Origin of the sequence: Nitrospira defluvii (assembly GCF_905220995.1) — a bacterium.
GTDB lineage: Bacteria > Nitrospirota > Nitrospiria > Nitrospirales > Nitrospiraceae > Nitrospira_A > Nitrospira_A defluvii_C.
The window spans coordinates 344,689-460,031 of the sequence record NZ_CAJNBJ010000002.1; the positions used below are offsets into that span (position 1 = coordinate 344,689).

Below are 115,343 nucleotides of genomic sequence, written 5' to 3' on the forward strand. Positions count from 1 at the left end.
GGTGTCCATGGTGGGCCGTTCCATTCGGAATGCCCCGAAGGCTGGTTCTTCCATTCACCGGGGCTCAAGATCGTGGCACCGTCCACGCCGTATGATGCAAAGGGCCTCTTGAAGGCCGCGATTCGCGATCCCAACCCGGTTCTCTATTTCGAACACAAGTTTCTCTATCGCCGCATCAAGGTTGTCTTGCCGCAGGAGGATTTTGTCGTGCCACTCGGCAAGGCCGAGGTGAAACGAATCGGTCGCGACCTGTCGGTCATCACATATGGGGCGATGGTGCACCTGGCGTTGGAAGCCGCGGAGTTATTGAGCAAGGAAGGCATTGACCTCGAGGTCGTGGATCTCCGCACGTTGATCCCGATCGACAAGGAGACCCTCTACGAATCGGTCCGCAAGACCAGCAAAGCCATCCTCCTGCATGAAGACAACAAGACCGGCGGCATCGGGGCCGAAATCGCCGCACTGCTGGCGGAAGAATGCTTCGACTGTCTGGACGGGCCGATCCTGCGCATCGCCCCGCCCGACACGCCGGTGCCGTTCAGTACGCCGTTGGAAGAATTCTTTCTACCTAAAGTGAGCGACATCGTCTCCGGAGCCAGGAGACTCGCGGCCTATTGAACTGGGGGTGAAGAAGCCATCGGCGTTCAGCCCTCAGCCGGAGAGTATTTCGAGGTTCTGATGTTCACCGCTGAGCGCCGAAAGCTGAGAGCTGGAGGTCGAAGTGGCAACTGATATTGTCATGCCTCAGCTAGGGGAAAGCATCGCAGAAGGGACCGTCGTCAAATGGCTGATCCCGCCAGGCGGCATGGTGGAGAAAGATCAGCCCCTGCTGGAAGTCGAAACCGAAAAAGTGGCGCTCGATATTCCATCACCCGCCACCGGTGTTCTCCGCGAGGTTCTCGTACAAGAAGGCGCGACCGTCCCGGTCGGAACCCTGCTAGCCAGGCTGGAGCATGAGCCGGTGGAAGCCGTGATGAATCGAGTGGGGGGCGTGGGGGTGCGGACGCGCCGCGCTGCGTCAGCCGGAGAGCCGCACTATTCGCCGGCGGTGAAGCAAGTCGCCCGTGACCATGCTGTCGACCTGTCGGACGTCACGGGGACCGGCGAGGGAGGGCGGATCACCAAGAAAGATGTCATGGACGCCGCCGCCAAGCGAAGGACCTCCGGGCAGAGCCACTCCGTTTCGCCGACACCACTCGCTGCTGAAGAACAACTGGTACCCCTCACCCAGATGCGTGCCACCATCGCGGAGCGGATGGTCCTCAGCCGCCGCATGTCCGCCCACGTGGCGACGTTCTTCGAGGCCGATTGCTCCGGCATCGAACAATTCCGCACCGGTCGTTCCTTCACCTACCTGCCCTTTGTCATCAGTGCCGTGACCCAGGCCTTGAAAGACGTGCCGATCGTAAACGCCTGCTGGCGCGACCAAGGCATCGTCATCAGGAAGGCCTTGCACATCGGCATTGCGGTAGCCATTGAGGACGGCCTGCTCGTTCCGGTCATTCGTCATGCCGATCGCAAGGGACTGACACAGATCGCAACAGAAGTGGCCGACCTGGCGCAACGCGCCAGAAGCAAACGCCTGGCTCCGGAGGAAGTACTAGACGGGACCTTCACCATTACCAACCACGGCGGATTCGGCAGCCTGTTCAGCACGCCGATCATCAACCAGCCCCAAGCCGCCATTCTCGGCGTGGGCGCCGTGCAGAAGCGCGCCGTCGTCATCCACGATGCCATCGCGATCCGCCCCATGTGCTACTTAAGCCTTTCCTTCGACCACCGCATCATCGATGGCGCAACGGCCGATCGCTTCATGAGCATCGTGAAACACCATTTGGAAACCAGCAACTGGGACACACGACTATGAGCACCGGACAACGGGCCGTGATCATGAGCGCGGCTCGAACCCCCATGGGCAGCTTCAACGGGGCCTTCAGTTCGATGCCCTCCCCCACCTTGGGAAGTCTCGCCATTGCCGAGGCGATCAGCCGCATCCATCTGCCCGGGGAGCAGGTCGATGAAGTGGTGATGGGCTGCGTGCTCAGCGCGGGGCTGGGCCAGGCTCCGGCCAGGCAGGCGGCAATCGGCGCCGGACTTCCCCACAAGGTCGGAGCCGTCACCGTGAACAAGGTCTGCGGCAGCAGTCTCCAGAGCGTCATCATGGCAACCAGAGCCATCGCCTTAGGAGACGCGCGCGCCATCGTGGCAGGCGGAATGGAAAACATGACCCGTGCCCCGTTTCTGTTGGAAAAGGCTCGACAGGGCTATCGGCTGGGCCATGGAGAATTGACCGACAGTCTCATCAAGGACGGGCTGTGGGATGTGTATAACCAGTTTCACATGGGCCACGCCGGGGAACGGTGTGCAGCCGCCTACCGCTTTTCCCGGCAAGAGGTGGACGACTTCGCCCTCGAAAGTTATCGCCGCGCGCGTGCAGCCATCACGTCCGGTGCGTTCACCAGAGAGATCATCCCGGTCGAAGTCCCGCAGAAAAAAGGGGCTGCGATCGTCGTCACGGACGATGAGGAGCCCAACCGGGTTGATCTCTCAAGGCTGCGGCAGCTGAAACCCGTCTTCCAGGACGACGGAGTCCTGACGGTAGGCAACTCCCCGTCCTGCAACGACGGTGCAGCGGCGCTGGTGCTCATGGCAGAGGACGAGGCTCGGCGATTGGGCCTGAGGCCGATGGCCAAGATTGCAGGATATGCGGGGGCCGCGCTCGCCCCCGAATGGTTCACCATCGCACCGATCGAGGCGATTCGCTGCCTCCTATCACAGACCGGATTGGCCCTTGGAGACATCGACCTGTTTGAGATCAACGAGGCTTTTTCCGCCGTCTCGCTCGCCATCAACCGAGAACTGGGGTTGGACACAAAGAAGGTCAACGTGAACGGCGGCGCCGTCGCGTTAGGCCATCCCATTGGCGCGACGGGGGCCAGAATTCTGACCACGCTACTGTACGCAATGGAAGCGCGGGACGCCCGCCGAGGGCTCGCGGCTCTCTGTATCGGAGGCGGCGAGGCCCTCGCGCTCATCATCGAACGATGAGGCAGAATGCACGGGAGCAGGGAGTTGAGATGACGATCGACGACGTCAAGACCATCGGTGTGGTGGGAGCGGGACAGATGGGACGCGGCATCACGCAGGTACTGGCCACCTGCGGGTGGAATGTCCTGCTGGTGGACGTGGCGGAAGAGGTGCTGGAAGAGGCCACGAAGAAACTCTGGCAGGGCGTGACGAAAGCAGTCGAAAAGGGAGCCCTGCGCGGCGATCAAGCCGGCGCGGCCATGGCCATCATCCATCCCATGCGTCACCTGCAGCGATTGCGAGAGGCGCAGGTGGTGATCGAAGCCATACCGGAGGATGCGGTCATGAAGCGGGCGCTGTTTGCCCAACTGGGCCAAGTCTGCGAGCCGTCCACGCTGCTGGCCAGCAACACCTCTTCGATTTCCATTGCGAGTCTGGGCATGGCCTCAGGTCGACCGGATCGCGTCGTCGGCCTTCATTTTATGAATCCTGTACCCGTGATGCGCCTGGTTGAAGTCGTGCGCGCCATCGGCACCTCGGAGCAGACCTTGCACCTCGCTCTGGACCTGGTCCGACGGGCAGGGAAAATTCCGGTTGTCTGCAAAGACTTCCCCGGATTCATCGTCAATCGTGTTCTGATTCCCATGATCAACGAAGCCATCTTCGCGCTGGAGGACGGCGTGGCGACAGCGGAGGAAATCGACCTGGCCATGGTGGAAGGGACGCACCATCCCGTAGGTCCCCTTGCATTGGCGGACCGGATCGGTCTGGATACGGTGCTCGCCATCTGCGAGGTCTTGCACCAGGACCTTGGCGATCCGAAGTTTCGCCCCTGTCCCCTGTTGCGGAAATACGTGGAAGCCGGCTGGCTCGGCAGGAAAAGCGGGCATGGATTCTATCTTCATGGAGAGCAGCCCGCGATGCAGATGCCCTGACGTTCCAGGCAGTACGCTGGAGGGCCGCGTCATGAGTGAGCGGACATCTCGATTCACCTCCCTCTCCGGTCTCTCGATCGAACCGGTCTACACACCGGACCACCTCAAAGACTGGCATGCCGATCAGGATCTCGGCCTCCCGGGCACCTTTCCTTACACCCGCGGCATCCATCCGACCATGTATCGTGGCCGCCTTTGGACGATGCGGCAATTCGCCGGCTTCGGCTCGGCAGAGGATACCAACCGGCGCTTCCACTACTTACTTCATCAAGGCCAAACCGGACTGAGTGTGGCCTTCGACTTGCCGACGTTGATGGGACTCGACTCGGATGATCCACGAGCACAGGGCGAAGTGGGCCATTGCGGCGTGGCAATTTCTTCACTTGCCGACATGGAACGACTCTTCGACGGGATCCCGCTCGATCAGGTCACGACCTCGATGACGATCAACGGGCCGGCTGCCGTGCTCTTCGCCATGTACCTCGCCGTTGCCCAGAAACGCGGCATTCCGTTTTCGCAACTCGGCGGAACCATCCAAAACGACATCCTGAAGGAATATATCGCGCAAAAGGAGTGGCTCTTCCCTCCGGAACCCCATATGGCATTGATCGTCGACACGATCGCCTACTGCGCCGCCCATGTGCCGAAATGGCATCCGATCAGTATCAGCGGCTATCACATCCGTGAAGCCGGTTCGACGGCTGTCCAGGAACTCGCTTTTACTCTGTACGACGGGCTGACATACGTGGACGCCGCCGTGAAGGCCGGGCTCGATGTCGACGCATTCGCCCCGCAATTGTCGTTCTTCTTCAACGTCCACAACGACTTCTTTGAGGAGATCGCCAAGTTCCGTGCGGCTCGACGACTGTGGGCGCGTGAAATGGAACGGCGTTATCATCCGAAGAACCCGCGCTCGCTCCAGCTCCGTTGCCATGCACAGACCGCCGGATGCTCCCTCACCGCTCAGCAACCGATGAATAACGTCGTGCGGACCAGCCTCCAGGCATTGGCAGCGGTGCTGGGTGGCACCCAGTCGCTCCATACGAACTCGATGGACGAATCCCTGGCACTGCCCACGGAAGAGGCGGTGACACTCGCCCTGAGAACCCAACAAATCATTGCCGCCGAGAGCGAAACCGTGAACACCGTCGATCCCCTGGGCGGATCGTATTTTGTCGAATCGTTGACGAATCGTCTGGAAGCAGGGGCACAAGACTATTTTCGCCGGTTGGACGCTATGGGGGGCATGATTCGAGCCATCGAACGTGGCTATCCGCAGCGCGAGATACTTGACGCGTCGCAACGGTATCAGCGGGAGCTCGAACGAGGCGAGCGGAGTCTGGTCGGCGTCACCAAATATGTGGAGAACACTCAACGGCCGATTCCCATTTTACGGATCGGTCCCGAGGTGGAACAGGAGCAGGTGGCGCGGCTGTCCGATCTGCGCAAATCACGCGATCCTTTCCGAATGGCCGGCGCGTTAGAGGAAGTGCAGGAGACGGCAGCCTGCCATCAGAATCTCATGCCCGCGCTCATTGAGGCGGTCCTGGCGAAAGCGACGGTGGGCGAGATCTGCAGCGCATTACGCGAGGTGTATGGAACCTACCGCGAACCGGTGGTGTTGTGAGGCGGCGGTCACCAGACGCTGCCGAACAGGCTCAACGCGGCGCTCACAAGCCCTCGTTGGACCGGCGTAGCCAGAGGCATCCTGGTCGTCACCGCTGAAACACAGGTAAACATGAGACCCGGGAGCATAGGAGGATCTGTGGGACATGAAACTCGGAGCGTTTGAGATCTATCCCGTGACGGACGGCCGGTTTCGATTGGACGGCGGGGCTATGTTCGGCGTCGTCCCGAAAACGCTCTGGGAACGATGCTGCCCCGCGGATGACCTCAACCGCATTCCGCTGAGCCTGACCTGTCTGTTGATCAACGCGCACGGCAAACATGTCCTGGTGGATACAGGGCTCGGCGACAAGGAAGATGCCAAATTCCAGTCGATTTTTGCGGTCGAGCGCAGGCCGACGTTACGCGAATCCCTCGCACAACGGGGCCTCAGCCCTGACGACATCCATTTGGTGGTAAACACGCATCTGCACTTCGACCATGCGGGAGGCAACACCGTTACAGCAGAAGCCCAGATTGTGAAACCGGCTTTTCCAAAAGCAGCCTATTGCGTTCAACTGGGAGAATACGAAGACGCGGTCCAGGCTAATGAACGGACGAGGGCCAGTTATCGCCACGACAATTTAACCCCCGTCTCCCATGCCGGACAGTGGGAATTTATCCGGGGAGACACGGAACTCCTTCCCGGCATCACCGCCGTGGTCACCGCCGGGCATACCCGATACCATCAAAGTGTGAAAGTGGAGTCCGATGGAGAGACCGCATTTTTTCTGGGTGATCTCATCCCCACCGTCTCGCATCTGCCTCTTCCCTACATCATGGGATACGACCTCAACCCGGTCCGGACCCTGGACACGAAACGGTTGGTCCTGGAGCAAGCCGTGGCAGAGCATTGGTTGTTGATCTTTGAACATGATCCCTTGGTCCAAGCCGGTCATATCCGAAAGACAGCCGAAGGACGATATGTGCTGGAGGAGGTGCGGCTATGGCAATAGCAGCGGCCCCCCTGCGGGTTTTGATCGGGAAAGTCGGACTGGACGGACATGACCGAGGCGTCAAACTCGTGGCACGCGCCCTCCGGGATGCCGGTGTCGAGATCATTTATACCGGGCTTCACCAGACTCCGGAGCAGGTTGTGGCCACCGCCATCCAGGAGGATGTCCATGCCATCGGCCTCAGCATCCATTCCGGCGCGCATAACTCGCTGTTTCCCCGGGTGCTGCACCTGCTGCGGGAACGGGGTGCCGGGGACATCGCCCTATTCGGCGGAGGGATCATCCCCGATGAGGATGTGCCGCGGCTGAAGGCGGCCGGTGTACAGATGTTATTTCGACCCGCGACACCGATGCAGGACATCCTGGACTTTGTGAAGGGGCTCCACGTCAAACACTGAGGAGCACACCTATGCGTGCGCTGAACACCGCCGTGAATCGTGACTCCGAAGAATTCCTCCATAACCGGTCGTATTACGAACAGCTGTCGGCCGACTTGCAGAAGCATCTCGCGCTCTCGCAGGCGGGCGGCCCGGCCGATGCGGTGGCGCTGCAGAAGCAACGCGGTAAGCTGACCGCACGCGAACGGATCACCGCCCTGCTCGATCCGGGCTCGCCCTGGCTCGAACTGAGCCCCCTCGCCGCCTTCGGCCTTTACGATAATCACGTGCCCTCTGCCGGGATCATCACCGGCATCGGTTCCGTGTCCGGACGGTTCTGCGTCATTACGGCCAACGACGCCACCGTCAAAGGCGGCACCTATTTTCCCTTGACTATCAAAAAGCACTTGCGGGCACAAGAGATCGCGCTGGAGAACCGTCTCCCGTCGATTTACCTCGTCGACTCAGGCGGCGTGTTCCTACCCTTGCAGGCGGAGGTCTTCGCCGACAAGGAGCATTTCGGGCGGATCTTCTTTAACCAGGCCCGCATGTCCGCGGCCGGCATCCCGCAGATTGCCGTCGTCATGGGCATGTGCACGGCCGGCGGCGCCTATGTCCCGGCGATGTGCGACGAAAACATCATCGTCAAGGGCACCGGGACTATTTATCTGGCCGGACCACCGCTCGTGAAGGCCGCGACCGGTGAGGAGGTCACCAGCGAGGAACTCGGCGGAGCCGACCTCCACACGCGCCTGTCGGGTGTCAGCGACCACTTGGCGGAACACGATCTCGACGCGCTTGAACTCTGTCGTGCCTCAGTCGCCACATTGGGGCGCCGGCCGCCGAACATCAGGCGCGAGCGCATCGATGAGCCGCTGTATCCGGCCGGCGACCTCTATGGAATTATTCCCCGCAATCCCCGCCAGGCCTGGGACATTCGCGAGGTCATGGCACGCCTCGTGGACGGGAGCCGCTGGCATGAGTTCAAGGCGCGATATGGACCGACGCTGGTCTGCGGCTTCGCCCATTGGATGGGCCATTTGATCGGCATCGTCGCCAATAACGGCGTGCTGCTCCCAGAGTCTTCGCTGAAAGGCGCGCATTTCGTCCAACTCTGTTCGCAGCGCCGGATTCCCTTGTTGTTTCTCCAGAACATCACCGGGTTCATGGTCGGCAAGGAGTACGAAGGCAAAGGCATCATCAAGGACGGGGCCAAGATGGTGCAGGCGGTGGCCACCGCGGACGTGCCCAAATTGACCCTCGTCGTCGGGGCCTCCCACGGGGCCGGCAATTACGCCATGTGCGGCCGAGCGTACGGGCCGCGATTCCTCTTTACCTGGCCCAACGCCAGGATCTCGGTCATGGGCGCACAACAGGCTGCCCAGGTTCTGGTCACGGTGAAGCAGCAGCAACGGGCACGGGACCGCTCCCCCTTATCCGACGACGAACGGCGGCGGATCACTGATTCCACCGTGCAGCAATTTGAACAGGAAGGGAGCCCCTATTTCAGCAGCGCCCATCTGTGGGATGACGGCATCCTTGATCCCATGGAGACGCGCAGGGTGATAGGGATCTGTCTCGACATTGCAACAGCGGCACCAAGCAAAGACAGTCGGGCGCCGGTGTTCCGCATGTAGACCGGCGCACCCCGGGGAGGACGCCATGCGGCGATTCGCAACCCTCATGGTTGAATCACAGGGCACGATGGCCAGAATTACGCTCAACCGTCCGCAGCGGCGCAATGCCTTCGACAGTGTGATGGTGGCCGAACTCGGGCAGGCCTTTGAGACCCTGGAACAGGAACCCACGTTGAGAGGCATCGTGTTGGCTGCGGCTGGTTCCGTGTTCTGCGCCGGAGCCGACATTCGCTGGATGCAGGCAGAATCGCCCGTCTCCGAGGCCCACGCCAGGAATGATGCGCAACAGCTGACGTGCATGCTCCGTGCGGTCGATCACTGTATTTGCCCGGTCATCGCAAGGGTGCAGGGGCCGGCCTTCGGAGGCGGACTCGGTCTGCTGGCAGCCTGCGATATCGTCGTGGCGTCGGAGGATGCGACGTTTGCGCTGAGCGAAACCACACTCGGATTGATCCCGGCGGTCATCGCTCCATTGCTGCTGCGGAAAGCCGGGGTGTCCTTTCTCCGACGGTATGGTCTGACCGGCGAGAGGTTCGACGCCGCCACGGCCCGGCGGTTCCTGTTGGTGCATGACATTGTTCCACCGCATGCGCTTGACGATCGCATCGCCGAACTGTCGGACGCCATCATGAGGCTGGCTCCTCGCGCAGTCAGGGACAGCAAAGTCCTTTTTCGTCGCATGCCGGCCTTGACCGATCACGACTGCTGGTCTCTCGGCGTGGATGTGAACGCGAGCGCTCGCAGTGGACCGGAAGCCGCGGAAGGCCTCTCGGCATTTATCAACAAGCGGTTGCCGTCCTGGGCTCAGACATCCGGGCGGCAAACGGAGGAGGCGAGTACGTCGGAACATGGCTCTCTCCGGAACACATGACCTGCGTCGGTCGTCCGTCCGCATTATCGAGGTCTCCCCGCGCGACGGATTGCAGCACGAGTCCACCTTTCTGCCCACGGCGCGGAAGATTGCCCTGATCAACGCCCTATCGCGAACCGGCGTAGCGGAGATCGAGGCCGGCTCGTTCGTCTCCCCCACGGCCATTCCGCAGTTAGCGGATGCAGACGAAGTCTTCCGGAGCATCGAACGCCTCCCCGGTGTCACCTATTCGGCCCTGGTGCCGAACGCGCGCGGCTTCGAGCGGGCCCGAGCCGCAGCCGTCACCAAGATTGCCTTGTTCACCGCCGCTTCGGACAGTTTCACCCGGCACAACATCAAAGCCACGGTCGATGAATCACTGATGCGGTTTGGGCCGATCGTCAGAGCAGCCAAACGTGACGATATGTTGGTGCGCGCCTACATCTCCACCGTCGTGTTCTGTCCCTATGAAGGACGTATCGCGCCGCCGCGCGTCCTGGATGTCATGAAACAACTGCTCGATCTCGGCGTGGATGAGCTGTCCTTGGGCGAAACCGTCGGCAAGGCCGCACCATCTGACCTCCGAATGTTACTGGATACCGTGATCCCCCACATCGACCCGGCCCGGTTGTCGCTGCATTGTCACGACACCTATGGCATGGGGATCGCGAATATCCTCACGGCCTGGGACGAATATGGACTCACGGCCTTTGACTGTTCGGCTGGAGGTCTGGGTGGTTGCCCCTATGCGCCGGGCGCCTCCGGCAATGTGGCGACGGAAGATGTGGTCTTTGCTCTGAAAGCCTCCGGCGCGGTGGTGCCGGTCGATGAACGGCTGGTGGCAGCTTGCGCGCAACAGTTGGCCGAATCGCTACGGCGTCCGCTCAGCTCCCGACTTTCTTACGTGCCGCGCCATTGCGAGCCAGCGGCAACGGTAAAGGTGTGATGTGGACCAGGCCTGTCTCGATCGATCGTTCATGCGGCTCGAAGCCGAGACCCTGGCAGATCAGATCGCAAGGGGTGAGATTCGGGCCATCGCGCGCGTCATGTCACTCATTGAAAACCGGGACCCGGTCGGAACGGCAGTCCTGGCGCAACTCACGCCTTCGCGTACGCAGGCTTCGGTGATCGGCATAACCGGATATCCTGGAACCGGGAAGAGCACGTTGATTGATCAACTCATCACCGCCTACCGGCGACTCGGACAGAAGGTCGGTGTGTTGGCGGTCGATATCAGCAGTCCCATCACGGGTGGTGCGATATTGGGCGACCGCATCCGGATGCAGCAGCATGCAAATGATCCCATGGTCTTCATCCGGAGCATGGCGACACGCGGGCACCAGGGTGGGCTCGCAGGCACCACCGGTGAGGCGCTCCGGGTGCTGAAGGCGGCAGCCTATGATGTGATGCTGATCGAAACGGTCGGCGTCGGGCAGAACGAACTGGAAATCGTGCAGATCGCTCCTATCGTGGTCGCGGTGGTGGCACCGGGGCTCGGTGACGAGATCCAGGCCATGAAGGCGGGGTTACTGGAGGTCGCAGACATTGTCGTCATGAACAAGGCCGATCATGACGGCGCCGACCGCACCATGCGAGATCTACGCGAACAGTGCCGGACGGTGCTTCGGACCGTCGCCCATACAGGCGAAGGCATCTCGGAATTGATCGCCGTCATCGCGGAATACCGACGAGTCCAGGACCTTAACGGGCCGAGATGGGGCAAGCCTGCGGAACGCCCCATGCACCCTGGAGCAACAAGCGGAAGCTAGGAGATCGCGAGCATGTTGGCCGATCACCTTGCACAGTACACGCGTTCACTCTGTGACGACGACCTTCCGGACCTCGTGGTGCATGAGGTCAAACGACGATTGTTGGACAGCCTGGGCTGCGCATTCGGCGCCTGGAACGGCCCCCCCTGCTCCATTGCGCGCAAGCTGGCCCAGTCGGTAAAAGTGTTGAACGGTGCAACGGTGTGGGGCACAGGGCACAGAACCCTGCCGGATCTCGCGGCCTTTGCCAATGGCGCCATGGTTCGCTATCTGGATTTCAACGACACCTACCTGGCGAAGGAGCCGGCCCACCCTTCCGACAATATCGCAGCGGTCGTCGCGGCGGGAGAAGCGGTCCATGCCTCTGGCGCCCGTGTCATCCAAGCCATCGCGCTGGCCTATGAGATCCAGTGCCGGCTCTGCGATGCCGCGGCGTTGCGGCCTCGAGGGTGGGACCATGTCACGTACGGACCGATCTCCTCTGCGCTCGGCGCAGCCAAGGTGATGAAACTGTCGGAAGCGCAGACGCGTCAGGCGATCAACTTGGCCGCGGTGGCGAACGTCACCCTGCGGCAAACCCGAGTCGGCGACCTCTCCATGTGGAAAGCGTGCGCGTTCTCGAACGCCGCGCGTAACGGTCTGTTTGCGGCCCAGCTGGCCAGGCTGGGCATGACGGGACCAGCGCCGATTTTTGAGGGCGACAAGGGATTCATGAAGCTGGTGTCCGGGCCCTTCGAACTGCCGAAGCTTGGTGGTCAGCCGGCCACGACCGGCGCGTCGGTTCCCTTCAAGATTCTCGACACCTACATCAAGCATGTTCCGGTCGAGTACCATGCCCAGACGGCCGTTGAGGCCGCCTTGACGCTGCGTGCGGAGCTGATCACGGAAGGGGGGCCTGACGCGATCCACAACCTGGCCGATGTGGAGATCGGCAGTTATGAGGTGGCGCGAGAAATTATCGGGCGCGATCCGGAGAAGTGGCGCCCCGCAACGAGAGAAACCGCCGACCATAGTTTTCCCTACTGCGTCGCCGCGGCCCTGTTGGACGGCCGCCTGACACTCCAATCCTTCAGCGCTAAACGGCTGTCTGATCCGACGCTGCGCACACTCATGAGTCACATCCGCGTGGTTCGATTACCGGAATTCGACGGGGCCTACCCCGACCGGATGCCGACCCGTCTCACGGTCACCACCACCAAGGGCACCACTCACCGCACGCAAGTCGACCTGCCCTTGGGTCACCCGACTCGTCCCCTGTCGGATCAGCAAGTGGAGGATAAGTTCCGACGCCTGGCATCGAGGCGCATCAGCGCGACACGACTCGCCCGTCTCATCGAGACCGTTTGGAACTTGGAGCAGGTGGAGGACATCGCCACCGTGATGCCGCTCCTCAAGGTCACAACATGACGACCGAGCGATCGACCATCAGCAAAGGACAGCGCCTGCGGGAATTATTGGCAACCAGAACCATCGCCATGCCCGGCGCCTTCAACGCGCTGACGGCCTTGCAGATTGAGCGGGCCGGGTTCGATGCTCTCTATGTGTCGGGAGCGACCATTTCTGCCGCGCGTGGCCTGCCGGACATCGGGCTGATCTCGCTGGCGGAGATGGCGGCCGATGCCGCCGTGATCGCGAACGCCGTGGCGATCCCGGCGCTGGTCGATGCAGACACGGGGTACGGACCGCCGTCGATGGTCAGGGAGGCCGTCCGGGAGTTTGAACGGGCCGGATTGGCCGGCATGCAACTCGAAGATCAGGAAACGGCCAAGAAGTGCGGCCATCTTCCGGGAAAACGAGTGGTCCCCATCGAAGACATGGTTGCCAAGCTCACCGCTGCCGTCCAGGCACGAAGCCATCCCGATTTTCTCATTGTGGCACGTACAGACGCGCGCGCCGTCGAAGGCATGGAGGCAGCCATTCGCCGCGCCAAGGCCTATGCCGACGCGGGGGCGGATATCCTCTTTCCAGAGGCCCTGTTGTCCGCGGAGGAGTTCGGAGCCTTCGCCCGCGAGATGACACAATCCGGCGTGCACGTGCCGCTCATGGCCAACATGACAGAGTTCGGTAAGACGCCCTATTTGCGTGTGAGCGAATTTGAAGCCCTGGGCTACCGCGCGGTGCTGTTTCCCGTCAGTGCGTTGCGTGTCGCCGCGCGCGCGGTCGAGACACTTCTGGCCGAACTCACGTGCGTCGGAACTCAGCGAGAGTGGCTTGATCGCATGATGCCCAGACAGGAACTCTACGACCTGCTTCGCTATGACGATCACGACGCATCTACAGGGAGGCCCCATGAACGAGGTCATACACGAACAAGCGGCAGCTAAGGTCGCACATCACACCGGCTACAGCCCAGGACTCGAAGGCGTGATCGCCGGCGAATCAGAAATCTGCCAGGTAGATGAGGGAGACTCCGGCCTCCGGTATCGAGGGTATGCCATCGGCGATCTTGCGGACTGGAGCAGTTTCGAAGAAGTTGCCCACCTGCTGCTGGTCGGGCGATTACCGACAGGCACAGAGTTACACACATTCTCCGATCTGATCATGCGCAATCGGCAGTTGCCGGATCCGGTGGAGCGGTTCCTCGAAACCCTGCGTCCAGGGCTGCACCAGATGGACGTGTTGCGGACCGGAATGTCACTGCTGGGGATGACGGATCCCGACGCGCAGGACGCATCACCGGAAAGTACCCTTCGCAAATCGATACGGTTGTTAGGCCAAGTTCCCTGTCTCGTCGCCGAATGTCATCGGAGACTGGCAGGCGGGCAACCTGTGACGCGTGACCACTCCGGCGGATTTGCAGAGCATCTGCTGCGCCTCATCGTCGGAGAGCTACGGGGCGAGCTCGGCAGCGCCATGACGCAAGCCTTGAACGTGTCGCTGATCCTCTATGCGGAGCACGAGTTCAATGCCTCCACCTTTTCAGCCCGGGTCACGGCATCTACCCTGACGGATCTGCACGGCGCCCTGACGGCTGCGGTGGCCACCCTGAAAGGTCCGCTCCACGGAGGCGCCAATGAGGCCGTGGCCTCGATGCTGATCGAGATCGGCACGCCGGAACGGGCGGAGTCTTGGGTGCGCAACGCTCTCGCCAGTAAACATCGCGTGATGGGATTCGGCCATCGTGTGCTCAAACAGGGCGACGCCCGGTCAACGATCATCCAGCGCCATGCGGAACGTTTAAGCCGACTGTGCCACGATGGTCGGTGGTATGACATCGCTTCGACCATCGACCGCATCATGCTGGTCGAAAAGGGGCTCCGTCCGAATCTCGATTTTTACACGGCCGTCGCCTACTTGCTGATGAGTATTCCGGCTGAACTGTCTACCCCGCTGTTTGTCTGTTCCCGAATCACCGGATGGTGCGCCCATGTCATGGAGCAGCAGCAACACAATCGTCTCATCCGACCGCGGGCTCGGTATACCGGCCCGTCGCCGAGGACCTATGAGCCTCTTCACCGGCGCATCTGACCGCATCGAGCAGGCTCGCGCCGCAGCGGGATCCGCTGCTCAGCTTCCCTGGGTATCGTTCGCCGAGTTCTTTTGCTCGCGCGTCTACGACCCGCAGCTCGCCACCAGAAATTTCCTGACGTACTGCGACGAGGAGCGCCGATTGCGCCGAACCTACACCTATGCGGAGCTGGGCGCTACCGTGGAACGCCTGGCGGAGGTGCTTCACACGACGATCGGCCTCACGCGCGGCGACCGGATCGCCACGCTGCTCTTCAACGATGATGTGACGGTCCTCACCTACTTGGCGGCCTGGGTGTTGGGGATCGCGGTGGTCCCGATCAACATCGAGGAATCGACCGAGAGGAAGCGGTACATCCTCGAGCACGCCGACGTCTCGGCCGCCTTCTGCTGGGAAGATGCCTACGCCGAGATCAAGGACCTTCAAGCGCACCTTCCGTCCCTGCGCGAAGTCGTGTGCGTAGGCGACGGCGGCCTCCACGACGTGACAGGACAGCCGGTAGGCGGCAGGAAGCACAGCCCGCTTGCTTCACCTCGTCTCTGCCCCTCGACGTCGCAACTCGATGACCCGGCACTCATCGTATACACCTCCGGCACCACCGGCCAGCCGAAAGGTGTGGTCCTCACGGGGACGAATCTGCTGATCGATGCGGATGCCATCACGGCATGGCACGGCTTCGGTCTCAACGACCGTCTGATGTGCGTGTTGCCCATACACCATGTCAACGGGATCGTGGTCACGCTGGTCACGCCGCTGTATTGCAAGGGCAGCGTGGTGCTCAATCGCAAGTTCAAGACCGGCAGCTTTTGGCGGCGGATGCACGAAGAAGCCGTCACCTCCGTGAGCGTCGTCCCCACGTTGCTGGAGTTCCTCCTCGACGCCGATGAAGACCTCGCCTCCTACCGACTCGACCGCTTCCGCGGAACCATCTGTGGAGCCGGCCCCTTGCTGAAAGAGACGGCCCTGCGGTTCGAAGATCGATTCGGTTTCCCGATTTACCATGGGTACGGTTTGTCGGAGACGACCTGTTATTCATCGTTCCTGCCCACCGACCTCACCCCAGACCAGCACCGCCACTGGCTCGCTGACTATGCATTCCCCTCGGTGGGGTTGGCGCTACGGCACAACGTCATGACGATTCTGAACGACCGGGGACAGCCGCTTCCCGAAGGTGGTCGCGGAGAAATCTGCATCCGTGGACGCACCCTGTGCGCAGGTTATTATCGGCGCGACGACGCCAACGAGGCGGCATTCCAATGGGGCTGGTTCCGCTCTGGCGATGAAGGTTTCTATCGAACAGATGAACGGGGCAGGCCGTTCTTTTTCATTGCCGGACGATTGAAGGAACTCATTATTCGTGGTGGAGTCAATATCTCACCGTTGGAAATCGACGATGTCCTGAAGGGGCACCACGGCGTCAAGTTCGCCATGGCCATACCCTTTGAAAATCGCTACTACGGCGACGAAATCGCGGCCTACATTGTTCCGCACAATCCCACGGCGCCGCCCACCGAGGCAGATCTGCTGGCCCATTGCCGTAGCCGATTACCCTTCTCCAAACAGCCCAAGATCGTCATCCTCGGTGAGGAAGTACCGTATACCGCCACCGGAAAACCCAAACGACTGGAGCTACAAGCCAGGCTGGCGTCCACTTTGGCGCAGTACCGAGACAGACAATTCAGAGAGCAGGCATGACCACCATGGGTGAGGCACCACATGAGCACCCTCTTCAAAGGATTCGAACGGATCGAGGAAGCCCGTGAACGGTTGACGGGCGCGAGTTTTCTGGCCGGACTCTATGACGGGAAGCCCGACTTCACGCTGCTGCTCACTCCGCCGCAACCGCCGGAGGAAAAGGCGGCCGGTGACGCCTTTTGCCAGCGGGTCGAAACATTTTTGCGACATGAGGTCGATCCGGGCGCCATCGAACGCCAGGCCAAAATTCCCGACACAGTGATTCAGGGGCTGTTCAAGCTCGGCGCGTTCGGGATGAAAATTCCCAAGGAGTACGGCGGCCAGGGATTCTCCTATACGAACTATGGCCGCGTCCTGACCTTGATCGCCGGTTGGAGCAACATTCTCGCGCTCACCGTGGCAGTGCCGCAATCCATCGGTATTGCCATGCCGATTCTCCTCTTCGGCAACGAGGATCAGAAACGCAAGTATCTCCCGCTCGTGGCGAGGGAAGCGATCTCGGCTTTCGCCCTCACGGAACCGCTGACCGGTTCGGACGCCGCACACGTGCGAACGGAAGCAGTACTCGACCGGACCGGCAGCCACTTTCTGGTCAACGGCGAAAAACTCTGGTGTACCAACGGGCCGATCGCCCGCTACCTCACGCTCATCGCCCGCGTGCCAGCCAAGCGGGTCTTGCGGGACGGACGAATCGAATGGGTGGCCGTCCACGAAGGACAGGGGGCGGACGATCGAGTCCACACGGCCTTTATCCTCGACATGTCCGCGCCGGGCCTGTGCGTGCGGCAGCGGTGCCAATTTGAAGGCTGTCGCGGCATCGAGAACGCCCACATCACGTTGAAGCAGGTGCAGATCCCGGTCGAGAACGTGATCGGCGAGGTGGGCAAGGGGTTGAAGTATGCCCTCACCATTCTCAATGTGGGGCGCGGAGTCAGCATCCCGGCCATTTGCCTCGGCATGGCGAAACAGGCCTGGCAACCAACCCTGGATCGGGCCAATGCGCGAGTCACCTTCCAGAAGCCGCTGGCCGAACGCCAAACGCAGCAGATTCGTCTCGGGGACATGGCCGGACATCTTTTTGCCATGGAGGCCCTGGCCATGCTGGTGTGGCGACTCGCCGATCAACACCGGCACGATATCCGGATCGAAGCCGCCGTGGCCAAGGTCTTTTGCTCCGAGCATACGATTCGCTTCCTCCGCGATGCCCAGATTCTCTTCGGCGGCATGGGATATGAAACCGCAGAGTCGAAGGGCCTGCGAGGAGAACCGGCCTTCGGTATCGAACAACTGGTGCGCGATGCCGAGATGTACCGGATCGGTGAAGGCGCAACGGATATTCTTCGGCCGTTCATCGTGCGCGAAGGCTTGAGTCATCACCTGGATCGCGCCAAGGCTCTTTATGCCGGCGACCTGTCCATTCTCGACCAGTCGCGACAGGCCCTGAAGTTGGCCGGCTTCTACATCCCCTGGTACCTGAGGCAATGGCTGAAACGGCCGTTGCCGGCCTGTCCCGAGTTCACGCACCCTCAGGTAGGGACGATGGCGCGTTATGTCGAGCGCACCAGTCGACGGTTGGCCCGCGACTGCTTCCGGGCGATGGTGCAATTCCAGGCCTCATTTCAGGATGAACAACGGCTCCAGAACCTGTTCGAGTCGATCGGCGAAGATCTGCTGGCTATGTCGGCGACCGTACTGTACGCCGAAGAACAGACCAGATTGGAAGGACGGACGACGGTCTGGGAATTGGCGGAGGCGTTCTGTGCCTGCGCCAAGCGACGGGTGATCCAACGCTTCGCAGAATGCCGCGATCAGGGGGACCACTTGACCGCGACAACCGGCATGCAGGCGCTGAAGGGGTACTACCCTAGCTTGTCGTCAGGGATTGTGCACCGTCGATTGGAGGACTATCGCGCGAAGCCGCGAGCCGGGTGACGTTACGACCCGGCTGGCTTCATCCCGCCCACCAATTCGACTTTAAACGGATGCCCGGCTTCGAGAAGTGAGAGGGCACGTTGCGGAAAGGGAATGTCGATGCCCTCGGCGTCGAAAACTTTCTTGAGCCGGCGTCGATACTCGCGCCCGATTTTCCACTGCTCCGCCGGTTTCGTCTTGATGCGCGCCCGTATAGTCACGGCACTGTCGGCAAAGTTCTCTACGCCCACAATCTCGATCGGTTCGAGAATCAGGCTGCCCAACTCCCGATCTTGACGCAACTCGTCCCCGACCGCTCGCATCACCGCCACCACCCGGTCGGTGTCTTCGCGATACGCCACCCCCATATCCAACACAAAGGCCGACCAATCTTTGGTCATATTCGACAGGGTGTTGATGCCGCCGTTCGGGAACACGTGGACCACACCGGAGAAGTCCCGCAAGGAAATCGTCCGGAACGTGATGGTTTCCACTTGGCCACCGGTTCCATTAATCACCGCCACATCCCCCAGCCGGATGTGATCTTCCAGGATGATGAAAAATCCGCTGATGAGATCCCGCACGAGGTTCTGGGCTCCAAACCCGACGGCCAGCCCGATGATCCCCGCCCCGGCCAGGATGGGCGCCACGTCTAGGCCCACGACCTGCAACGATTCGATGATGACGACCGCCCAAATCGCCGTGAGCGCGATGGTCCTGAGGATTCCGGTCAAGGTAGCGGCCCGTTTCTGCGCCGTCCCCGCCTGCTGATCTACCGTGTCGCTCGCGGCCACCATCACCCGTTCCAGTTGCAGCAGCCCCAGGCGGGAAAACCGCAGCGCGATATAGCCGACCACAAAGACCAATCCCACACGTAAGAGGGCCAGGCCCACAGTGGTGGCCATGCTGATCAGCCAGGGCCAGGCAGTCTCGATCGAGAATCCGGTCATCATGCATGTTCTCCTTTCACATGGTCGGTCGAACGGCTAGGCAACAACGAACCCGCCGGTTGCAATGCGTCCCGATCCTGGGTTTCGAATCGTCGGATACGCTCGGCCTGGGCATGGACGGTCTCGGCTAAACGATCGACCTCACGAGCCCGCCGCAATCGCGCCCCCAGCGAAACGATCGTCACGAGACAGGCTCCGAGCGCGGCCGATCCCAGGATGATCAGGACGAGGGTCGTTTCATAACTCCACAGCAGAAACCGCACACCGACGGTCTGCATGTTTTGGAGCGCGAATACCGCCAACACGAACAGCCCCGCCAACGCGATGCCCCTGCTCACCATACGACTCCTCTCGATCGTTCCACCTCGATCACCCGGCTGCCCGACCGCTGCCCCGCAGCCATACCCAACCAACCATGCCCGCAACCGTCGAGGCGCAGAGAATCCCGACCTTGGCCGACAATTGCAACGGACCGGGCGGAAAGGCCAGCCCGGCAATGAACAGCGACATGGTGAACCCGATGCCTGCCAGCACGCCAATGCCGGCCAACTGTCGCCAGGTGACCCCTTCCGGCATCGACACGAGTCCCACTCGCAACGCAGCCCAGGTGGCGAGCAGAATACCGACCGGTTTTCCCACGAACAACCCCGCCATGATACCCAGGGCGACCGGATGCGTCAGGTGAGTCCATCCATTCGCATCGAGCGTGATGCCGGCATTGGCCAAGGCAAAGAGCGGCATCACGACGACGGTCACCCAGGGATGCAAGGCATGCTCCAACCGTTGCAAGGGCGTCTCCACGTCCTTCACCTCCATCTCCAGCCGCTGCGTCACCTGATGACGCTCTGTGTTGGCCAACGGCGGCCGATCGGCGGAGGTGACCTCTTCAAAGCGTTTCAATAGCGCCTGCCCTCTCGCTACAAACTCGCTGCCGCTCACGCATGTGCGGGCCGGAATCGTCATGGCCGCCAGGACGCCCGCGATGGTGGCATGCACACCGGAGAGGAGAAAGGCCAGCCAGAGTCCACCGATTCCCAACAACGCATACACAAGGGGATGCCGGATCCCTACGACGTTCGCCGCCATCAGCAAGAGGAGAAACAGCGCCCCGATGCCCAGGTTCAGCCAGGATATGGTCGAGGTGTAAAACAGCGCGATGACCAACACGGCCATCAAATCGTCGCCGATCGCCAAGGCGGTGAGGAATACCTTGAGCGACAGGGGCACCCGCGGTCCCAGCAGCGCCAAGACGCCGAGGGCGAAGGCGATGTCGGTGGCCATGGGAATGCCCCACCCCGCCGCGCCGGGGCCTGTGCCGTTCACGAGCAGATACAGCGAGGCCGGTACGATGGTGCCGCCGAGCGCCGCGACCAACGGAAAGGCTGCGCGGCGCCACGAAGCCAATTCCCCGACCAGCACTTCACGTTTGATCTCCAACCCGATGACGAAGAAGAACATCGCCATCAGGCCGTCGTTGATCCATTCCAATAACGTTTCCGTCAAGCCATGCGAGCCGACCACCAGGCTGATGGGCGTGCTCCACAGACCCGCGTACGAGGCGGCCCAGGGCGAATTGGCCCAGAGCATGGCCACAACCGTCGCGCCCAAGAGCAACAGGCCGCCGCTGGACTCAGCATGGACGAACGTATCAAAAGGTTCCACCACCGGACGGATCAATGGTGCCTTGCGGTCGTCCGAGTGGCGTCGTTGGCTGAGTCCCATGCTTTGACTGCTTCGCCTCACCTGTATGCCCTTCGCTCATCGTAGTGGGAGGGCATCGTCTATGCAAGCGAAGGCGCGGCGATCTTGCGCACACTGATGGAAGAAGCAACCTACTTGGCGATGGTGATGGCGGGAGTGGGCGTCTTAGAGATGTCCGTGACGGTCATCTGGTAGAGCTGTGCCAGCACGCGAAACGTGCCTAGATTCCACGGGTCCAACTTGCCGGCCTCATTGGAGGCCTTGGCGATGGAGTACCAGCGATTCTCGAATTTCACCGAGAAGGCGGCATTGTCCGGTCGGGAGTCGGCTTCCACGATGTCGAGCGTGCGCACCGGATTGAGCACAACCTCGCCCGTACGTTCGTCAGGCTCAACCTGAAATTCAGGGTCTGCGGCGATGCCGTTCGCAAGAAACCGCATAATCTTATTGAAGCTGCGGATGACCAAAAATCCGTGCAGGGGATAGTCCCCGCCCGGCCCGTCCGGCCGGATATCGATGAGGATATAGTTCCGTGGATATCGTTGCGCTTCCTCGTGCAGCAGGCGACGCTCCTCATTGGGCAATTGCATAGGATCGTAGTTCGTGATGACCGTCCGACCTGTGACCCGGCGCCGGACGGTGAGGGCGGGCTCCTCATTCACGCCGCCGATAGCATACCCGCGATCCAGTGCGTCGATGATCTTATCAAGCCCTCGCACCACATCGCCGGAACCCGAACGAGCGGAGAGCGGCAGCGCCAGGGTCTGCTCGAAGATCAACGGCGTCACTTGGAGCTCCCGCGAAAGGTTCAACGCCGAAAGATGCATCACGCGGCGGCGGAACTCCCTATACTCGTCCTCGAAATACGGCATGTTACGGTAGAAGGCCGACTCGCCGTAGCCGCTGGCTTGGATGCCGCTCGCCATCAGGCGCAGGATGATCGCGGGTTCGACGCCCTGCTGAAACATGAAGGTAACGCGGCTTTCATCGAACGGGGTGAGGATGCGGCTGGTAAACTCTTCGCCCTGAATCGGCACAATCGTCATGGTCGGGCGTTCGGCCATACTGCCGCCGAACGACAGGCCGAGCGAGTCCGGCCCCGGCGAGACGAAGGTATGCGTCAAGCCGGCATTCGCCTGGAATTCGAACGTCGCTGCCACACTGGACACGCCGGTAAAGTGCTGCGGGAGAAAATGCCTCGACCGGGCGATGTTGAGGAGCAGCATTTCGGCTTCGACCCGTCCCACCGCTCGGTCGTATTCGAGCACGGCTTGGTGAAGCGCAATGGGCGAGAGACAGCCAGCCGACAGGAGAGACAGGAGCCCCAGCACGACGGCGCTCAGCACTGTCCGCAGACTCGATGGCTGCACCCTGCCGAGGTTCATCAATCGCCTATCGCTCCAATGCCGCGAGTTGCTTCCGCGCCGCGTCCACTTTGTCGCGATGATCCGGCTGGGCCTCAGCCAGCTTGACGTAACTACGATAGGCCTGAATTGCATCACCACGCTGGTTTTGCGTGATGAACGCCTCACCGAGGTTGAAGTAGGCGACGGGATCGTTGGGCTGCAGTGACGCCGCCGTGCGAAACGCGGTCAACGCCTCATCCACCTGGCCCTTACTCAGCAAGGCTACCCCCAGATTGTTCTGGACTGCCACGTTCTTCGGCGAGGCCTGCAAGGCCATCCGATAGGCGGCAATCGCTCCGTCGAGATCGCCCTTTTTCTGCAGCAGAACCGCCAGGGCTTCCTGCGAAGACGCATGGGTCGGACGGTAGGCCAACATGGCACGGTACTCGCCGATGGCTCCATCGGTGTCTCCGGCCCGGTCCAGCAACTGGGCGACATCGTAGTGGGCCACCCCCTGTTCGGGGTCTAATTTCAAAACCTCACGGAACGCAGCCAGCGCTGCGTCAAACTCGCCTTTGGCTTTCAGCGCCAACCCGAGGTTGTAATGGGCATCCGCATTCTGAGGTTGCAGGCGAACGGCCGTACGTCCGGACCCGATGGCGCCGTCGAGCTCCCCCTTCGCCAACAGGGCGGCGCTGAGGTTCAAACTGTACAGGGCGGCCGCCGGCCCGGCTTGGAGCCTTAACGCCGCGCGATACTCTCCGATGGCCTCGTCGAGTAATCCCTTTCGTTGCAACACCAGCCCCAGGTTGTTATGGGCTGTCGCGTTGTCCGGCTGCAGCCGCAAGGTCTCGCGGTATTCCTCGACCGCTCCGTCGACCTCATCCTTCGCTTCCAACGCCAGGGCAAGATTGTGATGGGGAGCGGCATTGCCGGGTTGAAGTCGAATAGCATATCGATAGGCCTCGATCGCCTCGTCGAGCTTGCCCTTCTCACTCAAGGCCACGCCGAGGTTATTGTGAATGGCGGCAAACTCGGGTTGCACGGACAGCGCGGCTCGATACTCGTGAATGGCTTCATCGAGCGCCCCCTGCGCCGCCAATGACAGCCCCATGGCGTGGCGAGCCTCGGGAAAATCGGCCCGTTTCTGAAGCGCCGCTTTAAATTTCTCCACCGCCTCTGCGTAATTGCCTTTCGTGTGGAGTGCCACACCGGCGTAGTACAGGCTCTCGGCTTCGCCGGTCTGCACGCCTGACCGCGGCTTTTGGGGAATGATCTGAGGACTAGATGCCCGATGACGATGCGAGGAGCGTTTTTTCGCTGCCGGTTTAGCCTCGTGGGCATGGGCTGCCAAGAGTTGCCCGCCGAAGCAGAGCATCGCGAGCAGGGCAACAGAACAACGAGAGAAAGACGAGGTCATCGCTACCCGTGTGCAAGATCAAAAGGTGCGGTATCTTGCCCAGCGAGCGCAAACAAATCAAGCCCTGGTGAACAGCCGCTTCCACCTCGACCTCTCGACCAGCGACGCAGTTTTCCTCACGCCGTCGGTAGACACTTCAGGGCTTCTTCGGCTATGATGGCGATTCGTTTCAGCCAGCCTTTGATACGACCGTGGCGGTGTAGCTCAGTTGGCAGAGCAGCGGACTCATAAACCGCGTCTCGTTTCTCCCTTTCACACGCAAAACTCCACAAACTCCAAGAGAATCGCAGCGTCCAGCGCACTTTCTCGTTTTCCGACATCCGATCTCTTCCCGCCCAAACCGACCAGTTCCGGCCTCCTGGTGAACATCTGGTGAACATATTGAGGAAGTCGCAACCAAAGGAACTGTTCAAATTAGCAGACTGCTTGTCTCCAGTAGGGACAGATCCTCAGCGCATGATCACTTTTCCGGTCTGGCTCCAATAATAGTAAATCGAGAAATTTGGATAGATCGCGCCAAGGGTGTTCTGACCTGCAACCGTGAATAAGCAGCCGACTGCCCCTACCCAATGTTCTCCGAGCCGATACTGGATCGTCGGTTGAACCCCGAGGGAGTTGAACCCATGACGCCCTCCGACATTGATATCCTTGCCATCGGCCCGCCAAGGAAGGCCATGGAAGCCCACGAACTCCAGGTTGTACCCCAAACCCCGCTTGTCGTTGAAGATGTGTTCAACAATCAGGCGCGTGTTGATGATATCGGCTGGATAGGTCGTCTCCCCCGCATCGCTGCCGGGAAGATGGTACGAATAGAACACACCGCCGCTCACGCGAAACGGTTGCAGGTTCTTCCGAAACATCACCCCTTCCGTCCAGGTCAACGACCCGAATCGAGAGGCTGGAAGTCGCCCCAGCGGCGCAAAGCCGCCTGGAGGGCTTTCACTCCCCGTCACCCAACGACTGGTCGGTAACACAATCATGTTGAACGTTGTGATGGAAGGACGCCATCCATCCGGATCTTGAATAATCGGCCGGTATTTCAAGTACACCTGTGTATCGCCCAGGCCGGAATCCGTAGTCCACGGCCCCCCCTTTCCCTGATTAAACTGCGCGCTGGAATTCGCCCACCAGAATGAGCCCGAGAGACCGACATTGAGCTCGAAGTGGCTCGTCAGGCCATAGGCCATCGTGACGACTGGTGCTATCTGATACGAGTGGACAGGGGAGGAAGTGCTCTTGGTAGTCAGATCGTTTCCGAATTGTTTCTCACTAATCTGAGAAAATAAGAACGGATGGAAGGTGAACTGTCCCTTCGGGTGGATGTCAACCCCACTAATAAAAATCGGCCCGTTCGACAGCGGATTCCAGCTTTTCCGGTACTTTTGCATCTCTTGATCGGTGGGCACCCAATCCAGCGCATGTGACACCCCTCCTCCCGTGAGCTCGAAACAAAGGATGATCCCGAGGATACATGCCACTTCGGAAAAGCATGTCCGGAGGACTAGTTCCTGTGGTGTCCGGCTGTGCAGAGTTCTGCACACATAAGGCTGTTGCTTCATTCAATCCTCGCCTATGACATTGAGTCATGTTGATCAGTCCATGATTCGACTGCTTCAAAACCCCACCCCGCGAGTCTCTACCACGCGACACCGTGACCAAACTGTGAGATCGCTTACACAAGCCTGGTGAGCAGATGATAGGCGAGTGCGGAAAGAAGTCCGGAAGCAGGAAGCGTGACGACCCACGCCAGGACCATGTCACGCACCGTGGACCATCGAACGGCACTGACGCCTTTCAACAATCCAATGCCAATGATCGCCGAACTGCTGACGTGGGTCGTCGAGACCGGCAACCCCATCACGGCGGAGACCATCACCAGCGAGGAGGTCGTGAGATTCGCAGATAATCCCTCACCGTGATCCATCCGTGTGACCTTCTCCGCAAGGACTTGGGTGACACGGAGTCCTGCCAGGTAGCTCCCGACGCCCATCGCCATCGCCACGCCGATGAGTGCCACACCTTGATAGGCCGCGCTGGGCCAAGTCGCGACAGCGCTTCCGAGCAGCAATATCGCCGCAATCTTGGGGGCGTCGTTCGTTCCACGAGCCAGCGAAGCCAATCCGCTTGAGCACCAATGGATACTGTCCAACCCAACAACGAGCCCGCTCAGTCCCGCCCGGTCGCACTGAACCGGAACGGCCACCACCGGTCGCCCCAGAGCCGCGGTCTGAAACAAAGTACGTGTGGCTCCCTGCGCATCGATCATGACCAGCGCCCTGGCGGTCGGCATCACACAAACACAGGCTCCTTCCCATCGAGCCGCGAGCGTGCGGACAAGACGATGCACAATGACAGAGACCATCAGGGCCAGCACGGGACTGAGGATGAGCGGCAAGACAATCTTCCTTCCAATTCCCTTCCACAGAAGCCCCTCACTTCCAAATGCGACGAGGCCTACCCCGACGATCGCGCCGGTTAACGCATGGGTGGTGGATACAGGGAGGCCGCTCCAGGATGCGGCCAGTACCCACAGGACCGCGCCAATGAGCACGGCGGCGGCGATGGGCGGCGATGCGGGAGCGTCTGGCGCCAGCAGTCCTTGGCTGAAGGTCTTCACCATCGCGGTGGCGACCAATCCCGAGAGCCCAGCGCCGATCATTGTCCAGAGCGTTCCCCAGAGGATCGCGGTCCGGTAGTTGGTCACCCCGCTGCCAACGAGGGTGGCAATTGCTTTGGACACATCGTTCGCGCCGTTGGCGCAAGCCAGAGACAACACGAGGACGAATGTGAGGATCGATAACTCCATACGAGTCGGCCAGCTATGCTGTCGTGACCGCCCCGCCGCAAGACGAGCCGGCACCGGCCGTGCAGGCGTAGCAGTGATTCCTCGTCACAATCCTGCGTGCGCTCAGGCGGGTCGGATCGAAGTCACGAATATGGCGTGGCATTCCCTTGTCGACCGGCAGGTTGAGCATCTGATTAAAGTCGCAATCGTACAGGGTGCCGTCCCATCCCACGGAAATCATCGACCGGCACATGACGCCGGCGGCAGCGGCCGGGTTGAACGCAGTGGCCAATCGATCCATGTAGGCCTCATAATTGCCGCTCTCGATCAGGAACTCCAGGAACCGACTGATGGGCATATTCGTGATGGTGTAGAGACGGTTGAACTCGACGCCGTGCCGGCTCCGGAGTTCTTTTCTAAACTGCGCTTCGATGGCCTCTTGCTTGGGAGGGAGAAACGCGCCGACGGGATTGTAAACGAGGTTCAAAACAAGGCCGCTGTCCGGTCGACCGTATCCGAGGCGATTCAAGAGTTTGAGGGCCTCGATCGATTTCTCAAAGATCCCTTCTCCCCGCTGCGCATCGGTCTGGCTAGCACGATAGGCCGGAAGCGACGCAATGACTTCGACGCGATGGGCAGCCAGAAACTCGGCAAGATCTGCTTGGGAGGGAAGCAGCAACACGGAGAGATTGCAGCGATCCATCACATGACGGCCGAGCGCACGAGCCTGTTCGACCAGCCAACGAAAGTTCGGGTTGAGCTCGGGTGCGCCGCCGGTGATGTCGACGGTTAGAACGTCGGTCCTGGCCAACGCCGCGAGACAGAGTTCGGCGGTCTCCTTCGACATCGTTTCGGTGCGGTCCGGCCCTGCATCGACGTGACAATGCCGGCAGGTCTGGTTGCAGAGCTTGCCGACGTTGATCTGAAAGACCGTGATCCCTGTGGCGTGGAGCGGGAACAAGTCGGCCTGATTGAGTCGCCTTTCAAACGGAGGACAACCGGCCGTTTCTGTCAGCACCTTGAGCTGTTCAGCGGAAGAGGCGAGCGGGTTGTGTCGTCCGAGCAAGGTCAGCGCCATCTCTATATCCGTGAGCAAGCGAGAAGCACCTCAGAAAACCACCATGGCATCAGCGGGTGTGCCCCATGCCGGCCAACACCATTTCCGGGAATCGCAACTCACAGCATCCGAAGTTGAGCGCCCGTCCCTGCCGATTGGCCAGCACGCGTTGGACCCTCGGCAGGATTCGATAACAGACCTGCTTGCCGTCCCGAAGCCCCTCAATCAATCCGGCATCCCGGAGAATCCGGAGATGATGGGAGATGTGCGGTTGCGGACAGCGTAGCTGCCGGACGAGTTCCGTCACGCACTTCTCCTCGATCAGTAACGACTCCAGTATACGCAACCGGGTGTGATCCGCCAGGGCCTTGAGAATCGTGGCGCATTGGTCTGCGGTGAGCATGTCGCCGGGTGAGGCGGGCTTCATCAGCAGCAGCCTCCATCGGGTGAACAGGTGACCTCGCCGCCATTCACGCGTTGGCCGGCGCGGTTGATGATGGCGAAATGCGGAGCATACCCGTCGGTTGCCAATACCTTGAGGGTCTTGGAGCAGACTTCCAGCGGTTCTCCCCGTCGGTAGACGTGATGATCGTCATCGGCAGCTTCGAGAAATGGGCCCGCGAGCAGGGCAAAGTCTCCTTGCCACACGCAAGAGGCTTGCGAGGGCAACACCGCCCACCAGCGCGCATCCGCTCGGTCGAGCACGATCGGTTCATGGGACAGCACAAAATACGGGGCGAGCGGGGGTTGACTCAGCAGCAGAGCCGTGTCCGGCCCGATCGGTCGCGGAATACCTCGCTGGTAGCTGGCTCCACGTTCATCCACCACAAGGCTAAATGGTCCGCGGAGTGTCGCGTAGCGAACGGCGGGTCCCGCAGGATGCGGTGGGAGTTTGTAGCCGGTCAGCGTTACGGAGAAGAAGTGAATCCCATCGATGACTTGCCAGGGAGAGAACTTGACGAGATGGATACCGAGAAACCCGGCTTCCACCATGCCGACACTGTAGGCCGCGAGCGTCAATGCGCCGGAGAGACACTCACCCCATTTTTCAGCATCATGCACCAAGTATTGCGGGACGGCTTGGTCTGACACGATATCGGAAATCGTAAAACGCCCACCCGGTTTCGTGACGCGGAACATCTCACGGAAGACCCTGCGCTTATCAGGAGCCAGGTTGATGACGCAGTTGGAAATGATCAGATCGATCGTGTTGTCGTCCACCGGCATCGCATCGGCCATGCCCTTTCGGAACTCCACGTTCGAGGAGGCATAGCCCAGATTCGCTGCAACAATCGGCGCATTGCGGCGCGCAATCTCCAGCATCGCGTCCGTCATATCGAGACCGATCACACGGCCGGTCGGTCCGACCAACCGCGAGGCTTCGAAGCAGTCGATTCCTCCGCCGGAGCCGATGTCCAGGACCGTCTCACCGGGGCGGACCGTCTTCAACCCGGCGGGCGTGCCGCAACCATAGGAAATCTTGAGCACCTCTTCTGGGATAAACGTCTTCAGGTCGGCGAAGTCGTAACTCGTCGGACAGCACATCTGCTCGCCTGCGGCGGCAGCCCGCGCGTAGCGGTCACTGACTTTTTGCGTGATTTCGTCTATCGGCATGGTCCCCTCGTCGCGACTGTATATATAGAGATCCCTCTATGTGTCAATCTTGCCCTATGAGAGCGATCGCATCCTTATAAATAGGTGGATAGGTCCATATACAGGGAAGCACATGGACCTTCTGTAAGCTGGCTTACAGTCACACGGCCGCCAGTCTCTCGGCTGTGGACGCGCTGGAGTAGAGTCGGACGTTCAAGAGGATCATTACGGGTCGGAAACGAACAAACGGACACACTCCCCCCTTGACTCCGTACTATGGTACAGGGTGTATCGTCACACATGAGGTGCACATGACAACCGAACTCACAATTGGGCAGCTTGCAAAGGATGTTGGGGTGAATATCGAAACGATTCGCTACTACGAGCGACGCAGCTTACTCGACCCCACCTCGCGGCTGCCGTCCGGCTATAGACTCTACAACAGCGAGGCGCAGCGACGTCTCCGCTTCATCAAGAACGCCCAGGCGTTGGGTTTTACGCTCCATGAGATCGAAGAACTCCTCGATCTTCGGGTCAGATCGAAAGCCCGGTGCGGTGATGTGCAGCGGAGGGCGGAAGCCAAGCTGAGGCACGTGGAGGCAAAAGTGCGCGACTTGCAGGCACTGGCCAGGGCACTACGAAGCTTGCTTCGCGACTGCCGGGCTGGCCAGCCAACTGATCGGTGTCCAATTCTCAAGGCCCTGGAGGATGAAATGCACGGAAAGAGACGCACAGCGCGAAAGGAGGTGAACGGATCGGGAAGCGGACCTTCGGAATTGCTTAGGTGACGTCAGGAATTGATCCACACCTGCCAGGCTGTTTCGTCCAGCCACAACGGCAGAACCATACAAGCCTGATTAGAACCTATCTCAAAATTATTGACAGCATGACAGTCCGTCCGTATAGGTGCTCCCATGCTGCGGTTGCGCGACGATCAATGGGAGCGGATTCGGGATCATTGTCCTGAAGAGCACATCCCGGACACTCGCCCGGGCCGCAAACCGATCCCAACCCGGGCCGTCCTGGAAGCGGTGCTCTGGATTCTGAACACCGGGGCGCAATGGCACCTGCTCCCGCAGTGCTATCCCAACTACAAGACCGTGCATCGCCGGTTCCAACAGTGGTGTCAACGGGAGGTCCTGCGAGAGGTCCTCACCCAGCTGGCAAACACGCTGCGTGACGAAGGGGCCATTGATGAACGCGAGAGTTTCATTGATGCCACGTTTGCGGCGGCCAAGGGCGGCGGCGAGGCCATTGGACTTACGAAGCGCGGCAAGGGCGTGAAAATCCTGGCGATTGTGGATCGGCACGGACTGCCCCTCTCCGTGAGCACGCATGCGGCGAATCATCATGAAGTCACCCTGGTCCAACTCAGTTTCGACTTCTACATGCTCGAGGCCAAGCCCGAGCATCTCATCGGGGATCGGGCGTATGACAGCGATGGCCTCGATGCCGACCTCCACCAAGACGGGGTGAACCTGATCGCGCCGCATCGATCCACTCGCAAACTCAAGACCCAGGATGGGCGGCACCTACGCCGGTACCAACGCCGCTGGCTCGTTGAACGGTTCTTTGCCTGGCTCCAGTGGAAACGCCGACTCCTCGTTCGCTGGGAGTACTACGCCGCCAATTTTCTCGGGTTCGTGCAGCTCGCCTGCATCACGATGCTCCTCAAACAATTTTGAGATAGGTTCTAGAGAAAAAAGGAGATTCCACGATGGTGACCACAAAGCGAAGGGTTGAGGTATTCACGGCTGGCTGTCCCATTTGTGATAACACAGTCAAGCTGGTCAAGTCTTTAGTCTGCCCCAGTTGCGACCTACAGATCTACGATCTACGGGAGGGCTGCGCGACGAACGAATGCCGGGACAAAGCGAGACGCTACGGGATCACCGCAGTCCCGGCCGTCGCGGTTAACGGTGTGTTGTTGGACTGTTGCCGGCGGGAACCGATCACAGCCGATCGCTTAAGGGCTGCTGGCGTCGGACAGGCGTGATGGTAAGGGCGAACATCAGGGAGGCATGACTCCATGAACCGGAACCGTCTCATGACTTTGGGCTTAACAGGCGCAGCGTTGACAGCACTCTGCTGTTTCACGCCGATTCTGGTCGGGCTGCTGGGTCTTCTCGGCCTGGGAGCGGTCACGGGCTACCTGGACTATGTGCTGCTCCCCGCCCTAGCCGCCTTCCTTGGCTTGGCCCTGTACAGCCTGTCTCGGAGAAATCGGGATGACGTCTCCGGCTGTTGTTCGCATCATTCCGCAAAAGAACACGGTAAACCGGAAGGATGACAAAACTCATGACCGAAGAACAAAAAGAGATAAGGTCAGATGCCGAAAGTTTATTTCAAGAGCTGCGTCGCCTCAGTCCGAAGGTCACCGGCGGGCTGCTTCGCATGCGACAGGAGGCGTACCGCGACGGGGTTGTTTCCGCCAAATACAAGCTCCTCACGGCAATGAGCGTCTCAATCGCCATCCGATGTGAGCCCTGCATTCGAGCCTACGTCCAAATGGCGGTCGAAAAGGGCATTACTCTGGACGAATTGATTGAATTCCTCGAAGTCGCGATGACCATGCAAGGCTGCCCTGGCGAGGAATGGGCACTGAAGGCCTATGCCGTATACAAGGACTGCACGAGTTGTCGGCCGACTTCGGATGCGTCAACCTGCTGCGAACACCAGTCTATGAGCCAGAACAAGAATGCGGAGGGCGGGTCATGAACCGACAGATCGTGACCATGATACTAGCGATGTGCATGACACTCATAGGGATCGCCGGCCTAGGCACGCAGCACGCGTCCGCAGCCAGCATCCTGATCCACATGAAGACCTCGCTGGCAGAGGACGATGCGCAAATTTGTGCCGTGCCGAATGTGGCTTGGGCGGCCGTCAAGGCGGGCCATAAGGTGACAATTCTGGTTGATGCCAGCGCGGTGACATCAGTGACCAAGGGGTTTGGCTTTTTTCGCAGACTGGTCGGTTCGGACAGTACCGCGCTCGAACGAGCGGGGCTGCCGGAGCGAGAACGGCAGAGCGTCTCCGAACAGATGGGCGTACCCCTGGAGCAGGTCCCGCATAACTACGGGGAGTACTTTGAGATCCTCAAGAGCAAGCTGGGCGTTGAAATCTATGGCAATCAGACCATGATGCTGCTCTACAAGATCGATCCGGCTCGAGTCGCCTCTTCAGTAACCCCCCTTCCGCTGGAAAAGATGGTGGGCCTGTTCGTATCAGCCGATCATGTGATCGTGTACTGAGCTTCAACCGACAAGGAACTGTGTGATTATTGGGAAGCTATTGAAGTGAATGTCCATGTCCGGCCGAAATCGGTGCTGTGGACACGAACGATCCGTTCACCCCGAAAGGCCTTCGACCGTACGGTGAAGGAGATGGCACCCTGCCGGGACACCTGAATGTCTTCAAAATGCGGGGCGCGATCCCCCTGGAAATTGTAGTGGCGGCAGTCAGCTTTTCCTTTAGGAGCACAAAAATCGGGTTTCACAACCGGATCGATCAACTCCTCAGGGAGAGACGTGGGATACCACGCTCGAAACTGTCCGCACGCATCGAAGCTCACACTCACACCATTCCCAATCCAGACCAGCGTCTGCTCATCGACCACCAGATAGTTGTGGCGCTCGCGCTCGACCAGTTCTGCGGCATTCTTGGATCCGATGGCGCCCCCGTTCCCTAATGTACGCCAACCTGGGTCCTGGGTCTTGTGGCCCGGAGAGTTTGCTGTATGCTCCGACGCGCACTGGACGCGAAACACTTCGCCGGTATAGTGGAGCGGAAGGTTCTCATAGTACCGAACGACCTTCAGCTTGAAATGAGGTTCATACAAAACAGCCTCGTCGAGTTTCTGCGTGGCTTGACTGCACGAGACTAGCGCGATGTTCCAGATCGTCGTCATCACGATAATCTTGAGGAAGAACCGCCCAGGCGAAGCGATCATATGGTGTGGCAAGACAACGATCCCCTACCGCACCTGCGGCCAGCCGCGCTTCCACAAGCATTGCCCAGACGACAGGTAGTCTTTGGATCGGCACCACTCAAGGCAAGCTACTGTCGGGTAATGCGTCGTCCTCAGATATGCGTATCTGCCGTCGGGTTGCTTCTTGAACACTTCCCACGGGCCGGTCCGATTGCCCCATATGGAGATCTCCGAGAACGCCACGCCTTCAAATGACTCCAAGTCCTGCGCCAGGTTGCAGCGAAACAGAAATGTGTCTTGCACGCCGTTGATGAAGTAATCATCACCCAGCGCATACTCGGCATACACAAAGGCCCCTAGTGGATCTGGTGTGTCAAACTCAGCGGCATCCGCAACGCCCGCCAACATCAGACCAAGCAGCATGCCTATTGACACACACACCTGAATGCTCTCCCGCATCATGTTGGTATCTCGAATCGCATGCCCCCTGTGGGGAGAATGTCTCCGACTCATACCCGAACCCATGCGCTCTTCCATTGTAACCAACGAATGCTGCGCTACAAGCCGAATTGCCATATTCGACAGTGCAGGGGAGTAGTTGTCGTTCAATGGGAATCGCGCGCGATTATTGTACTCACTCAGGCATTGGCATGGGACCTATTCTCTTGACGACACAAAGTCTTGATGACGAAACTCCAACCAGGTGCGTTGCAGGTCCAAAGTCAGCCGCTTCGCGGCATCGTTCATGGTCACCACCCGAAGCGTATTCGGTGCACCTTCATAGGTTGGCGGCCACCAGGGTCGCCCATCAGGGCCGGCGGGGCGAAACCAGATGACGGGATACCATTGGTTGATGCCCGGGGCCATCGGGCGATCCAGCGTGGCCATGCTCCGGCCTTCCCCGCGCAGCAGCACCGCTCCTGTCTTGACGTCGATCAGCGCGGCCTCAAGCAGCGACCAGTTGTCCCGTCGCAAGCCAGGCTGGCTGTGCGAATGCCACCCCAGGAAGACGGTTTGCGGATATTCTTGCTCCATGGCGGAAGCCACAACGACCAAAAGATAGTTCACGTCATGCGACTGTGCCAATTCGAGCAATGGACTGAGATCGCCCCTTGGCTGTACGCCTTCGGCTGGCAGGAGCGTCTCGACCGTGAGCGGAAGTGACTGACCGAGTCGTTCCTTCAGCTGCTCCGTGAGTCGAGTCTGCGCTTCGTCCGGCAATACCGGTGCGGCTCCTTCAGCCGTCTGATCGGCGATTACGAGGAGGCCGGTCCGGCCCTTGCGGTCGGAAAGCGGGTTCAGCGATTCCAGTGTCGGAACCGGATGCGTGCCGACATACTGGTTCATTCGGCTCGGTGGCGAGGCGGTCGCACAACCAGCCAGGACAACGACGACCGTCATTCCCATCTGCAGAGTCATCCAAGATGTCGGAGCCATGGCTACCGCCCTCCTCTCGCTCGTGGGCGGACACCCACCCGGCGGCTTGACTTTACCGGTCGAGTGTCCGCGGCACCCGTCGGCTAGAACGTAATGACCTGATAGCCTTGCGCCACCAGCTTTTTGAAGCTGGGATGTCCGTCGTACTCCCCTGCCAGCTTCACCCCGCATGCAACCACTTTGTCCTTCACGCCAAATGCTCCCGCGCAGAACTCGCAGGCCCCGCCGATCCGATCTTTCACCGCATTGTAGAGCCCGTGCAGCTTGTGATCGGGCTTTTCCAACTCGGGAATCCACTTGGGCCCGGCGCCGTCGAAGATGAGCTGAACGTCGTCATGACCGTCCTTGAACTCCTTGACGGATTCCAGGGCATTCACCACACGGCCTAACCCTTCGTGTGTTTCCGTGTCGGCCAACACGACAATCGCGACTTTGGACATGGTGCACTCCTTTCAGAAGCCAGTATGTGAGAGATGAGAAGAATCGCCGCCTGCGACCAGTGCGGAGGCGGCATCATGCCGCCACGACCTCGCACTCTACCGCGCACAGCCCAGGCCCATCTGTAGCCTAGCTTACAAAACGAATTCTCCGTGTTTTTCTGCAAGCGGTGAGGTGCCTTACAGAACGAGGTCGTCTCAGCCGCTAGGATCACGCTCAAGATGCAAACACACCGATCACTCACGAGGAGGTGCGTCATGACCTGCGAACGATGCAATGGCCTGATGGTCAGCGAGCAGATTTGTGATCTGCGAGGGACAAGCGGCGATCTCAGTGTGGACGGCTATCGTTGCCTGCTCTGCGGCGATGTGGTCGACAAGACGATTCTCGCTAATAGACGGTGTTCATCCGAGACGGTCGAACCGCCCACGGTCTACAGCCCTCCGATGCCAAGACTCGTGGCGGCATAAGGCGAGAAGCATAATCGAAGCGATCATGCCCTTCCCACGACTGATTGAAGGTTGATCGAGGAAGGAGATGTGCCATGACACGTCAAGACGAACCGGTAATGGCCCTTCGAATCCAACTCCACCAACTGCCCTGTCCAACTTGTGGCCGTCATGACCTGGAGCCGATGCTCCAATGTGATTACTACCCGGACGGCTGTCTCTGGCTGGTTCGCTGCGAAACGTGCCGGGCGCAATACCATCTGGATCATCGGAGCGGGCCTGCTTGGATCGACGATGCACGGACTGTTGCGCCTGCAGACCCGGCGGCCACTGAACACTCTTAACGGACAGAAGGGAGGCTCCCATGCGAATCCATGAGGTCATGTCCACCGGAGTGGTGACGGGTGCACCGACGGACTGCGTGCGGGAGATCGTCATCAAAATGTTGAGCCGGCATTGCGGGGCGATTCCAATCGTGAACGGCAATCATGAATTGCTCGGCATCGTGACCCTGCGCGACGTGATGTTGCCGATGTATCCCAACTACGGCGACTACATTCATGACGCGGTGCACAGTCGGGACTTTCTGGAAATGGAGCAGAACTATCCCGAGGTGCTGGCGAAGAAGGCCGAGGAGATCATGGTGCCTAATCCGCTGACCGTTTCGCCGGAGACGCCCATCCTCGAGGCCGCTTCGTATATGGGGCTCAAGAACTTCCGGCGCATCCCGGTCGCCGACCATGGCAAGCTCGTCGGCATGGTCAGTATCGGCGACATTCACCGAGGACTCTTCTTTGCGCGCGGAGGTTGTGAAGCAGAGCCATGACCAGAGGAGAGGGAAGGATTCAGCCTTCTGAGAAGTTCATGAACCGCCGGTCGTTACTGTACCTCGGCGCGAAAGCGGCGTTCGGTTTCTGCACCGCGCTGAGTCTCCTAGGAGGTCTGTCTGCCTGCTACCGCGCCCCGGGTACCGCGCGTGACCAACTGATTTTCTTCTCGGAGGAAAAAGAACTGCAATTTGGACTGAGCGCCTACCGGGAAGTGTTGCGGCAAGCGCGGCTGTCCGAAAACGCCGGGATCAATGACATGGTCCAACGGGTTGGACAGCGGATCGCCAAGGCCGCCAACAAACCCGAGTATCAGTGGGAATTTGCGGTCATCGAAGAGGACCAGATGATCAATGCCTTCGCGCTGCCCGGCGGCAAGGTGGCGGTCTTCACCGGCATTCTGAAGCACACCAAGAACGAGGCGGGGCTCGCCACTGTGATGGGGCACGAAGTGGCCCATGCGCTGCAGCGCCATGGGGTGGAACGCATGAGTCGCAGCATCCTCGATCAGATTGCCCAGCTCGGAGCCCTGGGGGCTGCCGCGTCAGGCCACTCGAGCGGAGCGGCGATTCAGGGGTTGTTAGGGGCATACGGTGTCAACGTGTCGCTGCCCTTCAATCGGAAACAGGAATCGGAGGCGGATTACATCGGCCTGCGGTTGATGGCACAAGCGGGCTATGACCCGCGCGAAGCGGTGCCGTTCTGGGAACGGATGAACGGGTGCCCCAAACAGATGATCGGAAAACTCTGCTTTCGATCGCAACATGCCATTCCCGAGTTTCTCTCCACGCATCCCTCCGATGTGACCCGGATCAATCAGATCGAAGCCTGGCTCCCCGAAGCCTTGCAACACTACCACGTCCCTGGTGGTGGATCCATCCAACCGCCGCCAATTCCCTATCGACCGTTGATCGGACCGATGCCTCAAGTGAGTAGCCTTTCGAACACAGCTCGCATGTCTACACAACAGATAGAGGAGTGAAGGCGAGCTCTTTGGAGGAATTAGTGACAGCTCAAGCGTGATAGCTATTGCGCCTTAGTCTGGACCGATCAGTCCAGAACAAGGTTGTTATCTCGATACAGAAGGGAGGTGAACGCATGCCACTCGCACAATTAAAAGGGCTCAGCGGGTATCTCAGCGCGGAGCAGAAGGCCGAACTGATCCGCAAGGTCACGGACGGATCGTGTCAGTTGAAGGAGAAGGGTTGCGGTCCGTGACCTGGGTCATCATCGAAGGAGTTCCCTCGGGGGACTGGGGCGTCGGCGGGACACCCGTCACGACCGAGGCTCTGAAGAACATGGCCACGCAGGGCCGCTAACGTGAGAGCATCAAGCAACACAAGATCACACATTCGAAGAAGGAGGATCACCATGAAGTTTCAGGTCCATACGAAGGAGACGGCTCCGGAGGCGTCGCGCGCAACGGTCGAAGCCACCGCAAAGAAGTACGGATTTCTTCCGAATTTATTCGGGGTACTCGCCGAGTCGCCGACGGCGGTGCAAGCCTATGCGGCCATCAACAAGGCCCTTGAGCAGAGTGCGCTCTCTCCGGTGGAACAGCAGGTGGTGGCCTTGACCGTCAGTACTACGAACGACTGTGCCTACTGCGTAGGTGCCCACTCCACGGTGGCCCAGATGGTCCGCACGCCCGAGGACATTCTTGCAGGGCTGCGAGAGCAACGACCGCTCTCCGACCGGAAGCTCAATGCGCTTCGTACGCTGGTGCTGTCCGTCATGCGTCATCGCGGGTGGGTGCCGGAAGATGATCTGGAGCACTTTGCAGCGGCGGGATACGGACAGCGGCATCTGTTAGACGTGCTGACGATTGTGGCTCTCAAAACCTTGAGCAACTATCTGAATCACATCGCCCATACGCAGCTCGATCGACAGTTCGCGTCGCAGGCCTGGAGCCCCAAGGAGGGCTGCACCAGTTGTTTGACGACGTGAACTTCTTGGCGAGGTACAGAACGATTGAGAGGGAGTCCCACGCCGGCATAGGCGTGGGACTGCACGGATCCATTTCAGTGACGGTTGCGACCGCGCTCCCGAACGCGGCGAACCTTGTCGGAGGAGGGAGACAGACATGAGCCGGTCAAGATGGGGTCAGAACGTGTGGCGGATTCCTCTCCTGTTTGCCGGCGATCTCCTGAAACAACCCACCTGGGTTCCGATCTGGGTCTTCGCGCTGATGATCGTGAATATGGCCAGCCTTGCGTTCTGGAGCGAACTCCTGGCGAAGGTCATTTTTGTAACGTTTCTGATGTCGGCCATACTGATGATGACCCTATATGCCAAATTTGGGTTCGAACGGATACTCGGATTCGGTCATGTGTTCTGGATTCCATTATTGGCGTATATCCTTGTCCAAGTTCGCCATGCCCAAGGCGAGTTCCATGCATACCTCGTCGTGCTCTCCCTGTGTATTGGGGCGTCATTGCTATTCGATATTGTTGATGTGTGGAAATTCCTGTCATCGAAAAGAGTACCCCGCTGACGTCGATCACCTGGTCGCCTCACTATTCACGCCATCGTTTGTCACATCGCTAAGAGAAGTATAGAGCAGTCCACGGGTGTGCCAACTGGCATGGCGGTGCGGCCCGCTCGGTGGGGGCGATAGGCGGGATATGTATCAGATTGGCCTGGGCGTAAGTAGCGGATGAAGATCCCCCCTGCTTGCGGTTTGCTCCTCTCCGACATCGACCGCAACTGTAAGGCGGCTCACAGCCTTCTCATGTGGTGGATGGTAGGGTGCGCATAAACATATCGAGGCAGCTCAATGTTTTCCTGCTCTCTCGAAGAGCGAAAGCGGAGCAACTTATCTCTCACTATCACAAAGGAGGGTCAGACCATGTCGATGATGTGCAGTATGCAGGGATGCACGCAGAAACACGGAATGTGCGGGCACGAACAAATGATGCTCGTCATGATGGTCATGCTGGTGGTCGGCGGAGCGGCCTACTGGCTTCTGGGATAGCCGGCGCTTCGCTCGATCGTCCACTCGAACCACTCACCGCTTGGTATGTCCCACTGTCCGAGGCGGGCCGGATCACGGCTGAACGATCGGTGCCCTGTCGTGCTTTCTGGAAGCCAAAACAACGGCTGGAATTCCAGCAGGCGACTGTAAGCTGCCTCACAGCGGCTAGGCCATACGGGAGCTAAGATCCAACGACACAATCCAAGCGTAGGAACACGAGGAGAGAAGCCAACGAGATGGTCCACGCCAGAGAAGGGAGGGGTCCACATGATCGAGTCCTGAATCCGTCGCGATGCATCGATGTTCAGTCACGAGCGTCATTCCGAAGATCGTTCAACCTAACAAAGGAGACTTCCCATGAACGCCAACACGAAGAAGAACGCCATGATTCACTCCGCGCTGCTCGTTGCATTCAGCCTGGCAGGATCGCAGGCGATGGCTGCCGCTCCGAAAGTCCCGGAGTTGCCCGCCGGCTGGGAGGCCTGCGGCGGTGTGGCCAAGGCTGGGATGAACGATTGCGCGGTCAAGACCAGCCTCCACTCCTGTGTGGGCATGGCCAAGAAGGACAATGAGCCCGATTCCTATGTGTTCTTGCCGAAAGGTCTGTGTGGAAAGATCGCGAATGGCACCGTGCTGGCCATCACGAAAGACGATCTGGCGAAGATGAAAGAGATGATGATGAAAAAGATGTAGGACGCGGCGCAATGACGACGCACATCGACGCTCCGATCCCGGCCTGCGCCGGGATCGGACTTCGCTCACAACACTTTCGGGAGATCCTGGAGGAATTCCCACCGGTCGCCTGGATGGAAACTCATCCGGAAAACTATTTCGGTGACGGCGGCGCGCCACTCCGGAACCTCGAACGCATCAGGGCTCACTACCCCCTGAGTTTCCACGGGGTCGGCCTGTCGCTGGGCTCGACCGATCCGATCGACCGTCTCCATCTCCGGAAACTCAAAGCTCTGGTCGATCGATTCGACCCGGCACTCGTGTCGGAGCACCTCTCGTGGAGTTCCGTCGACGGTCGGTTCCTCAACGAGCTGCTCCCCTTGCCCTCTACCGAAGAAAGCCTGAACCATGTCTGTTCACGGATCGACGAGGTCCAGAACGTCCTGCAACGGCCCCTCCTGATCGAAAACATCACCCGGTATCTGACATGGCGTGAATCCACGATCCCGGAAGGTGAGTTCATGGCCGAGACAGCCAGGCGGACGGGCTGCGGCATTCTGCTCGATCTCAACAACGTCTATGTCAACGCGGTCAATTTTCACCTGGACCCCTTTGAGTTCTTGGACGCCATTCCGGCCGAGACGGTCTGGGAAATCCATCTGGCAGGTTTCGATCGCTTCGGGCGGTGGCTCATCGATACCCATGGCGAGGCGGTCTATCCGGAAATCTGGGGCCTGTACCAGTGGGCGATTCATCATTTTGGACCGCGCCCGACGTTGATCGAGTGGGATACCAACATGCCGCCACTCTCTGTCCTGGTTGATCAGGCCAAGCAGGCGAGCGCGATTCTTGGAGGCTGCCATGTTGCGGCTTCATGAGATCCAACAGGCATTTGCCAAAGGCATGATCGAGGGACAATACGCCGTCGTGGCGGAAGCGATCGTGCCAGGAGGCTCAGCTCTACGAAATGTGGCGCTCTATCGCCGCCTGATCCGTACCAACTACACGCAGGTGCTCAGCGTCACCTTTCCCATTCTACGCCGGTTTGTCGGTCCCCGGTATTTCAACCTCCTCGCGCGAGGCTATGTCAAAAGATACCCGTCGATGAGCGGCGATCTGTTTTCGTACGGGCGGCATCTTCCGGTGCTGCTGCTCGAACTACAGGTTCCCTGTCTGCTGGTCGAACTGGCGCGATTGGAATGGACCTGCCACGAAGTGTATCAGGGCGCCGATTCCCTGCCCCTCCCCCACGCTCAACTAGATGCCATTGCCTCCGCTGACCCATCGCGCGTGACGTTCCGTCTGAACGCGACAGTGCGGCTGCTGCGTTGCTCCTTGCCGGTACATCGCGTGTGGCTGGCATTGCAGCCGGACGCCCCGACAGACATCGCGGTCGATCTGCCGCTGCCGGAAGAGGACACGGGCATCCTGGTCACCAGGGCCGAAGGGAGGATCCATGTAGCGGCTCTCGCCGACCTCGACTACCGATTGCTCGAAGCCATGCTCGACCGGAAGACCGTGGCCGAGGTCGAGCACTTGGCGACGGAAACCGACCCGGAGTTCGACTTCACTCGGTTCATGGCTTCCATCATAGATTTGAACGTGCTCGCCGGAGTTTCCGTGGAGGCACCCTCATGACACACGAGACTGGCTTGTTGACGCGCGCAGTCATGAGTGCGGCTCCAGCCTACCGTCGGTTGATCTGGGGACTGGAGGCCTTACTCCCGCTGTTCGACCTGTCTGTCCGCCTGTATTTGGCTCACATTTTTTGGAAAGGCGGCATGGTCAAGCTCTCTAGCTGGATGTCGACCGTGATGCTCTTCACCATGGTCTACGATGTGCCTCTGTTGCCGCCGGAGATCGCCGCCTACCTGGCCACCGCCGTCGAATTGAGCGGCTCGTTCCTGCTGGCCATCGGCCTGGCGGGTCGGTGGGCCGCCCTCTCGCTCTTCGGGCTGAATATCGTCGCGTCAATCTCGTACGGACAATTGTCCGAAGCCGCGCTGCAAGAGGCGTTCTATTGGGGGATCCTGTTCTTGTATTTCGTCCTGCACGGACCAGGGCTGCTCTCCGTTGATGCGCTATTGCAGTATCTGGTTCGACGAAGACAAACGATGAACGGTGCCGACGAAGCGATTGCGAAGCAAGCTGTTCCTCGTAGTGCGTAGGGTGGACATGTAGGCATGTGCAACGCTTCGTCTTCGAAAAACTTGCCTCAGGCCGGCCAAAGAGGTCACACTGACGTGTAGGAAGGCGGTCATGACAACTGGGGGCTCATGAGTTCACCCGATCAAACGAAGCCGGTTTTCTCGGAGCGAGAGCCGCCTGAGGAAGACACCGTCGATCGCCGTGCGTGGCTAGTGAGCGCAGTTTCGTCGATTGGGACCACTGCTGCAAGCCTAATCGCTCCGTCGCTACTGCCGGCTGAGGAACTGGCTGCTCTCGATCCCACCGCTGTCCCCGGTCACGCTCCGAGCCCCTACGGGTCACGCGCACCGGGAGAAACCGCCCATCGCCTGCCCACGGCCACCCATTCACTGACGCCCCATCACGCCTTGCACGGCATCATCACTCCGTCCGCACTGCATTTCGAGCGCCATCATAACGGAGTGCCGAGCATCAACCCCGACCGGCACCGACTCTTGATTCATGGACTGGTCGACCGACCACTGACATTTTCGATGAACGATCTGACGCGCTTTCCCTCCATCACCAGAACCCTGTTCATCGAATGTTCCGGCAACTCCGGAAAAGAATGGAAAGGGCCGACGGGAACAACCGTTCAAGAGACCCATGGGTTGATGAGCACGAGCGAATGGACCGGCGTGCCGCTCTCGACGGTCTTGGCTGAGGCCGGCATCAAACCTGACGCGGCGTGGGTGTTGGCGGAGGGCAGCGATGCCGCCGCCATGACCCGTAGTCTGCCGTTGGCGGCGGTGGTGAAGGATGCGCTGCTCTGCTACGCGCAAAACGGTGAGGCGCTCAGGCCGGAGCAGGGCTATCCGCTCCGGTTGGTGATTCCGGGTTGGGAAGGGAACACCTGCATCAAATGGGTCAGGCGGTTGAAGCTCGGCACTGCGCCGTTCATGACTCGTGAAGAAACCTCCCGCTATACCGACCTCATGCCGGACGGCACAGCCCGGCAGTTTACCTTCGTAATGGAAGCAAAGTCAGTCATCACCAGTCCGTCTGGCGGCCAACAGATCACGCCGGGGTTCGTCGAAATCCGCGGTCTGGCCTGGAGCGGGCGCGGCAAGATTGCGAAGGTCGAGGTGAGCGCGGATGGCGGGCTTACCTGGCGCACGGCGCAATTACAAGAACCGGTTCTCCCCTACTGTCACACGCGCTTCCGGTACGGTTGGCGCTGGCATGGGGACGAAGCGATTATTCAAAGCCGCTGCATCGATGAGACCGGCTATATCCAGCCGAGCAGAGCGGCGCTTATTACGGTCAGAGGAACGAATTCCGTGTACCATTACAATGCCATCCAAAGTTGGAAAGTGGGTGGAGACGGGAAGGTGACCAATGTGGAGATGTAATCCGGCCTCGTCGATACTCCTCGTGCTGGGCTTGCCCCTAATCCCTCCAGGCATCTCCATGGCAGAAGAAGCCCGCTACGGATTCGGACAGCCGGCGACCGAGGCTGACATCAAAGCGTGGAATATCGATATCACTCCGACTGGCGAAGGGTTGCCCCCTGGCCGAGGGACCGTACGGCAAGGAGCAGCCGTATATTCAAACAAGTGCGCCGCCTGCCACGGACCGACAGGAACAGAAGGGCCAAAGGATCGGCTGGTCGGCGGCCACGGTTCGCTGGCTACAGAACACCCGGTCAAAACCATCGGCAGCTACTGGCCCTATGCCACGACGTTGTACGACTACATCTTCCGCGCCATGCCCTTCACCGCGCCGCAGTCGCTCACGGCGGACGAAGTCTATAGCCTCGTCGCGTGGCTGCTCCACCAAAACGGCATCATTCCGGCAACTATGGTAGTCGACGCGCAGACGCTGCCCAACGTAACAATGCCCAATCGTGACGGATTCGTCGCCGATCCACGGCCGGACGTGGAATCGCGCGAATGACCAAGCTATCCGTCCGGCGCTAGCCGAATTACGTTCCCTTCTTCTTGAAGACAATGTCTCCGTAATAGGCTTCCGCCGACTCGCCGGTATTGTCGGTATCCGTCATGATGGCGACACCGGAAATCATGGGCGGCTCTGCTCCGAACGCTCGTTTGTAGTCTTCATAGACGTTCCGCTCTTCGGTCGTCCAGGTGTTCAGCTTGGCTGATCCGCTTTCCACCACAATCATATGCACCTGTTCCGTGTACGGGTTGGGCACCGCGGTTCCTACTGGCGCCCGGCTCTCCCAAATGTAATTGATGGCGCCGAGCGGGGGGTACCGGCCGTAGATGAGTTTCGCGGCTTCGTACTTCGCCTTGCCGAAGAGACCGACTTTCGCACTCTCGTATTGGAACGTGACGTAGATGCGGGCGGGATAGTCGTCCCCCTCTTTCCTGGTCACATCGCCGGCCTTTAGGGTATTCGAGACTTTCCATCGCCACTGGACGATCGGATACTCCTTCGGATCGATCAGAATTTCTTTCGTGTATCCCGAAGAGGAGGCTCGACTGGTTGCCTTGACGGCGACGCGATCACCGTCGAGCACAAGGCTGTACGTCGTGTGTTGGGGAATTTTTGGAAAGGTGAGCGGTTTCCAGCCGTCCGGCCAGGGACCATTCGGATTCGCTGTCGAAAATGGACCCACTTCTACGGTGGCGGGGGATTGAGCTTGTAGCCGGCTCGGATCGCCGACGATCATTCCCACCAACACGACCGATGCAAGACCGACGATCACGGAAGATAGAGATGGTGCCATAGGCTGCATCCTTTTCAAGTTCTCAAGTGAAACATCGTTGTTCATGATGTACCGCTCTATCGCCGCATCCAGGCAAACAATTTGATCAACAGGTTCTTGGTTCGTTGCGTGAAATGCGCTTTGCGCCAGAGGTTCACCACCTTCTTGTTCACTTCAGCTTGCGTGGGATAAGGATGGATGGTTGCCGCGATCGTCTTGGCCCCGGCTCCCGCCTTCATGGCGACGGAAAATTCGCTGATCATATCACCGGCATGGTTGGCCACGATCGTGGCACCGAGGATCGTATCGGTTCCCTTTTCGACGTGAATCCTCGCAAACCCTTCGTCTTCCCCGTCTAGAATCGCTCGATCGACTTCATCCAGCTTGTAGGTATAGGTTTCCACCTCAAGGCCCTTCTCCTTGGCCTCTCTCTCATACATGCCGACATGAGCCACTTCCGGCTCGGTGAAGGTGCACCAGGGCATGACCAAGGAATCGACGTTGGCATAGCCCAGACCGAACGGATGCGGGAACAAGGCATTCTGGATGATGATTTGAGCCATGGCATCGGCCGCATGCGTAAACTTGTAGCGAGAGCAGATATCGCCTGCCGCGTAGATCTTTGGGTTCGTCGTCTGCAATCTGGCGTTGACCTTGATCCCGCTCTTGTCGTACTCGACTCCGGCTGTCTCCAATCCGATCCCCTCCACGTACGGCGTTCGCCCGACACCGACGAGAATTTCATCGACCGTTACGTCGTAGTGCCGGCCGTGCGAATCGACGGTCAAACGTTTCCCGCCGTCGGTCTTCTGCACCGTGAGATCCTTTCCGCAGCACAGCACGTTCACGCCATCGCGGACCATCTGTTGCTCGACGATGTCAGCCGCATCGCGGTCCTCGTTCGGCATGATCCCGTGCATCGCTTCGATGAGATAGACTTGGCTCCCAAAGCGGGCGAACGACTGTGCCAGTTCACAGCCGATGGGACCGGCTCCGATCACCCCGATGCGTTGCGGCAACTCCGTCAACGAAAAGACAGTTTCGTTCGTGAGATACCCGGCTTCTTGAAGCCCTGGCACCGGAGGTGCCGATGCTCGCGCACCGGTGCAGACAGCGGCTTTCACAAAAGCCAGGATCCGATCGCCCGCCGGTCCTTCCACGTGGATGGTCTCGGGACTAAGAAAACGCCCGCTGCCAATAAAGACGTCTACACCAAGCTGGGTATACCGATGGACTGAGTCGTTCCGGCTGATGCGCGCCCGGACTTTTCGCATGCGCGCCATGACGGCGGCGAAGTCATACTGCACGCCAGGAGGAATATGGAGGCCAAACTCCGTGGCCCTCCGTAGATCGGTCCAAGCTCTGGCTGCTCGGATCACACCTTTTGATGGTACGCACCCAACATTGAGACAGTCTCCTCCCATCAGATGCTTTTCAATCAACGCGACCTTTGCCCCCAGGCTTGCGGCTACGACCGCGGTGATCAAGCCCGCCGTTCCGGCTCCGATCACCACGATGTTGTAGCGACCGGTCGGCTCGGGATTGACCCAATCGGGCGGATGCACATTGGCGACCAGCTGCTGATTGTACTCGTCGTTCGGAAGAACCAATGACTGATCGTGCTCACTCATTCCAGCGACCCTTGGGAGAGGCTTCATCATCACGTGGCGCCCTTCGTTGTGAATCAATCATCAAACGATGAACTCTTCATCGCGCTGGTTTGGCCGCAAACCTTTTATAGACGACCGGCACGAGGGCGAGAAGCCCCAAGAGGATACAGGCCCCGATCACATTCGGCGACGCGATCTCCTTCAGTGAATTTATGGTACCCAGTTGGCGTCCTGCATAGGCATAGACGAACGAACCGGGAATGATGCCGAGCGCCGTGGCTCCGATATATGTTCCGGCGCTCACGCGAGTCAGTCCTGATACGAGGTTGACCACGAAGAACGGAAACAGGGGAATCAGTCGAAGAGTCAGCAGGTAGCTGAAGGCGTTCTTGACAAAGCCTTCTTGGAACGGTCTCAGCGACTTCCCGAATTTCTGTTCCACTGTGTCCCGTAGCAGATACCGCGCGGTCAGAAACGCCAGGGTCGCGCCGGTCGTCGCCCCGAGATTCACGAACAACGTTCCAGGGACGGCCCCGAACACGAACCCGCCGGCGAGCGTGAGCATGACCGCACCCGGAAGCGACAAGCCGGTGACAATCGCATAGGCCACAATGAAGATGCCGACCGCTGCGACATAATTCACGTCCGTAAACGCCAGCAGATTGTCCCGATTTTCCTTCAGGGCGTTCAACGATAAGAACCGTCCGAGATCAAAATAGAAGAAGGCCCCGATGGCCAGCCCGATCACAAGAGCAATGATCACCTTGCCTGAAGGAAGCTCCTTGGTGGAGGTAACGGGTTCGGTGCCCGGTTGAACAGCGTGGATCGAATGGGTTGTCTCCTCCTGATATCCGTCAGCACACCGTGTTTCCATAGACCGGACTCCCTTCGTGTGGCTGAGTGAAACAGGACATGGGCTCTGCTGCAACTCAGGCTCTCTGAAAGAATCTCCTCTCGCCATGACTCCACAATAACCGACTCCCCGTTTAGATTCTGTGAGCCAATTCACAATCCTGGACGGCAGGGAACCGGGGAAGCACGGCATCTGTAAGGCACATGGATCCCCCGGCCTTTGGACGGCGGGACGTGTTCCAAGTGGACTGGATGGTGAAAAAGTACCAGACCATGCCCTGGCTGCGATCGCTGGTACGTACCATGCCCGAAGGGCTTACGAACGTTCGTGATCATTGGGTATTACGAGAATGAAGTGATTCAAGAGCGTATGCCGCTCGTAGCTGAGCAGATACAGATGAAGCAGTGTAGGATCATCGGCGTCCCAATGGAGCACAGGACCATCGACACCGATGGCATGATGGTCGAGCCAGCGATTTTGCGAATCCAGGTGGAATCCGTAGAAGGTGCGCTCGGCCGGGGGCTCCTTTACCACATGCTCGTAAGACTCGAAGAAACTGGGGTTGCCGATACCGAGGGGAACCTGCCAGCCACGGTCATAGTGCTCCGGAGACGCAACGGGAATAGCGGTCCCATCGAGCCCGCCGAGAATCAGGCGAGTGGCTTCGCCGGTCAGATGACTGCGAAACTCGAGCTCGATCTCGAACAGCGACTGAGATCCTCCGTTGAGTTTCACCTGCCGCACGGTGGCCCCAGCCAGCTCTGCGAGATAGTGCAATTGAGTGTCACGAGCGTGAGCCCGGGAGTATCGACCCGGCGGAATGAAGCTCGAGAACTGCACCGGCCCACGGTACCAGTCTCGATAGGTCGAGGCGACTGGTGTCAGAATGTTCTTGCGCTTATGGACTTGCTCGCCTCGTACGGCGACCGGCTCATCCCAGCGAACTGTCGGCTGAATCGACCATTCCCGCTCGACCGTCCGCACCCGATCTAACCGGATCGGCGTCCCTGACGGATCGACCCAATGTTCGAGGGACCACCAGTAGGACCAATATGAGAGGCCATTGACCCGTTCGAATAAGCCCTTGTACAGCCCGAGCGGGAACGTAAACCAGAGATGCTCATAGACGCGGTCTTCCCCATTCTCATTGGTGAACAGCAACAGCTCCCACAGACCGGCATTCAAACAATTGCGGGCGAGATCGATGCGGCTCAACGCCCGCTGCTCGAACCCGTCTCCTCCCTCGCGGACATGGACCTGGGATGAAGATCGGTCAAACCGGACCTGCTGTCGGTTCCATTCGCGATCGATCAGGCCGATTTTCGTCAGATCTGGATCGGTTTTGACCCAGGGCGGAACGGCGGCAACGAGGTGCGCAAGGTCTACACCGATCAGTTCGATGGCGGTGGCCTGCTCCGAGGCCGGCTCGATGCGGAAGTGAAAGTGAGTATCGCGGGTCTGTTCGATGATGAGGCTTCGGTGAGGATAGTTCGCGAAGACCGCGCTTCGTGTCTCCGGATCCTCCTGGTACGCTGCGTCACTGAATGTCGTGAGACCGACAGTTTGTACTGGTGCCGTGTGGTAACGGACCTGAAACCAGATTGCTCCGACGACGGCAATGAGGATAACTGCGCTTGACAGCACGAGCCCCCATCGCTTCATGATAGTTGAAGACATGGTCTAGTTCCTTTCAGAGATGCGGAGACTGCCCGACGCAGGTCTGCATGGTGCATAGGCGCCGCCTCTCTCAGCACAGGAGAAGGCGCGGCGAGAACTCAGCCGCCTTGGACCGGAGCCGTCCCCCAGGGTACAGTGCAATTATGAAATGGCTACTGTGGAAGGTTAGGACAGTATCGGAGGAGCGCGAGCGCGTACCGTTTCTGAAAAAACCGGCAGGACAGGAGTCTGTGACAGGCTCACCGGATTGTAGAAGACGATTGGAATCGGGCGAATGATGTCAAGGTAGACGACAGAACCGGCTTCGCCGCTTGTTCCGATCCAGGTGCAGACTTGATGGTGCGGGGTCTTGGGCTCGCCCGGAAGCGGAAGGCCGGCCTCCAACGCCCAGACGTGCATCCACACCGTCAGCGACACATAGGCCAGGCCGACGGTCCAGAACAGCAGCCGCTGGCGTCGATCGATGAGCCGGTCCATAAGCTGAAACGCTACTCCCAGGCGAAGAAACCTGTCAACCGGGCAGATCGGCATCCCGCAGCTTGGCCCTTTGGATCCCCAGCGCCTTGATCCGCGAGGCCAGTGTGGTCGGTTTCATGCCCAGCAGCGCGGCGGCGCCCTGTGCGCCGAAGATCCGGCCCTCGCTCGTCCGCAGCGCCTGAATGATGCTCTCCCGCTCCTGGCGTTTGAGCTCTTCTCGCGTCAGAAGTTGTGCTCGCGACGGCATGTCGCGAGACAGTGCCCGCGTCTCGCGCGGTTGCGACGGGTGAAGATGGACACGCAGCGGCCCTCCTTGTGAAAGGATCACCGCGCGCTCGACGACATTCTGGAGCTCCCGCACGTTTCCGGGCCAGTCATGCGCGGCAAGCTGGTTCAACACCGCTTGTGTGACTCGGGGGGCACGGCGATTGAGCCGTTTCGCGCTCTGCGCGATGAAATGCAGCGCGAGCTGCGGAATGTCTTCCCGGCGTTCACGGAGCGGTGGGATGTGGATGGGAAACACGCTGAGACGGTAAAACAGATCCTCTCGAAAACGGCCGGCTTCGACCTCCCGCTTCAAGTCGCGATTCGTCGCCGCGACGATCCGCACGTCCACCCTCCGCGTCCGCGTGTCGCCGACACGCTCGAACTCGCCCTCTTGCAGGACCCGTAACAGCTTCGCCTGCATCGCCACGGGCACCTCCCCGATCTCGTCGAGAAAGAGCGTGCCGCCGTCGGCCAGTTCGAAGCGACCGGGCCGATCGGCGAGGGCTCCGGTGAAGGATCCCTTTACATGTCCGAAGAATTCGCTTTCAAACAATTGGTCCGGCACGGCGCTGCAGTTCACCTTGATCAGGGCCCGGTCTCGCCGCCGGCTCCGGTCATGAATCGCGCGCGCGACCAGTTCTTTCCCCGTCCCACTCTCTCCCGTGACGAGCACTGCCGCGTCGGTGGGCGCGACCAACTGCACTTGACGGAGGACGTGCTGGAGCGACTGGCTCTCTCCGACGAATTCCTCCATCCCCAACGCGGCGGTGACCTCTTCACGCAGGTAGAGGTTCTCCTCTTCCAGCCGGGCACGCAGCAGGGCGATCTCATCGAACGCCTTGGCGTTTGCAATGCTTACCGCTGCGTAGTCGGCGAACATGCGGAGCCACTCGAAGGCTTGCTCGTTGAGCAAGCCGCGGTCGAAGAGCGCCAGCACTCCGAGGACCTCCTCCCGGAAGATCAAGGGTTGCGCCGCGAAGGTCCGGACTCCCTCACGCGCGAACCAGTCAGGGTCCGCGATCCACTCCTCGTCACCGCGAAGCCCGGCCAGCCGGAGCGGCTCACCGCTCGTGGCCACGCGCCCGATCTTGCGCTCGCCAAGGGGAAACCGATGAAACGAGCCGTCCAAGCGGCCGTAGTCGGCCTGCGGATCGCGCGACACTCCCGCGCTGGCGACGAGGTGCAACCACCGACTGTTGTCGGAGACATCCTTCCGCTCACGGCAGACCGTACAGAGTTCATTTGGCGTCGTGAGCCAAATCCGCGTCAATACCGTATTCGGGCATTGCGCGATGCCGTCGGTAATCGTGCGCAGCACCGCATCAAGCCCACGTTGTTGAGCGGTGGAAACCATCACATGAGGGAGTTTGTTGGGGTCCATAGATTTTTTACAGGCTACGAGATCTCATGCCAACATGCAACGACTATTCGTATATTACGATTAGTCGTAGCGGCTGTCAGTCGAGCAAAATCCATTTAAGTCATGTTTTTTCAATACCTTATTAATCAGTGCCGATCAGGCACGTCTTCTGCTCACACGAGGGCTATCGAACGCTGGTGCAACGAATCAGATCCACTCACAAAGGAGGAATGTATGAATCGCATCGCACACCTTGATCCCGCAACCACGAACGGCCCAGCCAAGCAGCTCTTCGATGCCGTGCAAGCCAAGCTTGGTGCCGTCCCGAACCTGTTCCGGGTGTTGGGTAACTCTCCAGCCGCGCTCAACGGCTTCCTGAGCCTCAACGGAGCTCTCGCAGCCGGAGCATTCCCCCCGAAGCTGCGCGAGCAGATTGCGCTCACCGTGGCCGAGACCAATCAATGCGCCTACTGCCTCAGCGCGCATGCATTTGTCGGCGGCAGGCTCGGATTGAGCACGCAGGATATTGCGGATGCCCGGCAGGCCGATGCCACCGATAAGCGGACCGATGCCATTCTCAAACTCGCACAGAGCATCGTCGTCCAGCGCGGGGAACTCGGCGCGACGGGCCTGGATCAGGCGCGCGCGGCCGGGCTGACTGACGGTGACATTGTCGAAACCGTCGCCCATGTCGCGCTGAACATCTTCAGCAATTACCTCAACCATATCGCCGGCACGGTCATCGATTTTCCGGAGGTTCCGCTCACGCAGGGGCATGCCGCATCGTCTTGCGCCTGCGGCTAGAAGCAAAGGCCAGTGCTATTCAAGGGATTCCAACTCATCAACGCAGACGAAAGGATGCTGTCATGACTATTCTTACTCGCTCGAGCATCGCCGCGGTGGCCGCCGTCATCGTCGGCTTGACCCTGACCTCGTCGCCGTTCGCACAGAATGCAAAACCCACGGTGTCGCATTATGCCGGACCGCGAGAGGATGCGCCGGTTCCTCGTCCGGGCCTGACGCCGAAAAGGGGGCGGGTGGCCGTCGTCGTCACCGACCCGCAGAACGATTTCCTCAACCCCAAGGGAGTGGCCTGGGGCGTCGTCGGACAGAGTGTGCAGGAGAACCACACGGTCGAGAACATCGAAAGCCTCTTCAAGGTCGCCAAATCCGCCGGTGTGCCGGTCTTTGTCAGCCCGCACTACTACTATGCGCACGACCATCAGTGGAAATTCGGCGGCGCGCTCGAAGTGCTCATGCACAACATCGGCATGTTCGATCGCAAAGGCGCCTTGACGCAGGAGGGTTTTGCCGGCTCGGGCGCGGACTGGCTCGACCGCTACAAGCCCTATATCGAGGACGGCCGGACGGTGATCACGAGCCCGCACAAGGTGTTCGGGCCCGAGTCAAACGATCTCATCTTGCAGTTGCGCAAAGCTGACATCAGCCAGGTCATCCTGGCCGGCATGTCCGCCAATCTCTGCACCGAGTCACATCTACGCGAACTGCTCGAGCAAGGGTTTGAAGTCGTGGTCGTGACCGATGCCACGGCCGCAGCCAAGCTGCCTGGATTCGACGGGTATGAAGCGGCCTTCGTGAACTTTCGCTTGATGGCCAGCGACGTGTGGAGCACGGCCCAAACGGTCAAGACCCTCACGAGTCTCAAGTAATCCACTCGGACCTCCGGATGGGGCATCCGACCGTGGTGACTGAGAAAAGACTGATGGCGCAGGTGATCGTTTTGAGAGTTCTGTCCATTCGAACCGATAGGGGAGGAGAACATGCAGACGTACGAAACTACGGCAATCGTGACAGGTGCGGGAAGCGGCATAGGCCTGGCCGTGGCGGAATCCTTTCTCCGCGAAGGGATGAATATCGTGCTCAACGGGCGCAATGAAGAGAAGCTTGTCCGTGCCGCAGTCCAGCTCGGTCAACCTGATCGGCTTGCGATCGTCGCCGGTGACATCACCCGGCCCGAGACGTCCACCCGGGTTGTGGAGGAGGCGGTCAATCGCTTTGGCCAGCTCTCCGTGCTCGTGAACAACGCCGGCATCTTCTGTACGAAGCCATTCACCGAATACGCCGTCGAAGAGCTTGACGGGTTTCTCGGCTACCTGCGGGGAACCTTTGTTCTGTCGCAAGCGGCGGTTCGGCAGATGCGTGGGCAGGGCCGCGGCGGGTCAATCGTCAACATCGGGACGATTCTCGCGTCGAACGGTGTGAACGGGATTCCTTCCAGCGCGCCGATCGCGGCCAAAGGGGGAATCATGGCGCTGACCAAGAACTTGTCCGTTGAACTGGCGAGGGAAAACATTCGCATCAACGCGGTCGCGCCCGGAGTGGTTCCCACGCCACTCTACGGTGATCTCACCGACGAGCAACTCGAAGCACTCCATGGGATGCAACCACTCGGTCGTTATGGGACGCCCAAGGACATTGCAGATGCCGTCCTGTACCTGGTCAAGGCAAGCTGGGTCACCGGAGTGATCCTGCCGGTGGATGGCGGAGTGGATGCCGGGGGCGATGGAGCCTACCACGGAGTGAAGGAGAGCGCTGGGACAGTTGCGGCATGAACGTGGCCGAACGGCTCCGCATGAACACAATGCACAGCATCGTTAAAGATCCATACCACCACTCACGGATGCGAAGGAGGAACTATGAAAACGGCAATCGTCATACTCTCTGACCCCAAGAGCGGCGCCGAAGAGGCGCTTGGGCGGGTATTCAATGCGCTCGCCCTGGCTGCTGAATCCAAGCAGAAAGGCGACGAGGTCGCCGTGGTGTTCAACGGGCCAGGCACCAGGTGGCCGACGGAGCTGACCAAGCTGACCCACCCGGCTCATGCGCTCTATCAGTCCGTACGCGATGTGGTTCAGGGCGCGTCGTGCGCCTGTGCCGAGGTGTTCGGGGCGACGGAGAGCGTGAAGTTGTGTGGAGTGGCGAGCGTGAACGACAACGCCATACCGGGAACTGCCGGTCTCTTGAGCCTCAGACGGTACCTGGCCGACGGATGGAACGTGGTGGTGTTTTGACCAGTCGAACAGGGGTGATGGAAGACGGTCTGAAACCGTTTTCCATCATCCGACTGGCGGAGGGCAAGGCGATGGCGCGGAAATATCTCCATATGACGATGACTGAATCAGTGCGCCGTGCGCAACAGCAATACTACGGGCATGCGGCGACGATCACGGATGTTCATGAGCGTGATCCGTTAAGCGATGCGGAGGCTCAATTCATTGCAGACCGCGACAGTTTTTATCTGGGATCGGTCAGTGAGACTGGTTGGCCCTATGTCCAGCACAGGGGCGGGCCGAAAGGCTTTCTGAAGGTCCTCGATCCCGCCACGCTCGCGTTCGCCGATTACCGTGGGAACCGGCAACTTCTGAGCACAGGGAACCTGTTCGCGAACGACCAGGTGGCATTGTTTCTCATGGACTACAAGAACCGAGAGCGGTTGAAGATTCTCGGTCACGCGCGGGTGGAAGACGTTCGAGACCATTCGGCGCTAGCAGTGCGGCTCACGCAGGGAGACAGCCAGCCAAAGGCGGAGCGGATCGTCATCATCGAGGTCGTCTCCTACGACTGGAATTGCCCCAAATACATCACCCCACGCTATTCCATCGATGAGGTTGAGGAGTTGGTGGGGCCGTTGAAATCCCGCATCGCCGAGTTGGAAGCGCAGCTCCGATCGGCTCAGGACTAGACGATAATTGGACTCATGTTGAGTTGACCATACAGGAGGGACGTCCCATGCAAAACGTATCGCGTCGACGCTTTCTTCAGTTGGCTGTCGCAACGGGCGGCGCGCTCGCGCTGGGAGATCTGGCCGACTCGATCCGACTTCCCCGGTCCGGACGTGTTGCCTACGCCTCGGAACCAATCAAGGTCGGGATCATTGATCCGCTCTCAAGCCCGTACAAAACCTCCTCGATCCACGACGTGCACGGCGCGACCGTGGCGGTGGATCGCTTCAACAAGGCCGGCGGGGTACTGGGACGTCCAGTCGCCATCATCGAAGCCGATGATGCGTCCAACGTAGACACTGCCGTCCGGGCGGCCCGCAAGCTGATCAAGGACGACCGTGTACATTTCCTCATGGGCACCTTCAACGGCGACGTGGCGCTGGCCGTCGCACAGGTGGCCAAGCAGGAGAACCGGCTCTTCATGGTGACCGGGGCACATGTGCCGGAGTTGACGGGTTCGGGGTGCAACTCGCATACGTTCGTGTTCATGCCAAGCGCCCGAATGTTGTCCAGGGCCGTTACGCCCCATCTCGTAAAGACCTACGGGAATCGCTGGTTCATGATCACGACCGAGACAATGGACGGCCGGGCGGCAGAACAGGCCATGGCGGCCGCGCTCCAGGCCGAGGGTGGCGAAGTGCTCGGCTCGATCAGCACGCCCTTCGGGACCACCGACTTCACAATTGCGCTGGCTCAAGCCAAAACTGCGAAACCCGGCGCCGTCATCCTGAATCTCTACGGCTGGGATCTCGTTCATGCGCTGAAGGCCTATACAGCGGCAGGGTTGGCCAAGGAGCAGATCGGCGTGGGTGGCATGATCGGCGGCGAACAAATCGGCCGTCCGCTCGGCTATGCCAACAATGCGGGGATCTGGGGGTTGATCTGGGACCCCAAGATCAACAGCGAGAGCTCACGGCGGTTCATTCAAGGCGTGATCGACAAGTACAACCATACCCCCACCTCACGCTGCTACCATGGCTACACTGCGATGACACAGATTCTGGAGGCGGTTCAACGGGCCGGCACGACCGAGACGCAGGCGGTCATCAAGGCGCTGGAGGGACATGAATTCGACGGGCTGAAAGAGAGCCGGTCCTACTTTCGCGCCAGGGATCACCAGCATGTGCAGGACGTGCTGGTAGGGAAAGCCTACGGCAAGGAACTGGGCCTGGGCCATTACCAACTACTGGCCACAGTTCCAGGTGACGCCGTCGCCGGCCGTCATGACGAGTCGACTTGCACGCTGTAGGAGCACGTCATGTCAACGATCCCGAATAGGCGCCCCCCTGTTCCACCCTTTACCGAGGAGACCGCAATCCGGAAAGTGCGCATGGCAGAGGACGCCTGGAATAGCCGTAATCCCGATTTGGTCGCACTGGCCTACAGCGTTGACAGCCTGTGGCGGAATCGCGACGAGTTCCTGTCCGGCCGTGAGGCGATCGTGGCATTTCTGCGACGCAAATGGGCCAAGGAGCTGGACTACAGGCTGATTAAGGAACTGTGGGCGTTCCATGAGACGCGCATCGCCGTGCGTTTTGCCTATGAGTGGCACGACGATTCCGGAAACTGGTTCCGGTCCTACGGGAACGAGAACTGGGAGTTCGACGGAAATGGCCTCATGCACCGGCGCCTCGCAAGCATCAACGATCTTCCCATTAGAGAGGAGGAACGCCAATACCACTGGCGGCTTGGCCCTCGCCCCGAGGGCCACCCTTCCCTGTCCGATCTCGGCCTGTGAAGGACGGCGTGAGTGAGACAGGCAAATGTCGGCGAATGTCCGCCATGGCAGTCAAGCGAGATGGGATCAATGCATCGCGACTATCTCGCATTCCGGCAACCATGGGGAGCGGTCATGGGAAGAGGCTCTGTGACCATATTGTCCTGGGAAAGCCACAATTTGTAAGCTACCTCACAGATTTTCCTTATGCATATCGGGTAACAGTACAAATTGCGCTGGTGTCTTCGGAAGGCAAAACGCGTCACACGTGTGAGGAAACCCCAAGGACGCATCCGAGTCGTCGGTGTTCGGTATCGTGCGGTTGTGAACGCTCCAAACCGTGGCGGGTGCAATGGCCTGAGTAATTGTTGATGATGCTCTTCACATCATCCACCGGATGACAGCAGCCGACCTAGGAAAGAGCAATAAGGCACATTTGCATCGGGTGGCGATGCGTGTGCAAGCTGTAAACGATTTCTTGCTAGAGAGAGCTGCCGGATGTCATGATGACGTGCACGCATTTCATCTGCGCGAAGCACACGCACTGCCTGCGTCCAGAGGCAGACCAGGCAGTACCCATTGCAATGTTCGAGGCGGGCGATTAGTCTGTAGCACGTTAACCGTGAGCTGACCTGATGGAACGCGTACAGTCTGCCGCCACCAACAAGCTCTGGTTCCTCAAGCACATTCGCTTGTTTGACGGGATCTCTCCGTCTGAAATGCAGGAGATGGAGAAAATTACCCGAATGGAAGAGGTCAAGAAACGGCAGCCCTTGTACCTTCCAGGCGATCCGAGCAGCAACGTCTATCTCCTCAAGAAGGGCCGCGTCAAAATCGCCAACACGGCGCCCAGCGGGAAAGAAGTCACCTTCGATATTTTAGAGCCGGGAGAAGTGTTCGGAGAACTTGAGGTTCTGGAAGACGCTCCCCGCTCGACATCGGCCGAGGCCCTTGATGACGCGCTGATTTGTGTGATTCCCCGGAAGGATTTCGATCAGTACCTGGCCATGCATCCGAACGTGACGGTCAAGTTGACCAAACTCATCGGGTTGCGGCTCAAGAAAATCCAGAGCCGTATCGAAGATCTGGTCTTTCGTGATGTGCCAGCCCGTCTGGCCCATCTGCTCTCGGAGTTGAGCAAATCGGATGGGGTCGCAGATAAGCAGGGGGTTCGACTCAAAGTGAAGTTGACCCACCAGGAAATGGCCAACTTGATCGGCTGCAGCCGCGAAACCGTGAGCGCCACCATGGGCCTGTTCAGGGATCAGTGCCTCATCCAGATGGAAGGCCGGAGCATCACTATCCTGAAGCCGGACGAGCTCTCACGCCTGGTGTCATAGCCACTTCCCTTCACTGCCACGCTCGGCCGGCGTCCTGCCTTGGCGATGGGAACCGGTGATCAGCTCCCATCGCTAATGAGCTCGTCGCTTTATGCCCCGCAGTTATGTCTGCGGTTTCACAAGCTGAAACGAGCGGGTGAGGCCGAATATAAAACTGGTTCCTTGCGCGAGGTTATTGTTCGCATCCCGAGCGAGAGGGATCTGGGTCATGAAGTAGACTGAGGTCGCCTCCGTGAGCCGTGACTTGATCAACTCGCCGAGAGCAAGCTGAAAACCTGGAGTATAGGCAAGGTATGTCGATCCCGTATTGGGGACGCGCCGATCCAGAACTCGGGGATCGAGCAGGACCGGTTCATCTCCGGCGAAAGGAGGCGCCGATTGCTCCAAGTTTGCCGTAACATTGTCATGAGTCAGATACCGGTAGTTGAACTGACTGATCAGCACAAGCCAAGGGGTCGTAATGAGATTCAATCCCACGTTCAATTGGTACTCATCTCCAAATTGATACCCGTCACGATTGCGAAACGTATGGCGGTAGCTGGCAAAGGCGAATTGGTTCAAACGGTGAGGAATCAGCTCGTACGTCTGATAGATGGATCCGATGAGGCCGACGTTCCCGCGACCGAGCTGTCCCGACGACTCCAACACTTGTCCTGAACTGTCCCGCGCCCTGGTATCTCCCGTGGGAAGCTCAAGGCCCAACCCCATCACGACCATGTGCCGGAGCGTCGGCAACAGGTTGTACTTGGCCGTAACCCGCACATCGCCGATGCCGTTGTCCGCAAAGTTGACCCGCTCCCCAAACTCGGTGGGGGATTCGCCGATCTCGTCGAGATGGATGTGCGTGCGTTTCAGGTAGGGAATCGTCACCTGCATCGCAAACCGATCGGTGACTCCGTAGTTCAGATCGAGCGTATAGGTCTGGGTGATCGTCCGCACCTCCTGATGATGATCGAGAATCAACCGTTGCCGAGCCTGGTCAGCCGCCGGAATGATCCCGGTCGTGCCGCCCAGCAACCGCATCGGCGTGTAATTGTAGATTCCATTGACAGTCAGGACCCCCTGCTGTGGAACCTGCTGTTGCGCACCGATGACGACGAAGCAACTCACGGCGCCGCAAGAGGCTAGAGCCGCCGCTTGGGTGCAGAGAACCCAGGTGATCATGAGCAAGATCAAGGACATTCGATGATGAAGTCGCATGAGATTCCTCCTAAGCCACAAGGGCGCAGGTCTTTCGATAGGCCGAAAAACCGCCTCAAGACACGTTGTTCGCTGGATGTCCCGTCTCACCTCCGGCCGAAACGCACAACCACGGGACCACAGAATGACATGGTCCAGTGGTCATCGTCCGGGTCGATTAGTGACGGGTATGATCTTCGTGGGGGGCATGTTGAGGTGGGTGGACCGCGAGAGAACTGCCGAGCGAGAGCCCGCGCGTGGCTCGAAGCCAGCCGAGCCGAGTCGACCAGTTCTCGGATCATGAATTGAACTCTGTCGCGCTGTGGAATGGCATCAACAACGTAGCCGGCTGCACAGAGCCAGGCGCACAACAGACTTGAGTGTGTGCCGGCATGATGATGAGATTGATCGCCCGTATGTGCCGCCAGATGGGGACGCGCAAGTCCCATCGGCGCAAAGAGCACTCCCACCAATAAGGCAGTCAGCAATATCGGAGAAGGACGTTTCATCGAGCTCATAGTCACAACCACCGGCCGAGTCCGGCTCTACGCTCCCCGCCTGGTCCATTACTGCATGATCGTCCGAGAATTCCTGTGAGGTGGGTTACAGTTTGTTCGTCAGAGAGATCGGATAGCGCGTCTATCGCGCGTGCCAACAGACGCGTGGTATTTCACCTAGCCTTCGTGGTGTCACCTCGGCTACATGGAATCTGCCGATCTCATGGCAGTGGGCCGCCGCATGAAGCGCATCGAGAATCGACGATCGCATTGGGGGTGGAGCGAGGAGCGGGGACCGGCATGTCGCCCCGCAGTAGACGGACCCAGCGTGCGGTGGGGTAGCGAACCACCAACTTCGGGACGAGGAGGAGCAGGGCTACCATAATCAATCCCAGCACGATCAAGAACCACTCCCCCGAGACGACTTGGCTGCCTGCATAGGTCAGTGCGAGCGTAGGAACAATCATCCCCAACAGAGTCGCGGCGGCGAACACGCGAAGCGACATGTTCGTGAGGCCCGCTCCGTAACTCACCAGATCGAATGAGAAGACCGGGAACAACCGCGCGAGGAACACGAAGATGGCCAAATGCCGGTCCGAACATCGCTCGCAAAAGCTGATCTCCATCCGGAAGATCCGAGTCACGACTTCCCGTCCCAGGGCTCTGCCGATAAGAAAACTGAGAATGGCACCAAGTTCCGCGCCGGCGACAGCATAGGCAGTCCCCAAGGTCACGCCGAAAGTTGCGCCCGCTGCCAGATCCAAGGGCAGACTGGGAATGGGACTGATGACCACAGCCACCGCCATGAGTGCCATGAACAAGATCGGCCCGAAGGGACCAGCCGCACGGAGTTGATCGGCGATCCTGTCCGGCTTGAGCCACTCCCCTACATCCAGCCAAGATACAGCTCCATAGCCCGCCACTAGTACGACGAGAAGCGCGCCGACCTTCAGCCAACGTGTTTTTGTGGTCACCGCCATATCTCCCGTCCGGTCAAAATAACCGAGGTGTAAAGAATGACACGCCGACATACGGCAGGACTCCGTTGATTCCAGTATTTCTATCGCCAAGATTCGAATTGGAAATATGATGGAGTCGCACGCCCATCGTCCAGGTGATCCGGTCCGTCACGAAATACTGCACCCCGGGGCCGGTCTCCAAGACGAATTCGAACTGTGTGCTTTGTTCTGGAATCCGCGGCGCCAGATTGGTCCAGATCATGCCGGCGCCGGCGTCCCAGAAGGGGACCCATCGGCCGAAGGAGAGAAAATTGTATTTCAGGACGAACGATCCTCCTACAGCTTCGGCAGCGAATGGCTTGATAAATCTCCCGAATAGCGGTTCCACCAGGAGTTCGACATTGCCTTCCCACCAGCTTTTTCCCAGCGGATCGGTGAGCACCATCCCGACGCGCGGCAGCACGAAGACCGCGCTCCGGTTGGAGGAGGAGCCGTTCCCGATCGCCGTCGTGCCCTGGGCGTATCCCACCGCCCCTCCGAGTTCCATAGTCCCCCGGGGCATGACATCGCGGACCTCGAATGACGATTGCGCAGACGCGACACTGCCACTGGCCCAGAGCATCACAATGGTGAGCACCGATGCTGAGAAGAGTGCGCCGGTGTGATGCCGACGTTGACCTATCAGCCTTTTCGGAGTCCCGCGTCCTACCGCAGCGTGACTCCGGCATCCCCGCCTGTTCCCCGTTCGCATGATCCCGCATTGCACCCTTTCTATCCATCACTGGATGATTGCATGGTACGGCAGGCTTGAAGACGCGTCTGTGACATGCCTTACAAGCGACTGAGAATATGTTTGTGGGAAACCGAGAAAGTGGGATCTTGGGTTGTAGGAAGATCGGATGAACTGACGGATATTCTTGAGCTTCTCCTACCCTTGCCGGTCAGCGATCCCGCGCGCCGACCTGAGTATTCCTCGGGACACAAGGCGCGGCATAGCCCATGGCATGCAGGACAGTGGGAAACATGCGTGAGACGGCGATCGCCAGAGAGAGCTCGATAACGCCGATGTCACCATATCGACGGAAAATGGCCTCACGCCAGGTATCCTCCTCGCCGCTGGCCGTCGCCACGGCTTCGGCAAAGAAATACACTACCGCCAGGTCCGGGGAGAGCGAACAGGGGTTTTCATCGAGGATCGAATCAAGAATGGCCACGCTGACCCCGGCTTGTTTCGCGAAGCGAACCTCCATCGGAAGGCACGTTCCGCAGTCTTCATGTAAAGCTGTTACGATCCGAGCCAGGTGATAGGCCTCAGCAGGAAGGGCGCGTCGAAATCGTGCGAGCGGCATCATCTTCGTGAACTTCAGGAAGTGCGGAGGCGACACACGAAGTACATGACGTAGATAGGCGAGCGGGATGCCCTGTTCATATTCGATGGCACTCAGTCGCTTCTCACAAAGCCATCGGATCACTGGTATCATGGGGATCTGCCCTCTGGACTCTTGAACACCTGAGTGTCCGGATGGAAGGCATACCAGGCGAACCAGAAACCCATGATCGAAGGGATCGGCGTTCCGTCGACATCGAGGACGGAGGCACTGCGGGATTCCTGGTTGAACCGTATCGTGATGGACCGGCCTCCGATCTGATCGCTGATGAGAGGGCGGGCCTTCTCCAGCTCTGAAAAGGGATAGGCCTTGGTGACGCCGTTGATCTCCACGCCGACGACCCGCTCCTTGGGATGGTAGCGTGGATCGAAATGCGTGGTATCGAACATGAGGTCGCGACGGTCGGCATAACCCAGGTACGGATCGTGGTCGTAGTTCCGGAATGATCCTGTCTCTGTAGACAGAACGAGCGTGGCAGGATGGGCGGCGCGCCATTCCGCCCAAGTCGTATGTTCCAGAAACATGGGCGTCAGTCGCTCTCCGGTCAGCGGGCCGGCCACCGCGTGCATGCCGACTTGCGACCAGAGACTTTCCGTCTGGTGGTCGTACATGAGGAGGTCGCTCTGATACAGCAGTCCGGACACACCGAATGTGTGTCGTCGTCCTTGGATGGTGGCATCGAACGCGATGCCGGTTCCGCAGAGGGGGCAGTAGGTGACAACCACCGCGTGGCCATCAATTGTATCGTTGACGATCTCGTGCCAGTTCAAAATCTTGATCGGGTAGGTCTTGGCTTCCGCTCCCAGGTTGAGGCCTAGTACCCGGTCTCCGTCGAGCAGAAACGTCGCCTCTGCGGCCGGGACGAATCGCGGATGAAGAATCGCGGGGATCCCATCCTTGCCGGGACCTCCATCAACGATCTGATCGAGCCGCACGTTGTGGCGGGTCAGGTCGAATGTGGTCGTCGGATTTTTCCCGAGTCCTAGCCAGGCCGCAAGAATGAGGATCGCGCCGACGGCAATGAACAAGGTCCAACGCCATTGCGGAGACGTGATGCGCTGACGGAACGTATTGCGAGAAACCGTGGGGGGAAAGAGATCTGGCTGCAGATCGCTCATCAGATGAACCAGTAGATGCCCACAACGCACGACAGCAGGACGAGCATGATGATCATGCTCCCGATCCCACAGGCCGCACCCCGGCTTTCTTTTCGTGAGAGCGCGAACTGGCTTGCTCGCGTCGCTTCGTAACTCTGATATTCTTCACGCAAGCAATTGTTCACGAATCTGACGGTATCGGGGACAAAGGCCGGCATGATTCCGGACAGGTATCGATCAAAGGCCTTAAAGAAGCGAATCGTCGACAAGATCTTGTCGTACGTCGCCTGCTCGAGCGCGTTCAGACGGAACGCATGGGGCAATGCCGTGATGAAATAGGTTCCGGCCTCGTTCGTCGTGATGGCTAAGGCGATGATCAGCTTGGTTCTCCGATCCAGACGTTCGAGATTCATCTCTTCCTTGAACAGTTCCCAGGCCGTTTCCAGATATGCCGGTCGATTTCGCATGCCTTCAAACAAATCGGGCACGAACGAGATGCCGAATGTCCGGGTGATATCCAGGAATACGGTCTGAGCGATGGCAAAGCGGGTGAGTTCGGCATCAGTCATCGATGCGTGATCGCCTTCTGCCAGCAGGGTTGCGGCCCGTACTGTCCTGCCCAGAGCAACAGTAGACTGAGCCCTCATCGCTCCCCCCTCTCCCATGCACGCAATTTGGCCACAAGCCAGTCTTTCCTCGGAATGCCTGTCGTAAGGATACGACCGTCTAACAAGAAGGCTGGAAAGACCAGCACCCCGAACAGGTCCGTGTCACCCGGTTTCGCTGTTCGGACGTCGATCTTCCAATCCGGAAGTTCACTCTGGATCTCCTGCGCCAGGGTTCGAGCTGAGAGCTCGGACAGGCATCCCCCATGAACGAAAATATCAAGACGGGCCATGGCGCCATTCTAGAGGGGTCGCGCATACCAATCTGTGAGGGGGCTTACATTTGAACGATAAACGACGTGTCGGGGAGCGAAACGGAACTCGAACCATGAAGCCTGTGCCGGGTCATCTACAAGCGCACTCTCCTTACTGCGGGATGAGTTCGGAGGCCAGGTCAGCCGATCTCCTCAGGTGACGGAATGAGTAGAACCCAAGTCAAGGCACAGACAAGATTCTCCATTATCGACAGAGCATCGGTGAAAGAGATCCCAGGATCTTCTCGAACTTCCAAGCTTCGGTGTTTGAGCATGTTTTCAGCATTCCTTCCTCGTTCGGACCAAATAGCAAGCAACTCGGGAGGAAAAGTCCTCCTGGTGGGTACCTCCCTGACTTCTCCAATGGCAGCGTTTGGCCCAAGATTGCCGACGTACCGGAGGATGTGTTCAAAAGCGAGATCCAGACGGAATATCGCATCATTAAAATAGAATCCCGCCAGCCACTCACCTTGTTCCGGTGGTCGGTCTTCCCCCAGCATCCTGAGGGCCATCTCCTTGGCTTCATCCATGCGTCGCCACACCCTACCCGGTTCCTGCAATTGCCCTGGATATCCTAACTGCTCCGCTCGTGCGAGCGAATAGATCGCTCCGAGGGCGAAGTTGTAGAGGCTCGAATGTCGTGGATCAGAGCGCGACACCTCCAGATCCTTCATCTGACTCAGGGCTCTTTTAATTCTGTCATTCATGGGATGCGCACCCCCTGACGAAAGACCAATGGTCGCTAGCTGATAGCATCAGGAGTGAGAGAGCACGGGAACGGCAGGATCGCGCACAAGAGACAACAGCTTGAGCGGGCCAGATGAGCCGCTCGTTACATAAGTAAGTCCCGTTTTCGCTCCTCAAACTCCTGCTTACTGATCTCCCCGCGGGCATACCGTTTCTTGAGAATTTCCAATGCGGAGTCTTCACGACGGCCGAACCCTTGTCCCATCAGCCATCGGGCGACGAAGAGGCCACCGAAAATCAAGACGGTCCAGAAGAGCACCATGCTTAGCAAGCCAAAGCCCATCATGGGGATCCAGCCACAATCCGTGAATCGGTCCATCATGGCAAAACCTGCACGCGATAGATGAAGGCTCTGGTTTCGAGCTGGCACTTCTTATCGACAATCGTCTTAGGCTAGTCGAGCCCGTTTAACATCTTCCATAGAGATCACTATGACACCCTCTACTCCAGAGAGTCCACATCGTGACCTGTCTCCTCGCTCGACGAGAAGACCTCGCGCTGCCAAGCCCCAGACAGGCCAACATGTCTATGCGATTCCCCACTATCGGGTGATGCTGGTGAAGGAGAGCCTGGCGCACCCCTCACCCGTCAAGATCATGGATTCCCACAACGCGTACCGGCTGCTTGTACCGGTCTTCGATGGACTCGATCGCGAGCATTTCCTGGTCATAGGCCTTGACGCGAAGCATGCCGTCATCGGCATCAACACCGTCAGCATCGGATCGGTTACCCTCAGCATCGTCCATCCCCGCGAAGTCTTCAAGCCACTCATCCTCATGAACGCGAGTGCCGTCATCCTGGCCCACAACCATCCGAGCGGCGATTCGAGTCCGAGCCCAGAAGACCGTGCTCTGACTCGGCGACTTAAAGATGGGGGCGAGCTGCTGGGCATCACCGTGCTTGACCACGTTGTGCTGGGCGAGGACCGGTACTACAGCTTTGCAGACCACCAAGAACTGTAGGCAGAATAACTTCCTCCCCCACAGTCCCCCACTGTCCTGATGCTGGCAGGCAGGCTAGCGTTGACGGTCGGGAAAAGTGTTCAGCGGTCTGAAAGGCGTGTTTGGGTTGTACTGATTGATCGGGTTCAGCGGATTGTTAGGGTTGACCTCGTTGATCGGATTAAAGGGATTGTTGGGATTGTAACGATTGATCGGATTGGCGGGATTCCCCGGATCGACACTGTTGATGGGGTTGAAGGGGTTCTTAGGATCCACCGAATTGATCGGGTTCAGGGGATTGTCAGGACGCAGTTGATTGATCGGATTGAAGATGTTGTAGTCGCGTTCATACTTCTCATCGAAGCCGAACTCAGCCCACGCCGGGGTGATCACGATGAGCATCAAGGCGACGAGGAGTAGGAAGGTACGCATAGGCACCTCCGGGCTGGCAGGGTGGATATGTGCATTATACGCCGTTAGAGGTCGAACTGACACAGATCCTAAGCCGACTTGCCGGAAAGTAACTCCGCATAGCCGAGGTGACCAAATCTCCCAAGAAGTTCAATTACGGCATCTGAGGCCTGTCTAACTTCCGGTAACGGGTGTTCTCTTGTCTGCGAGAACATTCTTCGAAGATCTCCACCCCAACTAGAAAGCTCAATATGCGACGTTTGCCCCTCGACCAAGAGCCTGACACATTCTAGAACCTCAATTGGAAACGCGGCTGCATAATCGGGGAGACGCTCCAGCACCTGGAAATCCGGATCAATGCTATGTGTTAATCGCAGGACACCCAGAAGGTTTTCCACAGCCCACCCTGCCCCAAATTTACTAGAACCGAAGCACCAGCCGAACGCCCGAAGCTCGGCCTGGTGGCTTGCCGGATCCCGCCTCGCCTGTTCGAATCGCCAAACCCAGAGACGCTGCAGTCGGTCTAGCACAGCGGGTTCGATAGGATCTGCCGTGCCATCTAAGCTGCGGCCAATGAACTCAATCGCCTCCGCCCGTATCTTGTCGGGTGCCCGTGTGAAAAACAGGCGAAGAAGTGAGTCCTCCTCCTCTAGCGTGTAGTGGCCTCTCCAATAGAACGTCATCAGATGGCCGGCTAATCTTTCATCGCGCAAATGGCGAGTGTCATCCGCCGATGCCGTCGGACTCCCAAGCTGCGCAACGGCCTGCGCGTATACCGGCTCGAGTGGTTCAAATACCTCTTCATAGCCGTCGTTGAAACAAATCAATCCATCCCATGCGACCAGCCAGTACCGTTGGTTGGTGGCCGGAAATATCCGCGGGACAGCGGCAGTTGCCCAGTCTCGATCAAACACAAGGATCCATGGAAACCAACGGCCGTACAGGGACCGAATCGCCAGTGAAGGATCCCTAGCCGGATCTAAATGCCTGTCGAGTACAGCACGTGCTTCTGCGGGAAGTGTTGGGGGCCCGGCATCTTCATTCTGCCGTTTTATCCATCCCGGGTAGAAGATGAGACCCTCGATGGCCCGACCACGAACTGAATTGATTGCGCGATGCATCGACTGACTCGGCCGTTCGGAATCTTCTTCGTCGTCCTCCGGCTCTGGATCCGGATCCATCGTCAATGTTTCCAGGAGGCACCAGGCCGCTTCACGAAGTTCAATCGGAATCCCCAAGGTTTCATGCTGAAAGCCGACACGAAGGAGCTCAACGATCCACCAACGGGTTCCACCCCAATCCAGATCGGCTTCCCAGCGATCAACACTCCGTCCTGGAATTGTGCGAGGTTGATCAAGGATCCACGAGCACAGAGAGAAGACCCGCGCCCATGGAATTTGATGATCTGCCTGAAGCGCCTTCACGAACCCACGAACGATGCCGTGAACATATGTCGGATCTATGTCTCTCCATTTCTCTGATGCGTCGGCATAAGGAACTGGATTAGTCGCAACGACGGACGTCAACACTTCTGCCAGACCTGACCGTGTGGGATACGGAAAAGAGTTCCGATCTGGTGTCCAACTGAGCAGATAATTTCGCAATTCAGACGGCGTAAGTCTCCGCAGTTCGTCTTCAGATCTTGGAGCACGCTCTCCCGCCGAGACCACCCTCGCTTCTCTCATTGGCGGTGGCGCTGGCTCGAACTCGCCAAATTCCTGTACAAGCGCGGCATACCGCTCTTGCCAGGGAGGTGGCAGGGCGGTATGGCATGGCCCTAGCCGATTCCATTGCCAGCTCCGGCGATGCCTCTCGATCTCTTCACTGCTGGGGCGCCGCCCAGTGCTCGCTTCATAGTTCCTAATCAATCTCTCGACGTTCTGAGGTCCTGCGTCAACCCATGCGACAATTGTCCGCTGTTCATCAGGAGTCAGGCGCGCAAAACCGACTTGAAGTAGCGCATCGTATTCCTTTCGCAAGTTTCTGCCTCTGAACGATGGTTCATGTGTGAGCCTCGACGCCACCATGTCTCTTGGCGCTAAGGTGGCAGATGCGAGAAAGTATAGAGCAAGCCGTCTGAAGATCAGCCAGCAGCGTGTTTCAAGCGCTTCGACCAAGGGACCGAGCTCGATACGTCCATCGCTCAGCAAAGATTGGGCAGCGTCCCGAGTCGTGACGGCCAATACGCTCCTAACGTCATCGCGATCGTCTTCGTCCTGAAGAGCTAGATCCGGCTGCCACACGATGGAGTTGTCGTCCCATTCATCCGACGAGGATGAGCGGCGAGAGAGTTTTGCCGCCTTCTGAAGGATGTTGCATAAGATGTCAAAGCACTCGCGGCCGGTCCTGTCAAGTACGGGTTGAAGATGGTCCTCCACGACCTGACGATATTCATACATGCTTATCCGCGGCTTAACCGGCCTATACAAGATGTCCGAGTCACCATCAGCCTGTACATGTTCAATAGCGAGCAGCGCTGTAAGCAGTGTCAGGGCTTCCTGTGACAGTCCGCCGTCTGCCAGATGGGTTGTCAGTTTGCCAAGTCGTCGCCAGAACAAGATCCCGCTATCGTGATGAACCCATTTGCTCAATCTTGGGATAAAGCGAACGGAATGTTGCGCCGGCAGTTTAAGAAGTACATCTACCAAATCGCGGATAACAAATGGATTCGCCAAGGTCCGTTGAGCAAGAGCATCTACAATGTCGGTCAAGCCATTCAGGACCGCGGTGGGATCGGCTCTGTCGGCAACACGCACGAGGTATTCTGAAGCCGCCCAACGTGGGATGCCGCTAGCTTCAATAGGTGGAGGGGTCCTAAAGATTCCTTCGGTTCGTAGGGCAGGGATCCATGCCGGATCCTTGAGATTCTCGAAAAAGTACCTGTAATGTTCAATATGTCCAAGCTGGGTTACGACGAGATGGACGTCGGCTGGAGTCGAATTTCGAATCAAGTCGTCAATGTCAGCGATCGTTACGAAGAAGCCTTGTCCAAGCGTGAGCACTGTCCTTTCAAAAAGAATAAATCGTCGCTTGATGTCGTCCCAGTCATATTCCGAATCTGTCTTGCCGTTATCATGTGCGTGACCGACAAACCATTCCTTTAGTTTGATCCAACGTCTCAAAACCGGACGCAATGCATCACCAAGATGGCGATTTTCTGGGCGGTCTGCCTGAAACAGTTTCTCGGCAATCGTATCGGGTTTGGCACGTGTTGCCTTGTGCTCCTTGATCAGCTCTTCTATCTGACCCAAGAAATCCTCGGTCAAAGCATCTTGGGGATCCGGAATGGATGTAGAGCCAACGGTCCGAGGTGGACGGATCAGAGGCCGGATCATTCGGTCCCAGGCCAGCGCAATCTCATCCAATCGCTTGTCGTATTCCAAACGTGTGCGCTCCACACCTGCGAGAATTCCGGGTAAGGTATTCGCGATCTCTCGAACGCAATGCGCAATGATTCGGCTCCGGCCAGGGAGTGGTTGTTGCTCAAGAAGAATCACAGCGGTCTCATAGAGCTCTGCCAGGGAAGGTGCCTTTTTCTTCAACCAATGGAGCAGCCTCCGCCGCGATGAGGACCACGGAGTCGTTAAAGGGGATGGCGATGGTGTTTCATCCAGCGGTGGCTGAGGGACAACGTCAGGTCCATTGGGCATGGGCGATTATATACAGGCGCCGAACGGCGGGGTAGCGTCAACGAGATGGCACTGAACGATCTTCTACCAGTCGCCTCACTCGTCGAACACAGCGACAGTTTGTAACCATTCGATGTATCCGTGCGGCAGGTTGTGCTCCTTTGCGCCTTTGATTATCAGATCGAGGTAGACTCGGCCGGGACGCAGTCTAGAAGATGGGCTGACCGCGAAATAGCACTCAGCCGAGATCGGCTCCACGTCATGGGTTTTGACCGTGATCGTTCGTCGTACGTACTGTTTCTTGTGAACGCCCTCATGTTTGTCGAGCTTGTCTAATTCATGATCTTGCAATGCGTACAAAACTCCATGGACAGCGTGACCTTCATCGGGAACCACCATCGCGTAGCCAGAGCCATCATCGGCAGGCTTGTCAAAAGAAAGCCGGTATCCATCGAGCCGAGCAAGCCTACACTCGACGTTCTTCCTCCCGACGCGGTGCTCCAAGCGTCCTGTATCAAGATTCGAGCCGTATGCGAAATAGTAGCGCAGTATACGCCGATGGGAACCTTTCAGTTCGCTCTTACATTCACAGAAGCTCTTTTCAGACGAGCAAGCTCCTTGGCATAGATACAAAGGCAATCCTCGATTTCGTGAGGCCTTAGCTTGGTGAATTCTGCTGGCAGTTCGCCCACCTTCAGGTACTTGCCTCCTGAGGCAAGACCGAGAGCTTTGGCGCCCTTCCGCGTCCCACGATGCAGGTAGACAAATTCGGGTTCCATCCCGAGCCGAGCTCCAATGCGGACCGCGGTATCGTATATCGCCAGCTCTCCAAATCCCCTGATCGACCCAGCCGTTGTTTCCACCAGTTCGATTAAGCTGTCAAAGCCGGTGCATTTCCTGATCTGAGCGCGTTTCGCCAGCAGCTCTTTGCCCGCCCTGGCTAATACCGCCTCCGGGATCCGCCACTGGTGGTCATGCTTTCTCCCACCGTCTACCTCCGCCCTGGCAGCCCTTTCTACGGCTTCATCGAGAGAGTTCAACATCTGGAAGGAGGCAAGCTCATTGTTAGCCCTGTCTCTGTACCTAGCGATGTAATCCTGCACAACCTCCTTGAAGGAGTGAAGGACCATCTGGTCGCCGGTCCGGGGTAGGCAAGATCCGCGGGGCCTTTTCGGATGAGCCTTGCAGCTCTTTGCATCACCAATTCTTTTCATGGATACGAACCTTAAAGAATCTTCATTGGCCGCCTACGGATGGTATTTCACCCAGCATCACTTGCCCGGACTGCGGTGGCATGTCATCGGCATAGGTTTTCCAGAGTAGAATGGGCTCCCTGGTCTCATTCATATCAATGCGGCTTGTGTCCACGATTAGGACGAAGTCTCGATCCTTTCCGTTGGTAAGCTCCCAATCATCTTCTGGAAAAATGACACGCCCGACCGCGGTCAACGGATTCTCGAACCATTGATTCCCGAACAGACGAGAAGGTATTTCGATGATGCGCTGCTTATCAAAGCCCTTCACGACTTTGGATACGGTTCTTGGAACGGTGAAAACTGCCTTCACATCATGGGTAGACACTGCTCCCTTATTAACAAGTGAGATGTTCAGTGCATATTCGCACACAGTTGCCTTGCGATCTATGAATCTTCGCGAGAAGGAAGGGATGATAAGAGGGTGTTTCATGCGATTCATGATGTCGCGGATCTCATAGTCTTCCATCGGTACAGATTCAAAGTTGAATCGCTTGTAGTATCTCTTGTCCGCCGCTTGATGGGCCGTCGGTGCCTGTGGAACGCTTACGACATAGGCCACCTTTCCCGGAGCGGAGGCAGTGAGCGCAACTAGATTTATGTAGACTCCAGCTAACCGAGGACGTACCCGGCCGTTGATGACCTGCTCAAGCCACTCCTTTGTGACCTGCGCCGGATCGACCCCGTCCAATTGGCGTGGAGTATGTTGCTCTTCCACCATGCCGTAGACAATTACGCCGCCTGCACCGTTAGCCAACGCCGAAACGTCCTTACTAATCTCATTCTTCGCCTTCACGTTGCTGGTCAGTGCGTCGCCCCGCTTATATTCGAGGTCGGTCTGTTCCTCTGCGCCACTCTGAATCAGCGAGAGTAGATCCTGCTCCGTCCATTCTGACGGTGGCTTATCCATGCTGAGGGCACACACCCCCTCGTTGTACCGAGTTAGGTTCGATCCAGAGAGTGGATATGCGATGGCCAATTTCCGGGACGCCTGGCGCCGGGAGGCCGGCACATTTGGGGCTCTTGTCCACCAGGTATTTGTTCAGGGCGACGGGGCACTGAGGATGGCCGTGAGTGGTCCAAGCGAACGCTGGCACCTCATCCCTCGTCCTCGTCATCAGCCCAGTGACCGTCATCAGGTTTTCCATCCCGTCGCCGCTTGATTGCCTTTTGGAATGCCTTCACCGCACTCTTTTCCTTGTCGCTGAGGCCGTCGGGTGAGATTTCCGCCACTTTCCTTTCCAAAGTTCCCACGGGAACGAAATCTTCGATGTTCGTCAGATTGATCCGCCAGTGCTCCTGCGACACATAGTCCCCCATACCATGGGACGTAGACCGGTGAAGACATGCGGTGAGGAAAGAGAGGACGCCTTCCTTTGAGTCGATTAACTTTTCCACCCATTGACGAGGTTTTTCGTGTGAGGCCCATTTATCCCAGCAATAAAGGATGCTAAGCATGTTGCGATGGCTTGTCAGGATTCCGGAGCCTGCGGCTTGTTCAATCTTTTCCACACAGATATGGTGCAGTGCGTCCAAATCAGCGTCAGTCACATTAAAAGCATCAGGGTCCTTCTTTCGCTTCTCTTCGTTACCTTCGAGGGAAGCGATCCTTATCGGAAGGTACAGACCCGTCGTGGCTTTCATGGCCTCCTTGAGGATAGCCCCGCGTCTGCCTATGTCCATCTCCTGTTTCAAGTACCAGTAGATGATGCGGGACGCATGCGTGTCTGGGGAAATTGAAAAGAAGCCACCTCGATCTTCTGGCAGTTCGTCGCCGATATCGAACAGCGCGGTGATAAACGATACGGCGTGTTGCAGGTCGATTTTCTGCTTGTAGGCTTCAAGACGGTCCAGTGCGACGCCTAACAGGCTACGCTTGTTAAGCGCACGGAATTCTACGACTAGGCCTTCACGATTACCAACGAGGGACAGTACCCGATCTAGCTCCGCTTGGGAAATGTCTCCCTCAGGAATTGCGAGATGGAAATACCGGTCGAACACATCGGGGTGGCAGAGACGCAGCTCCCTAAACCACTCCTCCTTAAAGTCATGGCCATACATGGATCCGTTGAATACCCATTCAACCGGCGGGAAGAGTTCTTTGACTATCTCGCGGACCTGGCCGGGTTGTGAGGCCGCTTCGACTATGGACTCAATGAGTTTTCTCGTTCGCTCGTTTTCGTCGTGCGAATCATGCGCGCGGTCGCGAAGGTTCGTCAGCTCTAACTTAGCCTCGGGAAGCCTCCGGTAAACGACTGGCTCAAAGACGCGGAGCACTTCCAGCGCGATAAGGTCCACTGGGTTCACTTCAAAGCTGCCCGTGCTCCGAAACAGCGAAACGTGAAAAGAGAGGGAGGCCAGATAGCGGTACACATCCCGTAGCGTTTGGAAGTAGGGGCGAAGGCCTCCAAGGAATAGGTTGCCCCAGCGCGTCTGGTCGAACCGCTTGCCCACATCCCCATCGGTTAGTAGTTCGTCGAGGCCCGCGAATAGGACTTTCTCCAGGCGTGTTCGCTCAATACGTGGGATATCGAATCCCACCTGTACTATTTTCTCAAGGAATTCTTGTCCACTGACGGCTGGCGATGAATCCAAACTACGCTCCACGATGTCGCGTTGGAACAGAAGGAGATAGACCACGTTTGGAAAGTCAGCATTAGCTTTGACGAGTTGGAAGAGGAGTCGTATTTCTTCAGGTGTGAGGCGATCGATATCATCCAACACCACGAGGATTGGCCTTTCGAGTTCTTTCAGGGAGTCAGAAAGCTCTTTCTTTATCTCAGCCAATGTCTGCTGTTGCACGACCGCTTGGTCCTCGACTCCTTTTGAGCCTTCTTGCGCCACGGTCGCAGATTGCTCCATCCCTTTGGAAAGCATGTCTGCGATTCCCGAACCGGGCAGTCCAAGTATTGGCAAGATGGTCTTAAGTGATTTGGCGAGAGAGGCGCCGAGGGTGAGGTAGGTTCCATAGGTTCGCCACTTGGCCGCACGTCGTTTCCCGTCTTCGCTTCCGTCCGATCGGCCCAATAACAGACCGATTTCTTGAAAGAACGCCTCTGCCAGTTGATCTTGGCCTGACCATTGCCATGGATTGAACTCAATGATCAGGGGACAGTTCGTCTCGGCCAAACGGAGCGTTTGCAGGACCATGTTTTTTACCGAAGATTTCCCCGAGCCCCAAGGTCCATACATGGCAACGACCAGGCTCTCATTGCCCTGCCAGCCTTTGATGGCGGAGGCTAGGGATTTCGCAAACGGAGCACGGCCCAGGAGGTCTTCCTCAATAGAGCTGATAGGCCGATCGGCTGAGAATTCATGTTTCGTGCGCTGGCTCTTTTCGGGGTTATTCTCCATCATCAGACCCAGCATCCTGACCCATACGGTACTTGCCGTCGTAGTTGATGATGAAGTCCAGTTCTTCATCCGTGAAGCCGTAGTGCTTCGCGAGCACGCGGTCTATCTCGTCGATGATGGGCTTTGATCTGTCGGGATAAAACTCATCATACTCAACTTGTCCCGATGCCTCGTAGTTATAAATGCGTCTTCGTGAATGCCGCTGGAGATCTTTCATCAGTTTGTTGAAGAGAGGTTCGAGATGTTTGAGCGCTGGTGAGTTCAGATCTCCGATGGGGAAGTTCTCTATATCTGGGCCAGCGATGTTTCTACAATTTCCTTGGCTCGTAAACCAAAAGTAAAAGAGAGTGCTATTCAAAATGGCGCCAAGTCGCTTTGCGTGCTCTTCCCTCTTGAGATACAAGTCCTTAAGATGATCGGTTGATCTCTCCTTAACGGCAGACTTAAAGTACGGTTCGAAGTCCATGGATCTAATCCAGAACACAGGACTTCTATGATACGTGACATGACCTGGCCCCGAATCGGAGAAATAAATGTTCATAGTAAGTTGTTTGCTGACGATCTTGCCAAGCACCTTGGCAGCCAACCTACTTCCGAGTTTTGCAAATCTTAAGAAACCATTTGGGAATCCACATTCTGAGTAAGCTATCTTTGCGAACAGGTAAGGCCTCTCGTCCGCATACCATCGCAAGTACTCAGTGGTCTGGACCTTTGCCGAACCTGTGTACTGCGGTCCGCCAATAACGATGCACAGGCGGTACTTTACTCCATTGAACATGACAGAAGGGTGAGCATCTCCACTATAGTAGGAAATGTGTAGTTGTTGCCCGTATCGATTCCAAACGTAATCTTGGTAGGGCTCCATGCGATCAGTCGAGAAGCCGCTCAAGGGAACGATCATGCTGAAGCTTCCTGTATTCCTTAACAGAGCAGAACTGCGCTCCACACATGGCGGGTAAAGGTTGCCACACTCTTTAGTTACGTAGCCAATAAGGCTGTAGGTCGTAACTTTGTGCATCTCCACGTAGGGCGGATTGCCGATAATCACATCGAACCCCCCGCTTTTCATAATGCGGTAAAATTCTATGAACCAGTGGAAAGGCTTGTGGGAGGCAAGCCACTTCGCATAGGAAGCGCGCTTTGAAGCCTCGACACCATACTCGTTGGCAAGATAGCGATTGAGTTCGTCCTCAAGCGTCTGGAGTCGCCTACGTAGCTCCTCCTTGGCCTCGGCGAAGTCTTTCGCCTCCATGCCGTGCTCAGTCTGCATCTCGTGGAACTTCTGAAACGCCCTGTCGGCAATCTCGGCGTTTTCTTCTATGGTCGGGAGGGATTGAAGGCGTACCCAGTCCCCTTCCATGGACTTCTTCAAATCTTCAAGCCTGGCGTATCCAACCAACGTATTACCCGCACGGATATTAAAGTCGATGTCCGGTAGCGGCTCGATCTGCTCCACCTTCTCGACTTGCGCCACAAGTTTGAGGAAGAGACGAAGTTTGCAGATCTCGACGGCCTCTTCCATGATGTCCACGCCATAGAGATTGTTGAGGATGATGGATTTCAGGATGAAGTAACGACGGTTGGGATGACTCGCGACCCGATCAAGAATTTTCCGAAAGTCGTTGAACTTCTCCGGGAGGTGCTTGGTGCCCGAGCGCGTGAGCTCGTCTAGGAACACTTCCATCCGGTCCAGGCAAGCTTCGTAGAGCGGTTCAAGGATATTGAGTGCAGCAAAGAGGAAGGCTCCAGAGCCGCAAGTCGGATCGAGCACCGTGACCTTTTCAATCGCATGGTAAAAGGCCCGCAGCAGTTCCGGACCTTCGGAATTTTCGATGACATCCTGCGCAAACTGCCTGATATCGAGGTTGTAGGTAATGAACTGGTTGACATCTCGAATTTCGCCGTCCGCGAGTTTTTTGCGCACCTCTAGGTATCGCGCACGGCGGGCGACGACTTCACGCCAAATTTCCGTTGGCAGGGAATAGTCTGAGGGCGCGGCTTTGTTCCATTCCGTCCGATTCGAGATATCTTTCAGGCCGGAAGCAATTTCAGGAGGGAGCTCGAGAACGACTCCCTTCTTCACCGGCTCATAGATGTAGCGGTCTGGGTCGAGCTGGAGCGGGCGCCAAACGGATTGATTGCCTTCGAAGGCGATCTTGCACTTCTGCCGCGCGGCATCGAAGAGGAACGGAATTACCGTGTTTTGGCTGATGTAGCCGGTGATGTCTTCCTTCGTATAATAGGCGCCCATCTGCTTCTGGTTGATGTACTTCTCAAAGATATAACCAAGCACGTCGGGATTGATTTCGTCATCCCGGCGGAGCGGGCGCTCATCGAGGTGCCAGTGGTACTGTTCGAAGAAGCCGAAGAGTCTGGCAAACGCGGCATCGGCCACCTGAATGTCTTTGCCGTGCTGCTCTTCAATCTGATGGCGTAGAAACAGACCTCCGTTGAGGTAAGGCACCTTGCCCAGCAATCGGTTCACGGTTGCTCCGCGATCGGTATCCTTTTTGGCGAAGCCTTCGAAGAACAGCGCGCAGAGAAAGTCTCTGTAGAATCGGTCCCTCCCTCGGGCCTGCGACTCGTTCAATTTGATCCGCAGGTAGTCTCGGTTGTCGTCGAGAAAGCCCTTTTTCTGAATGAAGTAGACGAACATCAACCGGTTGAGCATGACGGAGGCGTACCATCGCTGCAGGTCCTCGTCTGGAATGCCTTTGAGAAACTTTAGGAATGCCGTGTGTTCTTTCTGGAACGTATCGTAGAACCGCTTTGTGACGCGCTCCACGTCGAAGGCCGCTCGCGCCCGCGTGGTTACTTCCACCAGACTGAGTTGCTCCTCCTCCTCCAGGGAAAAGACGATGCCCTGGAGCTTTTGGATGAGGGCGTCTCCCGGTTGATTGCGATGGTAGGTATGTTCCCGACAGGCCGTCGGTTTGCCCACCTCGCGCTTCACCCACTGCCATACTTGAGCGGAGTTGGATGGATCGGTGTAAATGATGAGATGTTCTTGAGCGGACTTGGTGAGCTGGCGGTCGATTTTGCGGCGTATCGAGTAGTCAGGAATTCCCTTCTGGCCAGTTGCACGACAGTGGAACGCAACCATGCCGCGCTTCTGAGCGACGGCGCTAAGGGTAAACGGCTGGCCGTCGATCGGTATCTCGATGGTTGCAGAATGCGTGTCCCAACCGAGTTCTTCTATGAAAAGACGTCGAAAATCACAAGCGGCGAGGTGTTGGCGAGTTCGAGTAGGGTCGAGCGGCATTGTTGGTTGGTTATTCGGGCGCTGATAGTCCCATGGAACAGATGATCCTAGGTTCCTGGGTCTGTTCTTCCTCATGAATTAGACAGAGCCGATCTTCTTCACGGAGCGCGATGACCAGTTCTGCCAGTGCCTCGTCCGACACCCCGCTTCGGAGTTGGCGATTGAGCGTATCCACGGCGGCTTGGCGGAGTGGATAGCGGTAGATTTCATCGATGGCTTTCAGAAGTTCCAGGGACTCAAACAACGTGCCTTTGACATGCTCCGCATGGCGCTTGAGTCGTTCATACGTGCGAAAACGTGCCCCTGAAGGCCGTCCTAATTGTCCCCCAACTGTTTTCTCTTCTGTGACTATCAACTCGACACCCTTCTGGACCAGTTCGTGATGGTTCGATTGGCGCGGTAGGGCTGGTGTGTCTGAGCTGCACGCCGCAGCCTGGAGGATGGCGAACTGAGACTCCGTGACGGCGGTACCGTTTTTGTCGATCCAGGCCAGCGCGTCGTTGCCTTCGGCTGTTCTCAGATACACCAGCACCCCGCCTGGTTGCTTGTTCGTCGGGTCATGCGCCCGCGTGGCATAGATTACGGGCGGCAGATCGGGGATGGTCTTTTGTAGGCTTGGATCGGCGGTAATCGCGTTCTTCCAGATTTGATAGGCATACGAGGCCAAATCCACTTCTGTATCGGCCTCTCCATCTAGAATGCCTGCTTTCTCATGGTAGAGATTGAGGATCGCATTATCGTTTCGATCATCCTCGAAGAAGGCCTCGTCGGTGCCGACCACTTCCGCATTTTCTTGAAGACGGCGCCTCACTCTGGCTCGGAGTCGTATGATGCGCTCGACGCCTTCGGCGGGCAAGAAAGAGTAGCAGAGGATGTTCTCAGCCTTCTGTCCGATACGGTCCACACGGCCTGCTCGTTGGACGAGGCGAATGATGGCCCAGGGGAGGTCGAAATTCACCACAATGGCCGCATCTTGCAGGTTTTGTCCCTCACTGAGCACGTCCGTGGCAATCAGGACTCGCAACTCCTCGCCCGGTTTCAGTCTGTCACGCTTATCGTTGCTATCCGGGCTGAACCGCCACGCCAAGGCTGTCGGGTTCGGAGAGTCTCCGGTTGCACCAGCCAAGGATGAGACTCCACGAGCCGCGAGCTGGGTCTCTAGGTAGCGGACGGTATCGGCAAATTGAGTAAAGATAAGGACTTTGTCATTCGGGTGTTTCTTCTTGAGCAAATTGACGAGGGCCAGAAGCTTGGCGTCTTTGTTCGAGTCCCATTCACCGCATAGTTGCAAGACCTTTAGGAGGGCCTCTGTATCGCTCCGCAAATCGTTCTCTAACGATTTCACAAAGAGTCCTGACGGAAGCCACTTAAATCGCCGCTTGTATTGACCAGCGTACTCCTCATAAATCTCGGCTCCTCGACTGATGAAGTCCTTGGCCTTTCGGAGCGACCCTGTGAGTGGTCGCTCTTGCTCTTGATCGTTCTCGTCGTCGTCAAATAATCCTGTCTTGGCTCCGGGGGCGTCGGCGTCTTCGTCGTATATGCGCGCATCGAGCATCTCGGCATCTTGCGTGCCGATTGGGATGGGCTTCTTGTGTTCAATCGCATGAAGGTAAACGTGATTGCGGAGGATATGACGTTCGATTGACTGGAGAAAGGCCTGGCCGCTGCTTTCGAGACGCTTGAACAGATTCGTCCGACAGAACCCCATAAGGCGTTTCCCGGCACGAGATAGGTCTTGCAGCAATCTCGCTTCAGCTTGTGTAGGTGGTTCATGCGGCGTCGCCGCCACATAGTTCCCTAATCCGTACCGAGGGAGATTGAGGGCGTTGATGGTATTGACGATATCGTCGGCGTAGAGCCGCGCATACTGGTCTGCGGGGTTGGCATCGTCAATCTTAAAGGTCACTGTTCTTGGAACTCTGATGGGAAAGTAAGACCGGCTCCCATCCTCGAAGGTGAGAAATCTCCGACCGCTGGTTGGGTCAGTCTGGGCATAGTTGTCCTGAATGAAACTGCGGGTGCGTCTTACCATGTAGAGGCGCATCAGTTCTCGCCAGTCGTCCGCATATTCGCTCTTCTCGAAAGCCGCCAGAGAGCGCACGGAACATTGATGGCGTCGAATAAACTCGGTTTCGGTGAGCTCGCGAATTAAGCGTTCGGGACGAACACCGAGGTCTTTGTCTTCTTTGACGAAGAGACGTAACTGGTTGGAAAGGTCAAGATAGGTTTTGTTGTAGGGGGTGGCAGAAAGCAGAATGCACTTGCTCTCATTGGCTTGGATGTATTCTTGAATTGCCCGATAGCGCTTGCCTTCACGGTTGCGAAGGTTGTGGCTTTCGTCGATGAGCACGAGGCGGTAACGGCGCAGATTCGGCAGTTCCCCTACAACCTGGCTAATTGACAACACCTTCGCGAGTAACCGGTATTGTGCTCGATAATCCTCCCACATCGGGACCAAGTTCTTGGGACAGATGATGAGTGTCTCAAGCCCATGATCATCTTCGAAAATCCTTGCCAGGGCAGTGGCCATCAGAGTTTTCCCGAGACCCACCACATCGCCGATCAACACGCCGCTGCGCTTGTTCAGGTGATGAGCCGCAATCTTGACCGCCGCCGTTTGAAACTCGAATAGCCGCTTGCCAAAGTCTCGTGGTATTCGAAATTCGGAAAGCCCCGCCCGTGCCTCTTGCGAAAGATGGTACGCCATCTTGATATAGATATGGTACGGAGGCACGAGTTCTTCCCGAGCCCAGCTCTCTTCGATAATCCGGACCAGTTCTTCCGAAATATCCACACACCAACGGTCCGTCCACCGATCTTCGAACCACTTGGCCAACTTCTGGCAGGCGTCGTGATCCAGTACGTCCACGTTCAGCTCGCCCTGCTTGGAAAGGCCCGCAAGCGTCAGATTGCTGCTTCCTAGGTACCCGACGGAGGGATTGATAGGATCGGGGCGAAAAAGCAAATACAACTTGGCATGTAGGGGATGCCGGAGGAACAGTTTGACTATAACCCTCTTGGATTTAATCTGTTCTGCCAGCTTGCGTAATCCCGCTTCGTCTTCGTTGGTAGGAATGCCAACGCTCAATTGCTCGCGGAACTCTTCGGCGAGCTTCTTTTTGAGGCGAATTGCCGTCTGGTTGTCTATCTCGCCATCTCGGCTTATCAGGCTCAGAGCTTCCCGTAATTCGTCTTGCGGCAACCGCTGCATGCCGACCAATAGGCGGCAGCAGTGCCCGTCTCCTCCGGACCACTTCTCAATATACGAGTCGAGCTGCTTCCATCCCCGAAGGTTGAAATACCCAACACAGAAGTCGGCACGGTCAGCAACTTGGATTGTTTCGCGCAGCGCTGGCAGGAGAGATTGTTCGATGTTGTCAAAGATACGAGGCATCAGAAGTACTCATAACCGGTGCAAATCTGTCTCACAGATTCAAATGTACCTACATACAAGGCCTGCCAGGCAGTTGAGCGGGTTGGGACAACTCCTTATCAGAAATAAGCTATGTGTGTGGACACATGGGAGCAGGCGGCTGTGCCGGCTAACTCGCAAGAAATGTCCATATATCGAGGCGAGAGTTTAGCGAATTACGCTGAAAAAGCCAATGAGAGCGGCCGGATAAGCAGCTCTGCTTTTCGGGGAAACAGTCCTGTGTTCGAGCCGCCAAGAATTTCGACAGCTCATCTTGGAGTACGCAGTGAGCACCCTTGCTTCATAGGCCCTTATCGACGAGCTTCTTCGGTTGGACCGCTTGCTGCAAGAACGCCGCTAACTCGCTGGGCACATCCCATCTATCCATCAAGGGCATGGTTATCCTCCTTGCTCCAGGAACTCAGTGAGCCTAGAATTTTGTTAGCATGTCCCCGGCTGATCTATACATCGCACTCTGGCTGCTTTCGCATTCTGCGGCAAGCGTGCCCTACAGTAGGTTCATCTGCTCTAACAGTTCCACCCCTCCCCTCTGCACTGCCCAGATCTCGTCCGCAAGCCTTCCCTTTTTCGGCTCTCTGTACGACGGCGACTACCCTCTTCCTCCCGCGCAGGGTTTCCCCGGCTGGTTTTTCTCCTACCAAGACCGGAAGACACATGGGACCGCCCCTCCAGCAAGTTGCACTGACTCATCCAAGCCCACGCTGGATGGCGGGACACCGTCTATGTTCACTTTCTCCCCCGATCCATCTCCCGCACAGGCCGATCGATTCGAAGCCTGCCACGACAAGGCCTCCTAGCTCCCCTCGTCTCGAATCACGGCCTGACCTTTCGGATTTCCACAAGTCCGCCGCTCGGCAAAATCATCCACAGAAGACTACGCGTAGACTTGGCCTTCCTCGAAGACTTCGAATGCCAATCCCAATGGCAACGGGCCCGCGGCGGGCAGGGATCCGATGAAATCGGTCTATTCGACGAGGTGAATCGCTATGCGTGAGATTACCGGTGACCTGTGGGATGTGCACGATCAGGGCTTTTGTATCGGCGTGCCTACGAACGGAAACTGTCGCCGGGATGGTCGTGCGGTCATGGGTGCGGGAGTGGCCTTGGCCGCCGCACAACTATTCCCGAATCTGCCCATTCTCCTCGGAGAGAAGCTCCGCGCCTCTGGAAACCATGTCTACTACTGGCCTGAGTTCCGAATCGTGACACTGCCGACCAAGGAAGCATGGATACGGCCCTCAAATCTCGGATTGATTGAACGCACTGCCCGAGAAGCCGTCCACCTCGCCGATCATAACCGACTCACCACGATCTACTGCCCCCGACTGGGCTGTGGACTCGGCGGCCTCGCGTGGAAAGACGTCGCCTCCGTCCTGGCCGGCTTGTGGGATGGCCGCTTCATCATTGTCCACCCGGCTGCATAACGCTATCCCCAGCATCGCCGAAAACTCACCACATTGCGATCCAACGGTCAGTAGTACCCAGAATGAGCACCGACAATGCTCGAGGGGGGCACCGTGCACGCCCCTTCAGATGAGGAGGACGAAGAGACGGCCATGAATCCGCTGAAAGTCATCGAGCAACGCTGTCCCGATCGCCCGCTATGGGACCCTATTCTTAAGGTCATGCCCGAGAAGAGCGTCGCACAATTCATGTTCATGGGAGAGGTGCTCTGCGAGAGTGGAACCCGCATCTTTCTGTACAAGCACATCTGGAGCCGGCGCTATATCAATCTGGATCAGCAAGGACGGGCCTACCAGTTCCACGCTTCTGAGCAGGGCTCCCACTACGTCCCCGTCGAGCTTTCGGGCGCCATCAGTCGCGCCTCATCCTTTTAGATCAGCCGCAAGCGAGCGCGATGCAGATGATGTGACTTCATTCCTCGCGTAGACCACCCGACAAGCCACAGTCTCCCTTGACGCGTGAACGCCGCACGCAGGATACTCCACCCGTGAGTCCCATCCTTCCGGATCAGACGGACCTCGAATCGCAGCTCGGAATCCTCCTCCGCTCCGGCCGCGCGGCGGGATTCTCGAGCGAACGCTTCGACCAGTGTCTCCGGCTGATCGCCCAGATTCCGTCCCCCGATTCCCAGAAGGCGTGGTTCGATCTGTTCTACGAACAATGGACGGAGTTTGCCCGGACGCCGGACTGCTTGCAGGGCCCGTTGAAAGAGTCCTTCGAGTCACGGCTGGCTCGGCTTCGTACCCAGATCGAGCAGCAGCGCCGAGATTAACCTTTCCTTCTTCCCCACCAGCAGGAGTCATCATGAACAGCGCCCGCCCTTGGATCGCCGTAGTCAGTGTCTTTGATTGGACCCGCATTCACGAGTTTTGCCGCGAGCACGATATCGCCAAGGGCAACAGCTCCTGGCACATGTTCGATGCGCCGACAGGCGGGGCGATCAACTGCTGGACGATCGATGAGTCGCACTGGCAACGGATGGGGGAACTGTGCGGAACCTTCTACCCGGAACGATCCGACGGCCAGCATCCGGGTATCATCATTGAGGACATCATGGCCGGCAAGGTCGCGCCGGAAGCTCTGCTCCAAGGCGGCTTCATGGCGGGGGCTGAGGCTGTGATTGTCCGATTCGCCCCCGCGAACCCAGATCCCAAGGTCGAAGCAGAAGTGCGCGCTGCCTGGTCGGTCGATCAAGCCCGTGCGTTCTTCAACAAGTTGCACCTGCGTGTGTTGCAGCGGCCCTTGCCCGCGCCTCAGCCACTCGAACAATAGATCCTCCTTTGTGAACGAGACAATTCTCGGATGGCCCGCAAGCGGGCAGTGCTCCAGCCTGCCTGACATGTGTGCGCGTCCATGATCTTTATCTTTGTTGAAGGAGGTTGCCATGGCTGAGCAGGACATCAAGATCTTGACCCTTTCCGGTCGTGTCACGCACAAGCCGGAGCTGTTCCAGCACCAGGATGGTGCGTCATTGGAGTTCTCCGTCGCGGTGCACTCGAACGGGTTTTATGCCAAGGCCGACGACCCGGAATACTGGGACATCAAGGTCCTCGGCGCGTCGGAGAAGCTAGCCAACACGCTGGAGAAAGGGCAGCACGTGAAACTGACCGGGAATCCCCAGATCCGGACCTATATAAAGGAGGGAGTCCGGCATAAGGCTGTCACCGTGATCGTCATCGATCCGCGATTGCTGATCCTCGGACCCAAAGCGAAGCAACCGAAACCGGCTGAACCTGTCGAGTCGGCTGCGGCTTGACGCGTCAAGCGTGACTGATCTGCCTGACCGTATTGTGTGACCGACCAACTGCGTTGGAGGAGGATCATCCTATGGAATGTGCAACGTGCCTTGCAGACTTGTACCCGCCAGAGCTCATTGCCGAGCCAGCCTTCGATTCGGAAGACACCCTTCCCCCTCTCTACGACCGCTATGTGTTGCTCCCGAGTGACAACGAAGAAGTCGTGGTCACCTTCCTCGTCGCATTGCATGCCGCCCATCTGGAGCAATGGGCACGCCGAGACCAGGAACGCCGGTTGTCGGGGGAGACCCGGTTCGCGGACGAGGATCCCAAACCGGAGTTCCCGCTGATCATCAAACGCTCACAGAGGGCCGGCGCGCCCCGATTCGCTGTGCTCCCCAACGGCCAGCGAGTGCTTCTCCTCGATGCTCATCGTGTCTACTTCCTCTGCGGCATCGCTGGCGTCCTCTCGCTCGAAGAGGCGAAAGCCCGGAACCACACGAGAACCGGCTACAGGCTGTGCCCGGGCTGTCAGGGGAAACATCTGCCTCCAATTGCGACGACCACCTCTGAGGCTGGAGCAGTCGCAGTTAGCCAATCCCCCTCAGAGACCTGCCCCAAGTGCCACGCGCCCAAAGCCTCCTCCTATATTCTAGACGGGCCCGACCACAGCCGGTGCCTGCTCTGCGGACGGTACGACTACTATGCCGCGCCCGACCAGCTCACAGACGAGGAAAGGGACCAGAACGAGGATGCGATTGCCAGCATGCTCTTCGCCCAGGGAGACTTGGAAGTCACAGTCCCCTCACTCGAAGACGACCTCAGCGAGGAGAGTGTCGAGGGCGATCCCGACCGCCATCTAATGGACGCCCAGGACGGCGAAGACTGCGTCAAAGGGCTCGACCTCCATGAAGAAGAGCTTGCCGACCTCCTCGCCAACACGTCGCAAGACCTCGCCGATCTCGGCGACCGCATGCACAAGCCTGCATTCGACCTTTTCCTGACCAGCCATCCCCTCCGGAAGAAGCTGATCGACCTAGCCCTCCGTGGCGTCGACCATACCGAGTCGCGTATGGCCTTGTGGGCAGCGGCCGGCCGGATCCTTGAGGTGTCTCCGCGCTCCCTCAGCGAGGAAGACTCCAAGGCCATCTCCGAGTGGCTCCTCACGTTATCCGATGAGGACTTGTCCCTACTTGCCGGCGATCCGGACGCGCACCATCCGATGCTGCGGCACCCGAGCCCTGCAGCCTTTCAACCGACAGATCCCCTGCTACTCCCGCTCATCAAGTATTTTAAAGAGCAGCTCCGACGTTTCCGCTCGAAGGAAGCCGGCTGCCGCCTTCTTTCGAAGGACCATGGATTGAGCGAAGAAGCGCTGCGTTCGGTCGCCGTGCAATGCGGCATGCTGCCTGGGACCACTCCCGCCCCCATACGTTCCTCTCCTCAGGTCTACGCCGCCTGAGGTCACCAAGCGGCACAGAAGTTCACTGCGACGCTTGTTTCTCGGACCCTGGATGCCATGCGCACGGTAGTCCGGTGCGTACAACCGGTGACCGGGTCAGCTAGGTGACCGGCGTGGCGCATTGAGCGTCATGTCTTGTTGTTCACTCACCACTCACATGTTGGAGGTATCTTCACATGCGTACGTTCGCCAAAGGGACTATCAACGGCCGTCTCACCACCGACCCCGTCATCCGCACGGTCGGCGACAAGTCGGTCTGCAACCTGCGCCTCGCGGTCGACGGGCTCCCGTCCAGGAAGACCGGCGAGAAGCGGCCCTCGAGTTATTTCTCAGTCGTCGTCTGGGGAAAGCTCGCCGAGAGCTGCCGCAACCTGGTCAAGGGCCAGGAAGTCTACGTGGAAGGCAACCTTCAAACCCGGACGCGAGAGACCGACGGTCAGGCGTCGGTGACGTATGTCGAGCTCAACGCCAGGACCGTCAACTTCGGCAACCTGCCGAGGTCGGCGATGCAACGGGCCGCGTAAGCGGACAAAAAAAGGGAGTGCGATCCCCCGATCCTCACGATCGAGCTGGACGCACTCCCTCACCTGTAGGGAGACCGGAAGGAACTCCGCACCGCCCTGAGGGCAGAATTCCTTCCGTCTCGTTGCCTGTCACCTGCCGCAAGCTCTCTGGAACACGGCCTGGGACACTCCGAACTTGGGAGCCAGGATCCGGATTCCTGCCTGCGGATAGATGAAGCGCGCGAGTTTGACGCGGCAGGAATACTTCCACCGCTCGATTTTCACCGAAATCGGCGGCAGGACCCGCTGCATTCCCTCGGTCGTGATCTCGGTCAAGAGGTCAGATTCCGGCAATAGCTTCCAGAGGACATCCTCCGGCGCGGCGACCAGCCAATGCGCGACCTCACGCTGCTCCCTCTCTTTCATCCTGACACAGGATTCGGCCGTGGCCGATGCAGCCGCCCACACCAGATCCGTTCGGCTCCCCGACAGGCGGCCGAGTATCGTGGCTTCAAGGAGCCCACAACGCAACGCCTTGACTGACAGGCTTTGCCAGAACCGGTTCTGGAGCGCGATGAGCATGTCATCGGCATCCTCCTGCTCGGATCCCTCCTGATCTGCTGATGCTGCTTCGTCGGAGGGTTCCTCGGTTAGTTCCTCATCGGATCTCTCCTCGGTCGAAAGGGATGCCGCATCCGTCTTCTCGGGGTCTTGATCCTCCTCCCGATCCGCATCCGGCACCTCGCTGCAGAGCAAATCCTCCGCCTCCACTGAGCCCAACGCCGCCACCTCCGCAAATTCCTGGGCGACGTCGCCAAGCATCAGGGCTGGCTCCTGGTCGTCATCACGCACCGCTGCCCGCGATAACGCCAGCTCGTTCTGAGCCTGGTCTTCCGCTGACAGCAGTGTCGTTGTTTCACTCCACCCGCACAGACAACTCTTCTCCAGGATTCCAGATTCGGAAGTCCCGGAGACCACCCGTTCCAGCACCACCGACGCCTTGCATCGCGGGCATGCCGGTTGCGTAGATACGGATGTGCGAGGTAAGGAGACCGGATTCTCGGGCTGTGGCCTCGGCAGGTGATATCCGAAGCACATCGGACACTGCCGAGGACCAGTGATCCACGTTCCGCCTCGTCGTTCCTCTTCCGACAACACCACCGGCGCTTGAAGGCCGCACAATGGCATCGCCCGTGAGGTATCCAACCGGCGTGCGCGACGTCCGTCACGCAGCGTGACATACACACTGCGGTATCGACGGCGGAGAACCGGGACTCTGGGTTTGGTCGGTTGATGTTCTTCATCATAGCGATTCTCCAATGGCGTGCGAGCTGTCTGCATCAGCCGGTTCGACCAGTCCACTTCCTCCATTTCTGCCAATCGCTGTTCGAGGTTGTAGAGATTGACAGGGTGGATTCTGTGGTTCCCAGTCCGGCACTCCTCAAGCAAGGCCTGCACATCCTCTTTCTCCAGACGTGCGACACGGGTCGCATGCGCTCGTGGAGCCAGAATGGCCTTGCGAAGAATGGTCCGAATCGCTGTGAGCTTCGATGTGGTTGTTGTGGTCATGATGGTGTCTCCTTCGATGGTGTGTGTCATGGTGAATTGGTCAACGTTGGCAAATCGGTTCCGCATAGAGGGCCTGCGAGGCGGTCACGACCGCTTCATGAGCTTCCTGCGACAACCTTGGCAGATCCCTTGGGCTGTACCGGGCAAACGTCATCAAGGCTTCGCGCTCGAAGCGCCCAAGCCTTGCCGCCTGTGCGACCACTCTCCGGGCGAAGTCGAACTCCCAGGTTTCCGGAAGCGTCGCCTGCCCCCGCGTTTGCTGTTCAATCTCGTCCACGAGCGTGCGGACCTTCACTAGCTTCCCATCGACTTCGCAGAGTACGTCCCCCGCTGCCGTGTGAACCCGATCCGGTTCGAACAGCGTCGCGAGGATGAATTCGCGATGGGACCTGAAGTAGTCGTTCCATTTGTGATGGCTCTCCATGATGGCCTCCTGATGAGTGACAAGGATTGACAATCCGCCTGCGCTGCAGTACATCGTGAATCGATGAGAGCCTACCGAGTCGAAATCCCGCTCAGCGGGCCTCTCCACGATGAAGCAGAGGTCCTGCTGCAGGAGTCACAGAGCCGTGACACCGGCAGCGATGACCTCAAGCAACGCCTGCGCGACTGGTTCGATCGAGTGCTGCGCTATTGGAACTTCCAGCCGAAGCCGGTCCTGTGTCCGAGATGTCAGACTCGACTCGACACGCTGTATCCGAAAGGTTCGCGAGAAGATTGTGATCTGTGGGAACTTGAGATGAACGGGAAGGGACCGACGATCATCTACACCTGTTTCTCATGTCGAGAGCGGGTGCCGATGCCGATTGGCGTCCTGACCTGAGACGACCTGCCACAGTTTTCCCAACAGGCCATCTCGCAGAATCTCTTCTTCATCGAGCGTACTGAGATACAACCGCACTTTCTCCGGTTCGCTCTGCGCACGTTCCATCAAGTGCCGATAGGTTCGTCGCGCATGCCGGATGTCCCCGAGAAGCATCTCCCACGCCTGTTTTTCCTTCTTGCTCATGCCTGCCATAGGGCGTACCTCCACAATAAAGATGTGCTGAGCTCAGCACGGGGCCGGAGCCCAGGTTGAGTCATGCGATGTCTGGAATGAATGTGAGGTGATTGGACCTGATGCAGAAGAGAACAGATGGAAGGATGGTTTTGAGGAGCTGGAAGGTTGTGAGTGGCGCTGTCCTGCCGATGATCTGACTATGGCACTGTCATGATGTCCTCCTTTCCTGTGTGCTGAAGCCGCTGCCTGTGCGATACGATCAAGGAAAACCGCATCCATGTGGAGACAGACGACGGTCGTCTGACTCAGATGAGCCGACGGTCAGATGAATGTTGGTGATGGAGTCGAACTGTGTGAAGAGTGAAACTGTGCCTGCGCAGGGCGCGCAATCGCTGCTGAAGGGACCGTGCGCTGTCCACGATGATCAGTCGTGAAACGACGGCGTCACGATGATGAGAAGAATTGAGAAAGGTTCTGCCGCGTGAAGTTCACCGGCAGAGAGATGATTCGGCGAGTGCCTACTAAAAGAAGTAAAGTGGCTTTATCCTACGGCTCTGCGCGCCGAGTTGCAAGAGTTTGCCGCCTGCATCACGAAATCTTTTTCGGTCGGGCATCATGCATAACTGAGACCAACCTCCGCCTGACCTGGCCTCAACGGCATCACTCCGATCACACAACACGCGCCCGGTGCGAACGCGCTGCGCACGGACCTCGGCAGGTTTCAGATCGTTCGTGTACCGACATAGAGATTTCACGCGACAACACCACGCGGCTCCACGTTGTATTTTGTCTTTGCCCGTCCTCCCTCCGGCGCTCGTCCCGAGCGCAGGTTCAATCACCCGATGCTCTGTGCGCTTATCTTCGGCACTCAAGGGAGATGTCATGCAGACTCCGGCAGGATGGACCGCTCCCAAAATGGACCATGCGGACCATCACTCCACCCTCGTCCCTATGATTGAATCCTTTCGCCAGGCCATCGCAGATGAGCTGCGGGCTCGGCAACCTCTGAGCGATACGGACAGCTTCACCTTCCCAATCCGCAACGGCCGCCTCCAACACCGTGCTGGGCGAACCTCCTATTTCCTCTTCGACTGCCAGCCGATTCCTGACCACATTCTGGAGGACGCCCATCCTTCTCTCCTAGCGAACGACCAGCGTCATCCTTGCCGAGTCGTTGGATTCTCGATCGATGGCCTCGCACTGGCGCTGGATACAGAACTGCAGGCGGAAATCCCCCAAGCGCATCTCACCTTTGACTCCATCAAGCTCTTGCAGGCCCTCGACAAACGACTGGTCCAGATCCTGCGGCAGCAGGCCGACTTCAACACCGCACTCAGCCTCAAGGCCTTCCAGCCCGATGCCGTCCCCAGACTCGTGGATTCCGCGGGAATTTCCGCACCCCCCTGCCTGAATACAGAACAAGCCGCAGCCTTCGCACGCGCGCTGCAGGACGACCTCCTGTTCGTCCTCGGTCCTCCGGGAACCGGGAAAAGCGAGTTGATCAGTGCCCTTGCTCAGGCTTTCCTGCATCTTGGGCAGCGGATCTTGATCTGCTCTCCGACGAACACCGCCATCGATCACATCCTCGACCTTGTGCTCGATAAGGTGCTGGATTGTCCCCGCGGAACGATCGTTCGCGTAGGAACTGCAAGCCCTGATAGCTCCGAGCGAAGCCAAACGACCAATCTTGAGGCCCTGGTACTGGACCAGATGACCGCTATCGAAGCAACCGTTGAGCCTCTACGGAAGCAACTCAGCGCCCTGGAAGCCGACCTGCCCGGGCTTGAAAGCCTGCTCCAGCATACTCTGCAGATCAGCATCTGCCAGCGCACCGTCGCCGAGCTGCAGCAACGGCATGATCTGCTCGTCGGCTATGAGGAGCGGCTCCTCAGCGCGATCGCAAGGGTTCGAAGCGAGTTGGAAGAGGCCCACCACCGCCTGGCGTCCCTGCGGGCCCTGCCCTTTGTGTTCCGGCTACTGAAGCGACGGCAGATCGCGCAGACGGAACAATTCATTCTGGAAGAAACTCCCGAGCAAGCCAGGCGCTATGCGGCCCTCCGGATGCTCGAACAGGATCTCCGCCAATCACGGCGACTCATCCAGGACGCTCAGGCACGGGAGCGAGCAGCCAGAGAGCACCTCCCCTTTTCAGCGGACAACTTCACCCTTGATGAACTCGAACTGCTGGTCCGCGTCACGCAGCACACAATCCGCGAGCTCCGGCAAACCGTCACTGATGGAGAGCGGCGCATTGCGGAGATCGAACGCACGATCATCAACCGAAGCCGGATCATTGCGACCACCTTGACCCGGACCTATGCCTCCAAATTGCTTAGTCCCGAGCGGTTCGACGTCGTGATCCTGGATGAGGCGAGTATGGGCTTGCCGCCCGCCGTCTTTGCCGCCTCGTGTCTCGCAACCAAGAAGCTGATCATCGTCGGCGACTATCTCCAATTGCCCCCAATCACAGTAGCCAAGACCGAGCACACCAAAGCGTGGCTCGCGAGGGATATTTATCAGATCGCGCAGATCACGTCCGGACGGGATCAGCGGGTCGTGTCGCTCGCCACCCAGTACCGGATGCATCCAGATATCGCACGGGTTGCCGCGCGCCTGTATGCCCGCGCCGGCCTCGCATATCACTCGGCCGCCCACATGGGGGCAGCCCGTCGGCCCTTGACGGCCTATGCGCCCGCTCCTGGTCAGCCCTTGATCGTCTTGGACACGGCCGGCGCCGATCCCGTGACCAAACGGGACCGCAGAGGGTCGCCCTATAACCTGTACCACGCCATGCTCGCTGTGCGGCTTGCCATGCAAACCGTCTCGACCCCGGGTGAGGCGCCATCCGTCAGCATCATCGCGCCCTATCGCGCCCAGGTCCATCTGATCGAACGATTGCTCCGCCTTCAAGGGCTGGCAGATTTGGTTCAGGCCGGAACGGTCCACCGCTTCCAAGGACGCCAGAGCGATGTCGTCATCTTCGACACGGTCACGACGGCCAACATCGCACGGACCATGCTCGGGTGGGTGCACGAGGACGCAGCGCCGCACAAGCTCATCAACGTCGCGATCACGCGCGCGAAAGGAAAGCTCATCCTCATCGGCCACGCCGGGGCGCTCGAAGAACTCCAACGGAGTCCCGAACCGCTGCTCTGGGACTTTCTTCAACTGGCCCGGGAATACGGCGTCATCGTGCCCGCGACATCGCTGCTCGCAGCGGTCCCGGATATCCACTTGGATTCCACCGCACAAACAGATCAATTGCTTTCGGAGGTGCTGGCGCGCTCACGCACTCACAGGCAACCCCTGCACCTGATCGAGGCATCTCCTGCGGCAGTGTCGGTTTCCTAACTCGCACCGCACGGTCGCAGAGATGTTCTGCCATGATTGCTCCCTAGTACGCTACGGCTGTAAGGAGAGTTCTTCCCGTCTCCACCTGAGAGAACAGGTTCTCGATCGAGTTGATTTCTGACCGGAGACATCCTAGACTGCGACACTGCGGAAAGGAGACACTGTGGACACCGACTCCCTAGCTCAAATTCGCCAAATCGTCACGGAGGCGTCACAAGGCCTGCGCGAGGAAATGGGAGGGCTCCGTACTGAACTCCGGCAAGAAATGGCCGCTATGACCGCGACCCTGCGCGAGGACATCGCGGACGCCAAGCGCCACTCCGGCATCCTTGTCGAAGATCTTCACCACAAGCTCGACTTGGTCATTGAAGGACAGCAGTTTCAACGCCAACAGCTTGTCGACATCCGCTCAGAAATCCACCTAGAGTCGCGCGATACACGGGCCATGCTCCAGCTGTCCTATCATCAGCTTCAGGAGCGGGTTGAAAGCCTTGAACGTCGGCTCCAGACCGTCGAGCAGCACCTCGGACTTTCAACCTGATCGGTTCTGAAAGTTCGACTTTCTCACGGACCAGACAGTGGTTGCCCCTTTCCCTCTTCACGCAGAACCCCGCGCCTTCAGATAACAGCTCCCGACAGTTATCATCCGGCTTGCCCGATATTTACAATTCCCTACCCGGAGATCGTACCGTTTTCCCGCGCGCGTCAGAAAACTATGAACCAGCTGGCCCGCTGCGCGGGCATTGTCTCCGGCCCAGCGGCTCTGGTAGACAAACAGCGAGGAGGGCACATGACGCTTCAGGAATTGGCAGATGCCATGACCAGCGGACTGCAAGAGCAAGGGATCATCGCCACGCCAGGCCCGTCGATGAACAACCACTACGCTGCGAAACTGCTTATCCAGATGCAGAACGGCCCCAATCTCGGTGCTATCAAGCTTTATGTCGGCAAACGTGGCCCCACTTTGGTCCCTGATGAATTGCACTCCTGTCCACCGGCCATTCTAGCGACCATTACTCAGGTATGGCAGCGCATTTCCGGTGGGAGCTCTGCTGCTCCGAGGGGTCACGACACGCTGACCATCGACCCATCGGTTATCCAGGTCTGGGTGGACGGAGCCTGTCTCCAGGCACCGCTCGGGTACCGGTTCGGGTGGTCGTTCGTCGTCCAGCAAGGTGATCGAGAATTGCACCGGGACTCCGGCAGCCTTCTGCAAAGCGGCGCATTCGAACACCGCAATGTCGGAGCCGAACTCGAGGCCGCCACTCGCGCGCTGACCTGGTGTGTTCTCAACGGGTACAAGCAAGTCACGGTGTACCACGATTACAAGGGCATTGCCGCCTGGCCAACCGGCGCTTGGCGGGCCAATACCCCGTCGACCCGCGAGTACGCCCGGTTCATCAAAGCGTTGCCGATCGAGATCGCGTGGCAGAAGGTTCCGGCGCATCGTGGCATTGCGATGAACGAACTCGTCGATCAACTCGCCAACCGCGCGGCAGCCGAGAGTCCCGCTCTTCCGATTCCCGCAAGCTCGACTCCTGATCCCGTTATGTGAAACGCGCCCTTCCTCGCACGTCTTTTTTTCCACCGTCCGAGCGGTCATGAGGCCCGCTGCGCGGGCAGCATGTCCGAAGTGTTGACCGGGGCCCGAGCCCACCTCACGAATCAGACCACACTTCGGTGAACGGCCCAGGCCCCGGCCTGTCGTTCTCTATTGCTCTGCACTCCTGCAGGGCCTTTGTTCACCCATGAAAAGGAGTGTTGCGATGAGCACTGCTACCGCTGATTCGGGGACGGACCGGAAACTATTCAAAGATACGAACAAGCTTGAGATGACCGGACGGCTTGCGAGGAACCCGGAGATCCGCTACCGAGCCAATAGCCAGGCTGTGACTACGTTCGATCTCTGCAGCACCGAGGAGTATCCAGTGCAAGGGGATGTGCGAAAGCGGGAATGCTGGGTCACAGTCGTCATGTATGGCCCCGATGGCGAGAAGTTCGCCGGTGAAGGCCAAAAAGGCGATTGGATCGGCATCGCCGGCAAGCTCCAACAGCGTCGCTGGGAAACCGAGGATGGCCATAAGCGCGCGAAGCATGAGATTGTCGCGTTCTCCGCTGAGGTCAAGCGCAAGGCTCGCACGAGCACCCCGAGCTGATCCAGCTCAAAGCGGGCGGCTTCAGACCATGGAGCCGCCTGTTGTGTTTCGAGAGCGCGTCTGTCGCTCTCCACCCTGGGCCATGGGGACTAACATGGCCACCCACTTGGCACCCAATCCTTCAGAGGCGCGCCATGGACATCTTCGATTCTGCATTTGTCGGAATCCTGCAATTCATGGTTGCTTCCGTCACCCTGGGTACCGTCCTTGGCTCGATCGCGATCTACGTCTTCCAGACCCAGGAGAGACGGGTGGCTCGTCGTACGCTCTTCATCCACATTCCGCCGCACTATCCACTCGGCCGCTGCCGGTAACAGCCAGCTCAGACTCGCTGCGCTCGTAGGTCACACCTCCCGGGTAATACATGGAGGTGCGCCATGACTGTACTGACCCGCGGACAAATCAAGCCGGGCGTGATCGGCATCGATACGACCGTGAAGTCTGCCATCGGACTGTGGCGATCCTTCGCCCCGACGTGGTCTATGGTGATGGGCTGGAAGCGCGGAGAACTCACCTGGGAGCAGTACGTCTCGCAGTACGGTACGATCCTCGCTCGTGTTCCGGATGTTGTCTGGAACACCCTGGCCGCGCAACCCGAAGCCCGATTGCTTTGTTATTGTCGTGACGGTCTACCCTGCCACACGCACCTCATTATCTTTTCCGGGATTTGTTCTCGTATTCGAATCGCTATGAGGGATGAATGGTTGCATATATGCTAGTAGCGCATAAAGCCTCTTTCAGGCTCTACGATCCCGTTCAAGACCTAAAGGTCGAACGCCAATCTTCACTTGAAACGGATTGCCTGCATTCTTCAAGAGCGACGAGATGGGGAACCATGGTGAAGCCCGCTCTAACAGGAGCTTGGCCGCCTCTGACCAATTGACTTCATTACCCGTTCACTGTTCGTCAGAAGGAGCTGGCGTCAAATAGACCTCAGATGGCTGTTCCCCTTAGCCGGTCGTTGGAACGGATTTATCATGATGACCCAGCATCGCATTGTAGAGCGTATCATTAGCCTGCAGCCACGTTTCTTCGAGTGCGACATAGCTTTCTTCCATTTTGAGTAACCGTAACGCTAAATCCCGTTTCGGCATTTGCAGATATCGCTCGTACACTAAGCGAAGATCGCGGCCAGCTTTTACTCTCGGCTGTGGCATCTCCTCGAGGCACTCCACCGAAAAGCGTCGTTTGCCACGCGGTGCCCGCCAAGTGCGATGCGCCTCATACAGCTCGCGGGCTTCATCATTGCCCAAGATCGCACTGGCTGAGATCCCCAAATGTTTTCGGTCCAATTCCTTGGACGTCATGACAATTGCCATCAGCGAGACTTTTCGTTTGGCCTTTAGCAGTGCATGAACGGACTGGCGCACGAGCAGGACCGTACGCTGGCGTTTCGGTTCATACACCCGCTGCACTAACCAGGGACGTCGGTTATCGCTTTGTAGGCTGCTCGTCGATTTGGATGAGCGGGACACGAGATTCGTCCTTTCGATATTCTTCAATCAACGTCATTTCCTGCAACTCCCGTTCGCACTCGCGCACCAGTTGCTGCATCCGCTGGCTTTCTGCGAGCAGCCCTTCTGTCTTGGTAAAGGCGATCTGCCGGAGCGCCCATTGACGTTTGTGTTGGACCTGATGCCGCCTTGAAGGATCGGGTACTTTCCCCGGGCATCCGACGCATGCAAACTTCGCCGTGCAGAATCCGTGGCTCACACAGATTCCTCCGATGACATCGGTGAGGGTTCCTACCTTGTCATGTGCCTCCTCATACAGAGCTTTGAGGTCTTCTGGAAGACGCACGACGGCCTTTCCCACATTTAAATGAGATGCGAGTTTGGCGAGGTATTGGTCACTGGCGTCCACAAGGAAGGTTTCAGTTGGCTTGCTGTAGTAGTCGGTCACGGCGAGGTTCTTTTGCTTGAGCATTTCCCGCACGATATCGATCGGCAGTTTTTCAACCTGCACGGCATGTGTGGCAAAGGCATGGCGAAACAGGTGGGGGCGGAGCACCACGCGAGTGCCGTCGACCGTTGACAACGGAATCCCATGGAGAAGAAAGCGCACACAACTGGTGAGGGTTTTATAATCCAAATGTTTGGACGAATACTGGAAGATATAGGGTGCTTTTCCAAACCGATGTGCCCGGGCCAGATGCTTGTTATAAGGCACCCGCGGTAACGGCTGCCCGGCCTTGAGCCCATAATGCTCAGTAAGCATCTTGGCCACTTTGACCAGCAAGCGCCGCGTTTCCTCGCCAATGAAATAATTCTGCGGAGTATTCGTTCGTTCTCCTTTTGGAACCAACTGTAAGACGTACCGCATGCGGGGCGATTGATCTTTCGCTCCGGGTGGCGCTGGGAAAATCAGTCGTGCGAGGCAGTCGCTACTCAGGCGCACTTGGCAGCTTTCATTAATGCGCATGCCCGTTGTGGTCCACAGATCCAGCGCGAGGAGACCGAACAAGCTGGCGACATACAGGGACTCTAACGGGATCAATATCTTGCCCGTCTTCTCCATCAACCACACTAAGTGATGCCCTCCCCCCTGTTGGATCGTTGGGGTCAAGACGCCAGCCACATACGTGCCGAATGGCTCTGGACTATACAGCTTTGGGTCGCGTGAATATCCCCACGCGGCGAACCACCGACGTCGCAGCTCTTTTTCCTCTTCCTTGATCTGTCGTTGTGATCCCAGGACCTTCTGCTTGATGAGATCAACAAACCACAGTCCTTCCGGCGTGGCGGCTCCAGTCCGCTCAGCCTGAACAAATTCTAGGATGAGGTAGTTATTACCCCGTGCAAACTCCCACCTTTGTTTGTGCGCACGCCGCCGCACCTCGACGCGAAATGTGTCAGGGTACGTGAGGCGAATGCTTCTCTTATCCCAGACCCGAAAGCGCAAGGTTTCGTCGCCTTCCTGATAGTGAAACGCGATCGGGAAGACCGGCTCTCCTGTGGCATCATGAGGGGCTCGTTCCACCGCTTCCTTCATAGCCTGGCGAATGCGAGTGATCAGATTCAGGCGAAAGTGCGCCTCAGCCCGGATCTGCGCATACTGCCGAACGATGGCATCGGTCTCGGCCTTTCTTCTTTTTCGCGCCAGCTGACGCATTTGCTCAAAGTCTCGCAGACCGCGGACCTCCTCAAACGGAATCAGAGGGAAAATGAATGGCCGGTATTTCTCCTGTTGCTGAGCGGACAATGTCTGTAGCCATTGGTTCCCGTATCTGGCCAGGGATTTATAGGACAGCCAAAAGCCATACCGGCTCTGATCCGTATCGTCCGGCACAAGCTCACCTTTTAAATACGCAATCATCGTTTCCTTAGGCTTCCAGTCGTCCATCGATCTGAGGCTCAACACCTCGAAGAACGTTCTTAACCGGGCGTGGCAGGAAGCCATGCGTCCTTCAATGGTATGCAAATCCATACGGTTGGCAGAGAGAATGGCAGCTCCTAGAATCAGATGATTGGACCAGGGATATCCAAGACGTCGCTCCAGGCGACGCACGATGCGATCATGGATGCTCGGCCATTTGTGCCCATTCTCTGGATCGGCACCTGTCCGTGGCGCTCGATACACCAGAGGATCAATACGGCCCTTGAACCGATTCCATGGCCGGGTCACGTTCGCCTGCAAGGTTACCTCCTAACTCTTGTAAGAACGTCCAGTCAGCGTCTTCTGTTCCTGGTCTGTGGGTGATGGCTCTTGTTGGGAGGCGGGAGCCTTGATCAACGATAGCTTCTCGGAGGACGTTGTCCAAGTGTTGGTGCAGTTGATTTTGAATTTCGGCGTGACGACTTGCGTTAAAATAGTGCTCGTAAGACTGCAGGGTCACCCATCCGCTTTTCCAGCTCATATACTCGATCAATTCACGCAATTTGCGATTCAGATCCGCCTCGCTTTGCGAGGTTTCATAGATCTGTCGAATGGCCAAGGTGACATACCAGTGACGAGCTTGATGCATGTTCGCTCGCAGGCCGGCCACTTCACACGCCGGATTCCAGTAGTAGCGACGGTAGTGGTCCGCAGATAAGACGGTCCCGTGTTCGGTCATGAACAGTGGGATCGTATGAAGATCGACAATCCCTGAACGAGCCAGCTTCTGATAATCGGCCAGCGAGGCATGGCGGGAATCGATGTCTCGCCGTTCAGTGTTCACATACCGGCGCAGAAGGTTGGCGGCTTCGCGAGAAAAGCGGATAAATTTTGTTCTCACTTCATGGCTGCCTTTGTTGAACGCCGTCGCCTCTTGCAAGAATCCTCGAGCCCCCCAGTCTCCAAATGTGAGGCCGAGGACCTCCGACACTCTCGCTCCTGAGCTAAAGAGAATCTGCGCAATGCATTCCTCGCGGATTCGCCAACGCGGGAGCCTCCGTCCTCCAGCTAGCACCATTGCTGGAAATGCAGGATCATCAATGGGCTGGGGCCTCCATTCAGTTCCTTCCAAACGGAAATAATTTTCCGAGAGCCGTGTCTTCGGCATTGGGTGAGAGACGCCGCTAATCTCAGGCATCGTGGGATATGGCGGCTCTTTTTTCAGGCCTTCTATCTGGTTGACGGTCCTAACAGCCCGATGCTCTAACGGGTTGTCGAAGGCATAGCGCTTCGTTCTGCGCATGATCGAATAGAATGTCTTGAGCGAGGCGAGAAATACGCGGAGCGTCGTCCGTGTCTCTTTCGTCAAATACACGAGCTCAAAGCCGAGGTGATGAGGGCGAGCTTGCGCGGCCAAACGCTGAGTTAGATACTCCCGAACATAGTCTCGGATAATCATTGGTTCACTTGTCCAGGAGAACTGATGGGTGTCCAGCCAAGAGAAAAATGGCATCAAGGCATAGATATACGCGCGACAGGTCCCACGCGACAGCCGTGATGAGGCTTCCTCGCAGTAGTGGGTGAGCGGAAGATGAAGACGATTAGAGCCATCGAACACCAAGACCCGACGGCCACCATGTGAGGAACCAGGTCGAGAAAACAGCCGGTAGGTGCGGATAATGATCCCTTCGACAACCACGCCTAAGGTGCTGACGACCCGACATACAGTAGTAGTCAATAAAGGTCAACCGAATTGCTGGGCTATTTGTCGTATTTTTAAAAGTGACTGTTTACTTAAACGAGTATGCGGTGGCAGCCTGGCCCGACCGCTTTCGCGACGGACGCATGTGACGCCGTTCCTTCGACCGCCCCTCGATGCTGATGCGCTTGCGACCGAAAAGAAGGCCGCCGCGGACGGCGGCAGGAGGTGACGACGCTGACGATCGTCCAACCAAGGAGGCGCCGATGCGGTTCGAGATTCAGATCTCAGAGGGGATTCTGGACAAGCTGAAGGGGAAGGCTCATCAGGAGGTCGACTCGTTCGCCCGCCGACATTTCCGGATCAAGGAAATGCAGGCACGAGAAGAAGAGCAAGCCCGGACCCACACTTTCAACACCATCCGTGCGGCACTGAGTCGCTAGTGCTTCTCAGGCGAGTGGACATGCCTACCGTACCACGCTTCTAAGACAACCGGCTTCCCTTGGGCTGCCGCAGATCGAGCGGGAGCACGCCGCTCTGTCCCAATGTCGCGGCTTCGCGCCCACGATGCGGGCACTCGCCGCTCCGTACCAGGGCTGCATTGCGCACCTGGCACCTGAGGGAAAGGCCGGCGCTTCGCGCCGGCAGGTTACAGAACTCCGCGGTGCTCCCTTCTAATTGCGAGATCTTGCTCACCGAACCCAGGTGTCCTCCCTTATGAAGCCCCCTCCTCGCGCCCAGTCTCCGCCTCGTAACCAAGATTCACGACTTGTTCTTTCCCATCAATGATACGGACTTCGATTCTCCCCCGATGCCTTCTCATCCGATACCTGGCCTTGACCTTCCGCGCCAGGTTGATGAGGAACGGTTTCATTCGCGGATCAATCTTATGGTACGCGATGAGATAGTCTGCAATACGGGTGGGCATCGTACGGTAATTCTTTCGCAGCCACATTTCTATTTGCTTTTCCGTTTTCATCCAGCGTTGGCTTGTCATCCCGTAACTACAGGCACGCTGATACATGAACGGCACTGCCTCGGGGCACTCCGCCTCTGCCCGGACAAACAAAGTATCGACCTCCTCGCAGTACATCCGAATCCTGATTCGTCTGCCTGTGTCGCTTGAGCTTTCAGAGGCAGGTTGGACCGGGTTCGACACCTGAGTCCCATCAATAGGCCCTACCATCAACGCCTCGTCAGAAACAGCAGATATCTTCACTTCACCGGACCCGTTCCCCACCCCGCTTTACCTTCCCTCCGTCGCGTCGTGAGTTCAGGACAGTATATTCATATCTGTTATGTGCGAACGTCTTGAGCACAATCCCTCAGCAACCTCATCCAGGAAGCGCGAACAGCTCGGAACCCCGTACTGCCTCATGATAAGCAGGTTCACTCTGAAGGGAACCATCGTAGTATCCCTCAGTCTCATGGCAATTCGGATGTAGAGGTATTACTGCTTCGAGACCCACCCTCCAAACCCCTTGATCTCGTGGAGCATAGAAATACTCCAGGCAGTCGCACTCAACAGGCTGATCCGGGCATTGAGGCAACCTCAACAGAGAGGGCCCGCCTTATACGCCTATATATAAGGATAGAGCGACCCTCCTTAGACCTTCAGCGTTACATCGTCTTCATTCTCTAACATATTGCTACCATTCCTATTTCAGACTTTCGGCTTTGTTCGCGATTCCCTATTTCCTCTTTGGCCTGGTGACTTTGATGGTTTCCTGGAATCCTGGGAGCTCTCCGGCTTCTGGTCAGTAATACGACAGGCGAGAGGCCAGATTATCCGTTACCGCGAACCAGTCGAACTAAAGGAGCGCTACATGGCAACTCGCACAAGGGCGGCCGCCAAGGCAGGAATGACGTCAGGCGTTAGACATTCACCGAACCGATTGAACGGAGACGTGCCGTTCATCGGTCTCGACGTGGGCTACGGGTACACGAAGATTGTCTTTGAAGATGGGCGACGCTTCATCTATCCCTCGCTGGTGGCACCGGTTGCCGTCACCTCGATCGACTTGGGTCTCTCGCTCTCAAAGAGCGCCGTTCAGGTCGAGGGAGCCGATTATGTCGTTGGCGAGGAAGCAGTCCAAGCGGGCTGGAGGTTCCGCGAACAATATGACGGGTGGTGGACCTCTCCCACGTTTAAGGCGCTCGTGGCATTTGCAGCACGCCATGTGCCCGAAGGCGCCCACGTGTTCACGGGCCTCCCGCTCCATGTGTATGCGTCTGCAGTGGCCCAGACTCAGGTGGCAGAAGTAGTCCGGAAGGGACTTCGCACGAACCAGGTCACGGTCTTCCCTCAGGGCGTGGGGGCGTTTTTCGCCGCGATCGCTGCGCATCCCGGTTCTGAGGAAGGCCGGAACGCCTTCGTCGATATCGGCATGCGCACAACCGAGTTTGTCGGCATGTCCAATCGCCAGTTCCTGAGCGACCTCTCATGCGGCAAGGTCCTGGGCGTCACAGAGCTCTTCACACGCGTTGCCGACAGCTTGACTCACCAACATGAAAGAACAATCGATCCCTACGAAATTGATCTCGCGATTCAAGGTTTTCGCCCGATAAAGGTCAAAGGGGACAATCTCGCCCAAAAGCTCATCGATGAGACTATCCAACCCCTTCTCAAACCATTTGCCGAACGCATCCTCGGCGAAATGACCAGACTCTGGGGACCAGGCGCTCCGTCCTTTGACCGCGTCATTTTCTGCGGCGGAGGCGCATTGATCCTCAAGCCTTATCTTTCCGGATTCCGAGAGAAAGTGGAATTTCTCAGAGACTCGCAATACGCGAACGCCTGCGGGTATCTGCACTTCGGCCGGTGGGTCTATCAACGACCGGTCACGAACAATGCAGTCCATCATCCAGAGTCCGAGCGGGATCGCCAAGAGGAAGCAATTCAAGATGAAGATATGCTTCGTGTGGGAGGGACCATATGAGAAATGAGCCGGGGAAGGGGCATCGCATCTACCGGCTCTATTTCAACGAAGAAGATCCGTCCGACGTTGCGCTCCGGCGGTGGATATGGTCCCTGCCCACGCGAAAACGGGGTCATATCGTCAAAAGCATCCTAAGAAAACAGCTCGCAGACTGGGGCAGAATGAAAGGCCGTCGCGGAGTTCGCAAGCCCCGACAGATCCAGCGGCGGGTTTCGGAGCGGACCCTCCGAGCATCCAAACCGCAGAGGCCAATCCCTGCCACCAACGAGATTCAATCCCTTATCAACCAAGCCTTCGCATCGACAAGGTCGGCATCGTAGCTGGGAGGTACGTCCACACATTGCTCGCCTTGGCCCGCAGATTCGACGCCGTCTGAACATATCCCAGAACCCAGGACACTCACACACGATTTTTTCAGGTTCATAAACCCTATGGATCGCTAGTCCGCAGACCCCATTTGCCGGCACCGCGATTGTCGATAGATTGAGAGCCGTGTCTAAAGGATCGCGGTCCCCAAATCAGATGGTTGGGGGACAGGTTAAATGTAGGAACAGCGGCTTAGGAATGCGTCCCTGTGACCTTTTATCTGCTGGACCGCGAGACTTAGGGATAGCAAGGCTAGATAGACGTTCAACCGTGACCTATTTCGGAATGGACAAAGTTGAGACCTTTACCGTCTTCCGAGAGGTAGAGGAAAAAGCAACGCTTCGCTGATGGTCGGTGGACCGGCGACCCGCGGCTTGGTTGGACTATCACCTGAACAAACCTCCGCAGTGTCGGTTCTGAGATATCATGGTGACATGCTAAAGCGAAAACGGTATTCTGCTGAGCCGCTATCACAGCCCACACGACAAGCAGGAAAATATGAGCGACACAGGGAACCGACCAGAATTTCGTAAGCCCAAAGCGGCCGTTAACTATTCCTCACCGGAGGAATTGTTCTCGAAGCTACCAAATCGTGCTGGTAGTCACGGATATCTCAGGGTTCCCCAGGCCGATGTTCTAAGAGAGTATAAAGATTGCGCGGACAGGGATATCGCTCTCGAACTGCCCACAGGAACTGGGAAAACGGCCGTTGGTTTACTTATAGCAGAGTGGCGTCGACGTCGATCCGGCGAAAAAGTGGCCTATCTTGTATTGACGAATCAACTTGCCAAACAAGTTATGCGAGAGGCGCAAAATCTTGGAATTGAGTGTGCAGATCTTACCGGGAACAAAGACAGCCGCCATCCGGCTGAAGTAGGGAAATATAGTTTAGCAAAAGCAGTCGCAGTATCCACATACTCCAACCTGTTCAATGTCAATCCAGTCATACAAGAGTCTGATGTCCTCATCTTCGATGATGCACATGGTGCAGAGTCATTTGTGAGCGGAATGTGGACCGTTAGGGTTCGCAAGGACGCGCCGCGCCGACTTTACTCAGAGGTTTTGACTGCAATCAGGCCTTCTCTTACCGATGCACAATTTCGGGTAGTGACGGACGAAGATGAATTTGAGGTGGTCGAATTAGCCGATGTACATGCTTCTTCTGGAGTCGTGCCAGCTATTACAGCTATTTTCGATCGTGAAAGAGACGCGGAAATTTATTTTCCATGGGGTCTAATTCGAAACCAAATCCAAGCCTGCCTTTGTTTAGTGTCGACCAGAGAGATTGTTTTCAGACCTGTAATCCCTCCAACCCATACGCATGCCCCTTTTGCTAACACCAAGCAGAGAATCTATATGTCCGCGACTTTGGGAGGCGAAGGCGATCTACAGAGAAGTTATGGCATCACATCCATAAAACCGATTAGAGCAAGGCACGCTGAGTGGGGAAAAAGATATGTATTCGTACCAGGAATATGTCATTCAGAACAAGAATGTTCCGATCTCATAGCCAAGGTTTGGAAGGCCATAGCACCTCGTCGGGCCCTTTTACTGGCTCCATCTTTTCTAACCGCGGACAGAACGTTCACTCGGATCTCGGGTGGCATGAAGCCACAGCCTTCTAAGTTTAGCGCAGCGGATATTGAAGAGTCGCTTGAACCCTTCACCAATAGTGTTTGCGGAATATTGTGTCTTGCTGGCCGATACGATGGCATAGATTTGCCGGGTGACACCTGTCGTTTACTAATTATCTCGGAAACAGCGGCTGCTATAGATGCTCTTGAACGTCATATGCGCGACCACTGGAAAATGGGTCCCTTGCTGCGACGGCGGGAAAGGACAAGGCTTATTCAGGGAATGGGGCGATGCACAAGAGACGCAACGGATTTTGCGGTTGTCATTATGTTGGGCCAAAGCCTACTCAATGCTTTGACTACGCCGGCACTTGTCCAGGGCTTCCCTGAGGAAATTCAGAGAGAACTAACATGGGGTATGGAACAAAGCGACGTGGCGAAAGAACATCGCCATCAACTGAGCGACATGATTATTGGGCTACTAATGGACTCAGACTATCGAAAGCAAGCGAATGAAAGTTTAGAAGATATAACGATCGAAGGCCATGAAGAGAGAGATGATCCTTACAGCCAAGGTGCTATAGCGGAGGTCAATTATCTAAGGTCACTTTGGGACAGCGATTTCACACACGCCCTTCTCACCGCCCGTGAACAGGCCGATCGCACCAACGATCATGAACTATCAGGCTATAGAGCCTGGTGGTGGTACCTTGCGAGTATTGCAGCTTTTCACCTCGGCGATACGGTAAGCGAAATTGATTGCCTAAAACGAGCACGAGCAACGCGGATAAATTCGGGTTTCATGGATCACCTTTTGCGTGCACGTAGCAGAGCTACATCGGTGGATCCGTCCGACATCGATGATATTAGAGCGGAATCTATATGGAATATTTTCGAAAAGTGGGGATGGCAAGGTCCTCGCTTTAGTGGAAAACTTGATGAAATGCTGGAGGGGCTAAGCAAACCTGACGACCCGACCCAATTCAATATTGGCTTAGAAAGATTAGGTGAGTGTTTTGGCGCCAAAGTATTTCGTCGCACTGAAGATGGCGTTCCGGATGTTGTCTGGTTGTTTCATGACTGTTGTTATGCCATTGAAAATAAGTCTGACAAGAAGCCAGATGGTGCTTTGTCAAAACGGGATGTTCAGCAGGCGAAGGGCCATCCAGAATGGGTTCTTGCCAATATAGCGGAAGCAAAAGATATTCCCATTAGACCAATAGTCGTTTCAGATGTTTATCCGGATGCCATCGCGGAACCTTTTATTGAAGGGCTGTTTCATGCGGTAATTGAAGATATTGTTAAGGAAGGTAACCGAGTTGCTTCCGAACTTCCTAATCTTCGCGCACAGTTTGCCGGCAAGGAATATGGATCAGTTCACGGCGAATTCAGAACCGCCATTAAGACTGCGTCTCTTGACCGTGGAACGGTCGAATCCTTTTTCTCTAAGCCGCTAAGGATGAAATCTTAAAGATTCCGTCTCACTCGATCTCACTCCCTCTAGGATGGCAAGTTGTTGAGTTTCTGAAATAAGACCTGTGAAACCAGGGTCAGCATTGAGGATGCTGAATTGGCCCCAAATCAAATCCGGCTTTGGCACCATCGCATACCTACTCAGTATCCGTCGTAGAGCATGTTGCGGCGATGCTCGAGCTCCGCCTGCTTCGAGCCGCGCACGAACAAGATCCGCGGGATGATGAGCGAGACAGCCGTACTGAAGACAACGAACCAGCTCGACAGAAGGAGCACCTCGCGGACATTCAGGATCCACGTTTGCACCTCCAGTGCCGTAGCCTGATTCATAAGAACCCGCCACGCCGGCCACAACTGTTCGGCTTTGGCATGCACCCAATGCGGCGTGAGCAATCCGTGCAATCCGTGGAAGAGCAGAAAAACCAGGATCACCTTCAAGATGTTGAACGTGACCATCGCGCTGTAAATGCTGTCGATGGCTTGCCGGCACGCCTTCCCATAGTAGCAGTTGCCCAGATTGACCCCGATCATGACGTTGTAGCCCAATCCGTACGCCATCGCGATCAGGACGGAGAAGAGCTGATCAAATAAGCTCGGGCTGAGCGTGCCGAAGATCGGCACGAGGTTCGACAACACCCCCATGCTCACCGGGACGAACAAGGCGCTGATCAAACCATCGGCCAGTGCCCCTTTCACTCCCACTTCAAAATACGCGATCCGCCGGTCCAGCAAGAGATAGTTCTCAGGAATCTCCCGCCCCGTCTTGACGACCGTCGCGAGAATCTGAATCTCGGAGATCGCCTCGATGAGGCTCCGGGGCTTGGCCCTAGCCATACCCTCTGCGAACAATGGCCCCGGACGTCCCCCTTTCTCCATCGTTCACCCCCCGCCGAAGAATCGGACGACCGAATTCACATAGGCAAGCAGGATCGTCAGCGCGTAGAAGAAGATGCCGATTGCTAACCGTTGTTTGTAGGCCCCGTACCAGAACGCGAATCCGAGACACGTCACCGCCAACACTCGCGCCACCACACCCCGGAACAAAGTCGCAAAGACCCAGTTCCACCAGGCCAAATATTCTTCTAGCGTCATATAGGAGAGCGGGTTCAGATAATCGATGAGATTCTCCATGGCCAGCGGGTACTCCTACGAGATCGCCCGCAGTTCGACAACGATTTGGAGGATACCGGACTTGCGGGCCTCCAGATCCGACGCCGGCACGTTGAAGACTTCCAGCTTGATCGGGACAAAGTAATTACGAGGTGGGAGCGTATTTCTCCGTCTCGGATTGTTCATGATGATCTGATAGCTCCGCCCATAGAATCCCTCCCCGATCGGTACTGCAAGGACGTCAGCACGCCGTACTTCATCGACGATGCGGCGCAAGGCCTTCTCGCGATCGGAAAGCCGGATCAAAGAGAGATCCACCACCTTGCGCTCCGCGGAGAGGCGCCGGGCCGCGTCGAGGAGCAGGTCAGGATGCGCGTAGACCGTATCCTTGATGGAGATGGCGGACCACCTCCCGCCCCGCTGGAGCTGGTTGATCTTCGGCTCCATCAGTTCCAGCAAGCGGGGAACCGAAAACCAGCTTTCCCACGGCTGCACTTTCAATTCCTTGGAGAAGGCAGCCACCTCCAATTCTCGCGCCCGTCCGTCCGCCTGCCGCAGGAGAGCGTCGAACTGGTCTTTACTCGCTCGATGATGTCCTCGGATCGCATCCAACGACTCCTTCAGCCACGGAATGTCGGAGCCTGCGAAGAGTTCCTGCACCTTCATCGCGCTCACAGCGGGATGGTCACCCATCGTGTAGATCCCGCTCGCGCGGAACACCGGAATCTTTCCCAGATCATGGCCCAGCGCGGCCATCAGCATCTTCGGGACCAGCGGCTCATAGTCGCGATAGGTTTCCTTGAGACTCTTCATCGCCAGCAGCGTAACGCGATGGGTGTGCTCCTTCAGCGTCACTCTCGCCAATGTGTCGCGGATACTGTATAGATCGCTGTGTTCCTCATCCTTCTCTGGCGCAGTGACAACCACTGACGGACAGTGCCCGTACTGCTCCAGCACCTTCACCATTTCCAGGATAGGCACCCACACACGCTGTGCCTCGAGGATGGCCTGATACGGTACCAGTAGATCCCGCACCAGGGCGGAGGACTGAAGGCCTTCCGGTCGGAGAGGCTGGCTCACAGATCGGGATTGATTCGGAGGCATGTCGGAAGAGGCGCCCTCCTTCGCTTCAGGAGTATCACCAGGCTGAGCCGCGTCCGATTCGGCCTCCATGGCCCGATCGTTCGCCTGACCCTCCTCCGGCGCGACCTCGATCCGCATGAAATCAACGTTCAAAGGTAGCCACAGGTTCTTGGCCAGGTCGGACAAATCGATTTGAATCGGGTCGGGCACACGAGGCTGTGGCGCCGCCACGCTGACTGATTGCTTCCATCCCAATCGGGTTACCACCGCACTCAGCCATCGGTTCACCACGGGCTAGGCCCATTGTTCGGGCAACGGAACAGGTTCAATCGCTGGCCGCGTCACGAGGACGGGAATCGCTCGCCCGAACAGGGCTACGTCCACCACCCCCTGTTCCCCGTCCCACTCTCGTAGGAACCCGATCACGGGCGCACTCGGCCAATGGGCGATGCGCACGAGGTCTCCTGGAACGAACGTCTCCTCACGAGCACTGGGAGGTGCGCCTAACGCTCCCGCATCGCACAGATCCTCGATCGGCATCACTCTCCTGACACCAGGAAACTTCGACACCGCCTCAATCTTTGTCCGATCCAACTCGCACACCACATAGCCCTTCACGAGTTCAGTCATCCGTGCGGTGTGAAGTTGCTGCAAATATCGCATCACCCGATTCTCATGGCCCGGAACCGCCTCGATCGCAACGACCTTCACGTCCGCGTCTTCCACCGACCCGCCTCGACAGCCACCAGCCACTGTTCAACCATTCAATTTCATTCCCGAATGTATATGAAATGCTCCCAGCGACTCGCTACGATTGGTGAGTGTCCCGCACACAGGGGCGACCGTATGCTGGAGCTGTTCAAACCCGTCCGGGAGGTGCAGGAGCAAGACCCGCTTGCTCGCAAGTCATCGGCGTGTCTTCCTCACCTGTTCCAGATCAACAAGCGAGCGATAGACTTTCCACACATACTGAGTCAGCCGCTTCGAACCGTTATACCGTCCGATCGCGACCCAATTGTTTCCAAACAGATCGAGCTTCTGCCGGAGCACGAACGCCGCCCACTGCAAATTGACACAGGGATCCAGAAGATAGACGGGATGCACGCGATACTGTTCCAGATTGCGACTGTTGATCTGCCCCAGTCCCACATCAAAATTGGCGCCCTGCTGCCATAAGCGACTGACCAGCTCCGCCGCTTGTGTATAGGACAGCCTGCCGCGCGACTCACCCTCGCCTTGGCGATTGACCCCGACCGCAAAGGGATTCCCTTCGCTCTCCACGTGCACGATCGCTTCGAGCAGAACAGGCGAGACTTGGTATCGGTGCGCGGCCTCCTGAATGCAGCGATGGTTCAGATACCAGTAGGTGTCCCCGCTGAGGGGTGATCCGCCGATTGCTTCGGCTCCTATTGGAACCAGCGCAATGACCAGGAGCGCGCCAACCAGAACTATATGCACCATGCCGTTTTGGCCTCTGCGCTAGCACTTTCCGCTGTAGGCGCAAATCTTCGCGTTCATGTCGGAAGCCACGGCCGCCGGATCGATATTCGCGCTGACGTGCACGTACCACTCGGTAAAGTCCATGGCGGCGAAATTCAACGAGGAGAATTGCGTGATGCTGAACCCACTACACTCTGGCGCATCGGCGGAACCCCAGGGCCAACCGATTTGGGCGCGGCCTTGTTCCTGGACAATGCGGGCCAGTTCCGACTTGAAATCACAAAACACCTGCTCCTTTCGGATGCAGACCTTTCCCAGCCCGAAGCTGATCCACTCGACGCAGCGATCGCCGACGTAGTGGGCCTTGTACAACTGCCGATCCTTTGCGAGTTGAATCTCCTCGTCCGAACAGGTTCCCAACAATTTGCTCGGGTCGCTCGCGTCACAACAGTTGATCAGCACGGACGCAATGGTGCTGTAATCGCAGGCCATCCTCGTTCCGTTGAAGACTCGCAAACTGCTCGTATCCCAGTCGTTCTCGACGTCTTTGATCAGCTGGAGATACGTGGCGGACAGAGCCAGAGATTGGTCCGGCGGCGTGGACGTATTCACACAAAACGGCACATAGCTCCCAGGCGTTCCGCATTGAGTGCATTGCTTCATCGTGACGGTCTTGTCGCACACGGGCGTCGACGCACAGGAATAGGTGTTGGTGTACATCTCGCAGGTCCCGGTGGTGGTATTGAATTGCGAGCAACTCGACCCGATCTGCGTACAGCCCGCCGCCACATACGATTGGCAGGTATCGGGAGCCTGGTTCTGAATCTGCCAGGTCTGCTGCTCATTCCAGCACCCGGACTGCGGACTCACGTTATAGCTTTGCCACGTGAGCCCACCCGTGATCGTGACGCTATAGGCATGGGCCTCCCACCAAAAGGTAAATGGAATCTGAAACGTCGTCGGTCCCGTCCAGATCGCCGTTCCCAGGACAAACGTCATCCCGTTGCCCCAGCAGCCACACTTACGATTACAAAAAGGCGGCCTGCCTGTCATCGAGGTTGCCCCACCTTCTGACACCACCACCGTTCCGGCACTCCCGCTCGCGTTCGTACAGCCGTACTTGTTTTCTCCGACAGCATTCCCGGAGAAACTGAATTTCAACGTGTAGCCTCCTGTGCCGTTGGGAGTCGGAATCACATAATTGATGCCGTACCACGCTTGCGACATCCCGGGAGTGTGATCGTGAGACCCTCCCCAGCCGCCACCCGTCCCGATCGCGGCCCCTGTCGGGTCTGAGCATGTCACCGTGCGTGTGGCATTATCCAAACAGGTCTCTGACTTCTGCGTCGCTTGTCCACTCGTCGCCAACGCTTGGTAGGGCGAGCAGCCGTCGAATAAGGTCTCGGTATCCACCGGAGGCGTCCCATTCGGGGGCGCGGAACAGGCTGCCGCCGTCAACGAAGGAGACCAGGTTCTGTAGCACATGGTTTCGGCTATCCCGGGGACTTGGCAGGTCTGGATGGAGGGCGGGCCAGGAACCCATTCGATACAGGTCGGGACGTCCACACAGGTCGCGCTGAGTCCTGGTGACGGAGTGATGCTGGAGGCCACCGCCTCGGCGGTCTTGACCGGAGCGGTTGTGCTCACATCCCATCCATCTTTGGACGATTTCTGCCCCTGGAGCGTCGAATACGTTGGATCCGTCAACGTCGCGTTGGAGGAATCCGAATTGAGAGAGCCAATATCTCCCGTGTTGCTGAAATACCCTTCCTGCGACGCTCCCGAACAGCCGGAGGTTGTACAGCTGGTAGCCCCGCCGTACTGAGGCGTCTGCGTCATATTCGGCGCCAAGTTTCCAGGGCTGACCGAACCAGCAGCTTGCATCTCGCCCAACACACATTGAGCCCGTGCATACGCATCGGCGACGCTGTCGCATGGCCCCGCCGCCGTGGCCGGTCTCACCAAGGCCGCAGCACAGCTTACCGACAGCGCCGCAACAATCATGAGCCATCTCGATCGACTGAGCGGTCTGGCCGCCGACGACGGCATCACCTCGACGAATTGGAACGGAACGCGCGGCATCGACCCCTTCCCTAGCTTTTCAGAATCGGTATCGTCGGTCGCGCCACCGCTCGTCCGGAACGAGCCGTCATCTCACTCACGACTCGTTTGGACTCCTCCGACAGCGGGAGCACACCGTCCCTTCCTTCAAACTCACTTACTTCCTTCCTGAGAAATCGCACCGCCGTTCCAAATCCCAAGACCTGGGTCATGGCCATCCCTTTGAAGGGAACCGGTGAGACTTCCACCGCCACCCCGATCACCGCATCAGCACCGAGAGCCCCAGCCTGGTCCTGCAGACTATCGAACACCTTCTCCATGGCCTTGCGAGCCGGCTTATCGTAGGTGTTCACCCGGCCACCCAAGATGTCCATAATCCGCGCGATATAGTCGCGAAACGTGCCCAATCCCACCGTGTGGATCTCCACGACCAGCCCTAACGCCTCGACCTCTCGACCGGGATAACTCTGCGTACTCAGAAAGTCGATGTCCTTCTTATCTCGCTTTGCCATCACCCTTCTTCTCCCCTTTTTCCGGGACGGTGGTGTCGGCAGCCGGCTGAGGCGAGAAGGTCAGTGTCCCAGGTGGCGGTGCGGCAAGAGGCTCCGCTGGAGGACCAATCCGTGAACCAGACGTCTCGGTCGGAATCGATATCCTTTCCGCCACAGTGCCCTCGCTCGGACCCAGAGCCCCCTGGGCGCCTGCTTTCCGCTCTGGTTCGCCTTTCTTGATCCCCGGATCCCGGATGGCACTCCCGCTTGTTTCCACGGGAGAGCGCTGCCCCTTGCCATCGACAGATCCCTGAGCGATCTTTGACGCCGGTGTGAACGGACTGTTCTTCACGGCCGCAGCGGATTTCCCGGCTCCTCTCCCAACGGCCGACGGGTCGGCTTTGACTCCAAGTTGCCGCATGGCCTGTTCTACGGCGGGAGACTGGGTGTTCTCCGTCTGCTTACTTTCCTCCCCAGAGTTCGAAGGAACCGTGGTGTTCGGACCCACCTTCGAGACCGTTTCCCGCAGCGCATCATCCGGCCGACCTTCTCCGTCCTTCGCGCCAGCCTCCTTGCGTAGTTCGGGAGCTTTGGCTTTCGGATCTCCCGAGGCCACTGGCTTCATCCTGGCCATCAGGGTCCCCATCTTGGCGATCAAGGATTCGACCCGATTTGTGAGCGTCACATTGGTCTCCGCCAGGAAGCTGAGCTGGTCCATGACCTTGCCGAATTTTTGATCCAGCTCCGAGACCCGAGACTCCTGCGATGCCAGTTTGCTTGTGAGCAGTCTGGCGTCATCGCGGGCGCGTGCGACTTCTGTCTTGGTCTGGTCCTGTTGCAGCCGCAGCGTGCCCTGATCCTTGCTCACGTTCGAGTAGGCCCGATGAACCGCATCCACGCGCTGCTGCAAATCGTCCTTCTCCGTTTCCCACTCTGTTTTCACGTCCTTGAGATGCTCATACTGAGTCCGGACTCGCTCATATTCCTCACTACTCACGCATCCGACCAGCAACATCGCCATCAAACTGCAAATCCAAAGGCGCATCATGCGTTCCTCCCCTTGTTCACCACCACCTGGGCTCGATGTTGAGTGCTGTGCGGGTTACGTCGCTATCCGAGGAGGGACAGTTCCTCCCGCCGTCATGGGCGTTTGAGCGCCTCGGTCCGGAGGCTCGCTAAACAAGTCCTCCGCTTCGCGTGGCGTTCGGTAGGGCAACTCCACCTGTGCACAGAAATCCGCGATCAATTCGTGGAGGCGCCTGATCAGTTCGTGAATCTTCGTGAACAGATGCTCCGTCTGCGATAAATCGTCGCAACTCATCCGTGTGTGAAGAATCACTCCATCCAGCTTCTCCGCCACCCGCGACACCTTCTTCGTTTCCTCGGATCGCGGGGTGATCACCCGCGCATTCCGTTGCCCGGCGAGGGTGAGGCGATACTGATAGTTCAGGACCGGCGCTGGTGCGAAATCCTGCTCACTGACCCCCATCGCCTTCAGAAGTTCGTATCCCAAGTGCACCCACTCATGGATACGATCTAGCTGCGCCTGCACCTCACCGACAGATAGGGAATGTCCTGCGCTGAGCCGGAGCCGATTGACAGCCTTATCCAGGGGGAAGAGCATCCCTACGATAACCCTCCCCTCGGGCGTGCGCGGCAGGAGCAACAGGCTCTGAGGATCTTGCAGCCGTTCGCGGTTGTGCTCGGCCCGTTCCTCGGGGCTGGGACGTCCGCGCATCGGGCGATTCCTTCCCTGACCAGCTGGACCAGTCCGCCCATTCGTCCCCTGCTCTTCCTTTCTCGCCGATCCTGCTTGTCCATTCTGTTGCGTTGCCGATGCCATGGAACCCTCCTCTCCCGGAGCGACTATCACTGTTCTGTCCTCAGCTCGATCGCCACTGATGTCAGCTTGCTCGCGAGCGCGATGTTCAGGCCGCCCTTTCCCAGGAAATATCCCTTGCACTCGGCCGGGACCAGTACCCGCGCCATCTGCTCCTCCCGGAACACGTCGATCCGTCTGATACGATCGACCGGTGCCGGTGCCAGCGCATTGCGGATGAATCGTCCCAGGTCCGTCGAGTACCGGACAAACGACACCATCAGTCTGGTGTAGCTGGCGTAGCTCTGACGGTAGGGCACACACAACCTGACCGGGTCGACTCCCTCTTCACTCTCGACGGCGATCTTGACAAACGGCGAACCGAGGCCCGTGGCGACCCGACGTATCCGGACTTCACCAGCCGCCAACACAGGACGGAGGATGGATTCCGAAATACGGCGGATGTAATGGGGACAGCGCTGGGACAAGACCGGATACACCTCACCCAACCGGTACACCGCTGCCGAGATTGTGTCCTTGACCCGATAGGGCCGGTCGGCATACTGCTTCGGAAGCACAGCGAAGGGCTGCGTGCCATGGACTAGGATGAGGTAACTGTCCCGGTCCGGTAAGGCCTTCACAACCCGACCCAGCACGAAGTCCCCGATCTTCTCCATCAAGCCGGCTTCCTTCCTCCGTCCTTTGTATTACTCCCGCCTCTGTCAGGGGCTTTCCCCCAGTTCGACGCGCCCGTGACTGCCAACTTGCCCCTTCTGCCTTGGCTTGCGTTTCGCCTCCGCTCCTGTATTAGTTCTGGAGGAAGCTGCGCATCATCTGGTTGCTACCGAGGCAGAAATGGGTCATCAAAACCAAGCTCCCACGGACCAACCACCGGTCCCCCATACATCATTCCCCTGGTTTGTCTACATTGCGCTTGTGCTGCCCCACTGCGCGCCGATCGACAAACCCGTCAGCCTCGACCACGTTCAGCAGGTGCCGGTCATTCACCACACTGAGCCTATCGGTCCTCCGGAACTCCGGATCACGACCCACACCGATGGCCTTGGGTGGTCCGTTCAGCCGATCCAACGGATCCGACGGTATGTCGACGTGACGCAGCAGGAAACGTGGAAGACCAGAGTCTATCCGGCTGCGAAAACCTGGAGAATTCCAAAACTCGTGGCAGGGTGGGTCACATGTCCGACGTGGGGAATCTTAGGGATGACGGGACTCGCTTTCGCTGATCCCGGGGCGCCGATGTGGCGCCGACCAGCCCTCTATGAACCTTGCTCGCTGGCCGGCGGCGGCGAGGCCTACTCCTTCGAAGCAACGATGATGCGAAACGATGTCAGCCTGGATCGCCGGATTGAAGAGGAGGATCAGCCGGTGACGACTGGTTCTCTTGCGCTCGTATGGCAGCTCCCCGGCAAGGATCCTCTCGGCATCGACATTCCTCCGAGTCCGCAGCAGCCGACAATCACCTTCCGAGCTCGTTGGATCGCAAACCTGCTCGCGCGGCAGGGCATCGAGATCTCCGACACCCTTTCCGGCCACGCAGAGATTCAACTCCAGCAACCAGGAGGCCCTCTCGTCTCTCATCCGATCCCGTTGACCACCGTGATGCTCCGCACCGCCATCGAGCAGGAAGCGGCACGGGCTCCCGCAGGCCGGTGGCCATCAGCGATCAGAATCCGAACCGTCGTGGAACCCGATAGAAATGCTGCCGCTCCTGAAACGCGAGCGATCGCGACGCATCTGCTCCGACACTTTGCTCGGTCGGATCTGGCTGTCGTCGCGCGCGACGAGCTTCTCACCGAAACCGAAGACCTACAGGCGGCTCACCATCAAGGCCGCTACAGGGACTCGGCGCAGAACGGAATTGGGGAA

Annotated in this window: 115 protein-coding genes and 1 pseudogene (2 of these 116 only partly in view); 61 read left to right on the top strand and 55 right to left on the bottom strand. The window is 58.1% G+C overall.

The annotated features are described in order from the left end of the window. The 16 genes from KJA79_RS08910 to KJA79_RS08985 all read left to right on the top strand — a co-directional run. Positions 1–618, top strand: partial view of an alpha-ketoacid dehydrogenase subunit beta gene (locus KJA79_RS08910; RefSeq protein ID WP_213041686.1) — the 3' portion only. The gene continues 375 nt to the left of window position 1, outside the view; the window shows 618 of its 993 coding nt (coding positions 376–993); its start codon lies beyond the left edge, outside the window; it ends in the stop codon at positions 616–618. Between the two features lie 103 nt (positions 619–721). After that, positions 722–1,867 (top strand): dihydrolipoamide acetyltransferase family protein, encoded by a 1,146-nt coding sequence (locus KJA79_RS08915; protein WP_213041687.1) that lies wholly within the window; start codon positions 722–724, stop codon positions 1,865–1,867. After that, entirely contained in the window at positions 1,864–3,048 is a 1,185-nt protein-coding gene (locus KJA79_RS08920) for a thiolase family protein (RefSeq protein ID WP_213041688.1), read from the top strand. Before KJA79_RS08915 ends, KJA79_RS08920 begins: the two co-directional genes overlap by 4 nt. 29 nt (positions 3,049–3,077) lie before the next feature. Next, positions 3,078–3,962 (top strand): 3-hydroxyacyl-CoA dehydrogenase family protein, encoded by an 885-nt coding sequence (locus tag KJA79_RS08925; protein WP_213041689.1) that lies wholly within the window; start codon positions 3,078–3,080, stop codon positions 3,960–3,962. Positions 3,963–3,993: 31 nt separating this feature from the next. Then, on the top strand, positions 3,994–5,589 hold the full coding sequence (locus tag KJA79_RS08930; RefSeq protein ID WP_213041690.1) for an acyl-CoA mutase large subunit family protein: 1,596 nt from the start codon (positions 3,994–3,996) through the stop codon (positions 5,587–5,589). A 145-nt stretch (positions 5,590–5,734) separates the two neighbouring features. Then, a complete protein-coding gene (locus KJA79_RS08935) occupies positions 5,735–6,583 on the top strand; it encodes an MBL fold metallo-hydrolase (protein ID WP_213041691.1) in 849 nt (282 codons plus the stop codon). Then, on the top strand, positions 6,574–6,981 hold the full coding sequence (locus KJA79_RS08940; RefSeq protein WP_213041692.1) for a cobalamin B12-binding domain-containing protein: 408 nt from the start codon (positions 6,574–6,576) through the stop codon (positions 6,979–6,981). Before KJA79_RS08935 ends, KJA79_RS08940 begins: the two co-directional genes overlap by 10 nt. A gap of 11 nt (positions 6,982–6,992) precedes the next feature. After that, complete coding sequence (locus tag KJA79_RS08945) at positions 6,993–8,597, top strand: carboxyl transferase domain-containing protein (protein WP_213041693.1); 1,605 nt, start codon at positions 6,993–6,995, stop codon at positions 8,595–8,597. Between the two features lie 25 nt (positions 8,598–8,622). Further along, complete coding sequence (locus KJA79_RS08950; RefSeq protein WP_213041694.1) at positions 8,623–9,468, top strand: enoyl-CoA hydratase-related protein; 846 nt, start codon at positions 8,623–8,625, stop codon at positions 9,466–9,468. After that, the gene (locus KJA79_RS08955; protein WP_213041695.1) at positions 9,446–10,393 is read left to right on the top strand and encodes a hydroxymethylglutaryl-CoA lyase; all 948 of its coding nucleotides are present in this window, start codon (positions 9,446–9,448) and stop codon (positions 10,391–10,393) included. Before KJA79_RS08950 ends, KJA79_RS08955 begins: the two co-directional genes overlap by 23 nt. 1 nt (position 10,394) lies before the next feature. Continuing rightward, positions 10,395–11,216, top strand: a complete 822-nt coding sequence (gene meaB, locus KJA79_RS08960; protein ID WP_213041696.1) for a methylmalonyl Co-A mutase-associated GTPase MeaB — start codon at positions 10,395–10,397, stop codon at positions 11,214–11,216. A gap of 12 nt (positions 11,217–11,228) precedes the next feature. Further along, complete coding sequence (locus tag KJA79_RS08965; protein ID WP_213041697.1) at positions 11,229–12,623, top strand: MmgE/PrpD family protein; 1,395 nt, start codon at positions 11,229–11,231, stop codon at positions 12,621–12,623. After that, positions 12,620–13,540 carry a methylisocitrate lyase gene (prpB, locus tag KJA79_RS08970; RefSeq protein ID WP_213041698.1) on the top strand — a complete coding sequence of 307 codons (921 nt, stop codon included), beginning with the start codon at positions 12,620–12,622 and terminating at the stop codon, positions 13,538–13,540. The genes KJA79_RS08965 and prpB overlap by 4 nt, the downstream gene beginning before the upstream one ends. Further along, positions 13,506–14,684, top strand: a complete 1,179-nt coding sequence (locus tag KJA79_RS08975; RefSeq protein ID WP_213041699.1) for a citrate/2-methylcitrate synthase — start codon at positions 13,506–13,508, stop codon at positions 14,682–14,684. The genes prpB and KJA79_RS08975 overlap by 35 nt, the downstream gene beginning before the upstream one ends. Then, positions 14,659–16,380, top strand: coding sequence for a class I adenylate-forming enzyme family protein (locus KJA79_RS08980; protein WP_213041700.1), 1,722 nt, complete (start codon positions 14,659–14,661; stop codon positions 16,378–16,380). Before KJA79_RS08975 ends, KJA79_RS08980 begins: the two co-directional genes overlap by 26 nt. Positions 16,381–16,401: 21 nt before the next feature. Then, on the top strand, positions 16,402–18,312 hold the full coding sequence (locus KJA79_RS08985) for an acyl-CoA dehydrogenase family protein (protein ID WP_213041701.1): 1,911 nt from the start codon (positions 16,402–16,404) through the stop codon (positions 18,310–18,312). 2 nt (positions 18,313–18,314) lie between these two features. On the opposite strand, the gene KJA79_RS08990 is transcribed toward KJA79_RS08985, so the two are convergent. The 10 genes from KJA79_RS08990 to KJA79_RS09035 form a co-directional block, all read right to left on the bottom strand. Continuing rightward, complete coding sequence (locus tag KJA79_RS08990) at positions 18,315–19,244, bottom strand: mechanosensitive ion channel family protein (protein ID WP_246507526.1); 930 nt, start codon at positions 19,242–19,244, stop codon at positions 18,315–18,317. Then, positions 19,241–19,582: a LapA family protein gene (locus KJA79_RS08995; RefSeq protein ID WP_213041702.1), complete on the bottom strand. Its 342-nt coding sequence runs from the start codon at positions 19,580–19,582 to the stop codon at positions 19,241–19,243. The genes KJA79_RS08990 and KJA79_RS08995 overlap by 4 nt, the downstream gene beginning before the upstream one ends. Before the next feature lie 28 nt (positions 19,583–19,610). After that, entirely contained in the window at positions 19,611–20,963 is a 1,353-nt protein-coding gene (nhaA, locus tag KJA79_RS09000) for a Na+/H+ antiporter NhaA (protein ID WP_213041703.1), read from the bottom strand. Positions 20,964–21,073: 110 nt separating this feature from the next. Beyond that, positions 21,074–22,327, bottom strand: coding sequence for a hypothetical protein (locus KJA79_RS09005; RefSeq protein ID WP_213041704.1), 1,254 nt, complete (start codon positions 22,325–22,327; stop codon positions 21,074–21,076). Between the two features lie 7 nt (positions 22,328–22,334). Next, complete coding sequence (locus KJA79_RS09010) at positions 22,335–23,666, bottom strand: tetratricopeptide repeat protein (RefSeq protein ID WP_213041705.1); 1,332 nt, start codon at positions 23,664–23,666, stop codon at positions 22,335–22,337. Positions 23,667–24,157: 491 nt separating this feature from the next. Continuing rightward, positions 24,158–25,135, bottom strand: a complete 978-nt coding sequence (locus tag KJA79_RS09015) for a hypothetical protein (protein WP_213041706.1) — start codon at positions 25,133–25,135, stop codon at positions 24,158–24,160. Between the two features lie 245 nt (positions 25,136–25,380). Next, complete coding sequence (locus KJA79_RS09020; protein ID WP_213041707.1) at positions 25,381–26,514, bottom strand: inorganic phosphate transporter; 1,134 nt, start codon at positions 26,512–26,514, stop codon at positions 25,381–25,383. Between the two features lie 13 nt (positions 26,515–26,527). Continuing rightward, positions 26,528–27,571, bottom strand: a complete 1,044-nt coding sequence (gene arsS / locus KJA79_RS09025; RefSeq protein ID WP_213041708.1) for an arsenosugar biosynthesis radical SAM (seleno)protein ArsS — start codon at positions 27,569–27,571, stop codon at positions 26,528–26,530. Between the two features lie 49 nt (positions 27,572–27,620). Continuing rightward, positions 27,621–27,977 carry an ArsR/SmtB family transcription factor gene (locus tag KJA79_RS09030; RefSeq protein ID WP_213041709.1) on the bottom strand — a complete coding sequence of 119 codons (357 nt, stop codon included), beginning with the start codon at positions 27,975–27,977 and terminating at the stop codon, positions 27,621–27,623. After that, the gene (locus KJA79_RS09035; protein WP_213041710.1) at positions 27,977–29,164 is read right to left on the bottom strand and encodes a methyltransferase domain-containing protein; all 1,188 of its coding nucleotides are present in this window, start codon (positions 29,162–29,164) and stop codon (positions 27,977–27,979) included. The genes KJA79_RS09030 and KJA79_RS09035 overlap by 1 nt, the downstream gene beginning before the upstream one ends. Positions 29,165–29,454: 290 nt before the next feature. Here KJA79_RS09035 and KJA79_RS09040 point away from each other — a divergent pair, with 290 nt between their 5' ends. From KJA79_RS09040 to KJA79_RS09060, 5 genes are all read left to right on the top strand, one after another. Further along, complete coding sequence (locus KJA79_RS09040) at positions 29,455–29,931, top strand: heavy metal-responsive transcriptional regulator (protein WP_213041711.1); 477 nt, start codon at positions 29,455–29,457, stop codon at positions 29,929–29,931. 126 nt (positions 29,932–30,057) lie between these two features. Further along, on the top strand, positions 30,058–30,828 hold the full coding sequence (locus KJA79_RS09045; RefSeq protein WP_213041712.1) for an IS5 family transposase: 771 nt from the start codon (positions 30,058–30,060) through the stop codon (positions 30,826–30,828). Positions 30,829–31,172: 344 nt separating this feature from the next. Next, positions 31,173–31,433 carry a mercury resistance system transport protein MerF gene (merF, locus tag KJA79_RS09050; RefSeq protein WP_213041713.1) on the top strand — a complete coding sequence of 87 codons (261 nt, stop codon included), beginning with the start codon at positions 31,173–31,175 and terminating at the stop codon, positions 31,431–31,433. Positions 31,434–31,441: 8 nt separating this feature from the next. Further along, on the top strand, positions 31,442–31,861 hold the full coding sequence (locus tag KJA79_RS09055) for a carboxymuconolactone decarboxylase family protein (protein ID WP_213041714.1): 420 nt from the start codon (positions 31,442–31,444) through the stop codon (positions 31,859–31,861). Next, complete coding sequence (locus tag KJA79_RS09060; RefSeq protein WP_213041715.1) at positions 31,858–32,397, top strand: hypothetical protein; 540 nt, start codon at positions 31,858–31,860, stop codon at positions 32,395–32,397. Before KJA79_RS09055 ends, KJA79_RS09060 begins: the two co-directional genes overlap by 4 nt. A gap of 26 nt (positions 32,398–32,423) precedes the next feature. Here the strand turns inward: KJA79_RS09060 and KJA79_RS09065 are convergent, their stop codons facing one another. From KJA79_RS09065 to KJA79_RS09080, 4 genes are all read right to left on the bottom strand, one after another. Next, positions 32,424–33,095: a hypothetical protein gene (locus tag KJA79_RS09065; protein ID WP_213041716.1), complete on the bottom strand. Its 672-nt coding sequence runs from the start codon at positions 33,093–33,095 to the stop codon at positions 32,424–32,426. Between the two features lie 24 nt (positions 33,096–33,119). Beyond that, positions 33,120–33,536: a hypothetical protein gene (locus KJA79_RS09070; protein WP_213041717.1), complete on the bottom strand. Its 417-nt coding sequence runs from the start codon at positions 33,534–33,536 to the stop codon at positions 33,120–33,122. A 195-nt stretch (positions 33,537–33,731) separates the two neighbouring features. Next, the gene (locus KJA79_RS09075) at positions 33,732–34,511 is read right to left on the bottom strand and encodes a hypothetical protein (RefSeq protein ID WP_213041718.1); all 780 of its coding nucleotides are present in this window, start codon (positions 34,509–34,511) and stop codon (positions 33,732–33,734) included. 83 nt (positions 34,512–34,594) lie between these two features. Beyond that, positions 34,595–34,951 (bottom strand): DsrE family protein, encoded by a 357-nt coding sequence (locus KJA79_RS09080; RefSeq protein WP_213041719.1) that lies wholly within the window; start codon positions 34,949–34,951, stop codon positions 34,595–34,597. 255 nt (positions 34,952–35,206) lie between these two features. Between KJA79_RS09080 and KJA79_RS09085 the strand changes: the two genes are divergently transcribed. From KJA79_RS09085 to KJA79_RS09140, 13 genes and pseudogenes are all read left to right on the top strand, one after another. Beyond that, complete coding sequence (locus tag KJA79_RS09085; protein WP_213041720.1) at positions 35,207–35,419, top strand: hypothetical protein; 213 nt, start codon at positions 35,207–35,209, stop codon at positions 35,417–35,419. A gap of 343 nt (positions 35,420–35,762) precedes the next feature. Further along, positions 35,763–36,224, top strand: a complete 462-nt coding sequence (locus tag KJA79_RS09090) for a CBS domain-containing protein (RefSeq protein WP_213041721.1) — start codon at positions 35,763–35,765, stop codon at positions 36,222–36,224. Then, positions 36,221–37,207, top strand: a complete 987-nt coding sequence (locus KJA79_RS09095) for a M48 family metallopeptidase (RefSeq protein WP_213041722.1) — start codon at positions 36,221–36,223, stop codon at positions 37,205–37,207. The genes KJA79_RS09090 and KJA79_RS09095 overlap by 4 nt, the downstream gene beginning before the upstream one ends. 116 nt (positions 37,208–37,323) lie before the next feature. Continuing rightward, a pseudogene (locus tag KJA79_RS23150) lies at positions 37,324–37,544 on the top strand (tautomerase family protein). Between the two features lie 52 nt (positions 37,545–37,596). Then, positions 37,597–38,172, top strand: coding sequence for a carboxymuconolactone decarboxylase family protein (locus tag KJA79_RS09105; protein WP_213041724.1), 576 nt, complete (start codon positions 37,597–37,599; stop codon positions 38,170–38,172). A gap of 136 nt (positions 38,173–38,308) precedes the next feature. Then, a complete protein-coding gene (locus KJA79_RS09110; RefSeq protein ID WP_213041725.1) occupies positions 38,309–38,719 on the top strand; it encodes a hypothetical protein in 411 nt (136 codons plus the stop codon). A 354-nt stretch (positions 38,720–39,073) separates the two neighbouring features. Next, a complete protein-coding gene (locus KJA79_RS22965; protein WP_281412671.1) occupies positions 39,074–39,199 on the top strand; it encodes a hypothetical protein in 126 nt (41 codons plus the stop codon). 357 nt (positions 39,200–39,556) lie between these two features. Next, complete coding sequence (locus KJA79_RS09115) at positions 39,557–39,892, top strand: BufA1 family periplasmic bufferin-type metallophore (RefSeq protein WP_246507528.1); 336 nt, start codon at positions 39,557–39,559, stop codon at positions 39,890–39,892. An 11-nt stretch (positions 39,893–39,903) separates the two neighbouring features. Further along, positions 39,904–40,749 (top strand): MNIO family bufferin maturase, encoded by an 846-nt coding sequence (gene bufB, locus KJA79_RS09120; RefSeq protein ID WP_213041726.1) that lies wholly within the window; start codon positions 39,904–39,906, stop codon positions 40,747–40,749. Continuing rightward, complete coding sequence (locus KJA79_RS09125; protein ID WP_213041727.1) at positions 40,733–41,509, top strand: HvfC/BufC family peptide modification chaperone; 777 nt, start codon at positions 40,733–40,735, stop codon at positions 41,507–41,509. Before bufB ends, KJA79_RS09125 begins: the two co-directional genes overlap by 17 nt. Then, entirely contained in the window at positions 41,506–42,039 is a 534-nt protein-coding gene (locus KJA79_RS09130; protein ID WP_213041728.1) for a DoxX family protein, read from the top strand. The genes KJA79_RS09125 and KJA79_RS09130 overlap by 4 nt, the downstream gene beginning before the upstream one ends. A gap of 108 nt (positions 42,040–42,147) precedes the next feature. Continuing rightward, the gene (gene soxC, locus KJA79_RS09135) at positions 42,148–43,410 is read left to right on the top strand and encodes a sulfite dehydrogenase (protein ID WP_213041729.1); all 1,263 of its coding nucleotides are present in this window, start codon (positions 42,148–42,150) and stop codon (positions 43,408–43,410) included. Between the two features lie 58 nt (positions 43,411–43,468). Next, on the top strand, positions 43,469–43,954 hold the full coding sequence (locus KJA79_RS09140; RefSeq protein ID WP_289268527.1) for a c-type cytochrome: 486 nt from the start codon (positions 43,469–43,471) through the stop codon (positions 43,952–43,954). Between the two features lie 28 nt (positions 43,955–43,982). Here the strand turns inward: KJA79_RS09140 and KJA79_RS09145 are convergent, their stop codons facing one another. From KJA79_RS09145 to KJA79_RS09170, 6 genes are all read right to left on the bottom strand, one after another. Next, entirely contained in the window at positions 43,983–44,750 is a 768-nt protein-coding gene (locus tag KJA79_RS09145) for a DUF3047 domain-containing protein (protein ID WP_246507530.1), read from the bottom strand. A gap of 56 nt (positions 44,751–44,806) precedes the next feature. Beyond that, complete coding sequence (locus KJA79_RS09150; protein ID WP_213041731.1) at positions 44,807–46,360, bottom strand: mercuric reductase; 1,554 nt, start codon at positions 46,358–46,360, stop codon at positions 44,807–44,809. A gap of 76 nt (positions 46,361–46,436) precedes the next feature. Continuing rightward, entirely contained in the window at positions 46,437–47,213 is a 777-nt protein-coding gene (locus KJA79_RS09155; RefSeq protein WP_213041732.1) for a TVP38/TMEM64 family protein, read from the bottom strand. A gap of 294 nt (positions 47,214–47,507) precedes the next feature. Then, positions 47,508–48,869 carry a hypothetical protein gene (locus tag KJA79_RS09160; protein WP_213041733.1) on the bottom strand — a complete coding sequence of 454 codons (1,362 nt, stop codon included), beginning with the start codon at positions 48,867–48,869 and terminating at the stop codon, positions 47,508–47,510. A gap of 165 nt (positions 48,870–49,034) precedes the next feature. Beyond that, positions 49,035–49,346 (bottom strand): hypothetical protein, encoded by a 312-nt coding sequence (locus tag KJA79_RS09165; protein WP_213041734.1) that lies wholly within the window; start codon positions 49,344–49,346, stop codon positions 49,035–49,037. A 34-nt stretch (positions 49,347–49,380) separates the two neighbouring features. Next, positions 49,381–50,994, bottom strand: coding sequence for a sigma-54-dependent Fis family transcriptional regulator (locus KJA79_RS09170; RefSeq protein WP_213041735.1), 1,614 nt, complete (start codon positions 50,992–50,994; stop codon positions 49,381–49,383). A gap of 213 nt (positions 50,995–51,207) precedes the next feature. On the opposite strand from KJA79_RS09170, the gene KJA79_RS09175 reads away from it, so the two are divergent. The 8 genes from KJA79_RS09175 to KJA79_RS09210 all read left to right on the top strand — a co-directional run bounded on the left by KJA79_RS09175 (position 51,208) and on the right by KJA79_RS09210 (position 57,773). Then, complete coding sequence (locus KJA79_RS09175; protein ID WP_213041736.1) at positions 51,208–51,777, top strand: carboxymuconolactone decarboxylase family protein; 570 nt, start codon at positions 51,208–51,210, stop codon at positions 51,775–51,777. Between the two features lie 62 nt (positions 51,778–51,839). Further along, on the top strand, positions 51,840–52,643 hold the full coding sequence (locus KJA79_RS09180; RefSeq protein ID WP_213041737.1) for a cysteine hydrolase family protein: 804 nt from the start codon (positions 51,840–51,842) through the stop codon (positions 52,641–52,643). 111 nt (positions 52,644–52,754) lie between these two features. After that, a complete protein-coding gene (locus KJA79_RS09185) occupies positions 52,755–53,546 on the top strand; it encodes an SDR family NAD(P)-dependent oxidoreductase (RefSeq protein WP_213041738.1) in 792 nt (263 codons plus the stop codon). An 84-nt stretch (positions 53,547–53,630) separates the two neighbouring features. Continuing rightward, positions 53,631–54,005, top strand: a complete 375-nt coding sequence (locus KJA79_RS09190; protein ID WP_213041739.1) for a DsrE family protein — start codon at positions 53,631–53,633, stop codon at positions 54,003–54,005. Further along, entirely contained in the window at positions 54,002–54,676 is a 675-nt protein-coding gene (locus tag KJA79_RS09195) for a pyridoxamine 5'-phosphate oxidase family protein (protein WP_213041740.1), read from the top strand. Before KJA79_RS09190 ends, KJA79_RS09195 begins: the two co-directional genes overlap by 4 nt. A 47-nt stretch (positions 54,677–54,723) precedes the next feature. Further along, entirely contained in the window at positions 54,724–55,965 is a 1,242-nt protein-coding gene (locus KJA79_RS09200; protein WP_213041741.1) for an ABC transporter substrate-binding protein, read from the top strand. Between the two features lie 9 nt (positions 55,966–55,974). Next, positions 55,975–56,454: a nuclear transport factor 2 family protein gene (locus KJA79_RS09205; protein WP_213041742.1), complete on the top strand. Its 480-nt coding sequence runs from the start codon at positions 55,975–55,977 to the stop codon at positions 56,452–56,454. 614 nt (positions 56,455–57,068) lie between these two features. Beyond that, positions 57,069–57,773, top strand: a complete 705-nt coding sequence (locus tag KJA79_RS09210; RefSeq protein ID WP_213041743.1) for a Crp/Fnr family transcriptional regulator — start codon at positions 57,069–57,071, stop codon at positions 57,771–57,773. 102 nt (positions 57,774–57,875) lie between these two features. On the opposite strand, the gene KJA79_RS09215 is transcribed toward KJA79_RS09210, so the two are convergent. The 9 genes from KJA79_RS09215 to KJA79_RS09255 all read right to left on the bottom strand — a co-directional run bounded on the left by KJA79_RS09215 (position 57,876) and on the right by KJA79_RS09255 (position 64,881). Continuing rightward, entirely contained in the window at positions 57,876–58,973 is a 1,098-nt protein-coding gene (locus KJA79_RS09215; protein ID WP_213041744.1) for a transporter family protein, read from the bottom strand. 697 nt (positions 58,974–59,670) lie between these two features. Then, complete coding sequence (locus tag KJA79_RS09220; protein WP_213041745.1) at positions 59,671–60,423, bottom strand: TVP38/TMEM64 family protein; 753 nt, start codon at positions 60,421–60,423, stop codon at positions 59,671–59,673. Between the two features lie 19 nt (positions 60,424–60,442). After that, entirely contained in the window at positions 60,443–61,045 is a 603-nt protein-coding gene (locus KJA79_RS09225) for an acyloxyacyl hydrolase (RefSeq protein WP_213041746.1), read from the bottom strand. Between the two features lie 304 nt (positions 61,046–61,349). Next, positions 61,350–61,889, bottom strand: coding sequence for a carboxymuconolactone decarboxylase family protein (locus KJA79_RS09230; RefSeq protein WP_213041747.1), 540 nt, complete (start codon positions 61,887–61,889; stop codon positions 61,350–61,352). Next, positions 61,886–62,914 (bottom strand): DUF3179 domain-containing protein, encoded by a 1,029-nt coding sequence (locus tag KJA79_RS09235; protein WP_213041748.1) that lies wholly within the window; start codon positions 62,912–62,914, stop codon positions 61,886–61,888. Before KJA79_RS09235 ends, KJA79_RS09230 begins: the two co-directional genes overlap by 4 nt. Then, positions 62,914–63,462, bottom strand: a complete 549-nt coding sequence (locus KJA79_RS09240; RefSeq protein ID WP_213041749.1) for a hypothetical protein — start codon at positions 63,460–63,462, stop codon at positions 62,914–62,916. Before KJA79_RS09240 ends, KJA79_RS09235 begins: the two co-directional genes overlap by 1 nt. A gap of 74 nt (positions 63,463–63,536) precedes the next feature. Then, positions 63,537–63,791: a hypothetical protein gene (locus KJA79_RS09245; protein ID WP_213041750.1), complete on the bottom strand. Its 255-nt coding sequence runs from the start codon at positions 63,789–63,791 to the stop codon at positions 63,537–63,539. Between the two features lie 161 nt (positions 63,792–63,952). Next, the gene (locus KJA79_RS09250) at positions 63,953–64,342 is read right to left on the bottom strand and encodes a hypothetical protein (protein WP_213041751.1); all 390 of its coding nucleotides are present in this window, start codon (positions 64,340–64,342) and stop codon (positions 63,953–63,955) included. Positions 64,343–64,644: 302 nt separating this feature from the next. Then, positions 64,645–64,881, bottom strand: a complete 237-nt coding sequence (locus tag KJA79_RS09255; protein ID WP_213041752.1) for an SHOCT domain-containing protein — start codon at positions 64,879–64,881, stop codon at positions 64,645–64,647. 109 nt (positions 64,882–64,990) lie between these two features. Here KJA79_RS09255 and KJA79_RS09260 point away from each other — a divergent pair, with 109 nt between their 5' ends. After that, complete coding sequence (locus KJA79_RS09260) at positions 64,991–65,521, top strand: JAB domain-containing protein (protein WP_213041753.1); 531 nt, start codon at positions 64,991–64,993, stop codon at positions 65,519–65,521. Positions 65,522–65,575: 54 nt separating this feature from the next. Here the strand turns inward: KJA79_RS09260 and KJA79_RS09265 are convergent, their stop codons facing one another. The 8 genes from KJA79_RS09265 to KJA79_RS09300 all read right to left on the bottom strand — a co-directional run bounded on the left by KJA79_RS09265 (position 65,576) and on the right by KJA79_RS09300 (position 80,806). Continuing rightward, entirely contained in the window at positions 65,576–65,932 is a 357-nt protein-coding gene (locus tag KJA79_RS09265; protein WP_213041754.1) for a hypothetical protein, read from the bottom strand. A gap of 68 nt (positions 65,933–66,000) precedes the next feature. Beyond that, on the bottom strand, positions 66,001–69,453 hold the full coding sequence (locus KJA79_RS09270) for a hypothetical protein (protein WP_213041755.1): 3,453 nt from the start codon (positions 69,451–69,453) through the stop codon (positions 66,001–66,003). Positions 69,454–69,636: 183 nt separating this feature from the next. Then, on the bottom strand, positions 69,637–70,179 hold the full coding sequence (locus KJA79_RS09275) for a gamma-glutamylcyclotransferase family protein (protein ID WP_343224244.1): 543 nt from the start codon (positions 70,177–70,179) through the stop codon (positions 69,637–69,639). After that, the gene (locus KJA79_RS09280) at positions 70,110–70,754 is read right to left on the bottom strand and encodes a hypothetical protein (protein ID WP_213041757.1); all 645 of its coding nucleotides are present in this window, start codon (positions 70,752–70,754) and stop codon (positions 70,110–70,112) included. The genes KJA79_RS09275 and KJA79_RS09280 overlap by 70 nt, the downstream gene beginning before the upstream one ends. Positions 70,755–70,776: 22 nt before the next feature. Further along, a complete protein-coding gene (locus KJA79_RS09285; protein WP_213041758.1) occupies positions 70,777–71,703 on the bottom strand; it encodes an AlbA family DNA-binding domain-containing protein in 927 nt (308 codons plus the stop codon). A gap of 188 nt (positions 71,704–71,891) precedes the next feature. Beyond that, on the bottom strand, positions 71,892–74,162 hold the full coding sequence (locus KJA79_RS09290) for a KAP family P-loop NTPase fold protein (RefSeq protein ID WP_213041759.1): 2,271 nt from the start codon (positions 74,160–74,162) through the stop codon (positions 71,892–71,894). Continuing rightward, complete coding sequence (locus tag KJA79_RS09295) at positions 74,137–77,409, bottom strand: Eco57I restriction-modification methylase domain-containing protein (RefSeq protein WP_213041760.1); 3,273 nt, start codon at positions 77,407–77,409, stop codon at positions 74,137–74,139. The genes KJA79_RS09290 and KJA79_RS09295 overlap by 26 nt, the downstream gene beginning before the upstream one ends. A gap of 10 nt (positions 77,410–77,419) precedes the next feature. Continuing rightward, on the bottom strand, positions 77,420–80,806 hold the full coding sequence (locus tag KJA79_RS09300) for a helicase-related protein (RefSeq protein ID WP_213041761.1): 3,387 nt from the start codon (positions 80,804–80,806) through the stop codon (positions 77,420–77,422). A gap of 1,025 nt (positions 80,807–81,831) precedes the next feature. Here KJA79_RS09300 and KJA79_RS09305 point away from each other — a divergent pair. The 7 genes from KJA79_RS09305 to KJA79_RS09335 all read left to right on the top strand — a co-directional run bounded on the left by KJA79_RS09305 (position 81,832) and on the right by KJA79_RS09335 (position 86,031). After that, complete coding sequence (locus KJA79_RS09305; protein WP_213041762.1) at positions 81,832–82,269, top strand: macro domain-containing protein; 438 nt, start codon at positions 81,832–81,834, stop codon at positions 82,267–82,269. A gap of 75 nt (positions 82,270–82,344) precedes the next feature. Further along, on the top strand, positions 82,345–82,683 hold the full coding sequence (locus KJA79_RS09310) for a hypothetical protein (protein ID WP_213041763.1): 339 nt from the start codon (positions 82,345–82,347) through the stop codon (positions 82,681–82,683). 113 nt (positions 82,684–82,796) lie between these two features. Next, on the top strand, positions 82,797–83,081 hold the full coding sequence (locus KJA79_RS09315) for a hypothetical protein (RefSeq protein WP_213041764.1): 285 nt from the start codon (positions 82,797–82,799) through the stop codon (positions 83,079–83,081). Between the two features lie 32 nt (positions 83,082–83,113). After that, complete coding sequence (locus tag KJA79_RS09320; protein WP_213041765.1) at positions 83,114–83,581, top strand: hypothetical protein; 468 nt, start codon at positions 83,114–83,116, stop codon at positions 83,579–83,581. A gap of 112 nt (positions 83,582–83,693) precedes the next feature. Further along, positions 83,694–84,065, top strand: coding sequence for a single-stranded DNA-binding protein (locus tag KJA79_RS09325; protein ID WP_213041766.1), 372 nt, complete (start codon positions 83,694–83,696; stop codon positions 84,063–84,065). Between the two features lie 71 nt (positions 84,066–84,136). Then, entirely contained in the window at positions 84,137–85,507 is a 1,371-nt protein-coding gene (locus KJA79_RS09330) for a hypothetical protein (protein WP_213041767.1), read from the top strand. A 176-nt stretch (positions 85,508–85,683) separates the two neighbouring features. Continuing rightward, positions 85,684–86,031, top strand: coding sequence for a single-stranded DNA-binding protein (locus tag KJA79_RS09335; protein WP_213041768.1), 348 nt, complete (start codon positions 85,684–85,686; stop codon positions 86,029–86,031). A 129-nt stretch (positions 86,032–86,160) separates the two neighbouring features. Here KJA79_RS09335 and KJA79_RS09340 read toward each other — a convergent pair whose 3' ends face one another. Next, positions 86,161–87,579: a hypothetical protein gene (locus KJA79_RS09340; protein ID WP_213041769.1), complete on the bottom strand. Its 1,419-nt coding sequence runs from the start codon at positions 87,577–87,579 to the stop codon at positions 86,161–86,163. 40 nt (positions 87,580–87,619) lie between these two features. Next, positions 87,620–88,003: a hypothetical protein gene (locus KJA79_RS09345; RefSeq protein WP_213041770.1), complete on the bottom strand. Its 384-nt coding sequence runs from the start codon at positions 88,001–88,003 to the stop codon at positions 87,620–87,622. 63 nt (positions 88,004–88,066) lie between these two features. On the opposite strand from KJA79_RS09345, the gene KJA79_RS09350 reads away from it, so the two are divergent. Then, positions 88,067–88,402, top strand: a complete 336-nt coding sequence (locus tag KJA79_RS09350; protein ID WP_213041771.1) for a hypothetical protein — start codon at positions 88,067–88,069, stop codon at positions 88,400–88,402. Here the strand turns inward: KJA79_RS09350 and KJA79_RS09355 are convergent. After that, positions 88,358–88,597 (bottom strand): hypothetical protein, encoded by a 240-nt coding sequence (locus KJA79_RS09355; RefSeq protein WP_213041772.1) that lies wholly within the window; start codon positions 88,595–88,597, stop codon positions 88,358–88,360. The two genes, KJA79_RS09350 and KJA79_RS09355, sit on opposite strands and share 45 nt — an antisense overlap. 864 nt (positions 88,598–89,461) lie before the next feature. Here KJA79_RS09355 and KJA79_RS09360 point away from each other — a divergent pair. The 6 genes from KJA79_RS09360 to KJA79_RS09385 all read left to right on the top strand — a co-directional run bounded on the left by KJA79_RS09360 (position 89,462) and on the right by KJA79_RS09385 (position 94,805). After that, positions 89,462–91,930 (top strand): DEAD/DEAH box helicase, encoded by a 2,469-nt coding sequence (locus tag KJA79_RS09360; RefSeq protein ID WP_213041773.1) that lies wholly within the window; start codon positions 89,462–89,464, stop codon positions 91,928–91,930. 163 nt (positions 91,931–92,093) lie between these two features. Further along, a complete protein-coding gene (locus tag KJA79_RS09365; RefSeq protein WP_213041774.1) occupies positions 92,094–92,471 on the top strand; it encodes a hypothetical protein in 378 nt (125 codons plus the stop codon). A gap of 249 nt (positions 92,472–92,720) precedes the next feature. Beyond that, positions 92,721–93,485, top strand: coding sequence for an RNase H family protein (locus KJA79_RS09370; protein WP_213041775.1), 765 nt, complete (start codon positions 92,721–92,723; stop codon positions 93,483–93,485). A 211-nt stretch (positions 93,486–93,696) separates the two neighbouring features. Further along, positions 93,697–94,086, top strand: coding sequence for a single-stranded DNA-binding protein (locus KJA79_RS09375; protein ID WP_213041776.1), 390 nt, complete (start codon positions 93,697–93,699; stop codon positions 94,084–94,086). Between the two features lie 134 nt (positions 94,087–94,220). Then, positions 94,221–94,400: a hypothetical protein gene (locus KJA79_RS09380; RefSeq protein ID WP_213041777.1), complete on the top strand. Its 180-nt coding sequence runs from the start codon at positions 94,221–94,223 to the stop codon at positions 94,398–94,400. A 63-nt stretch (positions 94,401–94,463) separates the two neighbouring features. Further along, the gene (locus KJA79_RS09385) at positions 94,464–94,805 is read left to right on the top strand and encodes a DUF488 family protein, N3 subclade (protein WP_213041778.1); all 342 of its coding nucleotides are present in this window, start codon (positions 94,464–94,466) and stop codon (positions 94,803–94,805) included. A 231-nt stretch (positions 94,806–95,036) separates the two neighbouring features. On the opposite strand, the gene KJA79_RS09390 is transcribed toward KJA79_RS09385, so the two are convergent. Genes KJA79_RS09390 through KJA79_RS09400 form a run of 3 tightly spaced genes read right to left on the bottom strand, consistent with a single transcriptional unit; the run spans position 95,037 to position 98,341 of the window. Then, complete coding sequence (locus KJA79_RS09390; protein WP_213041779.1) at positions 95,037–95,492, bottom strand: hypothetical protein; 456 nt, start codon at positions 95,490–95,492, stop codon at positions 95,037–95,039. Positions 95,493–95,517: 25 nt separating this feature from the next. Beyond that, complete coding sequence (locus tag KJA79_RS09395; RefSeq protein ID WP_213041780.1) at positions 95,518–97,722, bottom strand: site-specific integrase; 2,205 nt, start codon at positions 97,720–97,722, stop codon at positions 95,518–95,520. After that, the gene (locus KJA79_RS09400; protein WP_213041781.1) at positions 97,673–98,341 is read right to left on the bottom strand and encodes a hypothetical protein; all 669 of its coding nucleotides are present in this window, start codon (positions 98,339–98,341) and stop codon (positions 97,673–97,675) included. Before KJA79_RS09400 ends, KJA79_RS09395 begins: the two co-directional genes overlap by 50 nt. 1,025 nt (positions 98,342–99,366) lie before the next feature. On the opposite strand from KJA79_RS09400, the gene KJA79_RS09405 reads away from it, so the two are divergent. Further along, on the top strand, positions 99,367–99,543 hold the full coding sequence (locus KJA79_RS09405) for a hypothetical protein (protein WP_213041782.1): 177 nt from the start codon (positions 99,367–99,369) through the stop codon (positions 99,541–99,543). 40 nt (positions 99,544–99,583) lie between these two features. On the opposite strand, the gene KJA79_RS09410 is transcribed toward KJA79_RS09405, so the two are convergent. Both KJA79_RS09410 and KJA79_RS09415 read right to left on the bottom strand, forming a co-directional pair. After that, on the bottom strand, positions 99,584–99,796 hold the full coding sequence (locus KJA79_RS09410) for a hypothetical protein (RefSeq protein ID WP_213041783.1): 213 nt from the start codon (positions 99,794–99,796) through the stop codon (positions 99,584–99,586). A 19-nt stretch (positions 99,797–99,815) separates the two neighbouring features. Next, positions 99,816–100,028 (bottom strand): hypothetical protein, encoded by a 213-nt coding sequence (locus KJA79_RS09415; protein ID WP_213041784.1) that lies wholly within the window; start codon positions 100,026–100,028, stop codon positions 99,816–99,818. 898 nt (positions 100,029–100,926) lie between these two features. Between KJA79_RS09415 and KJA79_RS09420 the strand changes: the two genes are divergently transcribed. Continuing rightward, complete coding sequence (locus KJA79_RS09420; RefSeq protein ID WP_213041785.1) at positions 100,927–102,039, top strand: ParM/StbA family protein; 1,113 nt, start codon at positions 100,927–100,929, stop codon at positions 102,037–102,039. A gap of 864 nt (positions 102,040–102,903) precedes the next feature. Next, entirely contained in the window at positions 102,904–105,450 is a 2,547-nt protein-coding gene (locus KJA79_RS09425) for a DEAD/DEAH box helicase (RefSeq protein WP_213041786.1), read from the top strand. A 143-nt stretch (positions 105,451–105,593) separates the two neighbouring features. Here the strand turns inward: KJA79_RS09425 and KJA79_RS09430 are convergent, their stop codons facing one another. The 10 genes from KJA79_RS09430 to KJA79_RS09475 form a co-directional block, all read right to left on the bottom strand. Then, positions 105,594–106,286 (bottom strand): hypothetical protein, encoded by a 693-nt coding sequence (locus tag KJA79_RS09430; protein ID WP_213041787.1) that lies wholly within the window; start codon positions 106,284–106,286, stop codon positions 105,594–105,596. A 45-nt stretch (positions 106,287–106,331) separates the two neighbouring features. Beyond that, positions 106,332–106,583 carry a hypothetical protein gene (locus tag KJA79_RS09435; protein WP_213041788.1) on the bottom strand — a complete coding sequence of 84 codons (252 nt, stop codon included), beginning with the start codon at positions 106,581–106,583 and terminating at the stop codon, positions 106,332–106,334. A 15-nt stretch (positions 106,584–106,598) separates the two neighbouring features. Continuing rightward, complete coding sequence (locus tag KJA79_RS09440; RefSeq protein WP_213041789.1) at positions 106,599–107,936, bottom strand: HD domain-containing protein; 1,338 nt, start codon at positions 107,934–107,936, stop codon at positions 106,599–106,601. Positions 107,937–107,939: 3 nt separating this feature from the next. Continuing rightward, complete coding sequence (locus KJA79_RS09445; protein ID WP_213041790.1) at positions 107,940–108,398, bottom strand: transcription termination/antitermination protein NusG; 459 nt, start codon at positions 108,396–108,398, stop codon at positions 107,940–107,942. A 153-nt stretch (positions 108,399–108,551) separates the two neighbouring features. After that, entirely contained in the window at positions 108,552–109,106 is a 555-nt protein-coding gene (locus tag KJA79_RS09450; RefSeq protein ID WP_213041791.1) for a transglycosylase SLT domain-containing protein, read from the bottom strand. An 18-nt stretch (positions 109,107–109,124) separates the two neighbouring features. Beyond that, positions 109,125–111,167 (bottom strand): conjugal transfer protein TraN, encoded by a 2,043-nt coding sequence (traN, locus tag KJA79_RS09455; RefSeq protein WP_213041792.1) that lies wholly within the window; start codon positions 111,165–111,167, stop codon positions 109,125–109,127. 11 nt (positions 111,168–111,178) lie between these two features. Further along, on the bottom strand, positions 111,179–111,658 hold the full coding sequence (locus KJA79_RS09460) for a heavy metal-binding domain-containing protein (protein WP_213041793.1): 480 nt from the start codon (positions 111,656–111,658) through the stop codon (positions 111,179–111,181). Further along, entirely contained in the window at positions 111,642–112,685 is a 1,044-nt protein-coding gene (locus KJA79_RS09465) for a prolipoprotein diacylglyceryl transferase (protein ID WP_213041794.1), read from the bottom strand. Before KJA79_RS09465 ends, KJA79_RS09460 begins: the two co-directional genes overlap by 17 nt. A gap of 54 nt (positions 112,686–112,739) precedes the next feature. Next, entirely contained in the window at positions 112,740–113,480 is a 741-nt protein-coding gene (locus KJA79_RS09470; RefSeq protein WP_213041795.1) for a hypothetical protein, read from the bottom strand. A 26-nt stretch (positions 113,481–113,506) separates the two neighbouring features. Next, on the bottom strand, positions 113,507–114,133 hold the full coding sequence (locus KJA79_RS09475; protein ID WP_213041796.1) for a hypothetical protein: 627 nt from the start codon (positions 114,131–114,133) through the stop codon (positions 113,507–113,509). Positions 114,134–114,311: 178 nt separating this feature from the next. Between KJA79_RS09475 and KJA79_RS09480 the strand changes: the two genes are divergently transcribed. Further along, positions 114,312–115,343: the 5' portion of a hypothetical protein gene (locus KJA79_RS09480; protein WP_213041797.1), read on the top strand. 264 nt of this gene lie beyond the right edge of the window; 1,032 of the gene's 1,296 nt are visible here — the first part of the coding sequence; it begins with the start codon at positions 114,312–114,314; its stop codon lies off the right edge, out of view.

Coding starts and splice junctions, on each gene's coding strand:
- KJA79_RS08920 (WP_213041688.1), top strand. CDS start 1,864: ATGAGCACCGGACAACGGGCCGTGATCATGAGCGCGGCTCGAACCCCC.
- KJA79_RS08925 (WP_213041689.1), top strand. CDS start 3,078: ATGACGATCGACGACGTCAAGACCATCGGTGTGGTGGGAGCGGGACAG.
- KJA79_RS08930 (WP_213041690.1), top strand. CDS start 3,994: ATGAGTGAGCGGACATCTCGATTCACCTCCCTCTCCGGTCTCTCGATC.
- KJA79_RS08935 (WP_213041691.1), top strand. CDS start 5,735: ATGAAACTCGGAGCGTTTGAGATCTATCCCGTGACGGACGGCCGGTTT.
- KJA79_RS08940 (WP_213041692.1), top strand. CDS start 6,574: ATGGCAATAGCAGCGGCCCCCCTGCGGGTTTTGATCGGGAAAGTCGGA.
- KJA79_RS08945 (WP_213041693.1), top strand. CDS start 6,993: ATGCGTGCGCTGAACACCGCCGTGAATCGTGACTCCGAAGAATTCCTC.
- KJA79_RS08950 (WP_213041694.1), top strand. CDS start 8,623: ATGCGGCGATTCGCAACCCTCATGGTTGAATCACAGGGCACGATGGCC.
- KJA79_RS08955 (WP_213041695.1), top strand. CDS start 9,446: ATGGCTCTCTCCGGAACACATGACCTGCGTCGGTCGTCCGTCCGCATT.
- KJA79_RS08965 (WP_213041697.1), top strand. CDS start 11,229: ATGTTGGCCGATCACCTTGCACAGTACACGCGTTCACTCTGTGACGAC.
- prpB (WP_213041698.1), top strand. CDS start 12,620: ATGACGACCGAGCGATCGACCATCAGCAAAGGACAGCGCCTGCGGGAA.
- KJA79_RS08975 (WP_213041699.1), top strand. CDS start 13,506: ATGAACGAGGTCATACACGAACAAGCGGCAGCTAAGGTCGCACATCAC.
- KJA79_RS08980 (WP_213041700.1), top strand. CDS start 14,659: ATGAGCCTCTTCACCGGCGCATCTGACCGCATCGAGCAGGCTCGCGCC.
- KJA79_RS08985 (WP_213041701.1), top strand. CDS start 16,402: ATGAGCACCCTCTTCAAAGGATTCGAACGGATCGAGGAAGCCCGTGAA.
- KJA79_RS08990 (WP_246507526.1), bottom strand. CDS start 19,244: ATGATGACCGGATTCTCGATCGAGACTGCCTGGCCCTGGCTGATCAGC.
- KJA79_RS08995 (WP_213041702.1), bottom strand. CDS start 19,582: ATGGTGAGCAGGGGCATCGCGTTGGCGGGGCTGTTCGTGTTGGCGGTA.
- nhaA (WP_213041703.1), bottom strand. CDS start 20,963: ATGGGACTCAGCCAACGACGCCACTCGGACGACCGCAAGGCACCATTG.
- KJA79_RS09005 (WP_213041704.1), bottom strand. CDS start 22,327: ATGAACCTCGGCAGGGTGCAGCCATCGAGTCTGCGGACAGTGCTGAGC.
- KJA79_RS09010 (WP_213041705.1), bottom strand. CDS start 23,666: ATGCTCTGCTTCGGCGGGCAACTCTTGGCAGCCCATGCCCACGAGGCT.
- KJA79_RS09020 (WP_213041707.1), bottom strand. CDS start 26,514: ATGGAGTTATCGATCCTCACATTCGTCCTCGTGTTGTCTCTGGCTTGC.
- arsS (WP_213041708.1), bottom strand. CDS start 27,571: ATGGCGCTGACCTTGCTCGGACGACACAACCCGCTCGCCTCTTCCGCT.
- KJA79_RS09030 (WP_213041709.1), bottom strand. CDS start 27,977: ATGAAGCCCGCCTCACCCGGCGACATGCTCACCGCAGACCAATGCGCC.
- KJA79_RS09035 (WP_213041710.1), bottom strand. CDS start 29,164: ATGCCGATAGACGAAATCACGCAAAAAGTCAGTGACCGCTACGCGCGG.
- KJA79_RS09040 (WP_213041711.1), top strand. CDS start 29,455: ATGACAACCGAACTCACAATTGGGCAGCTTGCAAAGGATGTTGGGGTG.
- KJA79_RS09045 (WP_213041712.1), top strand. CDS start 30,058: ATGCTGCGGTTGCGCGACGATCAATGGGAGCGGATTCGGGATCATTGT.
- merF (WP_213041713.1), top strand. CDS start 31,173: ATGAACCGGAACCGTCTCATGACTTTGGGCTTAACAGGCGCAGCGTTG.
- KJA79_RS09055 (WP_213041714.1), top strand. CDS start 31,442: ATGACCGAAGAACAAAAAGAGATAAGGTCAGATGCCGAAAGTTTATTT.
- KJA79_RS09060 (WP_213041715.1), top strand. CDS start 31,858: ATGAACCGACAGATCGTGACCATGATACTAGCGATGTGCATGACACTC.
- KJA79_RS09065 (WP_213041716.1), bottom strand. CDS start 33,095: ATGATCGCTTCGCCTGGGCGGTTCTTCCTCAAGATTATCGTGATGACG.
- KJA79_RS09070 (WP_213041717.1), bottom strand. CDS start 33,536: ATGATGCGGGAGAGCATTCAGGTGTGTGTGTCAATAGGCATGCTGCTT.
- KJA79_RS09075 (WP_213041718.1), bottom strand. CDS start 34,511: ATGGCTCCGACATCTTGGATGACTCTGCAGATGGGAATGACGGTCGTC.
- KJA79_RS09080 (WP_213041719.1), bottom strand. CDS start 34,951: ATGTCCAAAGTCGCGATTGTCGTGTTGGCCGACACGGAAACACACGAA.
- KJA79_RS09085 (WP_213041720.1), top strand. CDS start 35,207: ATGACCTGCGAACGATGCAATGGCCTGATGGTCAGCGAGCAGATTTGT.
- KJA79_RS09090 (WP_213041721.1), top strand. CDS start 35,763: ATGCGAATCCATGAGGTCATGTCCACCGGAGTGGTGACGGGTGCACCG.
- KJA79_RS09095 (WP_213041722.1), top strand. CDS start 36,221: ATGACCAGAGGAGAGGGAAGGATTCAGCCTTCTGAGAAGTTCATGAAC.
- KJA79_RS09105 (WP_213041724.1), top strand. CDS start 37,597: ATGAAGTTTCAGGTCCATACGAAGGAGACGGCTCCGGAGGCGTCGCGC.
- KJA79_RS09110 (WP_213041725.1), top strand. CDS start 38,309: ATGAGCCGGTCAAGATGGGGTCAGAACGTGTGGCGGATTCCTCTCCTG.
- KJA79_RS22965 (WP_281412671.1), top strand. CDS start 39,074: ATGTCGATGATGTGCAGTATGCAGGGATGCACGCAGAAACACGGAATG.
- KJA79_RS09115 (WP_246507528.1), top strand. CDS start 39,557: ATGAACGCCAACACGAAGAAGAACGCCATGATTCACTCCGCGCTGCTC.
- bufB (WP_213041726.1), top strand. CDS start 39,904: ATGACGACGCACATCGACGCTCCGATCCCGGCCTGCGCCGGGATCGGA.
- KJA79_RS09125 (WP_213041727.1), top strand. CDS start 40,733: ATGTTGCGGCTTCATGAGATCCAACAGGCATTTGCCAAAGGCATGATC.
- KJA79_RS09130 (WP_213041728.1), top strand. CDS start 41,506: ATGACACACGAGACTGGCTTGTTGACGCGCGCAGTCATGAGTGCGGCT.
- soxC (WP_213041729.1), top strand. CDS start 42,148: ATGAGTTCACCCGATCAAACGAAGCCGGTTTTCTCGGAGCGAGAGCCG.
- KJA79_RS09140 (WP_289268527.1), top strand. CDS start 43,469: ATGGCAGAAGAAGCCCGCTACGGATTCGGACAGCCGGCGACCGAGGCT.
- KJA79_RS09145 (WP_246507530.1), bottom strand. CDS start 44,750: ATGGCACCATCTCTATCTTCCGTGATCGTCGGTCTTGCATCGGTCGTG.
- KJA79_RS09150 (WP_213041731.1), bottom strand. CDS start 46,360: ATGAGTGAGCACGATCAGTCATTGGTTCTTCCGAACGACGAGTACAAT.
- KJA79_RS09155 (WP_213041732.1), bottom strand. CDS start 47,213: ATGGAAACACGGTGTGCTGACGGATATCAGGAGGAGACAACCCATTCG.
- KJA79_RS09160 (WP_213041733.1), bottom strand. CDS start 48,869: ATGTCTTCAACTATCATGAAGCGATGGGGGCTCGTGCTGTCAAGCGCA.
- KJA79_RS09165 (WP_213041734.1), bottom strand. CDS start 49,346: ATGGACCGGCTCATCGATCGACGCCAGCGGCTGCTGTTCTGGACCGTC.
- KJA79_RS09170 (WP_213041735.1), bottom strand. CDS start 50,994: ATGGACCCCAACAAACTCCCTCATGTGATGGTTTCCACCGCTCAACAA.
- KJA79_RS09175 (WP_213041736.1), top strand. CDS start 51,208: ATGAATCGCATCGCACACCTTGATCCCGCAACCACGAACGGCCCAGCC.
- KJA79_RS09180 (WP_213041737.1), top strand. CDS start 51,840: ATGACTATTCTTACTCGCTCGAGCATCGCCGCGGTGGCCGCCGTCATC.
- KJA79_RS09185 (WP_213041738.1), top strand. CDS start 52,755: ATGCAGACGTACGAAACTACGGCAATCGTGACAGGTGCGGGAAGCGGC.
- KJA79_RS09190 (WP_213041739.1), top strand. CDS start 53,631: ATGAAAACGGCAATCGTCATACTCTCTGACCCCAAGAGCGGCGCCGAA.
- KJA79_RS09200 (WP_213041741.1), top strand. CDS start 54,724: ATGCAAAACGTATCGCGTCGACGCTTTCTTCAGTTGGCTGTCGCAACG.
- KJA79_RS09205 (WP_213041742.1), top strand. CDS start 55,975: ATGTCAACGATCCCGAATAGGCGCCCCCCTGTTCCACCCTTTACCGAG.
- KJA79_RS09210 (WP_213041743.1), top strand. CDS start 57,069: ATGGAACGCGTACAGTCTGCCGCCACCAACAAGCTCTGGTTCCTCAAG.
- KJA79_RS09215 (WP_213041744.1), bottom strand. CDS start 58,973: ATGCGACTTCATCATCGAATGTCCTTGATCTTGCTCATGATCACCTGG.
- KJA79_RS09230 (WP_213041747.1), bottom strand. CDS start 61,889: ATGATACCAGTGATCCGATGGCTTTGTGAGAAGCGACTGAGTGCCATC.
- KJA79_RS09235 (WP_213041748.1), bottom strand. CDS start 62,914: ATGAGCGATCTGCAGCCAGATCTCTTTCCCCCCACGGTTTCTCGCAAT.
- KJA79_RS09240 (WP_213041749.1), bottom strand. CDS start 63,462: ATGACTGATGCCGAACTCACCCGCTTTGCCATCGCTCAGACCGTATTC.
- KJA79_RS09245 (WP_213041750.1), bottom strand. CDS start 63,791: ATGGCCCGTCTTGATATTTTCGTTCATGGGGGATGCCTGTCCGAGCTC.
- KJA79_RS09250 (WP_213041751.1), bottom strand. CDS start 64,342: ATGGATGAAGCCAAGGAGATGGCCCTCAGGATGCTGGGGGAAGACCGA.
- KJA79_RS09255 (WP_213041752.1), bottom strand. CDS start 64,881: ATGATGGACCGATTCACGGATTGTGGCTGGATCCCCATGATGGGCTTT.
- KJA79_RS09260 (WP_213041753.1), top strand. CDS start 64,991: ATGACACCCTCTACTCCAGAGAGTCCACATCGTGACCTGTCTCCTCGC.
- KJA79_RS09265 (WP_213041754.1), bottom strand. CDS start 65,932: ATGCGTACCTTCCTACTCCTCGTCGCCTTGATGCTCATCGTGATCACC.
- KJA79_RS09280 (WP_213041757.1), bottom strand. CDS start 70,754: ATGAAAAGAATTGGTGATGCAAAGAGCTGCAAGGCTCATCCGAAAAGG.
- KJA79_RS09285 (WP_213041758.1), bottom strand. CDS start 71,703: ATGGATAAGCCACCGTCAGAATGGACGGAGCAGGATCTACTCTCGCTG.
- KJA79_RS09290 (WP_213041759.1), bottom strand. CDS start 74,162: ATGCTGGGTCTGATGATGGAGAATAACCCCGAAAAGAGCCAGCGCACG.
- KJA79_RS09295 (WP_213041760.1), bottom strand. CDS start 77,409: ATGCCGCTCGACCCTACTCGAACTCGCCAACACCTCGCCGCTTGTGAT.
- KJA79_RS09300 (WP_213041761.1), bottom strand. CDS start 80,806: ATGCCTCGTATCTTTGACAACATCGAACAATCTCTCCTGCCAGCGCTG.
- KJA79_RS09305 (WP_213041762.1), top strand. CDS start 81,832: ATGCGTGAGATTACCGGTGACCTGTGGGATGTGCACGATCAGGGCTTT.
- KJA79_RS09310 (WP_213041763.1), top strand. CDS start 82,345: ATGCTCGAGGGGGGCACCGTGCACGCCCCTTCAGATGAGGAGGACGAA.
- KJA79_RS09320 (WP_213041765.1), top strand. CDS start 83,114: ATGAACAGCGCCCGCCCTTGGATCGCCGTAGTCAGTGTCTTTGATTGG.
- KJA79_RS09325 (WP_213041766.1), top strand. CDS start 83,694: ATGGCTGAGCAGGACATCAAGATCTTGACCCTTTCCGGTCGTGTCACG.
- KJA79_RS09330 (WP_213041767.1), top strand. CDS start 84,137: ATGGAATGTGCAACGTGCCTTGCAGACTTGTACCCGCCAGAGCTCATT.
- KJA79_RS09335 (WP_213041768.1), top strand. CDS start 85,684: ATGCGTACGTTCGCCAAAGGGACTATCAACGGCCGTCTCACCACCGAC.
- KJA79_RS09340 (WP_213041769.1), bottom strand. CDS start 87,579: ATGACCACAACAACCACATCGAAGCTCACAGCGATTCGGACCATTCTT.
- KJA79_RS09345 (WP_213041770.1), bottom strand. CDS start 88,003: ATGGAGAGCCATCACAAATGGAACGACTACTTCAGGTCCCATCGCGAA.
- KJA79_RS09350 (WP_213041771.1), top strand. CDS start 88,067: ATGAGAGCCTACCGAGTCGAAATCCCGCTCAGCGGGCCTCTCCACGAT.
- KJA79_RS09355 (WP_213041772.1), bottom strand. CDS start 88,597: ATGGCAGGCATGAGCAAGAAGGAAAAACAGGCGTGGGAGATGCTTCTC.
- KJA79_RS09360 (WP_213041773.1), top strand. CDS start 89,462: ATGCAGACTCCGGCAGGATGGACCGCTCCCAAAATGGACCATGCGGAC.
- KJA79_RS09370 (WP_213041775.1), top strand. CDS start 92,721: ATGACGCTTCAGGAATTGGCAGATGCCATGACCAGCGGACTGCAAGAG.
- KJA79_RS09375 (WP_213041776.1), top strand. CDS start 93,697: ATGAGCACTGCTACCGCTGATTCGGGGACGGACCGGAAACTATTCAAA.
- KJA79_RS09380 (WP_213041777.1), top strand. CDS start 94,221: ATGGACATCTTCGATTCTGCATTTGTCGGAATCCTGCAATTCATGGTT.
- KJA79_RS09385 (WP_213041778.1), top strand. CDS start 94,464: ATGACTGTACTGACCCGCGGACAAATCAAGCCGGGCGTGATCGGCATC.
- KJA79_RS09405 (WP_213041782.1), top strand. CDS start 99,367: ATGCGGTTCGAGATTCAGATCTCAGAGGGGATTCTGGACAAGCTGAAG.
- KJA79_RS09415 (WP_213041784.1), bottom strand. CDS start 100,028: ATGCCCACCCGTATTGCAGACTATCTCATCGCGTACCATAAGATTGAT.
- KJA79_RS09420 (WP_213041785.1), top strand. CDS start 100,927: ATGGCAACTCGCACAAGGGCGGCCGCCAAGGCAGGAATGACGTCAGGC.
- KJA79_RS09425 (WP_213041786.1), top strand. CDS start 102,904: ATGAGCGACACAGGGAACCGACCAGAATTTCGTAAGCCCAAAGCGGCC.
- KJA79_RS09430 (WP_213041787.1), bottom strand. CDS start 106,286: ATGGCTAGGGCCAAGCCCCGGAGCCTCATCGAGGCGATCTCCGAGATT.
- KJA79_RS09435 (WP_213041788.1), bottom strand. CDS start 106,583: ATGGAGAATCTCATCGATTATCTGAACCCGCTCTCCTATATGACGCTA.
- KJA79_RS09450 (WP_213041791.1), bottom strand. CDS start 109,106: ATGGTGCATATAGTTCTGGTTGGCGCGCTCCTGGTCATTGCGCTGGTT.
- traN (WP_213041792.1), bottom strand. CDS start 111,167: ATGCCGCGCGTTCCGTTCCAATTCGTCGAGGTGATGCCGTCGTCGGCG.
- KJA79_RS09460 (WP_213041793.1), bottom strand. CDS start 111,658: ATGGCAAAGCGAGATAAGAAGGACATCGACTTTCTGAGTACGCAGAGT.
- KJA79_RS09465 (WP_213041794.1), bottom strand. CDS start 112,685: ATGATGCGCCTTTGGATTTGCAGTTTGATGGCGATGTTGCTGGTCGGA.
- KJA79_RS09470 (WP_213041795.1), bottom strand. CDS start 113,480: ATGGCATCGGCAACGCAACAGAATGGACAAGCAGGATCGGCGAGAAAG.
- KJA79_RS09475 (WP_213041796.1), bottom strand. CDS start 114,133: ATGGAGAAGATCGGGGACTTCGTGCTGGGTCGGGTTGTGAAGGCCTTA.